Here is a 115,343-nt window from a genome sequence, read left to right on the forward strand (position 1 = left end):
CCTTTGGCATTTCTGCTGCATCGGACACGTGATCAATCAATTTATCTTTCATAAAATAAAGCCACACATAGTTTTGTAATATCCTATGCATGGCTTTCTCCTACTATTCAAATATATCATTTTGAAGCTGTATTATTTGCTCCACAACTCATCTGCAAGAGCTTTGATCTGTGCTTTTGTCTCCTCTTTTACACCTGACTTAATAGTTACGGATGTCTCCGTCCAGGTAAGATTCTTACAGCCTTCCATCATAGACTTAATATTCTTGGCTGCAACCGGAGCCCAGGAACCATTCTCAATGATACCTATTGTACGGTTCTGGAAGTTACGCTCTTTCAGCCCATCAATAAATGTCTGCATAAGTGGGAAAACTCCACCATTATAAGTAATGGTTGCAAGTACCAGCTTACCATGGCGAAATGCATCTTCGATACACTCTGCCATATCTTCTCTTGCAAGATCAGCAACTACTACACGTGGGCATCCATTGGCCTTCAGCTCTTCGCCAAGAAGTTCAGCTGCTTTCTTCGTATTGCCATAGACAGATGCATAAGCAATCATAACGCCTTCTGTCTCTACACCGTAAGATGACCACGTCTGGTAAAGATCCAGATAATAACCAAGATTTTCTGTCAGTATCGGTCCGTGCAGTGGACAGATCTTTTCAATATCAAGAGTGACTGCCTTCTTTAACAGAGCCTGCACCTGCGCGCCATACTTTCCAACGATTCCGAAGTAATATCTTCTTGCTTCACATGCCCAGTCTTCTTCTACATCCAGTGCACCAAATTTACCAAAGGCGTCTGCTGAAAAGAGAATCTTATCCTTGCTGTCGTATGTGACCATAACTTCTGGCCAGTGTACCATTGGTGCAAATACAAATGTAAGCTCATGACTTCCAAGTGAGAGTGTACCGTTATTCGTCACAACTTCCTGTTTGTCTGCAAGATTTAAGCCAAAGAAATTCTCGATCATCTGAAATGTCTTGGCATTACCTACAACCTTAGCCTCTGGATATGCTTCGACAAATTTTGTGATATTCGCAGAATGATCCGGTTCCATATGCTGAACTACCAGATAATCCGGTTTTCTGTCTCCGAGTATTTCCGCTACGTTAGCAAGCCATTCCTCACCGAAATTCACATCTACCGTATCCATTACTGCAATCTTCTCGTCCATGATCACATATGAATTATATGCCATACCATTCGGTACTGCAAACTGTCCTTCAAACAAATCCACCTGATGGTCATTGACGCCTGCGTAATATATATCTTCTGTTATCTTCTTCATGCTGATACAGCCTCCTTCGATTCACAATTTCTTACATCATACTGCCTCTTTCGGGAAAATGCAAGACAGTCGCATTTATTTTCCTGTCGGTTTCTGTATCTTCTTCAGTGCATCCCTGAAACGCACCCGGAATAACAGTACCGTAAATGTAATCGCAAAGAAATCTGCGATTGGTTCAGCCATATAGACTGCCATAGTCCGGTCAGAGTTCCATATCATTGGAACGATATAGATTAATGGGATCAGAAGAACGAACTTACGCACAACTGCAACAATAATGGATTCCAGTGCCTTTCCAAGTGAATTAAACGTAATCTGGCAGGATATCTGAATCCCGAACAGGAACATAACCGCCATATAGATACGAAGTGCCGGAATCGTAAATTCAATTAATTCAGCATTGGATGTGAAAATTCCGGCAAACACACCCGGTATCAGCATTACCAATGCCCAGAGTACTGCTGCATAGATCATATTGATTTTTAAAAGCAGCCAGAAGGCAGCTTTGACTCTTTCAGCATTGGATGCCCCATAATTGTAACTGATGATCGGCTGTGCTCCCTGAGACAATCCCTGCAGCGGAAGCATTGCAAACTGCATAACACTTGTAAGAATCGTCATAGCTCCTACTGCAATGTCCCCGCCATATCGTTGCAGAGAAGAATTGAAGCAGATAGAAATAACGCTTTCACTCGCCTGCATGATAAAGGTCGCGAGTCCAAGTGCCAGACAAGGCAAAATAATCCCAGGTATCAGGCGCAAGTTCTCTTTTCGTATGCGGATAAAACTCTTCCTGCCACATAAGAATGCAACCACCCAGATACAGGACAGTGCCTGAGAAATGATCGTTGCAAGTGCCGCTCCCCGTACATCCATATGCAGTCCAAAGATAAAGATCGGATCCAGAATGATATTACTTACAGCTCCGATTAATACAGAATACATACCTGTCTTTGCAAATCCCTGTGCGGTAATAAATGCATTCATGCCTAGAGTCAGTTCCACAAATATCGTTCCGATCGCATAAATATTCATATAGCTGGAAGCGTATCCGATGGTATTCTCGCTTGCGCCAAATGCAAGTAAGAGACTCCGGTTCCATTTTAGAAGAATCGCTGTAAGGATCAATGATACAATGATCTGTAACGCAAAACAGTTACCGAGAATCTGTTCTGCTGTATGTTGTTCTTTCTTTCCCATATAGATAGATGCCCGCGGTGCTCCACCGTATCCTACCAGCGCTGCAAATGCTGATACGATCAGAATCAAAGGCATACATACGCCGACACCTGTCAGTGCTGAGGCTCCGATGCCCGGAATATGTCCAATATAAATACGGTCTACGATGTTATATAACATATTAATAAACTGTGCTGCCAGGGTTGGCAGTGCAAGCTTCAACAATAATTTTCCTATTGGTTCCTTTTCCAGGAAATCTTTATTTTCACTCATCTTACTCTCTCATGCTCCTTTATAAATATTGTTATGCAAATACTGCTTATATAGAGATCTTATTTGTGATATGGTTCGTGGTTCATGATCCGATAGCTACGGTAAATCTGTTCCAGCAGAATGACGCGCATTAACTGATGTGGAAATGTCATCTTTGAAAAGCTCAGTGCATAATCCGATCTCTTTAATATTTCCCTGCCAAGACCAATGGAACCACCGATAATAAATATAATATGGCTGGTTCCCTGCACGCCAAGTTTGTCAATCTTTTCTGCCATCTCCTCAGAAGTCAGCATTTTCCCGGCTATTTCCAGTGTGATCACATAAGCATCTTCCTTTATATACTTCAGGATCCGTTCGCCTTCTTTGTCCCGGATGGCATCTTCTACGGTGTCACTTGCGTTATCTGGTGTCTTTTCATCTGCCACTTCCACAATCTCCAGTTTGCAGTAACGACTCAGACGCTTGCTATATTCTGCAATCGCATCTTTCAGATATTTTTCTTTAATCTTCCCTACAGTTATCAGTGTTATTTTCATCGAATTCTCCATTCTCATATTTTTAGCGATACAGTATATTATCATAGCATCAGAAGTGAAAATAAGCAAACACTTTGAATCGTTGCAGATAAAAAAGACTGCGCAATAATACGCAGCCTTTTACAGACAATATAATTTATACTGCATGCAAATTCTTCAGTGAAATATCAAGAATTGGTGCAGAGTGAGTCAGTGCTCCGCTGGAAATATAATCTACACCAAGTTCCGTAAGTCTTGCGATATTCTCTTTTGTCACATTACCGGAACATTCTGTCTCTGCACGTCCACCAATCATTCGGATCGCTTCTTTCATGATATCCGTATCCATATTGTCGAGCATGATAATATCGGCACCGGCTTCTACCGCTTCTTTTACCATGTCAAGATTCTCTACCTCAATCTCAATCTTTCGTACAAATGGAGCATAGTCCTTTGCCATCTGCACTGCCTTTGTTACACTTCCGGCAGCTCCAATATGATTATCTTTCAGAAGCACACCATCTGACAGATTGTACCGATGATTATATCCGCCTCCCGTACGCACTGCATATTTTTCAAATATGCGCATATTCGGTGTCGTCTTGCGGGTATCCAGAAGCTTGATCTTTGTACCTTCCAAAAGCTTCGCTACGGAATGTGTATAGGTTGCAATGCCACTCATTCTCTGGAGATAGTTCAGTGCCACACGTTCTCCGGATAAAAGTACCCGGATATCTCCTGTGACAATTCCCATAAGTTGTCCTTCTTCAACAGCATCCCCATCTTTACAATAGAAGGTCACTTCTGTCCTTTCATCCAGTAATTCAAAGACACGTTTAAATACTTCCAGACCTGAAATGATACCATTCTGCTTACATATCAGTTGCACTTCACCCTTTACATATTCTTTCATAACTGAATTAGTAGTCACATCTTCACTGGATATATCTTCTTTTAATGCTTCCAGAATCAGATGATCTGCCTGCAAACGCATTGTTATTTCGTTCATACTTTTATTCCCTCATTTCTCTCAGACTTAATCTTTTCTGCAGCACGTTTGGCAAATACCAGACTCTCCAGAAGAGAGTTACTGGCAAGCCGGTTGGCTCCATGGACACCATTACAGCTGGTCTCTCCGACTGCATAAAGATGGTTCATAGACGTATGACTGTCTTTATTTACCCAGATGCCGCCCATAAAATAATGCTGCGCCGGGACTACAGGAATCCATTCTTTTGTTACATCATATCCTTCTTCCAGACAACGTTCATAAATATTCGGAAAATGTTTCATGATGGTCTCTTTGTCAATATGCTCCAGAGAAAGCCATACATGAGAAGTATGATCCTTTTCCATCTGTTTCTGGATGGCTTTGGTAACTACATCTCTTGGCAGCAGTTCATCCACAAAACGCTCACCATTCTTATCATACAGGAGTGCACCCTCGCCACGGACTGACTCAGAAATCAGGAAACTTCTTCCCGGTTTTTCTGTATAAAGTGTTGTCGGATGTATCTGCACATAATCCAGATGTTCCAGTTTAATATGATGTTTTTTAGAAATATCGATTGCATCTCCTGTCAAATGCGGAAAATTTGTCGAATGCTCATAACATCCTCCGATACCGCCGCTGGCAAAAATGGTATTTTCCGCATGGATTATAAGTTCTTCTCCGTCTTTTGTCTCAGCAACAATTCCTTCACATCCATCTGCATCTTCCAGAATATCTTTCATGGTCGTATATTCCAGAATCGTAATATTTTTACGTCTCTTCACCTGATGTAATAACTTTGTGGTGATTTCTTTACCAGTAATATCTTCATGAAACAAAATACGTGGTCTGGAATGTGCCCCTTCTCTTGTAAATAGAAGCTTGCCATCCTTCTGTGCAAATTCTACACCATATCCGATCAGATCACGAATAATCTCCTGTGAACTCCGGATCATAATATCTACGGACTCCTTACGGTTCTCATAATGCCCGGCTCTCATAGTATCTTCAAAATAACTGTCATAATCCTGATTATCCCGCAGGACACAGATACCTCCCTGTGCCAGGAAAGAATCACTGCTTTCCAGATCTGACTTTGTGATCAGCAGAATCTTCATATCTTCCGGAAGATTCAGTGCCGCAAAACATCCGCTGACACCTGTTCCCACAATGACTGTATCTGTATTATATTTCATCTTCATACATCTCCTTACTTGCCAAGCTCTAGCATACGCTCCAGAGGTTTCTTGGAATTCTCACGCAGACTATCTGTTACATGCACCTGATTGTCGCCTGTCTTCAGTACATGTAATACTTTTTCCAACGTGTTTTTCTTCATGTTCGGACATACAGGTACCGTCTCCGGATAGTAAAATTGTTTATCCGGATTGTTCTGTGTCAGTTTGTAATGTACTCCTTCTTCAGTACAGATAATAAACTCCTGACGGTCACTATCCGTCGCATAATTAATAATGCCGGATGTACTTCCGATATAATCAGCAATTGCTAAAATCTCCTGTCTGCATTCTGGATGCGCAAGCACCAGTGCATCCGGATGTTCATCTTTTACCTTCAGCACCTCGTCTGCTTCCATGCGTTCATGGGTTGGACAGAATCCCTCGTTGAAGATAAAATGCTTCTCCGGAACCTGATCTGCTATGTAATGAGCCAGATTCCTGTCAGGAATAAAGTATATATTCTTGTTTGGCAGTTTCTTTACAATCTTAACTGCATTCGCAGATGTCACGCACACATCTGAATACTCCTTTAATTCAGCTGTGGAATTGATGTAGCAGACAACTGCCACATCTTCGTAAGTCTCACGCACTTTTTTAATACGATCAATATCTGCCATATGAGCCATCGGACAATCGGCCTGCAGATCTGGCATAAGCACCGTTTTCTCTGGATTGAGAATCTTTGCACTCTCTCCCATAAAGGATACTCCGCAGAATACGATTGTCTTAGCGGTAAGTTCTGTAGCCACACGGCTCAGATAAAAAGAATCTCCTATATAGTCTGCGATGTCCTGCACTTCCGGTCTCACATAGTAATGTGCAAGGATGACTGCATCTTTTTCTTTTTTTAATTTCTTGATCTCGTCTGTAATATTCATCTCAGTTTCCTCCTGTTTACAGCTACACTGTTGACAATTATAGCACATGTATCAACATGTGACAAGACAGTTGTAAACTACAAATATATGACAAAATCTAAAATATTATTTCAAGAAACAAATAAGGAGACTATATTTCTATAATCTCCTCAAAATCATCGTAATCTTTCAGTATTTAGTTTGTTTTATTTCTGTGACAGATATTCATGAATACCCTTCGCGCCTGCTTTTCCGGCACCCATAGCAAGGATAACTGTAGCTGCTCCGGTCACAGCATCGCCGCCTGCGAATACGGCAGCCTTGGATGTCTGTCCATTTTCTTCTTCAGCTACAATACATCTTCTTCGGTTGGTCTCAAGTCCCTCCGTTGTAGATGCGATCAATGGGTTTGGAGAAGTACCAAGTGCCATGATAACTGTATCCAGTTCAATCTCATACTCAGATCCTTCGATCGGTACCGGACGTCTTCTGCCAGATGCATCTGGTTCACCAAGTTCCATTTTGATTACTTTCATGCCTTTTACCCATCCGTTATCATCGGTAAGGATCTCTACCGGATTGGTCAACAGATTGAAGATAATGCCTTCTTCTTTTGCATGATGGACTTCTTCTGCTCTTGCCGGAAGCTCTGCCTCACTTCGACGATATACGATATGTACATCTGCGCCAAGACGAAGCGCTGTCCTGGCTGCATCCATCGCTACGTTACCACCGCCGACTACAGCTACTTTCTTACCAGCTGCAATTGGTGTGTCATAATTATTATCAAAAGCTTTCATCAGATTACTTCTGGTCAGATACTCATTTGCGGAGAATACTCCATTCGCTGTCTCACCAGGAATTCCCATAAACATCGGAAGACCTGCACCTGATCCAATAAATACAGCTTCGAAGTTTTCCTCTTCCATCAGCTGATCAATTGTAGTTGATTTACCAATCACTACATTGGTCTCAAATTTAACACCAAGCTCTTTGACTTTTTCGATCTCTTTCTTAACAACTTTTTCTTTTGGAAGACGGAATTCCGGGATACCATATACCAGTACTCCACCCAGCTCATGAAGCGCTTCAAATACCGTTACTTCATAACCAAGTTTTGCAAGATCACCAGCACATGTAAGTCCGGATGGACCGGAACCGATCACAGCCACCTTATGACCATTTGTCTTCTCTGCTTTCTTAGGCTTGATATCATGCTCCAGTGCATAATCTGCTACAAAACGCTCCAGCTTACCGATAGATACAGCATCACCTTTAATGCCGCGGATACATTTACATTCACACTGTGATTCCTGAGGACATACACGACCACAGATTGCCGGCAGTGCAGAAGATTCACCGATGACCTGATAAGCACCTTCGATATCTCCATCTTTTACTTTGGATATAAATCCAGGAATATTGATTGATACCGGACAGCCCTGAATACATCTTGCATTTTTACAGTTCAGACATCTGGTTGCTTCTTCCATTGCCTCTTCTTTATTATATCCATAACATACTTCTTCAAAATTAGTTGCACGTACTTTTGCATCCTGTTCTCTGACAGGAATTCTCTTTAACATATCAGCCATTAGTTGTCACCTCCGCAATTACCGCATCCGCCATGATGTGTATTACCCTCCTGCAGCTTCAGTAAAGCACGGCCTTCCTGCGTCTTATACATCTGCTGTCTCTTCATGGCATTATCAAAGTCTACCAGATGTCCGTCAAATTCCGGTCCATCCACGCAGGCGAATTTCACTTCATCGCCTACCAGGAGACGACAGGCACCACACATACCAGTTCCGTCTACCATGATCGGGTTCATGCTAACAACAGTCGGGATTGCAAGCTTTTTCGTCAGGAGACATACAAATTTCATCATGATCATCGGTCCGATAGCGATACAGACATCGTAATGATTGCCCTGCTCTACCAATTCCTCTACCATAGTGGTAACCATTCCGGCATGTCCGTAAGAACCGTCATCTGTACATGGATAGTAATTACCGGATACCGCACGCATCTCATCCTCCAGAATCAACAGGTCTTTATTCTTAGAACCAATGATTACATCAGCATCAATACCGTGTTCTTTCAGCCATTTTACCTGCGGATATACCGGTGCAGCACCTACACCACCGCCTACAAACAGGATCTTCTTCTTTTTCAAGCTCTCAATATCTTCTTTTACAAATTCAGAAGGACAGCCAAGTGGTCCGGTAAAATCACGGAACGCATCTCCTTCTTTTAATTCAGCAAATTTTCTTGTAGATGCGCCAACTGGCTGGAATACGATAGTAATCGTACCTGCTTCTCTGTCGTAATCGCAGATGGTCAGCGGGATACGTTCTCCTGTCTCATCTATTTTTACAATAACGAACTGTCCAGGCTCGCAATGTCTTGCCACACGAGGAGCCTCTACAACCATCAGATAGATATTCTCGTTCAGCTTCTCGGCTTTCTGTATCTTGTACATCTTGTTTCCTCCTGTCTATTGATTTTACTAATAATGATAATGTATACATCTGAAATTTTCAAGGAAAGTTTACAAAAAGAAAGCAGATTCCCTGAAATTGCCTGAATTTACAGAATCTGCTTTCCTGAATTTCTGAAATTTAGAAGTCTACTTCTGTACCATAATATGTACACTCAAACAGTTTTTTCATTGTCTCCGGATCGATAGTTCTTGGATTAGATCCTGTACATGCATCACCGACTGCAAGCTCTGCAATCTTATCAATCTTTTCTTTAAATTCATCCTCATTGATTCCAAATTCTTTCAAAGTCTTTGGAATATTGAGTTTTACATTGAACTCATCAATCTTCTCACACAGACTGTTGATCAATGCTTTTTCAGATATTCCTGCCAGTCCCATTCTACGTGCGATCTCGGCATAACGCTTAGCGGCTATCGGATCCTTGGCGTTGTATTTTATAACATATGGCAAATAAATCGCATTGGCACATCCATGCGGAATATGTCCGGTAGAGAATGCAGCACCCGTCTTGTGCGCCATAGAATGAACAATGCCAAGTAAAGCGTTAGAGAATGCCATACCTGCAAGACACTGTGCGTAATGCATCTGTTCTCTCGCTACCTTGTCACATTTATAGGATGCCGGCAGATAATCAAGAACCATCTCGATTGCCTGCAATGCAAGCGGATCTGTGAATGGACAATTCAGTGTAGATACATACGCTTCAATCGCATGTGTCAATGCATCCATTCCGGTGTAAGCAACCTGTTTGATTGGAAGTCCCATAACCAGTTCCGGGTCAACAATTGCCACATCAGGTGTAATATTAAAGTCAGCCAGCGGATATTTTACTCCGGTCTCATAATTTGTAATTACAGAGAATGCCGTAACCTCTGTAGCTGTACCAGATGTAGAAGGAATTGCACAGAATTTTGCTTTCTGACGCAGTTCCGGGAAATTAAACGGAATACAAAGTGCTTCAAATGTGGTATCCGGATACTCATAGAAAGCCCACATAGCTTTGGCTGCATCAATCGGTGAGCCACCACCCATTGCTACGATCCAGTCTGGTTGGAACTTACGCATTGCTTCGGCACCTTTCATAACTGTCTCAACAGACGGATCAGGTTCTACACCTTCAAAAAGTTCAACTTCCATTCCGGCATCTTTCAGATAATCGACTGCTTTGTCAAGAAATCCCTGTCTTCTCATAGAACCTCCGCCAACTACAAGAATTGCTTTTTTACCTTTTAGGTTCTTAAGCTCCTCCAGGCAACCCATTCCATGGTATACGTCTCTAGGTAATGTAAATCTGCTCATAATTAATTGCTCCTTTGTATAACGGATTACTTTTTTACATTCACATTATACGACCGTTATTTATTTAACACAATAGTTAAATAAATAACGGATTGTACTTTTTTACGCACAATCCGTTTATATTGCATTGGATATTATTCTATTCAGTCCGTTCGTAATTACGAGTAGTAACACCACTCAAACGTCCTTTTCCATTCACAAGAACCGCTTTGAAAATGGTTGTTCCTTCTGGCATAGAGATCGGATCCGTATATTCTTCCGAATCTTCATCTGGGGTAGATCCATCTGTTGTATAGTAAGCTGTATAGCCGTCCGGCACAACAATACTGATCTTTGTATCGGTATCATACTGACCGGTAGACGGAGATACGGCAGGTGCATCTTCGATTGGCAGTTCTACTTCATAGGTCTTACTCACGGTAAGACTTGGAATGCCGTTCGCATTGACAGATACTGCTTTGATTTCTGTCTCACCCTCAGAGATCTGAATTGGTTTTTCGTATTTGATACGAGTTTTAGATGAAAATGGATCACTTCCATCATCGGTATAATAGATATTCTTCTCCGTTGTAGTCAATGAAAGCTGCTGAACATCGTCAAAACTTTCACTGTCATCCAGGCTGAATTCTGGTGATTCTGACGCGTATTCCGTAAGCTGATCAGCCACACTGGACTTAGCCCCGTCTAATATTAACGGAATTTCGCCCTGATTCTTAGTATCTTCATAGAATTTAAAACATGCCTTATATACATCAACACTATCCGAATATTTATCTACCGCACTTAACAGGATCTCTTCCGCCTTGTCACTCTCATTCTGCTCAATATACAGTTCAGACAATCCCTCATATGCTTCTGCTTTCTTAGGCTTCTTCTTAATAGCTTTCTTAAACTGTGTTTCCGCTTCCGTATAATCTTTACTGCTCAGTGCTTTATAACCTTTCTTCACATAACCATTATACGAAAACTGATACATGATCAATCCAGCAATCACAAGAATCACAAGAAAAATACCGGTAAGGAGCAGTGCTCTTTTTCTCTTTTTCTTCTTCAGAGCTTTTTTCCTGGCAACACGTCTCCTGCGCTCTTCCTGCGGAGTAAGTTGTCTCCTGGATCTGTCCTCTCTTTCAGGTCGACGTTGTCCGGACGAAGTCCTACGCTGACCGGATGAAGTCCTGCGAGAAGACTGACCTCCACGTATACCGGAATTTCTTCTCGCTGTTGGTATCGTGCTTGTCTGATAATCATAGTCATCAAGTGGTGTGTCAGAACCATCGATTGCACCTTTCACCTGTGCAGCAAGCACATCGTCTAAAGGATTGTAATCCGGTACAATGCGTATCTCTGCCCCACATTCTTCACATCTAAGCGCGCCCTCCGGCATCTCTGCACCACAGCGTCTGCATCTCATGTTCTACTCTACCTCCTGACCCTTCGCTGCTTCTACACAATTGTACATCAGCATAGCGATTGTCATAGGACCAACTCCACCTGGTACCGGAGTAATTGCTGATACTTTATCTTTTATATCATCAAAGTCCACATCACCACATAACTTGTTTTCTTCGTTACGGTGCATACCTACGTCAATAACTACCGCACCTTCTTTCACATAGTCTGCTGTGATGAATTTCGGTTTGCCGATGGCAACTACAAGGATATCAGCTCTTCCTGTAACTTCTTTCAGATCTTTGGTCCTGGAGTGCGTGATCGTAACCGTTCCATTTTCACGAAGAAGCAGAATAGACATCGGTTTGCCTACAATGTTACTTCTTCCTACAACCACACATTCTTTTCCTTCTATTTCAATTCCGGAGCGTTTCAGAAGCTGGATGATTCCCGCCGGTGTGCAGGATACAAAGCCTGGTTCTCCGATACAGAGTCGTCCTACGCTTTCCGGATGAAATCCGTCCACATCTTTATCCGGTGAAATTGTACGGATAATCATATCTGCATTAATATGCTTTGGAAGCGGAAGCTGTACCAGAATACCATGTACATTATCATTCTCGTTCAATTCTTTTACTAACTTCACCAGTTGATCTTCTGTAGTCTCTTCAGGAAGCTCGTAAGAAAGTGATTCGATTCCTACATAGGCACATGCTCTTTTTTTATTACGCACATAAATGCTGGATGCAGGATCATCTCCTACCTGAATTACTGCCAGGCAGGTCTCCACACCCTGTTTCTTCAATTCTTCGACGGTCACCTTCAACTCATCCTTGATCTCGGTAGAGATCTTCTTTCCATCAATCAATAACGGCATAATTCCAATTCCCCTTATATTTATATATTATGATGTTGGGGTCAAAAGCCCCAACTATGATGCCTGCGGATTGTTCTGTGCTATGCACTCCCACAATCCTCCCAATTATTCGCATATCGTGGGATTAATATCCCACTTTTAGGCTCATATTGGGACTCTGGCATCATATTATATACTTTTCTAGAACAATCCTGTGATCTGACCATCTTCAGTTACGTCAATATTATTGGCAGCCGGAGCCTTCGGAAGTCCAGGCATCGTCATAACAGCTCCTGTCAGTGCTACTACAAATCCTGCACCTGCACTTACATAAGCTTCACGGATATGTATATCAAAATCTGTCGGTCTGCCAAGCTTCTTAGCATCATCAGACAGTGAATACTGATTCTTTGCCATGCAGACAGGCATGTTGCCAAATCCCATCGCTTCAATCTTGGCGAGTTGTTTGGCTGCCTTAGGCTCAAAGATCACACCTCTTGCACCATAGATTTCTTTAGAGATAGTCTCAATCTTTTCCTGCAGAGACAGACCGTCCTCATACAGCGGATGGAAATGACTTTCCTTGTTCTCCAATGTTTCAAGTACTTTTTCAGCAAGAGCGATACCGCCCTCTCCACCTTTTTCCCATACCTCAGAAAGAGCAAATTCACAGCCTCTCTCTTCACAGAATCTGCGGATATATTCATTCTCTGCATCCGTATCTGTCACGAAAGAATTCAGCGTAACAACTACCGGTACATCATATTTCTGAATATTCTCAATATGTTTTTCCAGATTCACAATACCTTTTGCAAGCGCTTCCAGGTTCTCATCAGAAAGCTGATCTTTTGGTACTCCGCCATTATACTTCAATGCGCGCACTGTTGCAACCAATACTACTGCATCCGGCTTCAGACCGGACATACGACATTTGATGTCCATAAATTTTTCAGCACCAAGATCTGCACCAAATCCAGCTTCCGTAATCGTAATATCTGCCAGTTTCAATGCCATTCTGGTAGCACGTACACTGTTACATCCGTGGGCAATATTGGCAAATGGTCCACCGTGTACAAGCGCCGGTGTATGCTCCAGCGTCTGGATCAGATTTGGTTTGATAGCATCTTTTAAAAGTGCTGTCATTGCTCCGGTTGCCTGTAAATCATCTGCTGTTACAGGATCACCCTGGAAGTTATATGCTACGATAATGCGTCCCAGTCTTGCTTTCAGATCCTTTATATCTTCTGCAAGACAGAGAATAGCCATGATCTCAGAAGCAACTGTAATTACAAAATGATCCTCTCTTACCATTCCATCCGTCTTGTTACCAAGTCCGACTACAATATTACGCAGATTACGGTCATTCATATCTACACAACGTTTCCATACCACCTGGCGTGGATCAATGCCCAGCGCATTACCCTGCTGAATATGATTATCCAATAATGCTGCAAGCAGATTATTCGCTGAAGTAATTGCATGAAAATCTCCTGTAAAATGCAGGTTCAGATCTTCCATCGGCACAACCTGTGCATATCCGCCACCGGCAGCTCCTCCTTTAATACCGAAACATGGTCCGAGCGATGGCTCACGAAGTGCAATAATAGCTTTTTTATTCATCTTTGCAAATGCTTCACCAAGTCCTACTGTAGTAGTAGTCTTACCCTCGCCTGCAGGAGTAGGATTGATCGCTGTTACAAGAACAAGCTTGCCGTCTGGGTTATCCTTTATCTTATCATATAAATCATCCGAAAGTTTTGCCTTATACTTACCGTATAATTCCAGATTGTCTTCCTCAATTCCGATCGATGCGGCTACATCTCTGATATGGCTCATTTCTGCTTCCTGTGCGATTTGAATATCTGTTTTCATGTTCTTCATCCTTTCTTTCTTTCATTCATTAGTGTCCAGTAACTATATTAAACATACTCTTCTATGTACTGTTCAAACTCTTCCATAGACATGAGTACCTTTCTTGGCTTTGTTCCCTCTTCCGGTCCAACCACACCTGCTTCACAGAGCTGATCCATAATTCTTGCGGCACGGTTAAAGCCGATCTTGAACATCCGCTGTAACATTCCAATAGACGCCTTTTCTTTGTCGATGATCAGCTTACCTGCATCAACAAAATAGGCATCTCGTTCGCTTGCACTGTCACTGCCAGACATCATATTTCCACCGGCAGCGCTGAAATTCATGTGTTCTACCACTTCCTGGCTGTAAGCAGCATCTCCATTGTGATCTTTCAGATAATCGGTTACCTTCTGAACCTCCTTGTCCGAAACAAATGCTCCCTGCACACGGACCGGTTTCTGATAACCGCTCGGATAAAAGAGCATATCACCCTTTCCGAGGAGTTTCTCAGCTCCGTTCATGTCAATGATCGTCCTTGAATCCACACCCGATGATACAGAAAATGCAATTCTGGACGGCATATTGGCTTTAATCAGACCAGTAATGACATTAACAGACGGTCTCTGAGTTGCAAGTACCAGGTGAATGCCGGCTGCTCTTGCAAGCTGGGCCAGACGACAGATAGATTCTTCCACCTCACCTGGTGCCACCATCATCAGATCAGCAAGTTCGTCCACAATGATTACAATCTGCGGCATAGTGTCCGGCTTATTGCCGTTCTCATCCGGTTCCAGCTGACTTACTTTCTCATTATATCCTTTCATATCACGGACTTGATGCTCCGCAAATGCCTGATAACGTCTTGTCATTTCCGCAACTGCCCAATTAAGAGCTCCTGCAGCTTTCTTCGGGTCTGTTACTACAGGAATCATCAGATGCGGAATGCCATTGTATACGCTTAATTCTACTACTTTCGGATCCACCATGATCAGTCGCACCTGATCTGGTGATGCTTTATATAAAATACTCATGATCAATGTATTGATACACACAGATTTACCGGAACCGGTCGCTCCTGCGATCAGAAGATGCGGCATCTTGGCAATGTCAGCCACAACACATCTTCCTGCAATATCCCGGCCTACCGCAAAGGATACATTTGATGCACTGTTCTTAAATTCAGTCGACTCCAGCAGATCCCGCAGCATAACTGCAGAATTTTCTTTATTTGGCACTTCGATACCCACTGCTGCTTTTCCTGGAATCGGCGCTTCAATACGAATATCCGCAGCCGCAAGATTCAGCTTAATATCATCAGCAAGTCCTACAATCTTGCTGACTTTCACACCCTGCTCCGGCTGAAGCTCATATCTGGTAACAGATGGTCCACAGCTTACATTGGTAACCGTTACATTCACGCCGAAACTGTGCAGTGTATCCTGCAGCTTTCCGGCGGTTTCGCGAAGATGTCTATCCGAATCCCCACCACCTTTTTTACCTCTTGTAAGCAACGAAAATGGAGGCGTATGATAAGTCTCATTCTTAACTTCATTTTCTGAAACTGCCTGAGCTACGCTTGCAGTCTCCTGAGCAATCGCATCTACCCCTGCCTTTTTCCTGCTTCTCTTTGCCAGAGCTTTGGACTCCGCTAAAGATTCCACAGCCGAATCAGTATCAAATGGATCCGGCAGATCGTCTGGCTGCGCAGCCATCTCCGGCTGTGTTCTGTTAATCACCAGATCCTGTGTATCTTTCGTGTTGGGCTGAACTGCTGACGGAATATCTGTCTTAAGCTCGTCAGCTTTCATCTCTTTCATCTCCGGAGATCTTCCGCTCAATGTTGTATCAAAAGATACTCCCTCCACGTGACGGTCTTTTCTCTTTGATGCAGTCTGCTTTTCTGCTTTAGCCTGTTCCAGTTCTTTTTCTTCTCTGGCTGTGCGTCGTTCTTCCCTGCGTCTTGCAGATGCCTCGCGCCTTCTGGTATTGGACTCTTTTGCATGTGAATAAGCGCGATCGCTCTGCTTCTTTACACCTTTGAGAACGGAACGCCCGGTGATGATCACTATTCCAATGATCATCATAATAATCAAAATCACATATGTACCTGCCACTCCGAGAGCCGGTGACAGGATGTCTGCAAGCGATCCTCCGACAGTACCTCCCGCATCACTGATCAATTCAAATAAACCACATAAAATCAGGAAACAGATCACAGCTGCGCCGGATTTCCAGTATGCGATACGATTATGCTTGTTCGATACCAGAAATGCTGTTACTCCAAATAGCAGAAAAGGTACAAGATACGCACCTGCACCAAAGCTTTCCATCAGGAAAGCCGAAGCTGACGCCCCAAGTGTTCCACCAAATCCAAAATTACTGATCAGAAGAAGTATGCTGACAGCCAGCACAATCCATATAATTATTTCATCAATTACAAAATTCTCTCCCGCTTTCTTCGTTGTCTTCCCGGTGGTCTTTTTAGACGTACTTTTCTTCTTAGACTTCGAAGCCATATAATCCCCCCTGTTTCGCGTATCGTATCTATAGGCATATCATCACAAAGTATAGATACACATACTATTTAAAGTATATCATTTTTACAAGAGACTGTCATTATTTAATTATCCATTTTCTGTTCCATTTTCATCGATCATTTGATGCAGTTTCGCCAGTGCTTCTTTTAATCCTCCCACTTCATCAATGAGACCGACTGCAACTGCTTCCGGGCCTTCCAGCATTGTTCCCACATCTTTGACAAGCTGTGTTGGATTCAGCATCAGTTCTTCAATCTGATCCTGCGTCATATGGGAATGTTTTGAGAGAAATGCCGTAATCCGATCCTGCGTTTTTACCATATTGCGGAAACTCTGTTCTACCCCGATGAACATTCCATTGGATCTTACCGGATGGATGATCATGGTTCCACTTGGTACAATAAAAGAATAATCAGCTGCTACTGCAAGAGGACCACCGATAGAATGGCTTCCTCCGAGCACCAACGACACCGTAGGCTTACTGAGAGACGCGATCATTTCTGCAATCGAAAGTCCTGCTTCCACATCGCCACCCAGAGTATTTAACAGAATCAGCAGACCATCTATCTCACAACTGTCTTCTATTTCCGCAAGCATGGGAAGCAAATGCTCGTATTTGGTTGCCTTCGTGCTTCCGCTGACCGCATCATGTCCTTCTATCTCTCCGATGATTGTGATTAATTTAATTCTGTGGTGCGCACGGCTTTCATCAAGATCCAGTGAACCGGTTTCTTTGATCTCTGCTTTTTTCTCCTGCTTTTCTTCATTTTTCTGCATATAAAAACACCTCCATACCCTTTAGTATGGAAGTGTTATATAGTTCTTATTCATGTATACAGGATTCTTATACCTGTTCCAGTGCCTGTTCTACATCAGCGATAATATCATCAGCATTCTCGATACCTACACTGAAACGAATCAAATCCGGCTGTACCCCGGCTTCCATCAGTTCCTGATCATTCATCTGGCGATGTGTGTGACTTGCCGGATGCAGTACACAGCTCCTTGCATCTGCCACATGAGTTACGATCGCAACCATTTTCAAGCTGTCCATCATCTTCACTGCGCTGTCACGTCCGCCCTTCAGACCAAATGTAAGCACCCCGCATGTTCCGTTTGGCATATATTTCTGAGCCAGTTCATACTGAGAATCACCTTCCAGTCCCGGATAGTTAACCCACGCCACCTTTTCATGTCCCTGCAGATATTTCGCAACCTTCAATGCGTTCTCACAATGACGAGGTACACGAAGATGTAATGTTTCGAGTCCCAGATTCAGCAAAAATGCATTCTGCGGTGCCTGGATAGAGCCAAGGTCACGCATCAGCTGTGATGTAGCTTTTGTTATGTATGCAGCCTTGCCGAATTTCTGTGTATACACGATGCCATGGTAGGTCTCATCCGGTGTGGTGAGTCCTGCAAATTTGTCACCGTAAGCTTCCCAGTCAAAATTACCACTGTCTACGATCACACCACCTACACAGGTCGCATGTCCGTCCATATATTTGGTAGTTGAATGTGTTACAATATCCGCACCCCATGCAAATGGTCTGCAGTTGATCGGTGTGGCAAATGTATTATCTACAATAAATGGTACACCGTGCGCATGTGCTGCTTTGGCAAACTTTTCAAAATCAAGAACAACCAGTGCAGGGTTTGCAATAGATTCACCAAATACAACCTTTGTATTATCACGAAACGCGGCATTCAAATCTTCCTCACTGCAGTCCGGCTCAACAAAAGTAGCCTCAACGCCCATCTTCTTGATGGTGTGAGCGTAAAGATTATAAGTACCGCCGTACAGTGCAGATGCACATACAATATGATCTCCTGCTTCCACAATATTCATGATCGCATAGAAATTAGCTGCCTGTCCCGATGAAGTAAGCATCGCTGCCACTCCGCCCTCCAGATCACAGATCTTTGCAGCTACCGCATCATTGGTCGGATTCTGCAACCGTGTATAAAAATATCCGCTCTCTTCCAGGTCAAAAAGTCTTCCCATCTGGTCACTGGAATTATATTTAAATGTTGTACTCTGATAGATTGGCAGAACTCTTGGCTCTCCATTACCCGGTTTATATCCTGACTGAATACACTTAGTTTCAATCTTATAATCACTCATCCTCTCGATGCCTCCTTTTATCCTTTATCCATAATTATTCATCCCAGTTATGATATACATCCTGTACATCATCGTCATCATCCAACAGATCCAGGGTTTTCTGAATATTCTGAATATCCTTAGGATCAGTAAGTTCTACATAAGTCTGCGGAATCATGGTTACTTCTGCAGACGCCATATGAATTCCTGCTTCTTCAAGTGCTTCACGCACCTCACTGAAATCATCTGGATCCGTCAGAATCTCAAAGCTGTCATCTTCCTCAGCAAAGTCTTCTGCACCTGCATCCAGAGCCTGCATCATAAGATCATCGGCATCTCCATCGTATTCTTCCTTATCTACAATAATCTGTCCCTTACGGTCAAACATAAAAGATACACATCCCGGTGTACCTACGTTGCCATTACCTTTTGTAAATGCACTCTTAACATTAGATGCCGTACGGTTCTTATTATCTGTCAGTGTCTCGACTATAATTGCCGTACCATTCGGACCGTAACCTTCGTATGTAATATGTTCGTAATCTGCTGATCCGCCTTCGCCTGCAGCTTTTTTAATATTTCTCTCAATCGTGTCATTTGGCATATTGTTAGATTTAGCCTTTGCGATAACATCACGCAGACGGCTGTTGTTAGCCGGATCAGCGCTTCCACCTTCTTTTACCGCTACTGCAAGCTCTTTACCGATTTTTGTAAAAATCTTACCTTTTGCAGCATCATTTTTTTCTTTTTTATGCTTAATATTGGCAAATTTTGAATGTCCTGACATCTTCTTCTCTCCTTATCTTCTATTAGTTCGCATACATTTTATTTTATCATGCATATTACATTTTTTCAATCTTTACTGATTGAATCGCATTATTGTCTACTTCCAGCACTGTAAACAGATATCCATCATAAAGTACTGTGCTGCGCTCATCCTCTCCGGGGATTCTGTCAAGCTGATGGATCAGAAATCCGTTTAACGTCTCATACTCTTCCTTATCAAAATGAATATTCAGCAGATCTTCCAGATCCTCCAGGTCAGTAAAGCCATTGACTTCATAGGATCCATCTGCCTGTACTTCGATATCCTCTTCCTCTTCATCGTATTCGTCCATAATATTACCTACGATTTCTTCCAGAATATCTTCCATAGCTACCAGCCCTGAAGTCTGTCCATACTCATCAATGACGATTGCAATATGATTATTTCCTTCCTGCATTCTGCGGAACAGTGTATCTATGCTCTTGGTTTCAGGTATGTAATCTACCGGACGGATATACCCTTTCAGTTCTTTGATCGGACGATTGCGGTTGGCTTCGGTAAAATAACAGGTCATAGCATCCCGAAGATGAATGGTTCCTATAATCTCATCAATATCCTCCCGATATACCGGGAATCTGGAAAAACGTTCTCCCAGCATAAACTTGAGTGCAGTTTCCAGTGTTTCCTCTTCATCGATACCCACAATATCACGTCGATGTGTCATAATGTCTTTTGCATCCTTATCAAGATAGCGGACAATATTGCGGATCAGTTTCATTGCCTGACTTCCGACTTCTTCTGTCTCTCCTTCTTCTCGAAATATCTGTCTCATTCGATGAAACAAACTTCGTTCTTCCATATCCATACTCCTTTTTATGTATGAAGCGCAAGGCTGACCCTTATCGCTTCATCAACGCTTCTCATTCGCTCTTTATCCAGATGACCGATCATATCTTTTAGCCTCTGCTTATCAATTGTTCTTATCTGTTCCAACAAAATTACAGAATCCTTCATAATCTGACATCGTCTGGAATCAATCTCAATATGCGTAGGCAACTTTGCCTTATTCATTCTGGATGTAATCGCTGCACAAATGACAGTCGGACTATATCTGTTACCTACGTCATTCTGTATGATCAGCACCGGCCTGATGCCTCCCTGTTCCGAGCCGACTACCGGGCTGAGGTCAGCATAATAAATATCTCCACGTTTTACCTGCACCTGTTTTCACTCTCCATATTTCTGATAAAAACAGTATTTCCATCTTTTTTCAGATGTATTCTATTGCAGTTCTTCATTCGATATATTTATGCGAAATAATCAATCTGCTCTATGACTTTTCCATCTTTCAGAAATTCTCTCGGTATTCTCTTACCCAGGTCACAAACAAATTCATAGCTGAAACGACCGGACAGATCACTGAGCGTCTCTACCGGAAGGTAATTGTCCCCGTCCCGACCGATAAGTACCACGCGGTCTCCATATGCCACATTTTCAATCTCTGTACAATCTACCATAAACTGATCCATACAGATTCGTCCGAGAATTGGTGCTTTCTTACCATGGATCAATACAAAGCCTTTATTAGACAGACTTCTCGGATATCCATCTCCATATCCTACCGGTACAGTTACAATCCTGGTCGGACGTTCAGTTACAAACGTACCGCCATAACTTACCGGAACTCCTGCCTCTACCCATTTCACATGGGAAACGTGACTGATCAATTCCATAGCAGGTTTCAGATGCACATGCTGCTGATCTACTTCATCTGATGGATACAGACCATAAGTAGAAATACCTGATCTTACAATATCCATATAGGTCTCTGGCAAATCAAGAATCGCCGCACTGTTTGCACAGTGATAATGCTTAAATGTGACATTTCTGTCCTCCAGTGCTTTACGCATCCACAGATAGCGCTCCAACTGTTTATGGGCATAAGCTTTGTCTGCTTCATCTGCTTTGGAGAAATGTGTATACATTCCTTCCATCTCAATGCCTGGAAGCTTTGCGATCTCTGCGATTGTATCTGCATTCTCCTCATCGATCTGGAATCCAAGTCTCGACATTCCAGTGTCTAATTTGATATGGACGTACGCTGTCTTTCCAAGCTTTACTGCTGTCTCAGAAATCTGCTCTGCGATTTCTTTCGTATAACAGGTGAAACGGATCTCATGTTCAATTGCTTCTGCCTGCTGTGATGGAAAAACAGGACCCAATACAAGTATCGGTTTCCTAATACCGTTTGCACGCAGAATCACACCCTCATCCGGTGTGGCTGTAGCAAATCCCCACAAGTAGTTTTTTTTCTCCAGATCACATGCGATTGGTACCGCCCCGTGACCGTAGCCATCCATCTTGACAACAGCCATGATCTTAGTCGCATCACCAACCGTTTCATGCATCTGATCCATATTATATTCTATGGCGTCCAGATCAATTCTGGCACACACTCTTGTATATTCTTTCATCATTTTTCCGCCTTCCAGTTTTCTGTCATTTGGATCGCTGATCCAAGTGCATCAGCAAGATCCCTCGCCAATACACTATAGCACCCCATTTCATTTCTTGCAATATCTCCCGCAAGTCCATGGAGATAAACTCCAAGAACAGCGGCATCATAATTATTGCATCCCTGCACCATAAGTCCGCCAATAATTCCGGCCAGCACATCTCCGGAACCTGCTTTTGCCATTGCAGCATTTCCGGTAAGATTCACATACATTCTTCTGCCCTTTGCTCCCACAAAAGTACGTGCATCTTTTTGTACCAGAGTAACATCTAAAGTTCTTGCCGTCTGTTCCAGGATCTCTCTTCGATGCATTTGTATCTCGTTGACAGGCCGTCCTGTTAATCTGGATAATTCCTTCAAATGTGGAGTCAGTACATAATTGCCTTCTGCCAGCCGGTCCTTCCATTCCGGATGCGTCGCCAATATATTAATTCCGTCCGCATCAATCAGACATGGCACATTTATTTCTTTCAAAACGGTATTTACAATCAGATCTGCTACATCAGATCTTCCAAGACCTGATCCTATACAGACTGCATCAGCCCACTCCAGTACCGACAGAAGACTTGCTTCGTCATATTCCGTATATGTTGTGATAATAGCTTCCGGAATCAGCTGCTGTAAAATACTTCGGTTATCTTCAGTGGTATAAATGCGTACAAGTCCTGCTCCCATGCGATAAGCAGCACATGCGCTTAAGAATGCAGCTCCTGCCATTCCACTGCTTCCGGCAATTAATAATAATTTTCCAAATGTACCTTTATGCGCATATGGCGGACGTTCAGGCAGAAGTTTGGCAATATCACTCATTTCTAATGCATATGCAGTATCCAGCTGTTCCTTTACTGTAAAACTGTCAATTCCGATATCTGTCACGCAGACTTTTCCGGTATACAATGCACCGGGAAACAGAAACAGACCCAGCTTTCGATCCTGGAATGTTACGGTTGCATCTGCCTGAAACGCTTCACCGAATACACGTCCATCCGTAGCTGAGATACCGGACGGAATATCAACCGCTAGTTTCCGTCCCGATGACATATTCATATGTTGAAGTATTTCCAGATAGTGTCCTGTAATCTCACGATTCAATCCTACACCAAACAATGCATCAATTACAATGCTGTAATCATTATCCTGCCATTCTGTGAGAAGAATTCCTCCACGCTGTTCGAACTGATCCATCTGATATATACACTCTTCTGTTCGGCTTGTCATCCGTCCGGCAAATACTGCTGTCACCTGGCAGCCTTTCTCTTTCAGAATACTTCCAATAGCAAAGCCATCGCCTCCGTTATTTCCTGATCCACACACAATGCATACATGCGTCAGCGGCCACTTTTGTTCTTCTATATAATCAGCACAGGCTGCAGCAGCCCGTTCCATCAGTGTTCTGGATGAAACTCCCAGATCCTGTATAGTATGACTGTCCGCACTTTTCATCTGTTCCGCATTTAATAAATACTGCATATACTTCCTTTCTGCCTTAGGCGCAGATCACTGCAAAAAAAACGACGTGTAAAGAAGTCTGCTTTCACAGCCCGCATTACACGCCATTATTCTGTCTGTTATTTGTCTGCATGATCCTCATTATATCGACTGATATTATAAGATAATCTCATTAAGCTTTCTGATAAATGTACACTTTCAACAATTACATTATCCGGTACATTCAGATCTACATGCGCAAAATTCCAGATGGCCTGAATACCGGCATCTACCAGATCCTTCGCCACATCAATTGCGCATTCCTTCGGAATTGTAAGAACTGCAATCTCGATATTATTCTCTTTAATGAAATCTTTCATCTCACTCATCATACGAACCGGCACATCACGAATTGACATACCTCTCAGTGTAGGATTCACATCAAAGATACCTTTCAGGATAAATCCCTGATTTTCAAAATGTGAATAATTTGCCAAAGCCTGTCCCAAATTACCTGCGCCAACGATTATAAAATTATGCTTGTTCTCCAATCCAAGGATTTTACCAATTTCAGTATGAAGATATTTTACATTATAACCATATCCCTGCTGACCAAATCCGCCAAAGTTGTTCAAATCCTGTCGAATCTGTGATGCAGTAAGTTTCATTCTTTTACTTAAATCATTAGATGATATACGTTCGACACCATCTTCTAATAATTCACCCAGATATCGGTAATATCTTGGAAGTCTGCGAATTACCGCCTGAGAAATCTTTCTTGTCTCCACTGTTGTTCACCTACCCATAATATTATGGAATAATTATATCTGATTGTTAACACAAAGTCAAACTTTTGTACAAACTTTCATTAACTTTAGTTGTATTTTCTGTTCTTTTCGGTATAATGATACACAGAGAATTATGGAGGTGTATCATGATTTTAGCATGTCATGATGTTTCCAAAGCATTTGGGGAACACGTTATTATACAAAATGGCTCTTTTCATATAGAAGACCATGAAAAAGCAGCCCTTGTCGGTATCAATGGTGCCGGCAAGTCTACTCTTCTGAAAATGATCGTCGGCGATCTTACAGCTGATGGCGGTACGATCACCCTTACAAAAGGTAAGACACTTGGTTATCTGTCCCAGCATCAGGAGCTGGTATCCGGCAATACAATCTACGAAGAAGTACGTTCAGCCAAGGCCGATGTCATTGCCATGGAAGCAAGAATACGCGAGATTGAAAAAGAATTAAAAGATCTGACCGGCGATGAACTGGAAAGCCGGTTGAATACTTATCATAATCTAACCAGTGCCTTTGAACTGGCAGACGGATACTCCTATGAAAGCGAGATTGTCGGTGTATTAAAAGGTCTCGGTTTTGCTGAGGATGAGTTTGACAAGCCCGTAGATACGCTGTCCGGCGGTCAGAAGACTCGCGTATCTCTCAGTAAGCTTCTGCTTACCAGGCCAGATATTCTTCTGCTGGACGAGCCTACCAACCACCTGGATCTGAATTCCATTGCATGGTTGGAGACCTACTTATTGAATTATTTTGGAGCGGTATTGATTGTATCCCATGACCGATATTTTCTGAATAAAGTTGTTACAAAGGTCATTGAAGTAGAAATGGGTAAACTTTCCGTATTTCAAGGCAATTACTCTGCTTACGCCGAGAAAAAAGAAATGCTCCGTGAAGCAAGATTAAAAGAATACTTAAATCAGCAACGTGAGATCAAACATCAGGAAGCTGTTATTGAAAAACTCCGCTCTTTCAACCGTGAGAAGTCTATTAAGCGTGCAGAAAGCCGTGAGAAGATGCTGGATCGTATTCAGCCTGTAGAAAAGCCTCTGGAGCTTCATACGGATATTCATTTAAAGCTGGAGCCTTCTGTCGTCAGTGGTAATGACGTGCTGTCGGTAGAACATCTGTCCAAAGCATTCCCGCCACATACTTTATTTCATGATATCAGTTTTGAGATCCACCGCGGCGAGCACGTAGCGATCATCGGTGACAATGGAACCGGAAAGACTACACTGCTGAAGATACTGAATCAGGTTATTCCGGCAGACAGTGGTACTTTTACCCTCGGTTCCAAGGTAAAAATCGGTTATTATGACCAGGAACATCACGTCCTGCATATGGACAAAACAATCTTTGATGAGATTTCTGACGATTATCCGACGCTAACCAATACACAGATCCGAAAGACACTGGCGGCTTTTCTCTTTACCGGCGATGAAGTGTTTCAGCAGATCAGTTCTTTAAGCGGTGGTGAACGTGGGCGTGTCTCACTTGCCAAGCTCATGTTGTCTGAAGCAAATTTCCTTATCCTGGACGAACCTACCAACCACTTGGATATTACTTCTAAGGAAATTCTTGAAAAAGCTCTGAACGATTATACCGGTACGGTACTCTATGTATCTCATGACCGATATTTTATCAACCGTACAGCTACAAGAATTCTGGAACTGACCGAACAGACATTTGTCAATTATATTGGTAACTATGATTACTATCTTGAAAAGAAAGATGAACTGACCCAGGCTTATGCCGGCGTCTCTTCCGCTCCATCTGATGTATGTGCACCGGAACCAGAATCTCAGGCTAAGCTCAGCTGGCAGGAACAGAAAGAAGCACAGGCTAAGGAACGCAAACGTCAGAATGAATTAAAAAAGACAGAAGAACGCATTACTGAACTGGAAGAACGTGACGGCGAGATTGACGAACTAATGGTTCAGGAAGAGATCTATACCAATTCTGTAAAATGCCAGGAACTGGCACTGGAAAAATCTAAAATTGCAGAAGAATTAGAAGAACTTTACGCCAGATGGGAAGAACTGGCGTAACAAACAGATATATGAAAACGCCCGCTAATAAACGGGCGTTTTTATCATGGTAACGAACAAAATATCTGTAAAATCAGCTGAGTTCCGGTACTTTCCTGCTACATGCAATTGCTCTGGCACCATGTCCAATGTGGCAGGCTACACTTAATGACAACGGATCCATATGCACTTCATATTCCGGAAATCTATTTTCCACTTCTGCTTTCCATTCTTCAGCTTCTTCTGCCGAACAGGTATACGCAACCTGCAGATACATCTCCTGTCCTGCAAACCGCTCTGTCAGATCCTTTTCCATTGCATCCAACATCGTCTTCTTCGCGCTCTTCCATCCTCTTGACTTAGAAAAAGAATCCAGCTTTTCTCCCTGAATCGTAAGAACCGGTTTCAGATTCAGGACTGAACCGATAGCTGCTGCTGCGGGTGTTACGCGACCACCTTTTTTAAGATATTTCAATGTATCTACCGTAATATAGATGCTGGCCTCCAGCTTCTCACGCATTAGAATATCATGGATCTCCTTCGCGTTCATTCCTTTTTCTGCCAAAGCAATGGCATCCAGAACCGATTGTCTCATGGTAACCGAAATACGTTGATTATCTACCACATATACTTTACCATCCATGTCCTGCGCAAGCATCTGCGCAGTAGCACAGGAACTCGACAATCCACTTGACATCGGAATATGCACTACCTCATCATATTCTTCCAGTGCTTTCTCCCATATATCCAGCACATCTCCCGGCGAAGGCTGCGAAGTAGAAATGTCTGCATCCTGAGTCAGACGTTCATAGAATTTTTCCTGAGTCAGAGATATATCTTCGTAGAACAGTTCTCCGTCAATATAAAAAGGCATCGGAAGAACAAAGATTCCAAGTCTTTTTGCTTCCTCCTGTGTAATTCCACTGTTGCTATCTGTAACAATTGCTACTCCGCTCATGTTTAAACTTCCTCTCTAATTCTTAAAACTATGTATCGGTGCAGGGATTCGTCCCTGTCTGTTTATAAATGTGCTGCAGTCAAACTCATTCACCGGCATGATCGGAGCATAACCCAGTAAACCACCAAATTCTGCTGTCTCTCCTACATCCTTACCAATAACCGGAATCAGACGGACTGCTGTCGTCTTATTATTTACCATACCAAGTGCCATCTCATCTGCAATGATACCAGAAATAGTTGCCGCACTGGTTTTTCCAGGAATTGCAATCATATCAAGACCTACGGAACATACACAGGTCATGGCCTCCAGCTTTTCAAGATTCAGCGCACCAAGCGTCACTGCATCAATCATACCCTGATCTTCACTGACCGGAATAAATGCGCCGCTTAAACCGCCCACATAAGAGGAAGCCATAACGCCACCTTTCTTCACCTGATCATTCAACATAGCAAGTGCTGCTGTAGTACCCGGTGCACCTACACGTTCCAGACCGATCTCTTCCAGGATCTCAGCCACACTGTCACCCACTGCCGGAGTCGGTGCAAGAGACAGATCGATAATTCCAAACGGAATACCCATACGTTTGGATGCCTCCCCCGCTACCAGTTGTCCTACGCGGGTAATCTTAAATGCTGTCTTCTTAATCATCTCGCACAGTTCCTCAAAGCCCTTGCCTCGCACCTGTTCAATTGCTTTCTTTACAACTCCAGGTCCGCTGACACCTACATTGATCACAGCATCTCCTTCTGTAACGCCAAGGAACGCACCCGCCATAAACGGATTGTCATCCGGTGCATTACAAAATACCACCAGCTTCGCACATCCCAGAGAATCATTATCTTTGGTTGCTTCTGCTGTCTCTTTTACGATCTCGCCGCACAGGCGAACAGCATCCATATTAATTCCGGTACGAGTAGATCCCACATTGATAGAACTGCACACACGTTCCGTACAGGCCAGTGCTTTCGGCACAGACCGAATCAGATTCTCTTCGCTTGTAGTCATAGCCTTTGATACCAGTGCAGAATATCCGCCGATAAAATTGACACCAACTTCTTTCGCGGCCTTATCCAGTGTCTTGGCAATCTCAACATAATCATCCGGAGTCTTGCAGGCTGCTGAGCCCACCAGAGCGATCGGAGTAATAGAGATACGCTTATTTACAATCGGAATACCAAATTCACGTTCAATATCCTGACCTGTACTCACCAGATTACCGGCAAGCGTTGTAATCTTTTTATAGATATTATCATTCAATCTATCAAGATCTGAATCGATGCAGTCCATCAGACTGATACCGAGAGTAATCGTTCTTACGTCAAGATTCTCCTGCTCGATCATTTTATTCGTTTCATTTACTTCATATACGCTAATCATAATTTTCTTTGCCTCCGCCATAGCATCCAACTTACAGTCTGTGCATTTTTTCAAAAATTTCTTCTCTCTGGCAGTGAATGCTTACACCGATTTCTCCGCCAAGTGCTTCCAGTTCAGCTGTATATTCCTGAAATTCCTTAGAAGCCCCGTCAACATCCACGATCATTATCATATTAAAGAAGTCATCAATGATAGTCTGCGAAATATCCAGAATATTAATTCCGGTCTCCGCAAGATAGGTACATACCTTTGCAATAATTCCTACAGTATCTTTTCCAACTACAGTAATCACACACTTTTTCATATTCTTCCTCCTGTTAAACATATGTATTGATTATACAGTAATAATATCCGAACGATGATCCCTTTTGGCAACAGCCAGAGGTATTTCATCTCCCTTATACGGATTATCCCCAAGTGTAACCTCTAATTTAACCGTCTCATACGCAAGTTCTGCATAATTATTCTCCTTACTGAGATGCCCAAGCATGACACTTTTCAGGTTGTCATGTAGTATATCACAAAGAAGCCGTCCTGACAATTCATTTGACAGATGTCCCTTATTTCCCATTACACGCTGTTTCAATGGATAAGGATAAGGTCCAACTTCCAGCATATGAATATCGTGGTTTGCTTCCAGCAGGATCGCATTCACATCCTTCAGATGTTCAATGATATAATCATCGTAAATTCCAAGATCAGTAGCCACCGCGACGCTCTTGCCATCCGCACGCATCCGATAACCACATGGTTCCGCAGCATCATGAGAAATGGCAAATGGCTCTACCTGCACATCCCCCAGTGTGAATGGTTCATCTGTATGGATTTCACGAAAAAGTTCCGGCAAGATTTTGCCAAGACTTTTGCTTTTTTTCACTGCATTCAGTGTGCCTGGTGTGCCATAAATCGGCACTTCATATTTCCGGCTGAATACCCCCAGTCCCTGAATATGGTCAGAATGTTCATGGGTAATAAGGATCCCATCAATCTCCTCTCCTTTGATCTCCAGGTCATGAAGTCCTTCTTCTATTCTCTTTTTACTGATGCCTGTATCAATCAGCAGATGCGTGTGGTCTGTACCTGTATAGATACAGTTCCCACTGCTTCCGCTAGCTATACTGCATAATCTCATCTATTGTTCTCCAGTCTATTGCTTTTATGCTATTTAGCACATTCTCTCTGTTATTATACCTGACTTTTCTTTATGCCAAAATCCTTCAGCATATCATCCAGCTGTTCTCTGGTGTCATCAAAGCTCCGGCTGTTATCTACTGCACGGTCGCTGTGCTCCAGAAATTCATCCCTGCTTTTCTGTGCACGGAACATATCCTCAATCTTCTCTTCACTATATCCTCTGGATAATTTAAGTCGTTTCTTACGTACTTCTTCATTGGCATAGATATACCACACTTCATCACAGATCTCGTCATAGTGTTCTTCCAGGAGAAGTGCCGCCTCCAGTACAAAAAGCTCTGTTCCCTGCTTTGTCTCCTGACGGATTTTCCGGCGGATATTTTCCTTCACAGCCGGATGAACAATCGCATTCAGCACATGGAGCTCTTCGTCATCTTTAAACACAATCCGTGCCAGATGCGGACGATCAATTCTGCCATTCTCATCTAAGATGTCCTCTCCAAAATGCTCAACGATTTTATTATAACAGATTGTACCCTTTTTTTGCAGATTCTTTGCAACAAGATCTGCCTCACACACAACTGCGCCATATTTCTCTTCCAGATAGCGGAGCACTTCGCTCTTTCCAGAGCCAACTCCACCTGTAATCCCTATGATCTTCATGTATATTCTCCTATTTTGCTTCATACCAGTTATTGCCGGTATGCATATCAACCAGAAGCGGTACCTTAAGGTCTGCCGCACGTTCCATTTCTTCCTTTAAAATCTCCTCTACCTGTTCCAGTTCCGGAATATAAGTCTCAATCAGGAGTTCATCATGCACCTGAAGAACAAGTCTGGATTTCATCTGTTTTTCTTTCAGCCTTCTGCTAACGCCAATCATCGCCACTTTAATAATGTCAGCTGCTGTTCCCTGAATCGGCGCATTCATCGCCACACGCTCTCCAAATGATCTCTGCATATAATTGGACGACTTCAGCTCCGGCATCGGGCGTCTTCTTCCAAACAACGTCTCCACATATCCATGTTCCCTGGCAGACGCAACCGTATTATCCAGAAATGTCTTGATTCCCGGATAGGTCAGAAAATACTGATCAATGTATTCTGCCGCTTCTTTTCTGCTGATACTTAAATCCTGGCTCAGCCCAAAAGAACTGATACCATACACGATTCCAAAATTAACCGCCTTGGCATTTCTTCTCTGAAGATCCGTCACCTCGTCAAACGGTACATGAAAAACCTGCGAAGCCGTAATTCTGTGAATATCCTGAGCCTGGCGATAAGCATTGATCAACATATCATCTCCGGAACAATGCGCAAGAATACGAAGCTCAATCTGCGAATAATCTGCATCTACAAACACAAAACCATCTTCCGGAATGAACACTTTACGAATCAGCCTGCCAAGTTCCATACGAACCGGAATATTCTGCAGATTAGGTTCTGCGCTGCTGAGACGTCCCGTCGCTGTAATAGTCTGATGGAACTTCCCATGGATCCGTCCATCTGCCTGAATAAAACCAGCCAATCCATCCGCATAAGTCGACTTGAGTTTTGCCATCTGACGGTATTCCAAAATCTTCGCTACAATCGGATACTCCGGTGCCAGCTTCTCCAATACATCTGCCGCTGTCGAATATCCGGTCTTTGTCTTCCTTCCGCCCTGTAATCCCATTTTTTCAAACAGGATCACGCCTAATTGCTTCGGTGAATTAATATTAAAAATCTCGCCGGCCTCTTCATATATTTCCTGTTCCAGTTCATGGATCCGCACGCCAAGCTTCTCACCATAAGCTTTCAGCTCATCAGCCTCTACGCGGACACCACACTGTTCCATATCATACAATGTCTCTACAAGCGGCATCTCTACATCCACAAACAGTTTCCACATATTGTTCTCTGTTAGCTGTTCCTGCAAAATTGGTGCAGCCTTCCATCCGGTATATGCTTCGTAACAGGCTTTGCTGTCATCAGGAAGCTTATCTTCCATCAGCAGATTCAGCCGTTCTCTGGCAACATCCTCGCCGGTATAATCACTTTTCAATGGGTTCAGCAAATATGCTGCGATTGTTCCGTCAAAACAATGTGAAACCGGAAGACTGCCAAGTTCTCCCATTGCATTCTTTACGTCAAAGAATATGCAACATTCATTCTTCTCCACAAGCTGCACGGTCTGCTCCTTCAGCCATGCCGAAGATATATCATTTCCGGTCTTTATATAATACACATGCTCGTCTGAACAGCATAGTGCAATTCCTGCGAACTCTGCCAGGTCAGCAAATAATGGAAGCACATCCTCTGTATTCTTACAAAGTGCAATGCCAACACGCTCAGCTTTTGCCGCATCTGTGAAAATCTGTTCAGCTTTCTCTTTATTTGTAATCGTCTCAAATGCGTCCTCAATCTTATTCGACAGTTCCGATGTTTCAAATCTTCCCAGCAGATTTTTAAACTGCAGCTTCTGAAAATACACATATGCTTCGTCTGTATACAAATTACCGAGTTTCGCATCCGCAAACTCATAATCAATCTCTGCATCCAATTTGATCGTAGCGAGTGTCTTGCTCAAAACTGCCAGATCCCAATGTTCAATTATTGCCTTCGATGCACGCGGCGGCTTCAATTCGGAAGCATGCTCATGTGCATTTTCGATAGAATGATACTCGGTAATGATCTTCGTTGCAGTCTTCTCGCCTACCCCCGGCAATCCCGGTATATTATCTGAGGTATCTCCCATTAACGCTTTCAGATCGATAAACTCCGTTGGAGTTACCTGATATACATTCAAGACATCTTCCGCATAATAATCTTCAATCTCTGTCTGTCCTTTTTTCGTCTTTGGAATACGAATCTTTACATGCTCCGTTGCAAGCTGTAAAAGGTCTCTGTCACCGCTGATCACAGACACTTCCAGCCCCCGTCTCTCAGACATTCTGGAAATAGTTCCGAGAATATCATCTGCTTCCAGACCGGCTTTTTCTATAATTTTAACTCCCATTGCCTGCAGGACTTCCTTGATTACAGGAACCTGCTGCCGGAGTTCTTCTGCCATCGGCTTTCGCGTGCCTTTATATTCCTCAAACATCTCATGACGAAATGTCGGTGCATGTACATCAAAGGCCACCGTCAGATACTCTGGCTTCTCCTGATCCAGAATCTTAAACATAATGTTCAGGAACCCATATACTGCATTCGTGTGAAGTCCATCTGCGTTAGTCAGATCCGGAACTCCGTAGAATGCACGATTCAATATACTGTGTCCATCAATCAATACGATCTTTTCAGCCATTCTAATTACCTCGTAGATTATTCAAATCTCAATTTTATAAATCAAACTTTAAAAATGCCCTGCTGTTACTCCAAGGCACTCTTATTATTATAAAAGGCTTACCCTGTTACTGGCAAGCCTTATTTTCATTCAATTCATATGATAGCAAAAACGACCTTTCAAAAACAGTTAACTCTAAATCAACTATTTCTTGAAAGATCGTTTTTCCAAAATTCTCGGAGTATTCTCAGAATCCCCAATAATATCTCATTTTTCTGTCATATGGCACACCGATCTCCCATTCTTCTTTTTCAGATGCATAGTCCCATCTTTCCTCAACATGGCAATAGTATTCAAAAACACCGGTTAAGCCCCACGGTTCAACCAGATACACATGTCCATTTTCTTCCCAATATCCTCTACAGCAAGGCAACTGAACAGAATTAGGTAACGCAGGACATTTTTTTCGTTCTATTTCGTCCGTAAGCTCTGCTTTATTTGCAACATTTAGCGAGGCATAAACACACCATCTTGTTGAACCGGAACCGCCGCCATCATGGTAAGATTCTGCATAGCTCTCTTTATAGAATATGTAATCCATCGTCTCTTGGTACCTGGCATCATAATATCCGCCATCCAATACTACATTAAGTGTATCTGCCGTTATTTCAAATGAATAAGGTTTATAACATATTTCCTTGATAATACGCTCTGCACATTTTACAATATCATTTGAATATTTTTGGACAAATGGATGAAACGATTCTGCAAACACACTCCTTGCATTTTCTGATTTTTTCACATGATTCCCGTTGCTCATATGCATGATCTCCTTTTATGATTCACTAATGATTTAAAATATGATCTTGTATAAAGTATAACACATATATTTTTTCTTTCCACTGCAATGATTGCTACTAATGAATAAAATTTATATTGATATGTTTTTCCACTATCTGCATATCCTAATAATCCTTTCCATCCCACTCTGCCATAAACTCATCCACATACTCTCTCATGAATCGCTCCCGTTTTTCGGCAATTTTCCTTCCAGTATCCGTACTCATCATATCCTTCAGCAGAAATAACTTTTCATAAAAATGATTGATCGAGGTGGTAACATGATCCTGATATTCATCTTTACTCATTCCAAATTTCGGAACGATCGCCGGATCATAAATTGCTCTGTTATGATTACCTCCATATGCAAATGCCCTCGCTATACCAATCGCCCCAAGGGCATCCAGTCTGTCCGCATCCTGTACGCATTTTCCTTCTACAGTAGACGGAATTACCGAATCATTCCCTGCAAATGATACCTCATCAATAATCTTACAGATTCGTTCGATGTTATCGTCTGACACACACTGTTCTTTCAAAAACTCCGCCTTCAAAATAAATATCCTTACCTTCGCTGTCCTTATAAAAAGAAATCTGTTCCGTACCTGTCAGTTTGAACTCCAGACTTTCAAGCAGTCTGACTGACGGCAGATTTTTAAATACTGTTCTATTTTCATCAATCCGATAGATGTAAATGTAGACAGTAAAAAAGAGAGCTACCGCTTCACGATTTTTTAATCGTTGAAGCGATAACTCCATTCTATAATGCGGATGGCGGGACTTGAACCCGCACGTAGTCACCTACGCAAGATTTTGAGTCTTGTGCGTCTGCCATTCCGCCACATCCGCATTCGGCTATTCATGAGCCGAAATTAATAATAGCACAGATTCCATAAAAATACAATAGAAATCTAGAATTAATTATTAATAAATTATTTTTTAGGAAGACGATCTGCAATATCAAAGCAGTCAAATGTTGCAAAGTAATCTGCCGGTGTCTCTGCACGGCGGATCATCTGTGTAGAACCATCTTCTTTTAACAGTACCTCTGCTGAACGCAGACGTCCGTTGTAGTTGTATCCCATAGAATATCCATGTGCACCTGCATCGTGGATAAACAGCAGGTCTCCCATATCGATCTTCGGAAGCATACGGTCTACTGCAAACTTATCACAGTTCTCGCACAAGCTTCCTGTCACATCATACATATGGTCACACGGTTCATTTTCCTTGCCCATTACAGTGATATGATGATATGCGCCATAGATTGCCGGACGCATCAGGTTTGCTGCGCATGCATCCACGCCAATGTATTCTTTGTGAGTATGCTTCTCGTGAATTGCTTTTGTAATAAGTCCGCCGTATGGTCCGAGCATAAATCTTCCAAGCTCTGTGTAGATTGCCACATCCCCCATTCCTGCCGGAACAAGTACTTCTTCGTATACCTTACGCACACCTTCACCGATTACAGAAATATCATTCGGCTCCTGATCCGGTTTGTAAGGAATACCAATACCACCTGACAGATTGATAAATTTGACATGTGCTCCGGTCTCTTTCTGCAGCTTAACAGCCAACTCAAAAAGCACCTTTGCAAGCATCGGATAATACTCATTTGTTACTGTATTACTTGCAAGGAATGCATGAATACCAAATTCCTTAGCGCCTTTACTCTTCAGAATACGGAAAGCATCAAAGATCTGCTCCGTGGTCATACCATATTTGGCATCACCCGGATTATCCATAATATCATTGGAAATCTTAAACAGTCCTCCCGGATTGTATCGACAGCTGATAATCTCCGGAATATGGCCAAGAGTCTCCTCCAGACAGTCAATATGAGTAATATCATCCAGATTAATGATGGCACCAAGCTTATCCGCATATGCAAATTCTTCTGCCGGAGTGTCATTAGATGAGAACATAATATCTCTTGGTTGAACTCCGGTAGCCTCTGACAGCATAAGCTCTGTCAGGGATGAGCAGTCATAGCCACAGCCATACTCTCTCAGAATATTCATAATAAATGGATTCGGTGTCGCCTTTACTGCGAAATACTCACGAAATCCTTTGTTCCATGCAAATGCATCTTTCAGAGCCTGAGCATTCTTACGAATGCCAGCCTCATCGTATAAATGAAATGGTGTCGGATACTTCTTCACAATCTCTTCCAACTGTTTCTTTGTGACAAACGGTGTCTTTTTCATCTGTGCCTTCCCTTCTGTAAAACTTTTATTTAATCAATAACTGCAATACGCATCATGTTGCTGACGCCTGCTTTGGTCTGCTTAAAGTTAGGTGATGGGATACCTGCTGTTACAATAACAATATCTCCTGTCTCTGCTTCCTGCTTGGCTGAAATCAGATCTACAGCGCCATTCAGGATGTCTTCTGTTGTAGCAAATGCCAGTGACTTATAAGAGCGAACACCCCAGTATAACTGCATTCTGCGCATAGTTCTGGAATCTGGTGTTACACCAAGAATGTCGGCTTTTGGTTTAAATTTAGACATCACTCTTGCTGTTGCTCCTGATACGGTTGGTGTTACGATACACTTTGCATTCAAATTAAGAGATGCAGCTACAGATGCATAACCGATTGCGGAAGAAATATCTTTTTTCTGGTGATCGCTGGTTCCATTCAGGATTGCTTCATAATCCAGATGCAATTCTGTATTTTCAACAATGTGTACCATCATATCCAAGGCTTCTACCGGGTATTTACCGTTAGCAGTTTCTCCGGACAGCATAACTGCATCCGTTCCGTCATATACTGCATTAGCAACGTCAGTTACTTCTGCTCTGGTCGGTCTTGGATTACGGATCATGGAATCCAGCATCTGTGTAGCAATAATAACCGGTTTGTAATTATCATTACATTTCTGGATAATCTGCTTCTGCAGATAAGGGACTTCCTCCGCCGGAATCTCAACCCCAAGATCGCCTCTGGCTACCATAATACCATCTGCACAGCGGATGATCTCGTCGATATTATCCACACCTTCTACATTCTCAATCTTAGCGATAACCGGAATATACGGTGCGCCACATTCCTTCAGCCATGCCTTGATCTCAAGAATACATTCTGCATTTCTTACAAATGAAGCAGCGATAAAATCAATATCTTGTTCTACACCGAATCGGATATCCTCTTTATCCTTTTCTGTAATGGCAGGAAGACGAATGGCAACTCCAGGTACATTCACACCCTTCTTCTCACCCAGCTCACCACCATTATCTACAATACATTTGATCTCTTTATCTGTTTTACCGGTAACCTTCAGCTCGATCAGTCCATCGTCAATCAAAATAATGCTTCCGACAACTACATCATCAATCAGTCCGGCGTATGTGATAGACACACCTGTCTCATCACCGATTTTTTCCTCAATGCTGAGTGTAAATGCATTGCCTTCTTTCAGCATAACCTTTTTACCATCTTTCAGCTGTCCGGTTCTGATCTCCGGTCCTTTGGTATCCAGCAGAATCGCAATTGGTTTCTTCTCCTGTTCGCGGAGTTCTTTCAACTGATCCATTCTCCCTTTATGTTCTTCATGGGAACCATGCGAAAAGTTAAATCTGGCAATATCCATTCCTGATTTGATCAGGGCGCGCATTACTTCTTTATCGTTTGATCCAGGTCCCATGGTACAGATAATTTTCGTTTTTTTCATAATCAATTTCTCCTCTTTTAAAATTCTCTTCACTTAGGTTTCTTATCCTGTTTCCTTTAGACATACAATAATCTTCTTAACCGGCATACATATACATATAAAGTATTACTTCACATGTGTATGCGTAAACAAGTGATCCTGACAATATTCATAATCACCGTTGCATCTTGAGCAATAACGGAATTCCAGATTCGGATCATCCAGTTCTGTCCTTCCGCACACCGCACAACGGTGTCTCGCGCCACCGGCATAGTGATTAACCGGACGCATTTTCTGCTTAAACTGCTGCTTCCGCATACGCTCTTTCGGACTGTAAGGCTTCATGTTCCGCGAACACAAGAAAAAGATCACGAAATTCAGAATAGATACAACTGCAGCAAGTGCATTCGCTTTATAAAGAATACCATAATATCCTCCGCCATAAGCCGGAAGAAATGCCTGCAGTACTGTGTATCCAAAATACACTCCGTCAATAATCGCCAGCCATTTGGCTTTGATCGGGATCAGAAAGAACAGCAGAAACTCAAGATCTGGATACATCGCTGCAAATGCAAAAAACAGCGACAGATTCAGATAGCTGGTTCCTAATGGCAGGGAAAGCCCTGTCAGAAGATAAACAATGATAGCTGCGATCACATGGAACAGCATTCCTGAAAAGAAATATACATTAAACCGGAATGCGCCCCAGGTCCTCTCAAGATTGGATCCCAGCACGTAATAAAAATACAATACAATAATGATAAACAGCAGACTCGAAGATGGTGGCTGAATGATAAATGTCACAATCCTCCATATCTGTCCATGCAGGATCGCCGCAGCGTCCAGACTGAGATAATTATAATAAAATGATGGGTTAATCATCTGAAATACAAATCCTACCGCATACAGAATGATGATGTAATACATCAGATTGTGAATCGCATAGCGGCCGAATTTGCGTTCTAATTTGTCAAGCCAGTTCATATTCCTTCTCCTTAATCTTTGCTGTAAACATGTAGTTATTCTACCTTTTCCTTTTTTATTTGTCAATTACGCACCGATGAAAACATATATTTTACATATTTCCGCCCTGTATTTTATAAATTTTTCACTTGATCTCCGGCAACTTCTAATTGTGTTTTAGAAATGAATGTCGTATAATGTTAAAAGTTGTAAAAAAATACTTTACACATTTTAATAGGAAAAGACACATATTTATATACCAGAAAAGGAGATATCCATGAATAGAGATGAGATCTATACATTGGGAATTGATATTGGTTCTACTACAGTTAAGATTGCCATATTAGATTCTGCCAATGAAGTATTATTTTCAAGTTATGAGCGGCATTTCGCCAACATTCAGGAAACTCTTTCCGACCTTTTGGGGCGTGCAGCAGAGAAACTCGGCAGTATCCATGTTTCACCGGTCATCACCGGTTCCGGTGGACTGACACTTGCCAAGCATCTGGAAGTCCCATTCGTACAGGAAGTTGTGGCTGTATCCACTGCCCTTCAGGACTATGCCCCTCAGACCGATGTAGCAATCGAACTCGGCGGCGAAGATGCCAAGATCATTTATTTTGAAGGCGGTAATATTGAGCAGCGTATGAATGGTGTATGTGCCGGTGGTACCGGTTCTTTTATTGACCAGATGGCTTCTCTTCTTCAGACTGATGCATCAGGACTGAACGAGTATGCTAAAAATTATAAAGCGCTCTACACCATTGCAGCGCGCTGTGGTGTATTTGCCAAATCTGACATTCAGCCATTGATCAACGAAGGTGCATCGAAAGAAGACTTATCTGCCTCGATTTTCCAGGCAGTAGTCAATCAGACCATTAGTGGTCTTGCCTGCGGTAAACCAATTCGCGGACACGTAGCATTTCTTGGTGGACCGCTTCATTTTTTATCTGAATTGAAAGAGGCATTTATCCGTACTTTGAAGCTGGATGACGAACATACCATTGCTCCGGATCACTCCCACCTCTTTGCTGCTATTGGATCTGCGCTGAATTCTGAGCATGATCTGGACATACCTATTCAGACTATGCAGCAGAGACTTGCCGATCACATTCAGATGGACTTTGAAGTTGAGCGTATGCAGCCGCTCTTTGCCTCAGAAGATGACTATAACGAATTTACCAATCGTCATAATAAAGACCAGGTGCCAATGAAGGAACTGTCTTCCTACCATGGTAAAGCCTTCCTCGGTATTGATGCGGGCTCTACTACAACCAAAGCGGCACTGGTAGGTGAAGATGGCACTCTTCTGTACTCTTTCTACCATAATAATGAAGGAGATCCATTAGGTACTACCATTTCCGCAATCAAGGATATTTATTCCAGACTTCCGGAAGATGTGGAAATCGTCCACTCCTGCTCTACCGGATATGGTGAAGCTTTGATCAAAGCCGCTCTGATGCTGGACGAGGGTGAAGTTGAGACCGTATCCCATTATTATGCTGCATCTTTCTTTGAACCGGATGTAGACTGTATCCTGGATATCGGTGGTCAGGACATGAAATGCATCAAGATCAAGAACCAGACTGTAGACAGCGTACAACTTAACGAAGCATGCTCTTCCGGCTGTGGTTCTTTCATCGAGACCTTTGCCAAATCTTTGAACTTCTCTGTTCAGGATTTTGCACATGAAGCATTATTTGCCAAGAATCCGATCGATCTTGGAACACGTTGCACTGTATTTATGAATTCCAAAGTAAAGCAGGCACAGAAAGAAGGAGCTGAAGTCTCTGACATTTCTGCCGGTCTTGCTTACTCTGTTATTAAAAATGCATTATTTAAGGTAATCAAAGTATCTGACGCCTCTGAACTCGGTAAGCACATTGTTGTTCAGGGAGGTACGTTCTATAACGATGCTGTTCTTCGCAGCTTTGAAATGATTGCCGGATGCGATGCAGTTCGCCCGGATATCGCAGGTATCATGGGAGCATTTGGAGCCGCACTGATTGCCAGAGAGCGTTACGTAGACTGCGAAGGTACAACCATGCTGTCCATCGATGATATTAATGCTCTGGAATATCGCACAACTATGACCAAATGCAAGGGCTGCACCAACAACTGTCGTCTTACCATTAGCCATTTCAGCGGAGGACGTAAGTTTATTACGGGTAACCGTTGTGAACGTGGTCTTGGTAAAGAAAAAACAGCTAATAAATTACCGAACCTTTTTGATTATAAGATGCACCGGTATTTTGACTATGAACCATTATCGGAAGAAAAAGCAAAACGAGGTGTCATGGGTATTCCTCGTGTACTTAATATGTACGAGAACTATCCGTTCTGGCATACTTTCTTTACCGAACTTGGATTCCGTGTAATTCTGACACCGGCATCTACAAGAAAAATATATGAGCTTGGTATTGAATCCATTCCAAGTGAATCTGAGTGTTATCCGGCTAAGCTTGCACATGGACATGTCCAGTGGCTGATCAACCAGAAGGTTCCACATATCTTCTATCCTAGCATCCCTTACGAGCGTCAGGAGTTCGAGGATGCCAACAACCACTACAATTGTCCGATCGTAACCTCCTATCCGGAGAATATTAAGAATAATATGGATGCGATTGTGAATGGAGAGGTCGACTTTATTCATCCATTCCTTTCATTCAAGAGCGAAGAGACTCTTTCTTCCAGTCTGACAGAAGAAATCGGAACAAGATTCTCCATCCCTGAAACAGAGATCAGAGCCGCTGTACATAACGCATGGCTGGAGCTTGCCTCCTGCCGTGAGGATATGATGAAAAAAGGAGAAGAAACCATCGCATTCCTGAACGAGACCGGTAACCGTGGTATCGTTCTTGCCGGACGTCCATACCATATTGATCCTGAGGTTAACCATGGTCTTCCGGAACTGATCAATTCCTACAATATTGCCGTACTGACTGAAGACAGCGTGTCTCACCTGCATCAGGTAGAACGTCCGATCAATGTTATGGATCAGTGGATGTACCACTCTCGTCTGTATGCAGCAGCCAACTATGTGAAGACAACCGAGAATCTGGATCTAATCCAGCTGAATTCCTTTGGCTGTGGTCTGGATGCAGTTACAACCGATCAGGTAGCAGATATTCTGAATCGCTCAGACAAGATCTACACCACCTTAAAGATTGATGAGGTTAATAACCTTGGTGCAGCACGTATTCGTGTCCGCTCCCTGCTTGCCGCCCTTCGTGTGCGTGAACAGCGTGGAACCAAACGCGAGATTCGTCCTGCTAACATTACCAAGGTGCCATTTACCAAAGAAATGCGTAAAGAATATACCATTCTTTGCCCTCAGATGTCACCGATTCACTTTTCACTCTTAGAGCCGGCATTCCGTGCTTCCGGTTATAAGATTGAAGTACTTCCGAATGACAACAAACAGGCAGTCGATGTGGGATTAAAATATGTAAATAATGATGCCTGTTATCCATCACTGATGGTGGTCGGCCAGATTATGGAGGCAATTCTTTCCGGCAAATACGATACCGATAAGATTGCTGTCATCATCAGTCAGACCGGTGGTGGATGCCGTGCATCCAACTATATTGGATTTATCCGTCGTGCACTGAAAAAAGCCGGATACGCACATATTCCGGTCATCTCCATCAACTTAAGCGGACTGGAAGGCAATCCTGGATTCAAGATCACTGCTCCACTGATTGTCCGCGGTGTATATGCAGTTGTATTCGGAGATATTTTCATGAAATGTGTATATCGTCTCCGTCCATACGAGGCTGTACCTGGATCTGTGAACGCTATGCATAAGAAATGGGAAAAACGCTGCGCTGATTTTGTGTCCAACGGTTATCCATCCAGACATAAGTTTAAGAAAATGTGCCGCGAGATCATTGAAGATTTTGATAATATCGAACTTCTGGATATCAAAAAGCCTCGTGTTGGTGTTGTTGGTGAAATCTTGGTTAAGTTCCTGCCTGCAGCCAACAACCATCTGGTAGACCTTCTGGAAAACGAAGGTGCTGAGGCAGTTGTTCCTGATCTTCTGGACTTCCTGAACTACTGCTTCTATAATCAGACATTCAAAGTAGAGAAACTTGGATTTGCCAAAAAGCAGAAAATGCTTGGTAACCTTGGAATCAAAGCTATCGAATGGCTTCGTGCCCCGGCAACGGAAGCGTTTAAAAAGAGCAAACATTTTGCCCCGCCGGCTAAGATCGAAGATCTTGGTAAAATGGCGTGCGAAATCGTATCCCTCGGTAACCAGACCGGTGAAGGATGGTTCCTTACCGGAGAAATGTTAGAACTGATCCACAGCGGTGCATCCAACATCGTTTGTACACAGCCATTTGCATGTCTGCCAAACCATGTGGTAGGTAAAGGTGTTATCAAAGAACTCCGCAGACGTTACCCTCAGGCAAATATCGTAGCCATCGACTATGATCCGGGTGCCAGCGAAGTTAACCAGCTGAACCGTATCAAATTAATGCTGTCAACTGCTAACAAGAATCTTGATACTTCTCACCACCTGAAGAGGTTGGAGTCTTCTCGACTGAGATAAATATTTGAAAGGAATATTCTATGCGGCAATCTACCAAACAGGCGCTTTCGGAAACTTTTAAAATACTTCTGGAAGACCAAACGATTGACAAGATTACAGTAAAAGATATTGTGTCTAAATGCGGGGTAAACCGTCAGACTTTTTATTATCATTTCCGTGACATCTATGAACTGATGGAATGGACTCTGGAGAATGATATCAGAGAATATTTATCCGATAAATCAGATTTTTCTAAAGATTTTCTGATTATCGAATGGAAGGAAAGTATTTATTACTTATATCAATTCCTTTATTCCAGAAAAAGACAGATTCTTCATGCATATGACCCAGTTAATAAAACATATTATGAGAATTTTCTGCTGAAATTTATTACACCGATCATAGACTATCGCATTTCCCTGTGCACGTCAGCTTCGTCTGTACCAAAGGAAAAACGTGTATTTGTTACCAAAGCCTATACTTGGATCTGCCTCGAACTGATTCTCGAATGGTTGGAACACGGTATGCCAAATGAACATAAAATTCAGTTGGATGATTATCTTACCTTAGTAGATGGCAGTCTTGATACTGCTCTTGAACGTTTCATCCAAAGATAGCATTTTATTCCTCACATACCTTTTAGACAGAGTAATCCTTGTGTCAAAATTTTTGACACAGGGATTTTTTTGTCGATTGTTAATTTCAAACAGATATATATCATTATATATATAACTGAAAGAAATAAGTATAAATGGAGGAATGAATATTATGGATACTTCAAGCAGAATTGTACAATATGGTCTAAAAACCGCATTTAATTATATTGAAAAGAACCCAGAACAGAATCTTCCGAAGCTTATGGATTGGGTAGACAAATTAGCCGGCGATGGACCGAACAGCTATCCATCCCAGCGTGCCGCAATCCGAAAGGTCATTAATAATCCGGACAACAACATGTATCAGCTTATTATTAATATACTGACAGAGATTGATCCCGGCATATTAAAAGCAGTGTTTGAAAATTTCTTTCTCAATGCCAACTTACTTGGATGGAAAAGACAAACAGAGTTACGCGAGAAATACCACTGTAATATTCCATGGGCACTCCTGTTGGATCCTACATCTGCCTGTAATCTGCACTGTACAGGTTGTTGGGCAGCCGAATATGGAAACAAGCTAAACCTGACCTTTGATGAGATTGATTCTATCATTATGCAGGGGAAAGAAATGGGCATCTACATGTACATATATACCGGTGGTGAACCGTTGGTACGTAAAAAAGATCTGATCGCATTATGCAGAAAGCATCATGACTGCCAGTTTCTTTCTTTTACCAATGCAACCCTTATTGATGAAGAATTTGCTGAACAGATGCTGGATGTAAAGAACTTCATTCCTGCAATTAGCGTAGAGGGATTTGAAGAAGCCACCGATGGACGCCGTGGAAACGGAACATTCCAGAAGGTTGTAAAAGCTATGAACCTACTGAAAGAGAAGAAACTTCCATTTGGTATCAGTTGTTGCTATACCAGTCAGAATCTGGATTCTATCAGCAGTGATGAATACTTTGACCAAATGATCAAATGGGGAGCCAAGTTTGTATGGTATTTCCACTATATGCCGATTGGAAATGATGCTGTACCAGAACTCCTGCCAACACCTGAGCAGCGTGAATATATGTATCATAAGATCCGTCAGGTTCGTGCAACCAAACCAATATTCGCCATGGACTTTCAGAACGACGGCGAATACGTAGGCGGATGTATCGCCGGTGGACGCCGCTATCTGCATATCAATGCGAATGGCGACTGCGACCCATGTGTATTCATCCATTATTCCGATTCCAATATCCGCGAAAAGAGCCTGTTAGAAGTGCTTCAGTCTCCGATGTTCATGGCATATCACGATGGTCAGCCATTCAATGAGAACCATCTGAAACCGTGTCCGATGCTTGAGAACCCACAGCTTCTACGGCAGATGGTTGCTAAAACCGGTGCACATTCTACCGATCTCCAGTCACCGGAAAGTGCCGATCACCTCTGTGATAAATGTATGGCATATGCCGAGAACTGGACTCCGACCGCTGAACGGTTATGGAGCAATAGCTGCCTATGCAAGAAGGCTGAATAATCTGACACCCATTTTAACCTATCCTATATAAAATGAGCGCCCGGACATTGCGTCTGGACGCTCATTCTTACAACCATTCATTATTTTCGATTATTTTACAAGCAGTGATTTACCTGTCATTTCTTTTGGCTGTTCCAGTCCCATCAGCTCGATCAGAGTCGGTGCGATATCTGCAAGGCATCCACCCTCACGAAGCTTGTATGCAGGATCTGCATTTACCAGAATAAATGGTACCGGATTGGTTGTATGTGCTGTAAATGGCTCGCCTGTCTCTTTGTCAATCAGCTGTTCTGCATTGCCGTGGTCAGCACAGATAAACATCTGTCCATCTACTTCACGGATTGCATCTACTGCTTTTCCAACACATGCATCTACAGCTTCAATTGCTGCGATTGCTGCAGGTTCTACGCCAGTGTGGCCTACCATATCCGGGTTAGCAAAGTTGATGATGATCACATCATATTTGTCAGATTTAATCGCATCTACCAGCTTATCACATACTTCGTATGCGCTCATCTCCGGCTTCATATCATAAGTTGCAACCTTTGGTGATTTCACAAGAATACGATCCTCACCTTCATTTGGTTCCTCAACGCCGCCGTTAAAGAAGAACGTTACATGTGCATACTTTTCTGTCTCTGCAATACGTGCCTGTTTCAAACCATTAGCAGCAAGGAACTCACCAAATGTATTGGTAATCTCTTCTTTTACAAACGCAACCAGCTTGTTAGGAATGGTCACATCATACTCTGTAAAACAAACATATGTGGTGTGGATTCTTTCTCCACGATCAAATCCGTCAAATGCATCATCACAGAATGTTCTTGTAATCTCTCTTGCACGATCCGGACGGAAATTAAAGAAGATCACAGAATCGTTATCTTTGATCGTAGCTACCGGGGCTCCGTCTTTCTCTACAACAGTCGGAAGTACAAATTCATCCGTTACATCCTTGTCATAAGAAGCCTGAATGCCTTCTGTTGCACTTGTAGTCTTCTCACCCTCGCCAAATACGAGTGCACGGTATGCTTTTTCTACTCGATCCCATCTGTTATCACGGTCCATAACATAATAACGTCCCATGACAGATGCCACTTCACCTACGCCGATTTCTGCCATCCTGGCTTCAAGTTCAGCTACGTATTCTTTACCAGATGCCGGTGGTGTGTCACGACCATCAAGGAAGCAGTGTACATATACTTTCTCGATACCCTGACGCTTGGCCAGTTCCAGGAGTCCGTAAATGTGTGAATTATGGCTGTGTACACCTCCATCGGATACCAGACCATATAAATGCAGTGCAGAAGCATTTTTCTTTACATTCTCGCATGCGGCAAGCAATGCCTTATTCTCAAAGAAATCTCCATCCTGAATTGCTTTTGTGATCTTAGTCAGATCCTGATATACGATACGTCCGGCTCCCATGTTCAGATGTCCTACCTCTGAGTTACCCATCTGACCATCCGGAAGACCTACAGCAAGTCCACTTGCGTTACCCTGTACAAATGGGCATTCAGCCATCAGTTTGTCCATAACCGGCTTCTTAGCCTCCGCTACGGCATTACCTTTGGTCTCATTATTTAATCCATAACCATCTAAAATCATGAGTACGGTTGGTTTCTTGCTCATTATTCTATCTCCTCTATGTTCTACTATTTTTTATCACAAATTCATAAAAACACAAAATCGCAGGGGCGAATCTTTCCACCCCCACGACCTGAAATTTTGTCTTATTTGTAGTTAACGATTTTTCCGAAATCTGGCTTCAGAGCTGCGCCGCCTACAAGACCACCGTCGATATCCGGCTGAGCAAATAATTCAGGAGCTGTAGTAGCATTAACAGATCCGCCGTACTGAATACGGATTGCTTCTGCAGTAGCTTCATCATATACTTCAGCGATGCAGGCACGAATACCTGAGCATACTTCCTGAGCCTGCTCCGTAGTAGCTGTCTTACCTGTTCCGATAGCCCAGATTGGCTCGTAAGCGATAACCATTGTCTTAGCCTGATCAGCTGTTACATTCTGCAGACCAACTTTAACCTGCTGACGGATGAAGTCCATTGTAACTCCCTGCTCTCTCTGCTCAAGAGTCTCTCCACAGCACATGATTGGTGTAATACCATGCTCAAATGCTTTCAGGACTTTCTTGTTAACTGTCTCGTTAGTCTCAGCAAAATACTCTCTTCTCTCTGAATGTCCAAGTACTACATACTTAACACCGGCATCTACCAGCATAGCCGGTGAAATCTCACCTGTGTAAGCACCTTTCTCTTCAAAGTACATGTTCTCAGCACCAACCTGAATGTTAGTTCCTTTAACAGCCTCAGCTACTGGAATAATATCAATAGCCGGTACGCAGAATACTACGTCTACATCATCACTAGCTACCAGCGGTTTCAGTTCCTCAACAAGGGCTACTGCCTCGCTTGGCGTCTTATTCATTTTCCAGTTACCTGCAACAATTTTTCTTCTTGCCATGTTTGTTCTACCTCTTTCTTCTTATTTATCGTTAGCAGCAGCCACACCAGGAAGTTCCTTTCCTTCCAGGAATTCCAGAGAAGCTCCACCACCTGTAGAGATGTGTGTCATCTTATCTCCGTATCCAAGCTGGTTAACTGCTGCTGCAGAATCACCACCGCCAATGATAGTAACAGCGTCTGTCTCAGCAAGAGCCTTAGCTACTGCCTCTGTACCCTTTGCAAAGTTCGGCATCTCAAAACATCCCATTGGTCCATTCCATACAACTGTCTTCGCATCTTTTACTGCTGCTGCAAAGATCTTAGCTGTCTCTGGTCCGATATCAAGACCTTCCCAACCTTCCGGAATCTCACCAGCATTTACCACTTTGCTGTTAGCATCATTTGAAAAATCATCTGCGATCACATTATCTACCGGCAGAAGGAGTTTAACGCCCTTTTCATCTGCTTTCTTCAGCATGTTCAGTGCATATTCACAATAGTCTTCCTCAAGCAGGGATTTACCAACTGAGCCACCTTTTGCTTTACAGAATGTGTAAGACATTCCGCCACCGATGATCAGGGTATCTACCTTATCGATCAAATTCTCGATTACAGAAATCTTGCTTGATACTTTAGCTCCGCCAAGGATAGCAACAAACGGTCTCTCCGGATTATTAACTGCATTGCCAAGGAAGTCAATCTCTTTCTGCATCAGGTAACCAACCACAGCTGTATCAACAAACTGTGTTACACCTACGTTAGAGCAGTGTGCTCTGTGAGCTGTACCAAATGCATCATTTACAAAAACATCGCAAAGAGAAGCCAGCTCCTTAGAGAATGCCTCTCCGTTCTTTGTCTCTTCTGCTCTGTATCGTGTATTCTGAAGAAGAATCACCTCTCCGTCTTTCATAGCGTCAACAGCAGCTTTTACACTGTCATCTACTACTACATCACTCGGAACAAATTTAACTTCCTGATCCAGCAGTTCTGAAAGACGAACAGCTACAGGTGCCAGTGAAAGTTCCGGCTTTGGTTCTCCCTTTGGCTTACCAAGATGTGAGCAAAGGATCACACGTCCTCCATCAGCAATCAACTTCTTGATTGTAGGAAGTGCAGCTACCAGACGGTTCTCGTCTGTGATCTTACCATCGATCAATGGTACATTAAAATCACATCTGCACAGAACCTTTTTCCCCTTTACATTAATATCATCAACAGATTTTTTGTTAAGCATAATTTCATCTCCTTCAAATTAATCATGATAGAAAAAAGGATCCGGTCCAAACCGACCGGACCCTTTTGAGTCTCTTATAAAATCAATTACATTATGCTAATTCAGCAAAGTATTTGATTGTTCTAACCATCTGGCTTGTGTAAGAGTTCTCATTGTCATACCAAGAAACAACCTGAACCTCTGTAGTTCCGTTGTCAAGTGGCAGAACCATTGTCTGAGTAGAATCAAACAGAGAACCATATCTCATACCAACGATATCGCTGGAAACGATCTCATCTGTGTTGTATCCGAATGACTCTGTAGAAGCTGCCTTCATAGCTGCGTTGATCTGATCAACTGTAACTTCTCCGTCAACAACTGCTGTCAGGATTGTTGTAGATCCTGTAGGGGTTGGTACACGCTGAGCAGCTCCGATAAGCTTTCCGTTCAGTTCTGGGATAACCAGACCGATTGCTTTAGCAGCACCTGTGCTGTTAGGAACGATATTAACTGCTGCTGCACGAGATCTTCTCAGGTCACCCTTTCTCTGTGGGCCATCAAGAGTCATCTGATCTCCTGTGTATGCGTGAATTGTGCACATGATACCAGACTTGATCGGTGCAAGATCGTTCAGAGCCTTAGCCATTGGTGCAAGACAGTTTGTTGTACAAGAAGCTGCAGAAATAACTGTATCTTCTGGCTTAAGTACGTTATGGTTTACATTGTATACGATTGTAGGAAGGTCATTTCCTGCTGGTGCAGAGATAACAACTTTTCTAGCTCCTGCCTTGATGTGAGCAGATGCTTTTTCTTTAGATGTGTAGAATCCTGTACACTCCAGAACTACGTCTACACCGATCTCTCCCCAAGGAAGCTCTTCAGCGTTAGCCTTTGCATAAATCTTGATTTCTTTTCCGTCTACGATGATAGAATCATCTGTAGCTTCAACCTTGTCAGCCAGAGCGTATGTTCCCTGTGATGAGTCATACTTTAACAGGTGAGCAAGCATCTTAGGTGATGTAAGGTCATTGATTGCAACTACATCGTATCCTTCTGCTCCGAACATCTGTCTGAATGCAAGACGTCCAATACGTCCAAATCCATTAATCGCTACTTTTACTGCCATGATTAATTCCTCCTAATATGATTTTGACTGTTATACAGCCGTTTTTATTTGAAATTCCTTAACATCTTGTTAAAGAATCATCAACCAGTCTTAATTTTACTAAATATCGCAAAAAAATTCAACCCTCTTTTATCTTTTTATAATAGGAACGGTATTTCTTTCAAAAAACCGTGGATTTTCCACATTTTTCTATTAAATTTTCACAAAGAGTGGTTTTCTTCCTTTGAACTCCGTATAATACTTGAATCCACAGGATTTTAAAATATCATCAGCCAGATGATAGTCGTAAGCAATATGCTCAGGGATATGTCCATCTGCGCCGACTGTGATAATCTCACCGCCAAGCTCCCGATATCGTTTTATGATCTCCGGCTGCGGATGTGGTGCTCCCAACCCATACTTAAGACCGGACATATTCATCTCAATGCCCTTGCCATGCGCGATCACCTGTTTTAATATTTCTTCGATTATATCCATATAATCATTTAAATCAAAGCCCTTACTTCCCTGATTGCTGTATCTCACAATGTAATCCAGATGTCCCAGCACATCGTACGATTTAATCTTCTGTACATCCTGAAGCATTTCCTCAAAATAGATCTTATATCCTTCCGGATCACTGTGCTTCTGAAAGAAATCCAGCGCCACATCATGTTCCAGCACCGAATGCACAGAACCAATCACAAAATCAAACGGATGCTGCGCCATGAAATCCTGATAATATTCCGCAAGATACGGCTGCATGCCAATCTCTGCACCGATCCGGATATCAATCTGATCCCGGTATTCTTCCTGCAGCTCTATCATTTTCTGAAAATACGATTCCACATCGAATATTGCTTCATCGCCCCAGTCCAGATTATCTTTATCGTAATGATCCGTAAAACAGATTACCGACAGACCTTTTGCGATCGCACTCTCGACCATATCTTCCGGTCTGGTCTCCGAATCATTAGAAAAACCGCAATGCATATGCACATCTGCTCTCATATCTATTTTCCTCCCGTAATCGTACCGCCACCCAGCACATATTCACCGTCATACCATACCACTGCCTGTCCAGGCGTCACAGCGCGTTGTGGTTCGTCAAATGTACAGACTACTTCATCCGGTCCTGTCTTTTCAATCACACACCACGCACCTTTATGATTATATCGAATCTTCGCCCACACTCGTTTTGGTTCTGCAAGATCCTCCACGGACATGAAATTCAGCTGAACTGCCCGTACTGTATTTGTTAGTGACTCATCGTATCCACCGATCACTACTTCATTAGTCTCCGGTCTGATTTCAAGAACAAACGCAGGATATCCAAGTGCCAGTCCCAGTCCTTTACGCTGGCCGACAGTGTAATGGATAATCCCCTTATGATGTCCAATCACCTTACCATCTGCAGTCACAAAATTACCTTCCGGGAATCTGGTATCTCTGTATTCTTCAATAAAAGACGCATAATCACCGTCCGGCACAAAGCAAATGTCCTGACTGTCAGGCTTATGTGCCACAGGAAGACAGGCTTCCTCAGCCATCTTACGGATCTCATCCTTTTCGTAAGCACCTACCGGCATTAACGTTCTTGAAAGCTGATCCTGTGTAAGATTATACAAAGCATAAGTCTGATCCTTTTTTTCGGTACGAGATGTACGCAATGCATATCTGCCATTCGGCAGCTTATCCACCCGCGCATAATGACCGGTTGCAATATAGTCGGCACCAATATCCATACTTCTCTTAAGAAGAGATTCCCATTTCACATATCGATTACATGCAATACATGGATTCGGCGTTCTGCCGTTGGTATATTCTTCCACAAAATAATCGATTACATACGCACGAAAATCGTCTTTAAAATTCATTACATAATAAGGAATTCCAATCTCGGCCGCAACTCTTCTGGCATCATCCACTGCACTCAATCCACAGCATCCGCCATTCTCTTCCTGGATGAATTCGTCTTCATCCTGCCAGATCTGCATCGTCACACCAATCACATCATAACCCTGCTGTTTCAAAAGCAAAGCTGCCACCGATGAATCTACTCCACCGGACATTCCTACTACTACTTTCTTACGGTCCATATTTCCCGTCCTTTTTTAATATTCCTCTTCTTCCTCTTCTTCGCCTTCATGGATATCTGACTTCGGCTTAGAAAGTCCCTTGATCTCGATACCATTCTTCTCTGCATAATCCCAGAGTGCCGCATGAATTGCTTCTTCGGCAAGAAGTGAGCAGTGTACTTTTACCGGCGGAAGTCCGTCCAGAGCTTCCATAACCGCTTTATTAGTCACTTCCATGGCTTCCTGGATATTCTTTCCTTTTACCAGTTCTGTAGCCATACTGCTGGTTGCGACAGCCGCGCCACAGCCAAATGTCTTAAACTTTACATCTCGGATAATCTGATTTTCATCAATATCCAGATAAATTCTCATGATATCTCCACATTTTGCATTACCAACTGTACCCACACCGCTGGCGTTCTCAATCTCTCCCATATTTCTAGGATGCTGGAAATGATCCATTACCTTTTCTGTATACATAGTTTTCCTCCAATTTTATCTCTGTTTTGTCTCTGTCTATATTCAAGTCGAACGTCCTGAACAATCTGTATAATTATCTGTTCTGTTTTCTAACAAAATCTTCATAAAGTGGTGACATTGCACGAAGGTCAGCCACAATCTTCTTCAGACAATCTACTACATAATCAATATCTTCTTTGGTTGTATCTTCACCCAATGTCAGGCGAAGTGATCCGTGAGCAATCTCATGAGGCAATCCGATTGCAAGAAGAACATGTGACGGATCCAGGGATCCCGATGTACATGCTGAACCGCTTGATCCACAGATTCCTTTCATGTCAAGCATGATCAGAAGCGACTCACCTTCTACGAAGCGGAAACAGAAGTTTGCATTATTCGGAAGTCTCTTTTCTCTGTGACCATTAAGCTTTGTGTAAGGAATCTCATTCATTACACGCTCAATCAGATAATCTCTTAATTCAATCTCTTTATCTGTACGTTCTTTCATCGTACGCATTGCTCTTGCTGCTGCTGTACCGATTCCAACGATTCCAGGCACATTCTCTGTACCGGCACGACGTTTTCTTTCCTGCGCTCCGCCATGAATAAATGAACGAATCTTAACACCTTTACGGATGTATGCGAAACCAATTCCCTTTGGTCCGTTAAATTTGTGTCCGCTTGCACTGAGCATATCGATATGATACTCATCTACATTAATCGGCACCTGACCAAATGCCTGTACTGCATCTGTATGGAACAGAATTCCATGTTCATGTGCGATCTCACCGATCTCACGGATTGGCTGAATCGTTCCGATCTCATTATTTGCAAACATGACTGAAATCAAAATTGTAGTCGGACGGATCGCTGCTTTTAATTCTTCCAGATCCACAACACCGTTCTCATCTACTCCAACATACGTTACTTCGACACCTTTCTTTTCCAGATACTCACAGCTGTGCAGAATTGCATGATGCTCAATCTTAGTTGTGATAATGTGATTCCCTTTGTCTGCATATGCATCAGCAGTTGCTTTCAGCACCCAGTTATCTGACTCAGATCCACCGGCAGTGAAATAAATCTCATTAGACTGAGCTCCAAGTGCCTCTGCAATGATCTCGCGCTGTTTTGTAATTACATCCTTGTTCTGAGATCCGATGCTATATACAGTTGACGGATTACCATACTTTTCTGTAAAATAAGGAATCATGGCATCCAGTACTTCCGGTGCCGTCCTTGTAGTAGCTGCATTATCCAGATAAATAATCTTTCCCATTTTGTATTTCCTCCTTAAGATCTGTATCTTTTTGTCTTCCTGATTAATCTCCTAATCCTATTCTATCGATCACATTTCTTTGCATGACTTCTGTCACTTCCCGATAGCTCCCTGCTTTCTTTTACGAGTGTATCCAGCTTCATCTCATCTACTGTCCGATTAATACTTTCATTAATCTTCCTCCAGACATACTTGGTGACACACTCTCCGGCTGCTTCGCACTCCCCATCTGGATTGAATCCATCACAATCTACAGGTTCCAGGCTTCCCTCCAGGGCGCGAAGCACATCACCTACCGATATTTCAGAAGCATCCCTCGCCAGCACATATCCGCCGCCGGCTCCGCGTACGCTTCGAATCAGTCCATTCTTTCTGAGTAAAGACATCAACTGCTCCAGATATCGTTCTGAAAGGCTCTGGCGTTCTGCAATCTTGCAGATCGGTACCGGTTCTTTCTCACTGTATACCGCGATATCAATCATTGCACGCAGTCCATATCTTCCCTTTGTAGAAAGCTTCAATTCATCACCTTCTTTTAAATCCCTACTTTTTTACTAGGATTTACGTATGTAGAATATCACTGGGAAATGGTTCTGTCAAGGCGAATTTGGGAATAAATTATAAAGATAATGTAAATAAAGGGGTCACTCCATGCAGCGAAAAATCCTCATTAAAGGAACATTAATTCTTACATTTACAGGCATTGCTACCCGATTGATCGGTTTCTTCTATCGGATTTTCTTAAGCCGTTCCTTCGGAGAAACAGCAGTTGGTCTATATCAGTTGATTTTTCCTGTCTATGCACTTGCAATTTCATTCACAAGTGCTGGTATCCAAACCGCTGTTTCCAGATCGGTTGCACGTGAGCACACACTTCATCGAGATAAAAAATGCACCTGCCTTCTTTACACTGGGATAGGACTTTCTTTTCTATTATCTATGATTACCATGTATCTGCTTCAGCATTACAACTCTGCAATCGCAATTCATTTTTTACACGAGCCAAGATGCATGTTTTCTATTACTGCCATGTCATACGCAATCCCCTTTGCATCTATTCACAGTTGTATCTGTGGATATTACCTGGGGTTAAAGCAGACACGTATTCCGGCATTTTCACAACTGATCGAGCAGACTTCCCGGGTTGTTTTTGTCTGTCTATTATTTACCGTTTTTACGAGAAACGGTTCCCATGCGAACGTTGCTCTCGCAGTCGCCGGACTTGCAGCCGGAGAATTTTTCTCTATGAGTTACAGCTTGTATATTCTTCGCAGCAAACAGGGTATTACACTTGCGCATAGCCAGGCTACTCCTTCCATGTTTTTATCTTCCTTAAAAGAGTTAACAGCTTTGTCCGTTCCGTTAACTGCCAATCGAATACTTCTAAATATTTTGCAGAGCATTGAAGCCGTATCCATTCCGGTGCAGCTTCGTGTCTTTGGCATGGATACGAATAATGCACTACGTATGTATGGCGTGTTGACAGGCATGGCACTTCCATTGATTTTGTTTCCAACTGCAGTCAGCAATTCAATAGCCTCTATGACATTACCTGCCATTGCAGAGCTGCAGGCATCCAGAAATCATACTGCCATAAAAATTTTTGTCAGTAGACTATGCCTTGGAAGTCTCCTGTTGGGAGCAATGTGCAGCGTAGTTTTTTTATTTGGCGGCAGTCTTGCAGGTATCTGGCTCTTTCACAGTTCACTTGCCGGCAAATTCATCACCACATTGGCCTGGATCTGTCCATTTCTATACACTAACAGTATCCTTACAAGCATAATCAATGGTCTGGGCAAACCATTTATTTCTTTTCTGTACAACAGTCTTCACCTGATCATCCGGATTCTGAGCATCTACATATATATTCCGCAGAAAGGTATCTACGGTTATTTAATCGGATTATTATTCAGTCAGGTACTTCTGTTCTTTTTGTCTCTTCAGTTTTTATACCGATATTTCCAAAAGGGCGAGACATTATAAGAGCCACACCCATAAAGGATGTGGCTCCTGATTTTATTGTTCTGATTTCATTGTCTTTTGTAATTCTGTTGAGTTAAAAGGGCAAATTAAGAGTGACGAAGCATACTTGGAGTAATCGTTCCCTTAATTCCTGCCTTGGCAGCATAACCTTTCAGAATCTTCCAAAAGCCCTGACGGCTCATCTTCTTTCCAGAAATATTCGGGAAAAGAATGTCTGATTCGGTACCCTTAAGCAGCTTATCACGACCGCTTCTCAAATATGCGTTCATTGCTTTCTGCGCCTGACGATCTAACGGATATGCATTCTGATTACCTTCAAAATGGCACTGCAAATATCCGAGTTCTGTATTGATATCGCCCACTTTCAGACCGACCAATTCTTCTACCATGATACCGGTAGAATATAACAGTTCGATCATTGCTTTGTCTCTCAAAAGCTTCGGTGTCTTGCCATTAGGAACAGCAAGCACTTTCTTAACATCTTCCTTGGATGCACTCTTCGGTGCACGCCGCTCAATCTTTGGACTGGTCAGTGTAGAAGACACGTCCTCAGCCAGAATTCCTTCTCTGACAAGATATTGGAAAAATCCTTTTATGGATGCAACATTTCTTGAAATTGTCGTATTGGTCAGCCCTTGTTTCTCCATATAAAGCATGTAAGAATTCAAATTTGTGACCGTAATCTGTGTAACATCAGATACATTCTGTGCATCAAGATACTTTACAAGCTTCATCAGATCACGCCTGTATGCCATCTCAGTATTCAAGGAAATTCCTTTTGTTTTTTTCAGATATTCAACATACTCTAATACTTTATTTTCCATATTCTTATCTCCTATTGTATATATAAGATTATAAGTAAAAATGCGGTAAAAATCAAATCCTTTTTAGTATCATTTTTACCAAAATTGGATTCGCTTTATATTCTAACGCAATACCCATACAAATAGCAAGACAAAATGCTATAGTTTTTTCATAATTCCACTGTTTTTTTGGATAGAAGAAGATTGTCATAAACAAAATACCATATGCAAACAAATAACATGCCATATGTGGCAGCAATCCAACCACACAAAACAACACGCCGCTAACTCCGTGATTCATTACCGCACATGTAAAATACACGCCGCAAAGTATGCCCGTCCATACCAGAAATACAGTTGAACCTATTCTGCGAAAGCGTGTCGTTCCGATCAGTGCAAGAATAATCGCGGGTAAAACACGCAGCCGAACGAGATATCCCAGGTACTGTACCCCTTTTATGTCTGCTTTCTGAAATTGTTCTGCAAAATTCCGGTTGAATATTCCCATAGACGAGATATATTCTCCAGCACTCATATTCATATAGACAATCCCCAACAGAAAACCCATCATATAAATCAATATCACTACTCTGCTCTGATTCTTTATCATTGCTCACCTCGTACTGTCAGGATATTTCATTATATGCCCGCTCCGTTCCTTTATACCTGCTTTAGCGATTATATTTCACTGCATATGCCATGATGGCAGCGATTGTCTTGGAATCTTCAATCTCACCGGAAAAGATCTTTTTCTTCAGTTCATCCAACGTATAGGCTTTCACGTCAATATACTCATCCTCATCCAAATCCTGGCTGGTCGGTATCAGATCATGTGCTGTAAAAATCTCAATCCGTTCATCACAGAATGCAACCGTTGTCCGAAGCGTGATCAGCCATTCCAACTTATCTGAACGATACCCCGTCTCCTCTTCCAGTTCTCTGGCAGCACATACAATCCCTTCCTCTTTCGGGTCGTCGAGCTTGCCAGCCGGAAGCTCCAGTGTATATCTCTCCAATGCATTCCGATACTGACGCACCATCAGAAGTCTTCCGTCATCCATAACCGGCACTACAGCCGCCGCACCGTCGTGATGAATAAAGTCCCATTTAGCAGTATTACCATTTTCAAATTGCATGGTGTCACAGTAAATGTCCAGCACTGCTCCTTTGTGTACCAGTTCTCTTTTTATTCTTCTTACTTCATCAGCCATTTGCGTTCTCCTTTCGTTTTATGATATTCTCTTTATGATAGTTGTTATAAAATAATGTTACATTCTTTAATTATGCAAAAAACCGGGCCGAAGCCCGGTTTTTCTGACATTATCTTCTATACAGATGCCTTATTTTGCGTAATCTGTTACCCGCGATTCACGGATGACATTTACCTTAATCTGTCCCGGATATTCCAATTCATATTCAATCTGTTTTGAAATATCTCTGGCCAGTAATACCATATCTGCATCAGATACCTGTTCTGGAACTACCATGATTCGAATCTCTCTACCTGCCTGAATAGCAAAAGATTTTTCAACACCCTTAAACTGGTTGCTGATATCCTCTAATTGTTTTAATCTGTTTGTGTATGTTTCGATTGTCTCTCTTCTCGCACCTGGTCTTGCTGCTGAAATTGTATCTGCCGCCTGTACTACACATGCGATCAGAGTTTCCGGCTCCACATCGCCATGATGTGATTCAACCGCATTAATAACGGTTGCCGACTCCTTGTATTTTCTACAAAGATCCACACCTATCTGAATATGCGATCCTTCAACATCGTGGTCAATGGATTTACCAATATCGTGCAGAAGTCCGGCACGCTTAGCAAGACGTACATCCAGACCGATCTCTCCGGCTAATAATCCTGAAAGCTGTGCTACTTCAATGGAATGCTTCAATGCATTCTGTCCATAGCTCGTTCTGAACTTCATACGTCCAAGAAGCTTGATCAATTCTGGATGGATGCCATGAACACCAACTTCGAGAGCTGCTGCTTCACCTTCCTCACGAATGATCGCATCTACTTCCTTCTGCGCTTTTTCTACCATCTCTTCGATTCTTGCCGGATGAATGCGTCCGTCTACGATCAACTTCTCCAAAGCAATTCGCGCTACTTCACGGCGAATCGGATCAAATCCGGAGAGAACTACTGCTTCCGGTGTATCATCAATAATCAGTTCTACACCTGTCAGAGTTTCGAGTGTACGTATATTACGACCCTCTCGTCCGATAATCCTTCCCTTCATCTCATCATTCGGAAGCTGAACAACCGAAATGGTGGTCTCTGCTACATGATCGGCAGCGCATCTCTGGATAGCAGTAACGACATATTCCTTTGCCTTCTTGTCTGCCTCTTCCTTTGCCTGCGCTTCCATTTCTTTTATCATTTTCGCAGTGTCATGTTTCACATCGTCTTCAACAGTTTTTAACAAATATTCTTTTGCCTGTTCGGAGGTAAGTCCTGAGATTCTTTCCAGTTCCTGTACTCTTTGCTTACTCAGCTCTTCCACTTTCGCTTCACGCTGACGTAAATGTTCTTCCTTTGCCGTAAATGCCGCTTCACGTCTCTCGATTGCGTCAGACTTCTTGTCTAAAGACTCTTCCTTGGACAGAACCCTCTTCTCATAACGCTGTAACTCTGCTCTACGTTCTTTGGTTTCCTTTTCGAGCTCATTCTTCGTCTTGATAGATTCTTCTTTAATTTCCAAGAGAGATTCCTTCTTCTTCGCCTCGGCTGTTTTAACTGCATCATCAATAATCTCGCGAGCTCTGCTTTCCGCATTACCAATTTTAGACTCAGCATTCTTTCTGAGATTGGATACCGTCACGAAATGACTGACAACTGCGGCTACAATGACTAACACTGCGGCTACAGCAATCACAATTCCTATTGGCACAGGAGCACCTCCTTATTAAATTTTCATTGTACAAATACAACATTTAAATTTTATACTGTTTTCACAAATATGTCAAGTATTCCACTCGTTAATCTGTATTACTTGACGGATATCTTCATAACCAAATCCTTTTCTTGCCAGATAGCCGTATATTTTACGCATTTCCTGATCCGTAGCACTCTTCGGATCATATCTCTTTTTCCGTAAAAGATCACGTATAGCATTCAGAGAATCTTCCGCACTGTAGTATTCACTCAGAATCTCCCGCACCCGTTCCATATCTACACCCTTCTTCATCAGAAGTGCATAAATCTCTTTCTTACTTTTACTATTCTTCCTGCTTTCAATGAATCGTCGGATATAAGACTCGTCGTTAATATAGCCAAAAGACTTCACATAGGCAATTGCCTCATCCGCAATATCTGCCGGATAATCACCATTCAGCAGCTTGATGCGAAGCTGGCTTTCTGTACGGTCCATATCATTCAGCAGATGCATCGCCCGCAACTTTGCTCTTTTCAAAACAACCTTTTCCCGGATCTCCTGATATACTTCTTCACTCAGTTCGCCATCTTCCTGTATTCTATAGCGAAACAGTTCGCCTTTATAAAGTGTAAAGGCGAACTGTCCATCCAGATATACTTTAAACTTAGTCTTACTTACCGACTTGATATCTGTAATCTGCATCTTTTATTCCACATCTTTTCCCGCACTCTTGTCTGAATCTGCGGTCTCTTCTGTTGCATCTGCATCCTCAGTCACCTGATAATGTGCACGTACTTTATGATCGATCTCTTCCATCTTGTCCGGATGAGATGCAAGCCACTGCTTGGCGTTCTCACGTCCCTGTCCAATCTTATCTCCATCATAAGCAAACCATGATCCACTCTTATTCACAATACCAAGGTTCGTCGCCAGATCCAGGATATCTCCTTCCTTGGAAATACCTTTACCGAACATGATGTCAAATTCAGCCTCTTTGAAAGGTGGCGCGATCTTGTTCTTAACCACTTTAACACGAACTCGGTTACCTACCATCTCGCCGCTCTGCTTCAAAGTCTCAATACGACGGATATCCATGCGGATAGAAGCATAGAACTTCAGCGCACGACCACCTGTAGTAGTCTCCGGATTACCGAACATCACACCAACCTTCTCACGTAACTGATTGATAAAGATCACGACACAGTTCGACTTGCTGATAACAGGTGTAAGCTTCCTAAGCGCCTGAGACATCAGTCTTGCCTGCAGACCTACATGTGAATCACCCATATCACCTTCTATCTCCTGTCTCGGTACAAGCGCTGCTACAGAGTCCACTACGATAATATCCATCGCACCGGAACGTACCATAGTCTCAGTGATCTCCAACGCCTGATCACCGCTGTCCGGCTGTGAAATATACAGTTCGTCAATATTCACACCGATATTCTTCGCATATACAGGATCCAGTGCATGTTCTGCATCAATAAATCCTGCAATACCACCCTGCTTCTGTACTTCTGAAATCATATGAAGCGCTACTGTAGTCTTACCACTTGACTCAGGGCCATATATCTCGATCACTCGTCCTCTTGGTACCCCGCCAAGTCCTAATGCAATATCCAGGCTCAGAGAACCTGTTGGAACAGTCTCTACTGCAACTCTGGCAGCCGGATCTCCCAGCTTCATCACTGTACCTTTACCAAAATCCTTCTCCAGCTTCGCTATCGCTGCATCTAATGCTTTCTTCTTATCATCACTTGCCATGTTATAATCTCCTTACATCTCGAACGTTTTCTCGAACATTCGTTCGTCATCATGTATTAATAGTATTATAGTTCTCAAAAAAAGTCAACAATTAATTTCACAGATCTGTATATGTGAACATAATACAGCAGACTGTGGTTATTGTCAACCACAGTCTGCGTTTTAATTCTGATATGATACTTTTACATTTCCAAAAATCACGTTTTTACTCCTGAAGTGAAGTTTTCTTTGTGATCGTAATTGTCTCATTGTAGCATGAGAAAATATTTTCCAGAACCTTCTTATCCTGTTTTCCTGTAAATGCACTTACGATTGGAACAATAATCAGTCCGCCTACCATTGCTACCACACCGGAATTAATGGATGACTTAAAAATGTAACTGAGTACAGTTCCCCAGCCGCTCACATCGGTTCCTGTAAGTGTGATCACTAACTGCAATACAGCCACAGCACATCCCCAGGCAAAGCATACAGCTACGGATGCCTTGCTGATTCCTTTCCAGTACAATCCATATAAAAACGGTGCAAGAAATGCTCCTGCAAGCGCTCCCCAGGACACACCCATCATCTGGGCAATAAATGTAACTTCCGGATGTGCATCCTTGAAAATTGCGATCACTGCAGATACGATGATGAAAAATACAATGAATAACCGCATCGTAGATACCAGCTGTTCATCCGGTATTTTTTTCTTTGATGCCGGTCTGATCACATCCAGTGTAAATGTAGAACTGGATGTTAGTACCAGTGATGACAGTGTGGACATGGATGCCGACAATACAAGCACAATTACCACCGCAATTACAATAGACGGAAGTGTCGATAACATCGTAGGGATGATTGTGTCAAATAACGGCTTTCCGGTCATTTCATTGATCACAACACGGTCCGCATATAACCGTCCGAAACCTCCAAGGAAGTAACATCCGCCTGCCACGATAATCGCAAATATTGTAGAAATCACGGTACCTTTATGGATATCCTTTTCACTCTTAATGGCATAGAATTTACCAACCATCTGCGGCAATCCCCAGGTACCAAGAGATGTAAGGATAACTACAAAAAGAAGTGCCAACGGATCCGGTCCGAGAAATGCTGTATACGCACCCTGCCACCCCGCATCTCCGGTAACAGAGGCAAGTGTCCTGGTAGCATTAAGCAGTCCGCCGTTATCCATCAGTACCGCGCCGATTACAGCACAGATACCAAACAGCATGATAATTCCCTGAATAAAATCATTGATTGCTGTAGCCATGTAACCGCCAAAGATAACATACACACCGGTCAGTACTGCCATAACCACAATAACTATCCAGTAAGGAATGTCAAACACCAGACCAAACAGACTGGATAATCCGTTGTAAAGAGATGCAGTGTATGGAATCAGAAAGATAAATACAATCACAGAAGCTGCCACTTTTAATGGGACAGATTCAAATCTCTTTCCAAAAAAATCCGGCATTGTCTTGGCATCCAGATGCTGCGTCATAACTCTTGTTCTTCTTCCCAGAACATTCCACGCAAGCAGCGAACCGATAAACGCATTACCAAGTCCCGCCCAGGTAGATGCAAGACCAAAGTTCCAGCCAAACTGTCCCGCATATCCCACAAAGATAACTGCTGAAAAGTATGATGTTCCAAAAGCAAAAGCTGTAAGCCATGGACCTACACCGCGTCCGCCAAGAACAAAACCATTCACATCTTTAGCATGTTTTCTAGAATAGAATCCAACGTACACCATAACTCCAAAAAAGATGATTAACATTATGGCACACAGTAATTCTTTCGACATATTCATTTCCTCCATTCATTTCTTTCATTCGTGAAACATCGTCGCTTTAAACCGTTGCGCTTTAAAGTGGTAAAGTTTATGTTGTTATAGTATCACAGGATGAATATACTGTCAATAAAAAAGATTCGGTTTAAAAGCCGAATCTTTTTATGCTATATGATAGTCTCTAATACTTCTACTGCTGTTTTCACACATTCTCTGCAGCATGGCAATGGCTGTGCTCCTTTATCCGTAAGCAAATCTCTGCACATCAGAGAGCCCTTCTTTTCTTCAAACAGACGAGCGGCCTCCATAATCTTGGTATAAGTATCTGATTTCGTCATGTATGGATCAGAGAGATTCCCTGCTGAATTGGCAAGACCTATGGTCATAAACATCCCAACAACTGCACCGCAAGTATCTTTCAGACCTCCCATTCCCAGGCCAAACCCTTCTGTCATGCGAAATACATCTTTTTCTTCTAAGCCAAATTCCTCACAATAGCAACATATAACTGACTGACAGCAGTTATACCTGTGATTAAATTTGTCTTCCGCTATTTGAACCTTAGATTCCATATTTTTCCACAACCTCGCCCTGTTTTTTGTAAATGCTTCCTGCCGGCACCACTCCTCTTACGGATGAAAGCGGATAGATATTACTGTGTGCTCCCACAACTGTTCCGGGATTCAGCACAGATCCGCATCCTACCTCTACTTCATCTCCAAGCATTGCTCCGAATTTCTTGATACCAGTCTCAATATTGCCTTCCGGAGTCTTGACAACCACCAGCTTTTTGTCGGATTTCACATTAGAAGTAATAGAACCTGCTCCCATATGCGCCTTATAACCAAGAATGGAATCACCCACATAATTGTAATGTGGCACCTGAACTTTGTTAAATAGCACAACATTTTTCAGCTCTGTAGAATTGCCCACAACCGCGCCTTCACCTACGATCGCATTGCCACGGATAAACGCACAGTGTCTCACTTCTGCGTTCTTACCGATAATTGCCGGTCCGTGAATGTATGCAGACGGAAATACATTGGCAGATCTGGCGATCCATACGTCATCTCCCACTTTCTCATACTCGTCTGCCGGAAGCGTAGCTCCTAATTTCAGGATGAATGCGCTGATCTTTGGCAACACTTCCCATGGATAAGTAACTCCTTCAAACAAATCCTTCGCAATCGTCTCATCCAGTGTGTACAGTTCTTTGACAGTTATTTCTTTCATGATTTCTTTCCTTTCTTATAGAATCCAGCCGCACGGTCATAACATCCGCGCAGTTCATATTGATTATTCAGCCGCAGCACCCCCATGGTTCTGGACCGTATAAAGTTCTCTAATTTAGTCATATATTCTTCTGAAGTAATATCGCCTTCAGCCACATAAGTAAGCCCCTTTTCCCAACTTGCGGTAAGTTCCGGATTCAAAAGGGACCGAATAGAATGTTCCACCACGTCATAAATCATCTCGCCTTCCAGTGTCGGCGTTACGATCTGTGTCTTTTTATTCAATGCCAGATAGCCGTTATTAAATAACTTCTTCAGAATCTCTCCTCTGGTAGCGCTGGTTCCAATACCACTTCCTTTAATCTGGGCACGGAGTTCCTCGTCCTCAATAAGCTGACCTGCATTTTCCATTGCAAGAATCAATGAACCAGAATTATACCGTTTTGGCGGAGAGGTCTTCCCTTCCCGGATAGACAGGTCTGTCACCGGAAGAGCCATGCCTTTACGGAGTGATTTAACTGCTTCCAGAAGTGCATTTTCTCCGGATTCGTCCTCCTCCTTTTGTCCCGGCACACCAGCTACTTTCATATATCCCTTTTCTGCCAGAACTTTGGTACTGGTAAAAAACGACTCTTCTCTTATCTTACCGGTTACCAGCACTTTCTGATATACCGCCGGCGGATAGAAGATACTTAAGAATCTCCGAACGATCACATCATAGATCTGCCCGGACAAATGAGACAGACTCTTTAATGCACTCTCTCCCTGTCCGGTCGGAATAATCGCATAGTGGTCTGTAATCTGCTTGTCATTCACATATCGAGTCTTTGCCAGTCCCTTATGACTTCCCATAGTCACAATATCATTCAGAAATGGTACCGCCGGACTGTATTTCATGAGTCCGTTCAGATTCTTATGGATTTCCTTTGCCACAGCCGTTGAAAGCACTCTGGCATCCGTTCTCGGATAAGTAACCAGTTTCTTCTCATAGAGTTCCTGTACCACCCGCAGTGTCTCGTCAGGACTGATTTTAAACCTCTTGGAACATTCATTCTGAAGTTCCGCCAGGTTAAACAGCAGTGGTGGATTCTTCTTTTCTTTTTTCTTTTCAATGGATTCGATCCGATACATACACGGCTCTTCCTCTTTCAGATAGCGGATCAGTTCCTCCGCGGTTTCTTTTTTCTTGAATCCATTTTCCTTGTAAAGAAGCGGAGACGCATAATACTTTGAAGCTTCTACTGCCTTCCATTCGCCTTCCAGCTTCTGCCCATTCACTTCTACGGTACTGAGGACACGGTAAAACGGAGTCTCTACAAATTCACGAATTTCCCGTTCTCTGCGTACAACCATGCCAAGTACACAGGTCATAACTCTTCCTACAGAAATAACAGAATACTTTTTATTCAGATAATTCGATATACTGTTACCGTATTTCAATGTCAGAAGACGTGAAAAATTAATTCCCATCAGATAATCCTCTTTGGCACGCAGATAAGCCGATGCCGACAGATTATCATATTCTGACAAATCCTTTGCCTCTCTGATCCCGCGCAGAATTTCTTCTTCTGTCTGGGAATCAATCCAGACTCTTAATCTCTTTTTATTCTGTACACCGGTCATCTGTTCCACCAGACGGTAAATGTATTCTCCCTCACGACCGGAGTCGGTACAGACATAAATGGTATCTACATCATCTCGTTTCAACAAACCGGATACAATCCGAAACTGCTTGGAAGTCTGTGGAATAACTTCGTATTTAAATTCATCCGGCAAAAAAGGCAGAGTCTCCAGACTCCACCGTTTGTATTTCATATCGTAGACTTCCGGATAGCTCATCGTGACCAGATGTCCCACACACCATGTCACGATACTGTCTTCAGCTTCCAGATAGCCGTCGCCGCGCTTTGTCTTTAAGTGGAGCGCCTTGGCAAATTCCTGCGCCACACTTGGTTTCTCAGCGATATATAGCGATTTACCCATATATTATCTCCAGTTCTGTCTTATTCTTCCATATATCGGAGCAGATTAGCATACTCCTTTTTCATCAGAGCATAACCATGCTCATAAAAGCTCATCAACTTATCATAATCACGCTCTAGTCTGGATACTGTTGGAACCATTGGACGAATCACATAGATTCTTCCTTCTGCTTCCAGCTTCTCTACCAGTTCCATCGTACGGTTATACATACGATTCCTGTGAACAGCACACGCTGCCATCTTTGGATAGCTCTTGTATGCTTTGCGGTAAAGCTTCGCCGTCCCCTTAGACACCGGTTTCTTGCGGTAACCCGGATTACGCGTAAGCACTACGATGATCTTGGCATTGCCACTTTTCAATGCATGACGGATCGGTACAGAATCTGCCACTCCACCATCCAGATATGGCACACCATCAATATTCACCATCGGTGAAGCCAGCGGCATACTGCTGGATGCACGGCACAGCCTCATCAAACGTTCTCTGTCACTGTGTTCTTCCATATATTCTGCTTTACCGGTCACGCAGTTCGTCGTCACAATCTCACATTTCATATTGGATGCAAAAAATGTATCATAATCAAACGGATATATCTCATTCGGATAACGGTCAAAGATCATATCCATATTTAATAAACTTTTGTTTTTTAAAAATTTTCTTACTCCCTGATAGTAACTGTATTCCTTCTCTCTGTGGATCATACAGTCTCTGGTCCTGCCCGGCTGTCTGGATACATAATCCACGCCATTGCAGCTTCCGGCAGATACGCCGATAACATGGGAGGTATAGAACTCTTTTTCCATCAGGTAGTCCAATACGCCTGATGTGAACACTCCCCTGGTGGCTCCGCCTTCCAGTATCATGGTTGCATGATGCATGATATCCCCTTCTTTCTAATTACAACAAGTATGGCATAATTATATACCAGCTTCCTTGCTATTTCCATGTTTTTTTGATAAGATTGTCTGCGGATATAAGAATAAGGAGGATTATCAAGCTATGATAAGCACAAGCAATGTTACCCTGCGTGTCGGTAAAAAGGCGCTATTTGAAGATGTAAGCATCAAGTTTACCGAAGGCAACTGCTATGGTCTGATCGGAGCAAATGGTGCCGGTAAATCGACATTTTTAAAGATTCTGTCCGGTCAGTTAGAGCCTACCAACGGTGAAGTGATCATTACGCCTGGTGAGCGTTTGTCATTTCTTCAGCAGGATCATTTTAAATATGATGAATACATGGTTCTTGATACGGTCATCATGGGCAATGCCAGACTGTACGAGATTATGAAAGAAAAAGAAGTACTCTATGCCAAAGAAGATTTTACTGATGAAGATGGAATCCGTGCCAGCGAACTGGAAGGCGAGTTTGCAACCATGAACGGATGGGAAGCCGAGTCCGATGCAGCTACACTTCTGAATGGACTTGGAATTGGTACCGAACTCCATTACACTATGATGAAGGACCTTCCTGGCCCGGATAAAGTAAAAGTTCTTCTTGCCCAGGCACTGTTTGGCAACCCGGACATCCTGCTTCTGGATGAGCCGACGAACCATTTGGATCTGGATGCTATCGGATGGCTGGAAGAATTTCTGATCAACTTTGACAATACCGTAATCGTAGTGTCACATGACCGTTATTTCCTGAATAAGGTATGTACACAGATTGCTGATATCGATTATGGCAAAATCAAGCTCTATGCCGGTAACTATGACTTCTGGTACGAATCCAGCCAGCTGCTGATCCGCCAGATGAAAGAAGCTAACAAAAAAAAGGAAGAAAAGATCAAAGAGTTGCAGGACTTTATTTCCAGATTCAGTGCCAACGCTTCCAAGTCCAAACAGGCAACTTCCCGTAAACGTGCCCTGGAAAAGATCCAGCTCGATGATATTCAGCCGTCTAGCCGTAAATACCCATACATCAATTTCACTCCAAACCGTTCCATCGGTAATGAGGTACTCACCGTTGACGGACTAAGCAAAACGATTGAGGGTGAAAAAATTCTGGACAATATCAGTTTCACACTGAACCGAGAAGACAAGGTTGCATTTGTCGGCGGCAATGAGCTTGCTAAGACAACACTTTTCCAGATCCTGATGGGTGAAATGGAACCGGATGAAGGTACTTATAAATGGGGTGTCACCACTTCACAGGCGTACTTCCCATTGGACAGCACCTCTGAATTCGACAATGAAGATACCATCGTAGAATGGCTGACACAGTATTCTGAAAACAAAGATGCCACTTACGTGCGTGGCTTCCTTGGACGTATGCTGTTCGGTGGTGACGACGGTGTTAAGAAAGTAAAGGTTCTCTCCGGTGGCGAGAAGGTACGCTGTCTTCTGTCTAAGATGATGATCTCCGGTGCCAATGTACTGCTTTTTGATGAACCGACCAACCACCTTGATATGGAATCCATCACCGCTCTGAATAATGGTATGATCAAATTCCCTGGTGTGATCTTATTTACATCCCGTGACCACCAGATCGTGCAGACCACTGCCAACCGTATCATGGAAATCGTACCGGGCGGCAAAATGATCGATAAGATCACCACCTATGACGAATATCTGGAAAATGACGAACTGGCAAGAAAGCGTCAGACATACACGGTTGAAAGTGATGATGAAGATTAAACTTACAAAAAGAACTCTCGTGGAATCCACGGGAGTTCTTCTTGTATATGCCAGGTTTCTGATCCCTGCCCTTATTTCTTTGTAATATATCCTTTTGCTGTCAGTGTTTCAGCGCAAAGCACTGCTCCACCTGCAGCACCACGTACGGTATTATGTGACAGTCCAATGAACTTGAAATCATACATGCTGTCTTCTCTCAGACGTCCGATCGATACACCCATACCATGTTCGTAATCTACATCCAGTTTAACCTGTGGGCGATTATCTTCTTCCAGATACTGAATAAACTGCTTTGGAGCACTTGGAAGTTCTGCTTCCTGTGGAAATCCTTTAAAATCACGGAGTGCCTGAATCAGCTGTTCCTTCGTCGGTTTCTTCTCAAAATTAATAAATACAGCTGCTGTATGTCCGTTCAATACCGGCACACGAATACACTGGCAGGTGATCTTTGGAAGTTCTGCCTTTACAATCTGACCATTTTCAACTTTACCAAGTACACGCAATGGCTCCTGTTCGCTCTTTTCTTCTTCTCCTCCGATGTAAGGAATAATGTTCTCTACCATCTCCGGCCAGTCACGAAATGTCTTTCCTGCTCCTGAGATTGCCTGGTATGTAGTAACTACAAGTTCTTTTGGCCCAAATTCTTTCCATGCAGCAAGGCAAGGAGCATAGCTCTGGATAGAACAGTTTGGTTTAACAGCAATAAATCCGCGTTTGGTTCCAAGACGCTCTTTCTGAGCTGCGATAACCTCAAAATGCTCCGGATTAATCTCCGGTACTACCATCGGTACGTCCGGTGTCCATCTGTGGGCACTGTTGTTAGATACAACCGGTGTCTCTGTCTTCGCGTACTCTTCCTCGATCGCGCGAATCTCATCTTTAGTCATATCCACTGCGCTAAACACAAAATCAACGGTAGATGCCACTTTCTCTACTTCATTGACATTCAGTACAATCAGTTTCTTAACTGCTTCCGGCATCGGAGTATCCATCTTCCAACGTCCTCCTACTGCCTCTTCATAAGTCTTGCCTGCTGATCTCGGACTCGCAGCTACCGTTACTACTTCAAACCACGGATGATTATCAAGCAGTGTGATAAATCTCTGACCTACCATACCAGTTGCACCCAAAATACCTACTTTTAACTTTTCTTCCATTGCCTTTTCCTCCTGTCTCATTCCTATTTATCATATTCTCTGATGTACTGTTTGTAAATCTGAATCACCTGTTCCATAGCAGCTTTACCAGGTGCTCCAGTTGTCAGACGTTTATTTACACAGGTTTCCATGCTGATCGCGTCATAAATGTCTTCTTCAAATACCGGAGAAATTGCTTTGTACTCTTCCAATGACATATCATCCAATGCGATATTCTTCTCAATACAGTAAAGGACGAGCTGACCTACAATGCCATGTGCATCACGGAACGGAACACCGTGATTTACCAGGTAATCTGCCGCATCTGTAGCATTCGTAAAACCATTCTTGGCACTTGCATGCATATTATCTTTTTTAAACTGCATGGTACTCAACATACCGGTAAAGAGTGCAATACATCCTTTGGCTGTATCAATGGCATCGAAACTCATCTCTTTATCTTCCTGCATATCTTTATTATAAGCAAGCGGAATACCTTTCATCGTAGTAAGCAGAGATGTAAGCGCGCCATAAACACGTCCTGTCTTACCCCTTACAAGTTCTGCGATATCCGGATTCTTCTTCTGCGGCATAATACTGCTTCCGGTACTGTAAGCATCATCGATCTCTACAAACTGATATTCATTAGAATTCCAGATGATCACTTCCTCACAGAAACGTGAAAGATGCATCATGACAATAGATAAAGCCGAAAGAAGCTCCAGCAGATAATCTCTGTCAGATACACCGTCCATACTATTCAGTGTCGGTCCGTCAAAACCAAGAAGCTTTGCAGTATAATCACGATCCAGTGGGTAAGTGGTACCTGCAAGAGCTCCTGATCCCAGCGGGCAGGTATTCATTCTCTTGCTGATATCACGCATACGTTCGTGATCTCTCTTAAACATCTCAAAGTATGCGCCCATATGATGTGCAAGTGTGATCGGCTGTGCCTTCTGCAGATGTGTAAATCCAGGCATAATTGTCTCCGTATTCTCCTGCATGATTCCCAGAATCGTTCGTAAAAGCGTCTTTAACAACTGATCGATCTGAGCAATTTCATCTCTGGTATACAGCTTCATATCAAGTGCCACCTGATCATTACGACTTCTTCCGGTATGCAGCTTTTTGCCCGCATCTCCGATCCGGTCGATCAGATTCGCTTCCACAAAGCTGTGAATGTCTTCGTATTTATCTGTAATCTCAAGTTTACCCTTCTCCACATCATCGAGGATTCCTTCCAGTCCTTCAATGATCTGCTGTTTCTCTGTCTCAGTCAGAATCTCCTGCTTGGCAAGCATCATCACATGTGCAATACTTCCACGGATATCCTGCGCATACAGTTTTTTATCAAATGAAATAGAAGCGTTAAAATTGTAAACAAGTTGATCCGTCTCTTTTGTAAAACGTCCGCCCCATAATTGTGCCATTGGTATCCCTCTTTCTATATCATGTTTTCTCTTTTGAAATATTCAGTTACATATTTTAGCATACAATCAGAACCTTGAAAAGTCCCTCATCTGACTTTTTATGCATTTCTGATGCATATCTATGCTTTTTCTGCATTTTGTCTGTGTCTCTTTTCCGCTTCATTCCAGGAATAAACGCATCCACAATAGTCCTGCCGGTACAATCCGTATTCCTTTGACAACTCAACAGAACGCTTATATCCGTTCTTTTTCTTGAAGTCTGACAGTAGATATTTTACACCATATTCTTCCGCCAGCCTGCTTCCGATCTCATTCAACTTCTGAGCATTCTTCATCGGGCTGATACTGAGTGTCGTGGTAAAATATTCATAGCCTCCGTCTCTTGCAAGCTCTGCCGCTTCTCTTAAGCGAAGCTCGTAACAGCGCATACAACGCTCTCCGCCCTCCCTGGCATCTTCCAGCCCTTTCGCCATATCATAGAATCTATCCTTGTCATATTCTCCCGCCACAAAACTGATCTTATGCTTTGCAGGCAGTTCATCAATCAGCTTCTGCTGCTCAATGATCCGCTTCGAGTACTCGGACTCCGGATAAATGTTCGGATTATAATAAAAAACCGTAATCTGGAAATACTGACTCAAATATTCCAACACATAACTGCTGCAGGGTGCACAGCAACTGTGCAGTAAAAGTGTCGGCACATGCTCTTCTTTTTCCAGCTTTACGATCAGCTTATCCAGTTCTTTCTGATAGTTCATTCAGATATCACCTCTGTTTCGTATAATTACTGTTACCTTATGTTTATTCAGTATATGGCATTTCTCTTACCGTCGCAAGAACTCTTTTCTTACATTTTCATAAAATGAACCAGAACATCTTTTTTCAGGAGGCTCTATGGAAAAGCATACTGATCGGATTCTGGAATTAAAATCTATCTATTATTCCTATCATAATGCCGATGGCGAAACTCCTGCCATCACAGATCTTTCATTTTCGGTAAATGAAAGTGAATTCATTGCCATCGTCGGACCTTCCGGCTGTGGCAAATCCACATTACTGTCCCTCATTTCAGGGCTGATCACGCCCGAAAAAGGTCTGATCAAGATCAACGGGAGATCCTTGCGGGAAAGTGCTGCAAATATCGGCTATATGCTTCAGCACGACCAGCTCTTTGAATGGCGGACTATCTACCACAATGTACTTTTAGGTCTTGAGATTCAGCATACGCTCTCTGCCAGAACCAGGGAAAAAGCCCATGAACTCTTAGATACTTATGGACTAAAACAATTCGAAAATTCCAGACCATCTGAACTCTCCGGTGGTATGCGGCAACGGGCAGCCCTGGTGCGTACCCTTATCCTGGAACCAGATATCCTGCTTCTTGATGAACCATTTTCTGCACTGGACTATCAGACCAGACTGCGTGTAGGCGACGACATTGGACAGATTCTGAAAAAAGAAAAGAAAACTGCCATTCTGGTGACTCATGATCTGTCAGAAGCAATTTCACTGGCAGACAGAATCATTATCTTAACTTCAAGACCTGCCACTGTCCACCAGACTGTCCCACTGATTTTTAATCTGGAAGACGATACTCCATTAAACAGAAGAAATGCACAGGAATTTAAAAATTACTTTTCACTGATATGGAAGGAGCTGAATAGCGATGCATGAATTATCCGCAGCGCAGCAAAAATATCTTCATATGCAAAAAAGACACAGACGAGTCGTCTGTGTATCCAGAATCCTGATTCTGTTCGGTTTTTTATTCGTATGGGAATTCACTGCTAACACCGGGATCATTGATTCCTTTATCTTCAGTTGTCCCTCACAGATTGTTCTCTGCTTTCGTGAATTGATGGTGGATGGAATCATTTTCCATCATATAGGAATCACACTCTATGAAACCATCGTAAGCTTTTTGCTTGTCATTCTGATCAGTATCTTAATGGCGGTACTTCTCTGGACGTTCCGCTATTTATCTGAAATACTTGATCCATATATGGTTGTACTGAACAGTCTGCCTAAATCTGCCCTGGCACCGCTCCTCATCGTATGGCTGGGTGCCAATCGCACTACGATCATCGTAGCCGGAATGTCTGTTGCGATCTTCGGCAGCATACTAAGTCTGTATACGAGCTTTATCTCTGTAGATCCGGAAAAGATCAAACTGATATACACGCTTCACGGCACAAAATTCCATGCTCTTACAAAAGTTGTTCTGCCTGCCTCTCTTCCGGCTATCATCAACATTATGAAAGTGAATATCGGGCTCTGTCTTGTGGGCGTGATCATCGGAGAATTTCTAGCAGCCAGAAGCGGTCTGGGTTATTTGATCATCTACTCAAGCCAGGTGTTCAAAATGGATCACTTGCTGATGAGTATCTGTCTCCTGTGCCTGATGGCAATGCTTCTGTATGCACTGATCAATGCTTTAGAAAAATGGTACCTCGCCTGTCAGCACCGATAACACTATAACTGATTTAACACCCCAAGAATCTCTTCCATCCCTTCATCATTGAATGGATACACAGATTCTTTCTTTTCCGCTTTTGATACATCATAGCACTCCGGACCTTCCCAGATTGTCAGTTTGAACCGGGAATCCTCAGCTTCAGTATCAGATTTTTCAATTCGATAATTGTATTTTCCTTTGCTGCCGTTGAATTTGGACTTTTTATAAAATGCTAACGGAAACAGCATTTGTCTCGTAATCTTCATATCGTATTCTCCTTTTGTAAATCCGGTAATACAAAAGGCTGCGCAATGCGCAGCCCCTACATATAAGCTGGAAATCGGACTTGAACCGACGACCCCTTCATTACGAGTGAAGTGCTCTACCAACTGAGCCATTCCAGCAGATGTGATCTGCTATAAGCAGTCACAACTAATATTATATCTGATTTGTGAGAATTTGCAAGTCTTTTTTAATTGGATTCCTGAATCCGTACATTCATCTGACGATACGGAATCACAATATTTTCCCTGTCAAATGTCAGCTTGATCCCTTCCAGCATATCCCAGCGCACATTCCAGTAATCTTCTGTACTTACCCAACATCGCATTCCGAGAATCACTCCGTCATCGCCAAGTTCATCCACAAAGATTCTGTGTTCTTTATCCTGCATGATTCTTGACTCTTTCCGGATCAGATCCGCCAACACTGCTTTTGCTTTCAAAAGATCAGATTCATAGGAAATCGATATCTTCAGTTCCAGTTTACGCTCATCCATATGGGTAACATTAGTTAAACTGTTATTAGTCAGCATACCATTGGGAATGACGACAGTACGGTTATCGACCGTTAATAATTTGGTATAAAAGAGCTGAATTTCCTTTACTGTTCCTTCATCACCATGATTATCTTCGATAATATAATCACCTACCACAAATGGTTTCAAAAGCAGAATCAGAATACCACCGGCAAAGTTGGATAAACTTCCCTGCACAGCCAGACCTACTGCAACACCTGCAGATGCGATCAACGCTGCAACAGATGCGGTATCAAATCCAAATTTCGTTGCAATAGTAAATAGCAGTATTCCATACAACATAAACTTTAATAATGAATCTACAAAAGTTTCCACACCTTTGTCTACATTAGATCTTTCCAGCATTTTGCGGGTCAGCTTTCGAATCCATTTGATCGCGATTCTTCCAAGAAAGAAAAATATCAGCGCAAGCACGATCTCTATAGCAAAACTGATCAGATTCGGAATATGATCCTGCAGATATTGAATAAAGACATTCACATCTTCTGCCGCTTCATTGGTCGTTTCTATTACTTCATCCATACTTCCGTCTCCTTACTCCACTTTCGTCTCTTCTTTTAATGCAAGAAATGCACTGAGGTTACCTCTTTTTCCTTTGGTATAGCGATGTGAGAATAACAGCTCGTGATTACAGCAGGTACACACATTCGTCACCGCCATATGTTCTGCTTTTACACCTGCATCCAACAGATTGATCTCATTGGCGCGCCAGAGATCCAGCTGATACTTTCCATTCTCTTTGCGATAGAACAATGAATCCCAGTCTGTTTCTTTATAATTTGCCCGAAATTCATCAATGACATCCTCGCTAACTTCATAACACTCCTGACAGATAGAGGGACCTACAACCGAGCGGATATCCACTGGATCACATCCAAATGTCTCCTGCATTTTCCGAACCGTCGCAATAGCCATCTTATGAACTGTGCCGCGCCATCCAGAATGGCTCAGCCCGATAACACGTTTTACCGGATCCACAAAATATAAAGGCACACAGTCTGCATAGAAGGTCACCAGGCAAAGACCCGGCACATTGGTGATCATACCATCCGTCTCCGGCATCGTCTTACCATAGTTCGTCTCATCCACTACCACCACATTGGTAGTATGTGTCTGATTCGTATATACCATTTTGCTTTCTTCCACACCGATTGCTGCCGCAAGTCTTCTGCGATTCTCATTTACTGCCTCCGGATCATCTCCCCTGGTGGTACTGATATTCATCGTAGCACAATCTCCCTTGCTGACACCGCCAAGCTTTGTTGAAAATCCCTGTTTCACAATTCCAGTCTCTTCCAGCAATGGACTTACCAGCAACGGAACGCCTGCTGACTCTGTCAGATTCCATATGGATTTATCATTTGCATACTTTATCTTCATATGTTCTAGCCCCTACCCTTTATAATCAAATGCATTCCGGTACAGCTGAATCTCATCGCCAGCTTCTCCCAGAATGCCTACTACATCAAATCTGCAGGGACATCCCCACACACCATTTACCGTCATGTAATATAGTGCACATCTGGAAATGACCTGCTGTTTCCTTATATGAACCGCTTCCGACGGCATGCCTTTTCTGCGGTCTGTGCGGTACTTCACCTCACAGAATACCAGATATTCCCCATCTCTGGCAATAATATCAATCTCGCCCTGTCTACAGTGATAATTATACTGCAGGATCTGATAGCCCTGCTGCTCAAGATATTTTCCTGCAATCTGCTCGTATCTGGCACCCACAGAACGTTGATTCTTCTTGTTATACTGCTTTCGTTTTTTCATAGGTATAAGCTTTTGCTCTCATATTCTGTAAATCCCTCAATTACAACACCTATGACTCAGATATTATATGTATTTGTGGATAAAACTCATCCGATGAATCGGTGTCGGTCCCAACTTCTTCAATCCCTCAATATGTGCTTTGGTTCCATAACCCTTATTGGATGCAAAATCATATCCCGGAAATACCTTTTCATATTCAACCATCAATCGGTCTCTTGTCACCTTTGCAAGAATACTTGCTGCCGCAATGGATACACTCTTAGCATCTCCTTTAATGATCGGTATCTGCATAATCTCAATTTCCGGTATAGTAACAGCATCATTTAACAACAGATCCGGCTGTACTGACAGATTGCTGATCGCCATACGCATTGCCTCATATGTTGCCTGCAGAATATTGATCTCGTCAATCCTTGCCGGGCTTGCCATCCCGATTCCCGTAGCAACCGCCTCTTCCAGAATCACTTCATACAACTCTTCCCGCTTCTTTTCTGATAATTTCTTCGAATCATTAAGATACAGAATCGGATGATCCTTTGGTAATATGACAGCTCCGGCAACAACCGGACCTGCAAATGGTCCGCGTCCCACCTCGTCAATACCGCATATTGCCTGATGATCACTGTATTCTTTCTCAAATACACTCATAGCTTCTGTGCGGGCGATTTCTTTTTCCAGCTTTTCCTGCTGCTTACGCAGTCTCTCTTCTTCTCGTTTATTCATGACGGATCACTCCTACCTTATCAAACGGGTAAATACGTACCCATGCCCGTCCCAGCAGGTCTTTTCGCTTTAGTATACCAACACTTGGATCCCGGCTGTCCGAACTGTTATTCCGGTTATCTCCGAGCACAAAATACTCATCATCCCCAAGCGTGATCGGCTCGGCTGCAATTCCTGCTGACTGCATAACTTCCTTACCATAGATATCACTTTCCAGCTTCTCTCCGTTGATATAGACATATCCGTCTTTTACCTGCACCGTCTCTCCCGGCAGACCGATAATACGCTTAATATAATAAACATTTTCCTCATACTGATATGGAAATACGATAATATCATAGCGCTTTGGATCACGGAACCGGTAGGAAATCTTATCAACGATCAGCTGGTCACCATCCTGCAGCGTCGTTTCCATAGAATGACCACTCACGCTGGTTCTCTGTCCCACAAATGTGATGATCAGCCATGTCAGACCGACAATGATTGCAATATAAACAAGCCAGCCAAACAACTCGTAAGCCACAGAATGTGATTTCTTTTCTTTTTTAGTTTTCCCCATAATGCATATCCCCTTTCAAATTACCGACTACGCCAGATCCTGTACCTCCGGATATTCCAGCGTCAGTCTGCCAAGCTTGCCACTTCTGAAGTCTTCCAATAACAGATTCGAAGCCTTCACATAATCAAGCTCATTGCCACGCACCAGACAATGTTTCTGTTCTGCGATTTCTTTCAGACATGCATAGGAATCCTGATCTTCATTGATCCCATATTTATCAGCCAATACACCTGAATAATTTTTAGTCATAAATTTGATCAGTTCAGAAGCCAGTTCCTCAATATTCAGAATCTCATCCTTAATAGAACCGATCAGCGCCAGTCGAAGTCCTACGCTCTGATCTTCGAATTTCGGCCAGAGGATACCTGGGGTATCCAGAAGTTCCACACTCTTGTTCAGGCGAATCCACTGCTTTCCTTTTGTAACTCCCGGCTTATTACCTGTTTTAGCCGCAGCCTTTCCTGCCAGAGAGTTGATAAATGTGGACTTGCCCACATTCGGGATTCCTACTACCATCGCTCTTACCGGACGGTTCAGAATACCCTTTCTGCGGTCGCGTTCAATCTTCTCTTTGCAGGCTTCCTGGATCACAGCCTGAATCGACTTTAATCCACCGCCCTTTTTAGAATTTACTTTCACGCAGGAATAGCCCTTACTTTCAAAATACGCTTTCCATTCATTATTCCAACGGTCTTCTGCAAGATCCGCCTTATTAAGCAGAATCAGTCTCGCTTTTCCCTTCCCCAGCTCATCAATGTCTGGATTGCGGCTGGAAAGTGGTACTCTGGCATCTACCAGCTCGATCACCAGATCAATCAGTTTTATGTTTTCCTGCATCATTCGTTTTGCCTTGGTCATATGACCCGGATACCATTGAAAATGCATAATCTCCTCCATTTTTACAATCTATGTCTTATTTCTTTATAAATCCCATATGGTCAAATGGTGACAGCAAAAACCACGCCTTCCCATATATATAGGAACGTTTCACATTGCCTACATCTGCCATACGGCTGTCTTCACTTTTATCTCGATCATCTCCAAGCACGAAATACTCATCTCCGCCCAGAGTAATCTTCTCCGATACGATTCCCACATCATTAATCTCTGTTGCAGTATAGTCTTCTTTCAGCTTTTCTCCATTAATATATACCGAACCTTCGATAATTTCTACCGTCTCTCCCGGAAGTCCGATGATTCGTTTTATGTAATAGTGAGAATTCTCATTTCCCTTCGGTTTAAATACGATGATATCACCACGCTTTGGCGAAGTCACATTATATGCGAAGCGATTCACCAGTACAACGTCTCCATTGCTAAGCTTCGGACTCATAGAATCCCCCACAGTACTGACTCTCTGTCCGAAATACCACACAAACACAAATGCAAACAGTAACACGACTGCAATCTGTAAAATCCAGCTTAACACTGTATGCAGTCTTCTGGAACTGAAAAATCCGCGGATATTCAGATCCCTGATGGACCACTTCTTTTTCTTACGCGGTCTGTTCTTTGGTCTTTTTACCGGAATCGTCTTGCGTTCCGGTTCCTTCTTCTGAAACGGCAGGATGATCTGCCGTCTTTTTCTGTCTCTTATACTATTCGATCTTCTATTACGTCTCGGCATATCTGTATTCCTCGTATACAAAAGCAGGGACAAGTACGTATGTATTTGTCCCTTCTCATGTGTAACTATTTTACTAATTCTTTAACCTTTGCAGCCTTACCGATACGTCCTCTCAGGTAGTTCAGTTTCGCTCTTCTTACTTTACCTCTGCGTACAACTTCAACCTTCTCAACGTTTGGTGAATGCAATGGCCATGTCTTCTCAACGCCAACACCGTTAGAATTCTTTCTTACAGTGAATGTAGCTCTTGAGCTTCCACCCTGTTTCTTAAGAACAGTACCCTCGAAAACCTGAATTCTTTCGCGGTTACCCTCTTTGATCTTACCGTAAACTTTTACAGTATCGCCAACATTAAACTGTGGCACGTTCTCTTTGAGCTGTTCTGCTTCAATACTCTTAATAATATCGTTCATTGTGCGACCTCCTTATTATTCGGATGTTCTTAATACGTCCTATTACAGTATCAGAGGACCATCTCTTCTTCTCACAACGTATTATATACTATCATACCATCACAGACTTTGCAAGCTTTTTTTCTTCTTCTGTGAGATTTGCTTTTTCCAGAAGATCCGGACGATTCTTTGCAGTACGAATCACTGACTGCTCTCTGCGCCATTTCTCAATATTCGCATGATGTCCGGACAACAATACCGGCGGCACCTGCTTCTCATGCCAGATCTCCGGTCTGGAATACTGCGGGTATTCTAACAGATTATCCTGAAAACTCTCGAATTCAGCAGATACATCATTATGAAGCACACCCGGCACCATCCTGGACACGGCATCTACCATGACCATCGCCGGAAGTTCACCACCCGTCAGCACATAATCACCAATTGATACATAATCTGTAACGATTTCATCTAATACACGCTCGTCAATCCCTTCATAATGTCCACATAAAAAGATCAGTTCCTCTTCCTGTGCAAGCTCTTCCGCCATCCCCTGCGTAAATGTCTGACCCTGTGGTGACATGTACAGCACTCTGGGCTTCTTTTTTTCGACACATAGCTCACTGTCTGCGCCGCCTTGTGTATGGATCTTGTCTATAATTGCCTGATAGCACTGATAGACAGGCTCTGCCTGCATCAGCATCCCGGCACCACCACCATAAGGATAATCATCTACACTGTTATGCTTATTAAATGCATAATCACGGATATTCACCGCTTCAATAGATAAGATTCCTTTGCTGATCGCACGTCCTGTAATACTGGTATTCAGTCCTCCCATCACCATTTCCGGGAATAGTGTCATAATATGAATATTCATTACACCAGGCCCTCCATCAGGTGAATCGTCATGCGTTCCTCATCCATATCTACATCAAGGATACACTCTCTAATCGCAGGAATCAGTACTTCGCCATGTTCCAGGGAATCAATGATATAGACATCATTAGCTCCTGTTTCCATAACATCTTTCAGCGTACCGAATTCACTGCCGTCTTCTGTGTATACCTTCATGCCTATCATATCTGCAATAAAGTACTCATCCTCGTCAAGATCCACCGCATCCTCACGGTCGATCATCAGGCTCTTTCCTCTATATTTTTCAATGTCATTAATATTGTCGATCCCCTTAAATTTCAGGATTGCAAATTGCTTAAAAAACTTCACATTCTGGATTTCTAATGGAAGCATCTCTCTCCCGGTATCCAGATACACTTTCTTTAACTGTCTGAAACGTGTTACATCATCTGTCGTTGGAAATACTTTTACTTCTCCGCGCACCCCATGTGTTGACGAAATCACGCCTACCTGCAACTGTTTTTCCATCTTACTCTCCTTACTCACTAAATGAGCAGACTGACACCTGCTCAATATAATCGTGTAAGCACGATTTCTGCATAGCGGCTTATTGCACAAAAAGTCCCCAATCAGGGGACTTTCTATATTAATCAGCGATATCTACAATCACTTTACGATCTTCCTTGGCTGCAGCTGCTTTTACAACCGAACGGATTGCCTTGGCAATTCTTCCCTGCTTACCGATGACTTTGCCCATGTCAGACTCTGCCACATGAACCTCGACAACGGTAGCTTTCTCTTCCTGCTTCTCAGTTACAACTACTTCATCCGGATTATCGACCAATGCTTTTGTAATGACTTCAACCAATTCTTTCACGAATGAACACCTCCGCCAATACTTATTTTTCGATACCGGCTGCCTTGAAAAGCTTTCCAACTACTTCTGTTGGCTGTGCTCCATTGTTAAGCCACTTCTTAGCTGCTTCCTCATTGATAGAGAAACCACTTGGTTCAAGGTTCGGATCATATGTTCCGATCTCCTCGATAAATCTTCCATCTCTTGGGGATCTGGAATCTGCTACAACGATTCTATAGAAAGGAGCCTTCTTCTGTCCCATTCTTCTTAATCTGATCTTTACTGCCATTTCATTCACCTCCGTATAATTTTAAATTATTTTCATTAATATATGTTAAAAAGGTAATCTGAATTTTCCCTTTTTACCACCTCTGCCCATTTTGTTCATGGATTTCATCATCTTTTTCATCTCATTGAACTGCTTGACCATACGGTTCACCTGACTGATATCCACTCCTGCACCTTTAGCAATCCTGTGCTTTCTGGAAGGATTCATCAAATCCGGATTCTCGCGTTCTTCCGGCGTCATAGAATAGATCATTGCTTCCATTCGTGCCATCTGCTTCTCTGCTTCGCTTGTCTGCTCATCTGAGATCTTTAATCCCTTGCCGCCAAGTGCTCCCATTCCCGGAAGCATTCCAAGAATACCTGACATACCACCCATCTTCTTCATCTGCTGGGTACTCGCAAGAAAATCATTGTAATCAAACTGATTCTTCTTCATCTTCTGAGTCAGCTGTTTTGCCTGATTTTCATCAATCTCAGCCTCTGCCTTCTCAATCAGAGACAACACATCTCCCATACCCAGTATTCTGGATGCCATACGGCTTGGATAAAACTGTTCCAGATCCGATAGCTTCTCACCCATACCTACATAAAGGATTGGTTTGCCGGTTACTGCCTTAACTGATAACGCTGCACCACCACGAGTATCACCGTCCAACTTGGTAACGATCACACCGTCAATGCCTACCTTCTGATCAAATTCAGCTGCCACATTAACAGCATCCTGACCCGTCATCGCATCGATTACAAGAATCGTCTGATGTACCTCAACGGTCTCTTTAATCTCCTGCAGTTCCTGCATCATGTCCTCATCAATATGAAGACGTCCGGCTGTATCCAAAATCACGATATTATTATCGTTCTTCTTTGCATGTTCCAGAGCTGCCTTAGCAATATTCGCCGGCTTGTGATTCTCACCCATGGAGAAGACTTCTACTCCCTGTTTCTCACCGTTGATCTGCAACTGTTTGATCGCTGCAGGGCGATATACATCACATGCTACCAGAAGCGGCTTCTTACCTTTCAGCTTAAACTTGCCTGCAAGCTTAGCTGTGGTCGTTGTCTTACCAGCTCCCTGAAGACCTGCCATCATGATTACGGTAATTGCCTTGCCCGGCTGAAGCTGAATCTCTGTAGTCGTAGATCCCATAAGCTTCACAAGCTCTTCATTAACGATCTTGATGACCATTTGTCCAGGGTTCAGTCCATTCATAACATCTTGACCGACTGCTCGTTCCTGAACATTTTTAATAAAATCCTTAACTACTTTAAAGTTAACGTCCGCAGCGAGAAGTGCCCGTTTGATCTCCTTCATCGCTTCCTTTACGTCTGCCTCTGTCAGGCGCCCCTTACTTCTAAGGTTCTTAAATACATTCTGAAGTTTTTCTGTCAAACTGTCAAAAGCCATACTATAACTCCTCTAAGATCTCATCTGATATCTTACGTATCTCGGACTTTAACACCGATATATCTTCCGCTGGTTCCTGATCCAGAATCTCCCGTATCTTATGGATCTGTTCTTTCACTGTGAGAAATCTTGAAACAAGATGAAGCTTCTCTTCATACTCCTGCAATGTGCGGTCACAGCGCTTCACCAGATCATGTACTCCCTGTCTGCTGATTCCTGCATCTCTCGCAATCTCTCCAAGCGATAAATCTTCCAATATAAACTGCTCATAGATCTCTTTCTGGTGATCTGTAAGTAATTCACCGTAAAAATCATAGAGCAAAGCCTGTTTTAATAATTCATCCATCGTTTCTCACCTGTGTTATCATACACTACCCGCGAATGGGTGTCAAGTATTTTTTCTTTACACCTTAAAATTCTTTCACACATTTTCTTCTCTCACATATGATGTACTGTAAAATCAAATATCCCATGGAGGTCTATTCAATGAGCGATTTATCTAACTGTGGTTGCGGATGTGACAATAATGTTAACGGATGTGGTTGCGGACGCGGTGACTGCGGATGTGGATGTGGTTTCGGAAATAACAGTTGTCTCTGGATTATTCTTCTGCTCATCTGCTGTGGCGGATGTGGCAACGGCTTCGGACACGGTGGCGACTGTGGTTGCGGAGGCGGTAATGACAACTGTCTCTGGATTATTCTTCTGCTTATCTGCTGTGGTGGATGCGGCAATGGCTTTGGCTGCTGCTAAATTTCCATCTATTCTGCCGGTCTATACATCTGACCTTATGCGGGGATATCTTCTTTTATCCCCGCATATACATAGTAAGACTTTATCTTCAGGCAGTGTGCTATGGAAAAACGACCGATCTTTCCGATGACTCAACTGGATACACTCGTAACTACGCAGGAACTTCAGCTCATGAAACTGATGCTGCCTTATATTCCTGCCAATATGCGTGGTATGCTTGCTGTGTATATCAAGTTTACTGAATTCACAAATACTATTCATCTGTTCCATAGTACAGGCAATGGTTCCCCAGACGGTCCAATACATAGCAAAAGTATTCATTCACCAGAAGATATCCTACAGGATCTGAGTTCTTTCATGGATCCTGCCGAAGCTGATAATATCAGCATGATATTCAATATGATGAATATAATGAAACAAATGGACCCATCCGGCTTCGCCTCTCCGGAAAGCAACAGCGAGATGTCTCAGATGATAGATCTGTTCGATAATATAATGAAAGGAAATGATGAAAAATGATGGACTGGACAACACATCCCGGCATGAATAATCTCGATCCTCTGAAACGTGAGATCATACGTACCGCCGCAAAGCAGGTACAGGGTAAAAGCGGTAACCAGATGGCTACTGTTATGATGGCACTGATCACCAGTGCAAGAAAACATAATATAAACTTTTCACCGGAAGAAATGTCATTGATCTTAGAAATACTAAAAGACGGAAAAAATCCTGATGAGCAAAAACAGATTGATAATATGGTATCAATGGTTATAAATGTGATAAAAGAAAACTCCTGACAGTCACACTCTGCCAGGAGCTTCCAAGTATAATTGAGAGAAAAAATAAGTTTTAAAATCTACTGCCCATAGTATGCATTTGCACCATGTTTACGCATATAATGTTTTTCAATTAATTCTTGTGGTGCTTCTTTTACTCCGGGATTAATAAGCTCCGTCCGATAAGCCATCTTTGCACATTCTTCCAAAACGACAGAATTATGTACTGCCTCCGCACTGCTCTTTCCCCAGGTAAACGGTCCGTGATTTTTACATAACACAGCTGGTACCGATAAAACATCTTTTTGAAATCTACGAAATTCTTCAACAATAACATTTCCTGTATTGGTTTCATAATCCTCGTCAATTTCATTTTTTGTCAAATTACGTACACACGGCACTTCACCATAAATATAATCTGCATGCGTTGTTCCATAACAAGGAATACTCCTACCCGCCTGTGCCCAGCTGGTTGCATATGGAGAATGCGTATGCACAATACCACCTATTTCCGGAAAAGCTTTATATAAAACAATATGCGTAGGCATATCTGAAGAAGGTTTATACTCTCCTTCAACCACATTTCCTTGAAGATCAATAAGTACCATTTTTTCCGGGCTTAACTCATCATACGGTACTCCGCTCGGTTTAATAGCAACCAACCCTGTTGCCGAATCTATCTCACTTGCGTTTCCCCAGGTAAATGTCACCAATCGATATTTCGGCAACATCATGTTTGCCTTATATACTCTTCGCTTCAGTTCTTCTAACATTTTCTATGCTTCCACGATTGGCTTTTGTCCATATCGTCTAAATACCTCAACTGCTGTTTCTACCTGTTCTGCATTCAGTTCCGGTACATCCTGGTTCATACTATAAGCAATAGAATAAGTTTTAGCTGCTTCTTCCAGATAAACGCAAGCACACAGTGCCTGTTTCAAACTGTCTCCAACACCGATTACGCCGTGATGTTTTAAGATGACTGCTAATTTATCTCCCATATTCTCAACTGCTTCGATACCCATCTGTTCACTTGCCGCTGATGAATATGGACATACTTTTACCGCTCCACGTGTTGCGTTTGCCAATGTTGTAAGGTTGCATGGCAGTTCTTCTGTTACAAGCCCAACACCTGTTGCATATGGCTGGTGGGTATGAATAACTGCATTTACTTCTGGCATATGTTTTAAAATATATAAAAGCGCTACAGTATCTACCGATGGTTTCCTTTCACCTTCAATAATATTTCCTTCTATATCCATTACCAGAACATCTTCTGGTACCATATCTTCGTAAATCATACCTGATGGAGTTACCAGGATTTCACCTGTCGGCATACGGAGAGTCACATTACCTCCTGACAATGTAACAAGTCCATAACGATCCAATTTTTTTCCTGCTTCAATAATACTGATTTTTTCTTGTTCAAACATCGTATTGCACTCCTTATTTTCTACGCGCGCGACCTCTTTTTATTGATTTTGTTTCTTCACTGCCACGCACTGCTCTGGCTTTCAATCCTTCTGGATCAATTTCAACTTCCTTATGAAACAGATACTGAAATAATTCATTTCCATCATTAAAATAATAACAATTCACCCAATATCGACCTCTAAAAATACCTGCTTCATTTATACGTACGAACATTTTGGTTCCGGAAGCCAATGGCTTACATTTAAAACGTTTCACTTCGTTCCAGTCATAATGATGTGATTTATGATAAGCTGAAAATGTAATTCCCTGATCACTCACTTCAACTTTTGACGGATTGGCTATCGATACGAAAGTTTCCCACACAAAATATCCGGCAACAACAGCTGCTACTACCCATAAAGCCGGAACATTTGTTGTAAAAATACTAAACAATGAATACGCTAAAATAAAAGCACAAAATATAGCCGTAATAGTTATCTTAGTCCTGTAAACTTTTGTATCATATTCATAAATCTTTGCGTTCATTGTGCTTCCTCCTCAGTCAGTTTCCCTTGTTTTTTTAATTACAGGCACCATACAATGATGATGCCTGTAATTGGAAAACTATCTTAATTTGCAGCTGCGTGCATTTCTGCAGCCTCTTTCAAGATTTTCTTTCTGTTAACCAGTGCCATTGCAACCGCAATTACACCAACTACTGCAATTCCGATAATCGGATTTAAACCATTTAATCTGGTAATTGCCCATGTTAATGGGTTTGCTCCATCACAGATACTTGAAATAGCTGTTGCAGAACCCATATCGAATCCAGCTGCTTTTGCTGCCGGAGTAATCCACTGCGACAGGTCAGTAGCAATATACAGACCAGCTGCCAATGTGATAATACCAATAATAAGTGCACGGAATCCATTTCCGTTAACCACCGGTGTGATCAATACAAACATCCATGGAATAACCGCAAGGTCTGCAAATGGCATTACCTGGTTTCCTGGAAGTAATACTGCAAGGAATACAGTGATCGGTACAAGTACTAATGATACAGACAGAGTCATTGGATGACCAACACCTACTGCTGAATCAAGACCGATGTAAATTTTACCACGATTAGAGAATTTCTTTTCAATAAACTCTGATGCAGCGTCAGATACAGGAATCAATCCTTCCATCAGGAGTGCTGCCATCTTAGGAATCAGAACCAATACAGCTCCAAGATTAATACCTAATGCAAGAATTGCCGGGAAGTCATATCCTGCAACAACACCGATGATAATACCAAGCACTGTACCTACAAGGATTGGCTCTCCAAATACACCGAACTTCTTCTGCATTTTTTCGATATCAAAGTTAATCTTATTAACACCAGGAATTTTATCGAGAATCCAGTTAAATAACATTGCAATTGGTGCATATGCTGTTGTAAATCCATGCGGAAGTGAAACACCAGGAAGTCCTAATGTTTTTTCTACACCTGATGCTGTCCAGTCACCCAATACCATAATAATTACCATGTTCAGGATTGCAGCAATGATACCATACATCTGATTTCCTGTAACAACTGCAACAAGTGCTCCAGTAAATGCAAAATGCCAGTAATCCCAGATATCTACATCAACCGTCTGTGTTGTGTTTGTCAGCAGCATTACAATATTTACAGCAAGACAAACTGGAATAATCACTGTTCCAACTGTAGATGCAAATGCAATCTGTGCAGCTGCCGGCCAGCCAACATCAATTACAGAAAGGCTCAGACCAAATCTTTCTGCCATCTGCGATACTGCCGGTGCAAGGTTATTACCCATCAAACCAGTCACAAGGTTCAGACCAATGAATCCGATACCTACTGTCAAACCTGCACGTAAAGACTTACCAAAACCAGCACCTAAAATGCAACCCATAACACAAATAATGATAGGCATCATTACCGTCGCACCCATATCACTTATGTACTGGAAAAATCCCAAAAAATAACTCATCTCTCTATTCTCCTTCCTCATCTATCAAGTTAATAGAATCCTTTTTGTTCCCTCATAAAACTTTTACTTCTGTAAAACTTCTACAATCTGATCAACGATTGGCTCAGTCCCTCTTCCAAGCAGGAATGGAGTTCCGATAATTAATGGACAATGACATTCTCCGCCAAGTACTGTTGTAGAAATCACCAGATCATACTGTTTAGACTTCTCAGCCACTTCTGAAGCCTTTCCCTGTGTAATCTGGAACTGTCCTTTCAGTCCTCTTTCTTCCAATGCTTTTGTGACTTTCTGATTTACTGCTGTAGATGTGCAAATACCTGAACCACATACTAACAATATTCTCTTCATAGTCATTACACCTCCTTCATTTTTTATATGTACATTTTTCAAATGTAACATTACTCTGTAAACGATTTACCAAATTTTTCTGCCAGTTCTTCTGGCGTTGCACAAGCTTTTAAACCTCTAAGATAACCTTCTGACTGAAAGATATCCATCATTCTTCCGAGGAAATCCACCTGGCTTTCTGGCTTTTTAATTGCCATCATAAACATCATTTCGCATTTCACAGATTCTTCCGGCATACCCATATGACAGAATTTTACTGGTTCTTTTAAAATTCCAACTGCAATAGCCTGTCTATTAACATGAATAGAATCTGTATGCGGAATGGCAATACCCATTTCTTCAAAGTTGAGTCCGGTACTAAATACCTTTTCTCTCTCTTTCACCGCATCTATATAACTTTCTTTTACAATCCCTTTTTCATATAAATGTTTTGCAAGAATTTCAATTGCTTCCTGATCATTCTTTGCTTCAATGTCCATAAGAATCAATTCTGGCGAAATATAAACATCACCTAATGCGCTCGACATATTTTCACCTCCTTCCACATTCGACAAATATTACTTAGCTGTTGTTAATCCATTAAGTGCTTCCATAATAGATACCTTATCAACTGCCTTATCTAATATCTGTCTCGTCCTCTCATTTCCAAATATCATCATCAGATCGTAAATTGCCTGATTCACACTCTCCGCACTCTTAACACTCATTCCGATTACATATTTAACCGGATCATTCATTTCATGATGAAACTCGATTGGTTTCTTAAGTCGTATGAGTGAGGCTGCTTCATATATAACTCCCTCTTCAGCATCAGCATGAGGAAGTGCAGTTCCCGGACAGATTACGATATATGGTCCATAAGCTTCTATTTTCTGAATCATAGCCTGTATATAGCGTTCTTCTACTGCTCCATCTTTATATAGAAGCTCGCCGGCATGATTAACAGCATCTTTCCAATCTTTTGCTTCATAATCCACCTCGATTCTGTTCTCAGACAGCCATTCGTAAAATGCTCCCTGAATATGAATCTCTTCTGGATTAATCACATCTAACTCGATACCTGCATTTGGTTCCATAATCCCTTCCATTACTTCCAATGCCATCTTTTGTATATCTAAAATATCATCTGTATTCAGCATTGCTGATCGAACCACAATACATGGTATCTCCTGCTTTTCAATAGGAATCGTCGAAATAATCATATTCGCACCACTGCGTTTAATTTCACCTGTATTATGCACCGATGAAACACTGACTATTTCTATTACCTCTTCAAGTGTCCTTAACTTTGCAAGCATAAACTGTGCTGTTCCACGTCCGGTCTCACACACAAGTGCGACCTTTATTTTACTGTGCTTCGAATTTTCAACTTTTTCTTTTTCGAGAACAGATGCAAAATACAACACAAGAAATGACATTTCATCTTCTGAAAAAGAACATCCAATATATTCTTCAAGATTTCCAATATTTTTTCTTATGATTTCAAATATTTCCGGATATTCCTGTAGCAGCGAATCTTTCAATGGATTCGTCAATCGTTCTCTGGTTTGTAACCGATACACTGCTGATCTCATATGAGCAATCAGGAGATCATACAAGGCAAAGTCCAGATAAAAATCAATTCCGAAACAGCTGGAAATCTTATATAACGCTTCCGATATCATTAATCGAATATCTAATGCATTACCTTTATGTGTTTTGTCTTTTAAATAGCTTTTTCCTTTCAAGCATTCTGTAAAGTATAAAATTTCAACCTCTGGAATATCTAATTGATATTTGTTTCCAATCGTTTCTAATATTTCACTGCTAAATGTATATTTAGAGCTTTCTTTAAAACAAATCCATCTTTCCGCATAATGTTCTGGAATCACCTGATGATTTACAATCCGATTGATAATCAAAGTAATCTCTAAAACAGTTTCAAAAAACGAAAAATCCGACAAAAATGATTGTGCGTACTCTTCTTGTTGCACTACATGAGTACACATATCATCATAAATATTTAATTTATCCATCTGGCGAATTAGCAGATTCCAGAAAGCTCCCAAATTATAACCCGTTCCATAATGATTATTGTCACCATTAACTTCTAATAATTTTAGGATACCTTTTCGTATTTCTAACTCTGAGGCATTTACTATATATCCCCGACGTACCTGCGAAACAAGTTCCATATTATTCTCTTCAAACCAATTCTTTAATTCTGATATGTCGTGTAACAGAGTATTTCTGCTTACTCCAATAATGTCTTTCAATTGTTCGACAGTCACATATCCGGTAGTGTTCAGCAAAATCATCGCCAATATGGTGGAACGTTCATTCTTCGACATATAATATGTATAAAATGTTCTTGAACATATGAACTCTTCATACGCTTTTACATCAATTTTCTCAGCACTATCAATGACTAAATCACCATTCCCAGTAATCACAATAAGTGGAAGACTGTATTCTTGTAATGTATTATTCAAGTCTTTAATATCTGCTCGTATTGTTCTTTCCTGCAGATTGTACTTGGTAACAAGCTCTAATATATTTTGTCTGTTTCCAAGAATCAGCTCTCTTAAAATCTTATTACTTCGTCTATTCATAAGTCCTCCTTAACTGTTGTATTTATTGTAATACGCATCTATTTAACAAAAAAGTCCAATTGATTTCCGTTAGTTTTACATGAATTTGGGTTAATTAATCATATGTTTTTGTTTAAATATTCTAATGGTTTAAAATATGAACAATAAGAGATATACAAAAAACACCTCCAGATGTCAGATTATCTTCTGGCACCCGGAGGTGTGATATATCTCTCATTATTCTTTTTATAACATGTAATTACCCAACACGCAACAATGGTCGACTGCCACATTTGCTCAGCCACTGTCCTGTATATAAGGAAAAAAATCAAATTGGAGTTCTACTAATATATTCAAGATTTCTACAAATTCCTCAAATCTTCTTATCCCGTTTTGACGCTTCTGAAACAAAAAATATCCTGGCAGTCAAAAACCACCAGGATATTATCTACATTATAAATGAAGGGAAAATTATTGCTCTATCTCTTCCATAACCGGAACTTCTTCAACCTGAGAAAGCAGTTTTCTTGAAAGAACTGCTACTCCGACAGCAGACGCACATTCCAGAATTCCAAGGAATGTCATCCCGATTTCAGCTGAAATCTGATCATATTCGCCGGTTATCATGAAATAAATACAACTGAAAACTGTAACGCCAGCAAAGAGTGCTCCAAACACGCCACATCTGCAAAGTCTTGCCGGTCCGTTCTTATGCTGTTTTACTGTCATTTCGTCCGTGATCTTCATAGAAGTCGCAATGCCGATCCATGCGAATAAAAGCGGAACAAAATATACTAACCAGCTTAAGTATACGGCAAGATCGCTAATGCTCTGGCAGGAATGTGTACCGGTAAGTACAAATGCTGCCGTCATAACCGCAATTAAAATCGCAGCATATTTATTTATCTTAGAAACGTAATCCGAATCGCAGATATAATGCATCTTAATCGCAATCGGCTGTGTCTGTACTGTCCTGTTTGTTTCCTGTGTCTTTGTTTCAGTCATAATCAATCATCCTTCTTATCTGTTATATTTTAGAGAGTTCGTCCGCCATCCATCAGAATAATCTGACCATGTATATAAGAACTCTCTGGAGCTGCCAGGAAACATGCAAGATTTGCAATATCGTCCGGATATCCAAATCTTCCGATCGGGATTTTAGCCATCAGCTGCTCCTTTGACTCTTCTGTCGGATATAACGTATCAAACAAATCCGTAACAATAACACGTGGTGCAATGGCATTTACATTCACGCCGTTCTTACCGAATTCTTTCGATACCGTACGCATCAGACCATGCTGGCCTGATTTGGATGCAGCATAATGTGCTCCTCCTCCGGTTCCGGTAATACCGGAACCAGAGGTTACAAAGATAATCCGTCCTTCATCTTCAGGTTTCTTATCCGCAAAACAATCATAAAAAGCTTTGACTGTATAGAATGATCCGCTCAGATTGATAGAGATAACTCTCTCCCATTCTGCTGGTTCAATCTCAGCAATTGTATGTTTTCTGCTGACACCTGCATTAATCACAAGAATATCTATCTTACCAAAAGCATCTACCAGTTGCTGCTTTGCCTGAACCAAAGACTCATAATTTGAGACATCGGCTGCTGCGAACACGCATTTATATCCTTTTGCTGTGAATTCTTCCTGAGCCGCAAATCCTGTAGCTTTATCAAAATCAATAATTCCCACAGCTGCACCGCTTTCAGCCATCTTCTCTGCGATACTTCTTCCAATACCCTTAGCTGCGCCGGTTACTACGGCTGTTTTACCCTTTAAACTTAAATTCATTTCAATTTCACCTCAACTGTCTAACTGCGTGTATACAAATCTGTTCTAACTTGCAGGCACTGCTTAACTTAAAATGTCAACAATTTTCTGAATATCCTGTTCCATTCCAATACCCGTCAGGAAAGACAGTGCACGGATTACCGGAATCTTGTCATTTGAATAGCTTGTTGTAGTTACAATAAGATCAGCTCCAGCCATCTTAGACTCAATCTCAGCTACTTTACACTGAACGATTTCCGCCTGTACATTTGCTTTTGCAAGTGCCTCTTTAATCTTTACACATACGACTGTTGATGTTGCAATGCCTGTTCCGCAGGCAACGATTACTTTTTTCATAGATAGATATCTCCTTTCAATTCAACCTTTAAAGTCCTTTTAAATTATGCTCTAATTATTTTGCTGCGTTAGCGGCCTCAACCTGAGCCTTAACGTCATTTCTTGTCCAGTACCACAGTCCAAAGTAGATAACTGCTACAGCAATACCCGCAATGAACATTGGCATGTTAGCTGGATCACAAAGCTTAGCAAATACCCATACAAGAATATGGCATGATGCATCGATACCTGAAATCTGTGTTGCGCCTTCTGGGAAAGCGAATCCTACAGCTTTACCCATTGCTGTTGTAGCCTCAGCCATGTTAGTAGCGATAAACAGGATACCACACATCATAACTGAAGAGCTAAGTACGCTTCGTACGATGTTACCACGGGAAGCAACTACTGCCCAGATTACTGTGAATGGAAGTACCGCAAAGTCAGCGTACGGAAGTAATCTGTTGTACGGCAGAATAATTGCCAGTGCAAGTGTAATAGGAATCATGATCAGGGATACCGTTACAACTGTTGGATGTCCTGTAGCTACAGCTGCATCCAGACCAATGTATACTTCTTTTCCTGGGAATCTCTTCTGAATGAAGTTTCTTGCGCCTTCTGAAATAGGCATCAGACCTTCCATAAGCAGAGATACCATTCTAGGAAGAAGTACAAGTACTGCAGCCATGTTAACACCTGTCAGGATAACCTGTTTTGAATCGTATCCGGCAAGTGCACCAATAATAAGACCAAGAACAAGACCAAGGAACATCGGCTCACCAATGAAACCAAGTTTCTTCTTTAATGTATCTCCTGTAACATTGACTTTGTTTAATCCAGGAATCTTGTCCCATACACGGTTCAATGCGTAGCATACTGGTGCCCAAGCAACAGTCTCAGCATGTGGCAGACATACACCCGGCAGTTCCAGGAAAGATCCTACTGCTGGAGCTGTCCAGTCAGCCAGCTTGAAAGTAACTACAGCGTGGATCAGTGCACACAGCAGGCAAAGCGGAAGGCTTCCTGTTGCGTAATAAATTACACCGCCTGCAAAAATTAAATGCCAGTAATTCCAAATATCAACGTCCATAGTCTTTGTCATATTAAGAGCTAACATAATCATATTAACGATGAACAATAACGGAATTAACAAGACAGCAATTGGCGTTGCCCAAGTAATAGATGCTGCTACCGGCCAACCTACGTCCAATACATTCAGGCTTAAATTCAATCTGTCAACCATTGCCTGCGCTGCTGCTCCTGCATAACTGCTGATCAGTCCGATAACCAGGTTAATTCCGATGAAACCAACACCTACTGTCAAACCTGCACGGAATGACTTGACAAATCCCTGACCAAGAATCAGTCCGAAGATTGTCAGAATGATAGGAAGCATGGCACTTGCTCCCAGGTCCAAAATGTATTGAACCGCGCTTGTGATAATACTCATAGTTTCTCATCCTCTCTTTCTTTTGTATTCCTTAAAGTGTCTATAAAATCATGGAATAAGCTATGCCATAAGCTTCTCCATAACTTTCTCAATTGTGTCCATGTCTTCTGCCGCTTTTACGGTCTGTAACACAGATACGTTCTGGCAGGTTTCTACCAGTTTAGAAAGCATTTCGATCTGATCATTTGGCTTCATAATAGCGAGCATGAAGATCACTTCAACGGATACAGTTGCTTCATCATCTCCCATAACCACAAAGTCCACAGGTTTGTCAAGAATGCCACAGAACACAGCTTTCTTATTAACATGAATAGCATCTGTATGTGGAATAGCCACTCCCATAGCTTCCATCGGAAGGCCTGTTGGGAATACTTTTTCTCGTTCAATGACTGCCCCTGGGTAAGTATCTTTTACCCATCCTTTTTCAACCAGCACATTGCCCATCTCACGCAACACCCCGAATTTATCAGTCGCATCCACCTTGGCCACAAGGTAACCTTTCTCTAAATTTTCCTTTAAAATCTCCATACTTCTTACTCCTTTTGTTAGATATAATAAAATCTTCTTATTTTTCGTCTGTATCAGACACCTGAATAACTACCTTTACTTCCTCTGCATTTTTACTCTTCGTAAATCCTTCTTCCCAGTTATCCAGATCTGTAATCATAGTTACTACCTTCTCCGGATGTACCAGTCCCTCTGCCATCAGTTGTAAAGACGTTCTCCATGCACTCGGCTTCTGCGTTCTGGTTCCCATATAATGAATTTCTTTTGGGAAGAAAATACCTACGTTGACTTCATTGATATCTTTTGCAAATACACCAATCTGGACAACCTCACCCTTTTTACGAATCAGCTCAAATGAACGATTTAATGCCGGAATAGCACCGGAACATTCATAGATTTTGTCTGGTCCGATACCATCTGTCATCTCATTCATTACAGTTCCCAGATCTTCTTTCATCTGATCAACAATACGATCAAATCCAAGTGTTCTTGCAACTTCAAATCTCTTCTCATCTTTAGTAAGACCGGCAATAACTACTTTCGCACCCTGTGACTTACATACCATACCGGTCAGCAGTCCCATAGCTCCCGGTCCAAAGATCAATACCGTCTCACCCGGCTTAACCTGTGATGTTTCCATGGCACCATGTACGCAGCATGCAAGAGGCTCCGTCAAAGATGCCTGTAACAGACTTACTTTTTCTGGAAGTTTATGGATTCTCGCTTCATGGTTAATTACATATTCCGCAAATCCACCATCAGCCTGTGTACCAAGTCCCTGTCTTGATGAGCAGAGATTATATTCTTCATTTTTGCAATAGATACATTTGCCACAGGTCTTAAATGTTGTCTCACTTGTTACTCTGTCCCCCACCTTTAACTCTTTTACATCTGGTCCAACCTCTTCTACAATACCCGAAAACTCATGACCCAGTGTAACCGGTGGTTTATTGCTGGCATACTCACCTGCCCATGTGTGAAGATCTGAACCACAGATTCCTGCATATACTACTCGGATCTTAACCAGATCACCGCTTACTTTCGGTTCCTCAACCTCTCGGATTTCCAAATTTCCAGGTCCCTTTGCGTATTTTACTAATGCTTTCATCGTCATCCTCCTCTTTTGTCAATCCATCATACGTGACATTGATTGCATTATCTATTTAACAGTCTTCAGACTATTAATCGCATGTAACAATTCTTCTGCTGTCGGCATTCGATCCAGCATATGTTTGATCTTTTCATTTCCGAAGATCATCATGACATCATATAATGCAGAATTAATACTTTCAGCACTCTGTATACTTATTCCTATAAGATATCTCACCGGATCATTCGATTCATGATGAAAATCCACCGGGTTTTTTAATCTAAGCAACGAAGCTGCTTCTTGTTTAACTCCCTCCAGGCAGTCCGCATGCGGAAGTGCTGTTCCCGGCCATATTACAACATAAGGACCATTTTCTTTTATGTTTTCCACCATTGCATCTACGTAAGCATCTGTCACGGCACCGCTATCTCTCAAAAGTATTCCAGATTGTCTGACAGCATCCTCCCAGTCATCCGCTTCATAATCAACCATCACTCTGTCCTGTGACAGAAGATTGTAAAAAGCACCTTGAATATCAGATTCTACCGGATTGATTACATCCAGCTGCATTTCTGGTATTTCTTTATCACCATCATCTTCTATTAATTCAAATACCTTGCGCTGCACATCCAGCAAATCATCAGTATTCAATATTGCAGATCTAACAACCACACATGGCAGTTCACTCTCCAATGGGATCGTTGAAACAATCATTTGTGCCCCACTGTTTTGAATTTCTTTGGTATTATGCACAGACGAGACACTGACAATATCGATCATCTCATCTAATGTATGCAGCTTTGCCAACATGAATTGCGCTGTACCTCTTCCGGTCTCGCATACCAATGCAACTTTAATTTTGGAATTCTTAGAGCTTTCTGCTTTTTCTTTTTCCAGTACAGATGCAAAATATAAAACCATAAAAGACATCTCGTCTTCTGAAAACTCTTTTCCTATATACTCTTCCAGGCTTCCGACATTTTCCCGAATAATCGCAAAGATTTCCGGGTATTCCTGAAGCAAAGATTCTTTCAATGGATTTTTAAGCATTTCTCCTGACTGCAATCTGAATACAGCTGACCTCATATGCGCTACCAGCAAATCATACAGTGAAAAATCCAGATAAAAGTCAATTCCAAAACAATTTGATATATGATATAAAGTTTCTGCAATCAACAGGCGGATATCTAATGCATTTGCCTTATTAGATTTACTGTCTTTCAGATAACTTTTTCCCTTTAGACATTCTGCATAATACAAAATCTCTGATTCAGGAATCTCAAGACTATATCTTTTTTCTATAACTGCAAATAAATTACTGCTGAATTCATATTTGGAACTTCGTCTGAGATTTTTCCAGTTTTCTTCATAATATGCAGGAATGATTTGATTATTATGAATACGATTTACAGCCAACGTCAGTTCCCTCACTGCTTCAAAGAAAGAATAGTCCGAAAGAAATGTCTGGCTCTCTTCCTCTTCCTGAATAATCAGCTGTTTTATATCGTTATATATACCCATCCTGTCCATCTGGCGAACCATCAAACACCAGAATGCTCCCAAACTGTATCCCGTCTCATATTCATTGTCATCTCCGTTGACTTCAAGGAGTTTTAATATGCCTTTTCTTACATCTAATTCCGGCACATTAACAATGTAACCTCTGTGTACCTGCGAAATCAGTTCCATTTTATTTTCTTCAAACCATTTTTTGATTTCCGGAAGATCACGAAGAAGTGTGGTTCTGCTGACTCCGATTATCTCTTTCAGCTGTTCTACCGTAACGTATCCTTTTGCGTTTAGCAGAATCATTACCAACACCGCTGCTCTCTCGTTCTTAGATAAAAAGTATGTATAAAATGTATGCTCACAAATAAATTTTTCAAAGGCGTGCACATCAACTCGGACGTCTGTATCAAAAAATACCTCTCCATCAGACCCAATTTGAATTACCGGAAGATCATATTCTATCAATGCATCATTCAATTCCTTAATATCCGCACGAATAGATCTCTCCTGTACTTTGTATTTTTCAACCAGTTCCGTAACATTCTGTCTGCTGCCTAAAATCAATTCCCGTAATATTTTGTTACTTCTTCTGTTCATGCTGTCCTCCTCGATAGCCATATTATAAGTCATACTCTCATCTCTCAAAAAGTCCCATCAAATGCAGCTAAAATGCAAAGATTGGTATTATATACAAAAAGAAGCCATTTTTCGCGTAATTTTACGTAAAAAATGACTTCTTTTCTTAATATTTTGTTATGAAAATTATCTAATTCTTATTCAGTCATCCCATGTTGTCTATTCATTCTGTCCACCCAACAGATACCGGTAAATTGCTTCTGCACAGCCTCCATGATCATTATCGGCCACACTCACTTTGCAGACTTCTCGTACACACTCTCGCGCATTGCCCATTGCCACAGGCAGTCCTGCCACCTTCATCATCTTCACATCGTTATCAGAATCTCCCACTGCAATCGTATGTTCAAGTGGTATTTTAACGATTTCACACAGTTGCTTTAACCCAATCCCCTTTGACATATGAAGCGGCGAAATCTCAAATCCTGTATCCTCCGCATAGACTACCGTCACTGGCAATCGAATGATTTGCTCAAACAATCTGTCTCGTATTTCAACGCTTGATGCATATACATTCATTTTCTCCATCGGAAAATGTTCTTTGCGATATGCATCATACAGGCCATCATAATGTTTGCCGGTCTTACGCTGCAGCTCCTTGTATCTCGTAACATAAAAATAATCCATACGCTCAGCATCGATGCTGTCTACAAGATTGCGACCTTTTGAATAGCCAATCAGCATACAGTCTTCGCCATCTATAATGTCTATGATTTTCTCAACAATTTCATCTGGAATCACAGTTGATGATAAAATTTCCTTTGTCTCCGAATCATAAAGCAATGCTCCGTTTTCACACACAAAATACCGCACATTCTGCAGTTCATTTTCCTCATACGGTTCTATTTCACCAACTGCCCGTCCTGTGCAGACCGCTATCCTCTTCCCCAGTTCAACGGCTCTCGCAATTGCCTCCCGCGAAGATTCACTTACTTTATTTTTACTTGTCAGAAGCGTTCCATCCATATCAAACGCGATTAAATCATATCCACTCATGTTTTACTCCTATAACTATATCTCTTGCTTACATTTCTTTCTGGAAATCCGTCCATGGAATATCCAGCGTCGCCCCCTCATTAAGCAGCGCATTCACATGCATCAGCAACGGAAAATCAGACTCTTTCACCTTTCCTGCTTTTGCAAGGGCTTTCACTGCGCGAGCGGTTCTTGTAGCAATAACTACCGCTTCCAGTGTCTGCCCTTTCAGCTGTTCCATAACCTCATCGATAGACAGTCCTTTACCAAGGAGGAGTCCCACTGTACGGCTTCGTCCTGCTGCAACTGTTACGTTCAGATCGCCGGCAGCATACATGATATTATCCACACCTCCACCGACAATTTTAAGCAGATCCAGCATCTCCTTTACACTCTCCTGGAACAGAGCTGCTTCTGAATTATTGTGATTAATTCCATCATCGCCTGCTTTCTCAGCCATACCGATAGCAAGTGCTGTTCCCAGTGCATATCCATTTTTTAAAGCAACTGCACACTCCAGTCCTACCACATCTAATGTCAGACTGATCACATAATAATCGGTTGCAAACAGACTCCGAATCCAGCGCAATGTCTCCATCTTCGGTCCACAATATCCGACAAAAGACGGATCATGATCTGCCAGATCTCTTGCGGTACAAGGTCCGCCGATCGCATAGATTTCCTGTTTACTTCCTTCTGGTAGTTTACTCGTCCAGTATTCCGGATAGGTCTGCATCGTTCCATCTTCATAATCCAGCATTCCTTTTGTCACAGAAATTACCGGGATTCTCTCATCAAGTATCGGAAGTATCTTATCTGCAAACCAGTCTACACCAAAACTTGATACACCACATACAATCAAATCTGTTCCCTGAATTGCCTCTTCTTTTTCGCACTCTTTGTAATAGTGAATACCGTCATGCAGTGTGCGAAGCAGATTAACATGATAGTTATCCTCTCTCAATCTGTCTATTACCTGATCGTCCAATGGACTTCCTACCAAACGCACTTCATGTCCATTTTCAAATAATGGATAGGTAAGTGCTGATGCCATCTGTCCTGCTCCGATTAATGTGATCGTACTCATTGTGTCGTCCTCCTCTTAGCCGTGCTTCTTTCTCAACTCTCTGCGCAATACGCTTCGATCCCATTCATACTGTTCCTCTTCCGTCTCAATGATAAGTTCCGGAACTATCGTTGGCTTGCCATCTTCCCCAACTGCTACCTCTGTTGCATATGCACAGTTAATCAGAAACTGTTCTCCTGTTACCGTCTCTGCATAAGTCTCCACTTTAACATCCATAGATGTATGTCCTGCATAGACAATCTTTGCCTTGAGCACTACTGTATCACCCGGATAAGCCCCCCGCAGAAACTGCAGATTATTAAACGATGCTGTAATGATCGGTCTGTGTGCATGTCTCTTTGCTGCCATTGCCGCAGTCTCGTCAATCCACTGCATCAGTTGGCCTCCGAACAGACGCCCCGCACTGTTCAAATGATTCATTCTTACCAGATGAACACTTTCCAGCTGCGAATCCACCACACGTTTTTTTCCTCTTTCCATACTTAATCCTCTCTTTTCTGATCTGATATATTAATCAGAGATTATCGCCTTTCTCTATACTACGATGAACGAACATTTTTTTCAACCGATTCTTTTCAAAACATTCACCGCGTTCGTTCTCCATATACGTTCAAGTTGATCCTCGCTCACACCTTTCTTACGAAGCATCTCCCATAATTTCGACATATCAGATACCTTCTGGATTGGCTCGTATGCCTGTATACTATATCCATCTGCATCCGTACCGATTGCCGGAAATTCCTCTCCTCCGACATTGATCATATGGAGAACGTGTGCTGCCATTGCTTCCAGTTCCATGCCTGGTGACAGGTTTTCACCAAGAAACATCGGGAACAGATTCAATCCGGCTACACCTCCAGCTTCTGCAAGTCTGCGGATCATTTCATCGGTCAGATTCCTTGGATGCCTGCATAATGCACGGCAATTAGAATGTGATGCGACAACCGGACCGTCTGTACATTCCAGAATATCCAGGAAAGACTGATCCGATGCATGAGACACATCAATAATCATTCCCAACTCTCCGGCACGGTTTATGATCTCTTTACCAAACTTTGTAAGTCCCTTTGCCATAAGTTCAGGCTCCCGACTGTTGGGATGCCCCAGACAGTTTGTATAGTTCCACATCGGCGTCATCAGACGTACACCCTTCTCCCACAATTCTTCCAGACGCTGCGCCTTCCCGTTAATAATTCCCCCTTCTTCTATTGTTAAAACTGCTGATATCTGACCGTTCTGTTCATTTTTCAGTATGTCCTCATAATTTCCTGCCATGCATATTTCTTCAGAATATTTCTCGCAGTTTTTCTTTAACAGCTCTATCATAGCCAGTGCCTGCTTGTAACATTTCTCATAATCCATATTCTGCTCTTCCAGGCAGGTATAACATGCAAAAAACTGTGCCAGTGTCCCGGCTTCTTTCATCGCAGGAATACTGACGCTCCACGGATTCTCCATCAGATCATACTCATTCTGCTGTATCATTTTCCACAGGGTATCACAATGCATATCAATCAAATTCATAGTCCCACTCCTTTCCCATCTCGAACCACATATGAAATTCCTGTATCCCGCTGGACATAGGAAAGCTTTTTCTGCTATACTGTATGTGTTTTCAATACTGTTAATTATCACATTTTATAATAGAGGTGTCAATTATGCGAAATATACGTTTAACTATAGAGTACGACGGCAGCCGTTATCAGGGTTGGTCACGTCTGGGCAAAAATGAATCAACCAATACCATTTCCAACAAGATTCTGGATGTAATCAAGAAAATGTCCGGTGAAGATGTGGAACTTTTCTGCGGCATGCGTACTGAAGTCGGCGTCCACGCCTACGGACAAGTAGCGAATTTCAAGACATCATCCCGAATGGATCTTACAGAGATGCAGCGGTATCTGAACCGTTATCTTCCGATGGACATCGCCATCACTGATATTGAGGAAATGCCGGAACGCTTTCATGCGCAGCTTAACGCCAAACGTAAGGTCTATGTGTACCGCATGATCACCGGTGCTGTACCAAGCGTATTTGACCGTAAGTATGCATACCACTGCTTCCGTCATCCGGATAAAGAACTGATGGATGAGGCGGCTGATCTTCTGATCGGCAAACACGACTTCCGCAATTTTACCTCTGCCGGTAAGTCAAAATCCACTGTAAAAGAGATTTATAATATCGAAATCTATGCAGACCCTGAAGAAATGCAGATTACCATTGAGGCCAATGATTTTCTCCACAATATGCAGAGACTGATCATAGGTACACTGATCGATATCGGTCTGGAGAAACGCCCGGTCAGTGATATCCGCGCAATCTTTCGCGGCGAAGAATCTGCGTCACTTCCTTGTGATCCAAAGGGTATGTATCTGCAGGAGATTCAATACTAAAAACCATCATACATAATTTCATACGCACAGCAAAAGGCAGGATACCTTAACATCCTGCCTTTCTTACTCAATATCATATTCGTGGTATATTACAATCTTTTTGCAATCGCCTTAATAAAGTCTTCACTGTTCAACACTGTCGGATTCTCAAGTGAAGTGATCAGTGCCAGGTCTTTTGTCATTTCACCTGCCTCAATCGTATCAATTGTAGCCTTTTCCAGTTTATCTGCAAATGCCATGAGTTCTGCATTATCATCCAACTCACCGCGTTTTCTGAGTGCACCTGTCCATGCGAAGATTGTTGCTACAGAGTTGGTCGAAGTCTCTTCCCCTTTCAAATGCTTGTAATAATGTCTCTGTACCGTACCATGCGCTGCCTCATATTCATAATAACCATCCGGAGATACCAGTACAGAAGTCATCATTGCCAGGGAGCCAAATGCAGAAGATACCATATCGCTCATCACGTCTCCGTCATAATTCTTACATGCCCAGATGTATCCTCCTTCAGATTTCATCACTCTTGCCACTGCATCATCGATCAGTGTGTAAAAATACGTAATTCCTGCCTGCTCGAATTTGTCTTTGTACTCTGTATCGAACAGTTCCTGGAAAATGTCTTTGAATGTATGGTCATACTTCTTGGAGATCGTATCCTTGCTTGCAAACCACAGATCCTGCTTCGTATCTAATGCATAGTTAAAGCAGCTTCTTGCAAAGCTCTCAATTGATGCGTTGATATTATGCATTCCCTGAATGATGCCTTCTCCTGTAAAATTATGGATCAGTTCTCTCGTCTCCGTACCATCTTCTGCGGTATATACCAGTTCTGCTTTTCCTGGTCCCGGTATCTTCATTTCACTCGCGCGGTATACATCCCCATATGCATGTCTCGCAATAGTAATCGGCTTCTTCCAGGTACGGACATACGGTTCGATACCTTTTACCTTGATTGGAGCACGAAATACGGTTCCGTCCAGAATCGCACGAATCGTTCCATTCGGGCTCTTCCACATTTCTTTCAGGTCATACTCCGTCATGCGGGCTGCATTTGGTGTGATCGTAGCACATTTCACTGCAACACCGTATTTCTTAGTCGCATTAGCTGCGTCAACGGTCACCTGGTCATTCGTCTCATTACGGTATTCCAGTCCCAGATCATAGTACTCTGTATTCAGATCAATATATGGCTCCAGAAGATTCTCCTTGATCAGCTTCCAGAGGATTCTTGTCATTTCGTCACCATCCATCTCTACGAGAGGGGTTGTCATCTTAATCTTTGCCATTATGCTTCTCCTTTTCTGTCCTTCGATGTTATCCTTCGATATGAAGATTCTCCATTACCTTCATGACATGTTCGTCCGCTAATTTTTCTGCAAGATCAGCATCCTTTGCTTTAATCGCATCCAGAATTGCACGGTGTTCTTCGATAGACTGCTCTGCACGATCCGGCGCTCCAACGGACATCTGTCTGGTCATCTTAACATATTTATGAAAATCTGTCAGCAGATGCTCCAGAATGCGGCTGTTGGATGCTTCATACAGTACTTTGTGGAACTTGCTGTCAAGTTCTGATACCTGGATAGTCTTTACCTTCCCATTACGTTTCAGATGAAATTCAGATAAGAGTAACGTCTCTTCCATATCTAAAATCTGCTGTTCCGTAATATTCTTGGTTGCCCATCTGGCACAGAGGCCTTCCAGTAGTGACCGAATCTTATAAATATCTTCTACATCTTTTCTGGAAATGGACGTCACATACGCACCTTTATTCGGAACGATCGTTACCAGACCTTCCAGCTCCAACTGCCTGAGTGCCTCTCGCACCGGCGTCCGGCTTACGCCAAGCTTCTCTCCCAATGTGACTTCTCGTAGCTCTTCACCATCCTGATAGACCCCCGATAAAATTTCTTCTCTGATTTTTTGAAATACCTTTCCCCGCAGGGACTGATCCTGATATTCTTCCATCATTACATCTCTCCATAACTATATAATCGAAACGCCTAACTGATCGCACGCTTCATCAATAACTCCCAGCAGTTCTTCATCAGTCAGTACCGTAACACGTCCGCCCTCGTACTGTTCATCTACCCAGCTCTTTACCATAGCTACCAGTTCTGTATTCTTATCTACCTGTTTTTCCTCCGGCAAATGGAAATAGCTGTTGATCCAGTGAGCAATTCCTGCCAACCCAGATGTATTAGACACTGCTACCAGTGGCGCTCTGTTCAGGAACTTCTCTGTATCGAAGATGTTGTAAATCTCTTCATTCTTCAGCAGACCATCTGCATGAATACCTGCTCTTGTTACATTAAAGTTCTTACCAACGAACGGTGTTCTGGACGGAACACGGTAACCAATCTCTTTTTCATAATAATCAGCCAGTTCTGTGATTACGGTTGTATCCATGCCATCCAGCGTTCCCCGAAGCTGTGCATACTCGAATACCATTGCTTCCAGCGGTGTATTACCGGTACGCTCTCCGATACCGAAAAGCGAACAGTTCACGCCACTTGCTCCGTAGAGCCATGCTGTCGTTGAATTGCTGACTGCTTTATAGAAATCATTGTGACCATGGAACTCGATCAGTTCACTCGGCACACCCGCATGTACACGAAGACCATAGACAATACCAGGGATAGATCTCGGGATCACAGCTCCCGGATAGTTTACACCATAGCCCATCGTATCACAGACACGGATCTTCACCGGAATCTGATACTCTTCCATCAACTTCATCAATTCCAGACAGAACGGAATCACAAACCCGTAAATGTCTGATCTGGTAATATCCTCCAAATGACATCTTGGACTTACTCCGGTCTCCAGACATTCTCTGATCACGGACAGATAATGATTCATACATTCTCTTCTGGTCATTTTCATTTTATAGAAAATATGATAATCAGAACAGCTTACCAGAATACCTGTCTCCGGCATACCAAGATCCTTTACCAGTTCAAAGTCTTTTTTGCTAGCTCTGATCCAGCTTGTTACTTCTGGAAATTTATATCCGCGCTCCATACATTTGTACACAGCGTCACGGTCCTTCTTACTGTACAGGAAGAACTCGCTCTGACGAATCTTACCATTCGGACCTCCAAGTTTATGAAAATAATCATAAATGTCTACGATCTGCTGAGTACTGTAAGGTGCTCTTGACTGCTGTCCATCGCGGAACGTAGTATCTGTAATCCAGATCTCATCCGGCATACAGTGTGGTACAATTCTGTCATTAAACGCAATCTTCGGAATTTCATCATAATGAAACAGATTCCTGAACACGTTTGGTGTATCCACATCTACCAATGGATACATATGCTCCTCTAGCTGCAGCAGATTAGAATGTTTATTTAAATATACTTTTCTGTTCTCCATGTGTCTTCACTCCTCATTAAGCATTCACCTTTGTATGAAACAATCTTGTATCATTGTATACATTAATACATGTTCTGTCAAGGTCGTTTCACGAACAATTTAGCACTTTCCCCTATTCAAGTCGAACGTCCGTGAGACTTGGCGCGTGATTCTGGTCAGCGAAGCTGACATATTCTTATCAGAATCACTGCGCATCCTCGCGGAGCGTTTATCTCAGTCGGAGATTAGACTCCCACTGAGATAAACAAAACGGCAGCACAGATTATTCTCTGTACTGCCACTTTTACCATACTATATTCACTGATACAGATATGTTGAGTTGTTATCCTATAATGTCGCATCAATCTCGTGCGGTTTCAGGCCTTCTTTTTCCAATGCCGCAAGTATTTCTTTCTTGTGCCCGGTTCCAAATGCTTCCATCGTAATCCGAAGCTCTACTGCCGCATGGCGGTTGGTAGATACGAACTGATTATGCTCCAGCTTGATTACATTTCCTTTTGCTGCTGCAATGATAGATGCTACCCTGGCAAGCTCACCTGGCTTATCCGGAAGCTGTACTGCTACAGAGAAGATACGGTCTCTCTGGATCAGTCCAAGCTGTACGATAGAGGACATTGTGATCACATCCATATTACCACCACTGAGGATCGCAACTGCTTTCTTACCCTTCAGATCTAACTGTTTCAACGCTGCCACACTTAAGAGTCCGGAGTTCTCTACAACCATCTTATGGTTTTCTACCATATCAAGGAAAGCGGTTACCAGTTCATGATCTTCCACCAACAGAATATCATCTACATTCTCCTGTACATACGGCAGATTCTTATCGCCAACTTTCTTAACAGCAGTACCGTCTGCAATAGTGTCTGCACTGTCAAGTTCTACAGGTTCTCCGGCTTTTAACGCTGCTGTCATGCTGGCTGCATTTGCAGGCTCCACACCAATCACCTTAATCTTCGGATTCAGCATCTTAGCAAGCGTAGATACACCTGTGATCAGACCGCCACCACCGATTGGTGCCAGAATATAATCAACAGTCGGAAGTTCCTGAATAATCTCCATGGTAATGGATCCCTGTCCGGTAGCCACATCCAGATCATTAAATGGATGTACAAAGGTGTATCCTTCTTCTTCGGCAAGCTTCATAGCATATGCACACGCATCATCGTATACATCTCCATGCAAAATGACCTCTGCGCCATAGCTCTTGGTACGGTTAACCTTGATCAGTGGTGTGACTGTCGGCATTACCACGATTGCCTTGCAGCCGAATTTCTGTGCTGCATATGCCACGCCCTGCGCATGGTTTCCTGCAGATGCCGTGATCAGTCCGCGGTTTCTCTCTTCTTCTGTCAGGGTACTGATCTTATAGTAAGCACCACGCACCTTGTATGCACCTGTAAACTGCATATTTTCCGGCTTCAGATAAATCTTGCCTCCGGTCTGTTCACTCAGATATTCACTGTATAACAGCTTGGTAGGATTGGTTACCTTTTTGACCACCTCACTGGCCTCTTCAAACTTCTCTAATGTCAGCATAGTTTCCTCCTCGTTCGTATGTCTGTTCCGCCATCTGTTCTGTATCTTATTATTTTAAATGTCTATTCCTCTTCACCATCTTCCTCTTCCGGGGTAAACAATGCTTTTACAAACTGATCCGGGTCAAATCTCTGCAGATCTTCCATCTTCTCGCCTACACCGATGTATTTGACCGGAATACCAAGCTCAGCCTGTACAGCTACAGCGATACCTCCCTTAGCTGTTCCATCCATCTTGGTAAGAATGATACCGGTAATGTCTGCAACTTCTTTAAATTCTTTTGCCTGCTGCAACGCATTCTGACCAGTCGTCGCATCCAGTACAACCAGCGTCTCGCGGCATGCTTCCGGATATTCACGGTCGATGATACGGTTCATCTTACGCAGCTCTTCCATCAGATTCTTTTTATTGTGCAGTCTTCCGGCAGTATCGCACAGCAGAATATCCGCATGTCTCGCTTTGGCTGCCGCTACCGCATCATATACAACTGCAGCCGGATCAGAGCCTTCCTGTCCTCCGATCAGTTCTGCATGTGCGCGGTCTGCCCATTCCTTTAACTGCTCACCTGCAGCAGCACGAAAAGTATCTGCAGCAGCCACGATAACACGCTTACCCTGTGCATGATACTGTCCTGCCAACTTACCGATCGTAGTCGTCTTACCGACACCGTTAACTCCGACTACCATAATTACCGGATTCATTTCCTCAAATTCATATTCTACCGCGCCTACGCTCATCTGATCTCTGATACTCTCAATCAGCAGTTCACGGCAGTCTGCCGGATTTTTGATGTGACGTTCTTTGACCTTTTCCTTCAGGTCATCCAGAATATCATAGGTCGCTGTCACGCCAAGGTCTCCCATGATCATAACCTCTTCCAGCTCTTCATAAAAATCATCGTCAATGGAAGAGAACCCGCCAAATACGCTGTCCATTCCGGATACGATATTATCTCTGGTCTTATTAAGTCCTTCTACCAGACGTCCAAAAAAACCTTTTTCTTCTGACATACTTTCCTCCTGTCAATTACTTATCTAATTCATCCTCCAGCAGACTTACGGATACCAGTGTGGACACACCTTTTTCCTGCATGGTGATTCCATACAGACGGTCTGCCGCTGTCATCGTACCTCGTCTGTGGGTAATTACAATAAACTGTGTATGTTCTGTCAGCTTATGGAGATACCGGGCATATCTGGTGACATTAGAATCATCCAGCGCAGCCTCAATCTCATCCAGCAGACAGAACGGTGATGGTTTCAGGTTCTGAATAGCAAATAACAACGAGATTGCCGTCAGTGCCTTTTCCCCACCGGAAAGCTGCATCATATTCTGCAGTTTCTTGCCCGGTGGCTGCGCAATGATACGGATACCCGCTTCCAGAATATCCTCATCCTCCATCAGTTCCAGCGTGCCCTTGCCGCCGCCAAAAAGTTCTTTAAATACAAGATCAAACTCCTTGGCAATCCGTGCAAACTGCTCGGTAAACTGTCTGCGCATCGCCTCATCCAATTCATCTATAATCTTCACCAGTGTTGCTTCTGCTTCCACCAGATCATCATGCTGACCTTTCAAAAAATCATATCGTTCGGACAGATTCTTGAAATCTTCAATAGCATTGACATTCACCGGTCCCAGTGCTTTGATCTCACTTTTCAGTGTCTGAATCTCTTTCTTCATCATCGCCAGATCTGTCAGATTCTCGTTGCGCAGTTCCAGAGCATGGCTATAAGTCAGCTCATACTCTTCCCACATATAATTGATCTGCTTGTCAGCAGCCTCTTCATAACTTTCCTTACGGCTTTCCAGACGGAAAATTTCTTTATCCAGATCTGACATACGTCCGGACAGATCCTCGCGTTTCTTTAGAAAAGACTTGTGACGTCTGTTCAATTCTTCGCGTTCATGAACTGATTTCTCAATCTCTGCTTCAATCTCAGCGAAAAGATCTTTGGAATCTTCAATGGTGAGTCTGATATCCTGAATCTTTTTCTCTTTCTCACGTATCTCCTGTGATGCATGATCCTGATTATTCACCAGACTTTCCTGTTCTTCCTTAAATTTGACCAGTTCTTCTTCTATACGTGCAGTATTCTCTCTGATAAAGGCTAACTGCTGTTCCAGACCGGCAGTGGCAATATGAAGACTCTCTGTCTCCTTCTGTTTGCTGCTCTCCTGTTTGCGAAGTTCTTCCAGTGCTTTCTGCCCCTCAGAAGCCTTGCGGTTAATCTCCTGCTCCATCTGTTCAGAATCTTGTAACTCCTGTGCAATAGCTCCCTGATTATCTCCGATATCTGCAATCTGCTGATTCAGTTCCGCCGTCTCATCCTTTGCCTGCTTAGCTGCCTGCAATGCCGCCGAGATCCGTTTGGATGCCTGATCCACATTCATCTTAGCTGTATTCTGAACAACATAAGCTTCCTGCAATTCTTTCTGTACTTCATCCATAGCCGTATAACAGGCAGTTCTTCTGGCGCGGAGTGCTTCCGTCTCCAGTTCCAGCAGCTCCATGCCTTCTTTCCAGTGTGCTACACGTTTCTCAAGATCTTCAATCTCACGCCTGCGGCTTAGCAGGTTACTGGAATTACGAAATGCTCCACCAGTCATAGATCCGCCCGGATTCAACAGATCTCCTTCCAGTGTGACCAGACGCAGGGACTGCTTATACTTTCTTGCAATCGCAATCCCACGGTCAATATTGTCTACAACCACTGTTCTTCCAAGAAGGCTTGCTGCAAGCTCCCGGTACTTTGGATCTACCTTTACCAACGTATCTGCAAGTCCGATGACACCAGTTTCTTTTAATACCTCCGGACGGTTCAGACCGCCTCTTGCTGACACGCTGGTCAATGGCAGAAATGTCGCACGTCCATATTTATTCTTTTTCAGAAATCCGATCATTCGTTTAGCCGTGTCTTCATTATCTGTAACAATATTCTGGATACTTCCGCCAAGTGCTGTCTCGATCGCCGCTTCGTAAGCCTTTTCCACCTTTACGATATCCGCCACAACGCCAAGAAGACCCGGTTCTCTGTTACGGCACTCCATAACCTTACGGATACTATTGCCATATCCGTCATAGCGTTCTGTGATATTGCGCAGAGATTCCAGTCTGGATCTATCTCTGTGATATGAAGTCTGGCTATTACGCAGTTCTTCGGATTTGCCCTGCATTTCCTTCTGAATCTCCGCAATCTCATCTTCATTCGCCTGATTGGATTCTGTCAGTTCAATGATCTTATCGGAAATCTCTTTCAGTTCCTGCTCATAAGACTGCAGATTCTCCTGTACAGAGCCAGCCTCGCTCTGAGAAGTCAGCAGCCTGCTCTGGATCTCTGACTTACGCACCTGAATCTGCTCTAACATCGTATCGTAACGCTGTCCTTTTGCCTGCGTAGAAGCACGGTTATTGAGTAGCTCGATCATGTCATTTTTCCAGGTTTCAATATCATCACCAAGCTTACCGATCTGGCTCTGTAATGCAGCAAGCTTTACTTTCGATTCCGTTTCCTTTTTCTGCTGCTCAGATAACTGTTCCTGCAGTCCTCTTTCCTCTTCCTGCAGATCCTGTTTCTGAGCCTGTCTGCTCTCTATCTCCTCGCGGATTGCATTAGAACGCTGAGCGAAATGTTCATCGCTCATCTGTGCACTGTTGATCTGCTCCTTTAACAAAGCGATCTGATTCTCCAGATTCTGTTTCAAAAGGCTTGTCTCATTCTTCTTGGACTTATAACTTTCAATGGACTCATCGATCTGTTCCATCTCTTCCTCAACAGCCTCATATTCGGTCTTCATATTGTCATAGTCCGCAGTATCCTTCTCAAGTTCACCCTTAGCAGTCTGAATCTTATTCTCCATATCACGAATCTGCTCTTTCAGGCGTTCGCTTTCCAGAAGGAACATATTGATATCAAAGGTCTTCAAAGACTCCTTCTTTTTCAGATATTCTCTCGCTGTCTCTGACTGTTTTTTCAGAGGTTCCCACTGCTTCTCAAGCTCACTCAGAATATCATTGACCCGGACCAGATTCTGCCTCTCATCTTCCAGCTTCCTCAATGACATATTCTTACGGCGTTTGAACTTCACAATACCCGCTGCTTCATCAAAAAGTTCTCTTCGTTCTTCCGGCTTACCGCTTAAGATACGGTCGATCTGTCCCTGGCCGATGATCGAATATCCCTCTTTACCAATACCGGTATCATAAAAAAGCTCATTCACATCCTTCAAACGGCAGGAATGACCATTGATCAGATATTCGCTCTCACCGGAACGATACAACTTTCTCGCTACAGTCACTTCCTCGTAATCGACCGCGAGCTGATGATCAGAATTATCCAACGTAATTGCCACATAAGCGTAACTTAACGGCTTGCGGTTCTCTGTTCCGGAAAAGATAACGTCCTGCATGCTGCCGCCTCGAAGCTGCTTAACTCTCTGTTCGCCAAGAACCCATCGCACGGCATCGGCAACATTACTCTTACCACTTCCATTCGGACCTACGATGCCTGTAATACCGTTATGAAAATCAAATACGATTTTATTTGCAAACGATTTGAAGCCCTGTACTTCAATGCTTTTTAAATACATACAACACCTACTCTTTATCCATTTCACGCAGCATCAGAATTGTCTTGTATGCCGCATCCTGCTCTGCCGCTTTCTTTGTACGGCCGCAACCGATTCCGTATTCTTTCTTGCCGATAAATACAGATACTTTGAAGGACTTATTGTGATCCGGTCCTTCCTCACCTAACAGATGATACGTCATACTTCCCGAATACTTTGCCTGTACAATCTCCTGCAGGATAGTCTTGCTATCATAAAAGAGCTTTTTATTCTCCATGTCGTTAAGCACAAATTTGTGGATGAACTCTTTTGCATTAGCAAAACCACCATCGAGGTACACTGCCCCGATCAATGCTTCCAATGCATCGGATGTTACAGAATCTCTCTTTCTTCCTCCGGTTGCATCCTCGCCCTTGCCAAGTAACAGATACTCTCCCAGATCGATCTGTTTCGCACAATACGCCAGGCTCTTTTCGCACACCATAGCTGCACGGAGCTTCGTTAATTGCCCCTCCGGCATCTCTGTATGCTCGTGAAATAAGAAATCGCTGGATACGATCTCTAATACAGCATCTCCTAAAAATTCCAGACGTTCATTACATTCATATTTTGGCAGATGTTTTTCATTTACATAGGAACTGTGTGTCATGGCATTCTTTAACAAATGAAACTCATCAAAATGATACCCAATACGTTCCTCCAATAATCCAAGTTTTTTTCTCATAATCTCACTCCAAACAGAAAAAGCCCGCAAATGGGCTTTTTCCGACTTTCCCTAATTTGTAGCATTCTTAATCTGTTCTACAGCATCGCCTACTGTAACGATCTTCTCTGCTTCATCATTATCGATCTCAATATCAAAAGCGTCCTCAATGCCCATGATAATCTGAAATACATCCAGCGAGTCCGCACCCAGATCGTTTTCAAAAGAAGAATCTTCTTTAATCTCCTTCTCATCAATGTTCATTACATCCGCAATAATTTCACGTAATTTTTCAAATTCCATAGTTCTTTTACTCCTTTCTTGTAATTAATCTATTCATCGGAACGGCTTTCCGTTTGAATACATTCCATAATCTTGTCATTGATTTTTTGTTCCTTAAATGTAATACACTGAATAATGGAATTACATACTTCCTTCGCCTTTGCACTTCCATGTGTCTTAACCACCAGACCACGAAGTCCCAGAAGCGGTGCTCCGCCGTATTCTGTCGCATCAAATGCCTTCAGCGTCTCCTTCAGTGCCGGCTTCACGAGCAGGGCACCGAGTTTACTTCTTGTCGATGTCATCATACCGTCCTTGATCTTACTTACAAGCACTGCCCCCAGTCCTTCGTAAAGCTTCAGGATAATATTACCGGCAAATGCTTCTGATACGATCACATCTGCATCCCCGTAAGGGATATTTCTTGCTTCGATACTTCCGGTAAAATTAATATCGGTCTGTTCCTTGAGAAGCGGGAATGTCTCTTTAACTAACGCATTGCCCTTTTCTTCTTCTGCACCGATATTCACAATCGCTACCTTCGGGTTCTCTACACCTACCACATGTTCCATATAAATCGAACCCATCTTAGCAAACTGCACCAGATGAGACGGTCTTGCATCTACATTGGCTCCGCAGTCAATCAGCAGGGATACACCCTTCGCGGTTGGGATCAACGGTGCAAGCGGCGGACGTTCAATACCTTTGATACGTCCTACCAGCGTCTGCCCTCCGACCAGTATCGCCCCGGAGCTTCCTGCTGATACAAATGCATCTGCTTCGCCCTTCTTTACCAGCTTCATTCCGACTACGATGGATGAATCTTTCTTCTTGCGGATTGCATTCACCGGGGGTTCTGCCGTCTCGATAACTTCGGTTGCACCAACCACCTGAATTCGTTCTTTATCATAAGAATACTTACCAAGCTCTTCCCGGACAATCTCTTCTATACCAACTAAGAGCACGGTAACATTCTGTTCTTTATTTACTGCATCCACAGCACCTTTTACCATTTCTACAGGAGCATTGTCTCCTCCCATGGCATCCAGGGCTACTCTCGTCATTTCTGCCACTTTTCTTACCTCCCTGTGCTAGGATTAATTCTACTAAACATCAGGTAAAAAATCAATCATTTTTACCAAGTGCAATCTGTTCCGGAGTGATTGGCAGTTCTCTGTGCCATACTCCTGTTGCACGATAAATAGCATGCGCAATAGCAGGTGCCGGTGTGTTGATTACAATCTCACCGATGGACTTGGCGCCGAACGGTCCGGTCGGTTCATAGCTGTGTTCAAATTCTACCTGCAGTTTTCCCATATCCAGTCTGGTCGGGAGCTTATACTGGGCGAAATTGCACTCCATTGGTCTGCCGATCCGGTTATAGGTCACATTTTCCATTAAGGTATGACCGATTCCCTGTACCAGTCCACCTTCAGTCTGGATTCTTGCAAGCGCAGGATTGATTGGGATACCACAGTCCACAACCGCCTTGTAATCCAGAATATCCACTCTGCCGGTCAGTTTGTCCAACTCGATCTCAACCATACCGACCATGTACGGCGGTGGTGATACCGGTGATGTATGCATGGCTGTAACTTCTGCACTTTCATCATTAAAGAGCTGCGATTTGGTTGCAATTTCTTCAACGCTGACTGACTGATCTGTTCCAAGCCGTTTTACCACATTTCCTTCAAACTGTACTTCTTCTTTCGAACAATTCATCAATCCGGCAGCGATCAGTTCCATCTTATCGATTAATTTCTCACAGGCTTTTACAACAGCACCGCCTGTAATATATGTTGTCGAAGAGGCATAGGAACCAGAATCATATGGGGATGCATCCGTATCTGCTCCAAATACTGCAATCTCATCTACAGAACAGTCCAGACACTCTGCCGCCATCTGCGCCAGTATCGTATCACAGCCTGTTCCCATATCCGCCGCACCGATCATCAGATTATAAGTTCCGTCATCACTGAGTCGGATTGTAGCTGAACC

Annotated in this window: 112 protein-coding genes and 2 tRNA genes (2 of these 114 running past the window's edge); 12 read left to right on the forward strand and 102 right to left on the reverse strand. The window is 42.6% G+C overall.

The genetic code is table 11. The features are described 5' to 3' along the window. The 22 genes from DWZ93_RS03270 to DWZ93_RS03380 all read right to left on the reverse strand — a co-directional run. Positions 1 to 91: the beginning of a YabP/YqfC family sporulation protein gene (locus tag DWZ93_RS03270; RefSeq protein ID WP_243061081.1), read on the reverse strand. The gene continues 218 nt to the left of window position 1, outside the view; only the first 91 of its 309 coding nucleotides appear in the window; the start codon lies at positions 89 to 91; its stop codon lies off the left edge, out of view. Positions 92 to 132: 41 nt separating this feature from the next. Then, positions 133 to 1,293, reverse strand: coding sequence for an FprA family A-type flavoprotein (locus DWZ93_RS03275; protein WP_118451941.1), 1,161 nt, complete (start codon positions 1,291 to 1,293; stop codon positions 133 to 135). A gap of 75 nt (positions 1,294 to 1,368) precedes the next feature. Then, positions 1,369 to 2,745, reverse strand: a complete 1,377-nt coding sequence (locus DWZ93_RS03280; RefSeq protein ID WP_118451942.1) for an MATE family efflux transporter — start codon at positions 2,743 to 2,745, stop codon at positions 1,369 to 1,371. 59 nt (positions 2,746 to 2,804) lie between these two features. Then, complete coding sequence (gene rlmH / locus DWZ93_RS03285; RefSeq protein WP_118451943.1) at positions 2,805 to 3,284, reverse strand: 23S rRNA (pseudouridine(1915)-N(3))-methyltransferase RlmH; 480 nt, start codon at positions 3,282 to 3,284, stop codon at positions 2,805 to 2,807. Between the two features lie 136 nt (positions 3,285 to 3,420). After that, positions 3,421 to 4,272, reverse strand: coding sequence for a carboxylating nicotinate-nucleotide diphosphorylase (gene nadC, locus DWZ93_RS03290; RefSeq protein ID WP_118451944.1), 852 nt, complete (start codon positions 4,270 to 4,272; stop codon positions 3,421 to 3,423). Next, a complete protein-coding gene (locus DWZ93_RS03295; RefSeq protein ID WP_118451945.1) occupies positions 4,269 to 5,450 on the reverse strand; it encodes an L-aspartate oxidase in 1,182 nt (393 codons plus the stop codon). The genes nadC and DWZ93_RS03295 overlap by 4 nt, the downstream gene beginning before the upstream one ends. A gap of 14 nt (positions 5,451 to 5,464) precedes the next feature. Further along, on the reverse strand, positions 5,465 to 6,370 hold the full coding sequence (gene nadA, locus DWZ93_RS03300; protein WP_118451946.1) for a quinolinate synthase NadA: 906 nt from the start codon (positions 6,368 to 6,370) through the stop codon (positions 5,465 to 5,467). 185 nt (positions 6,371 to 6,555) lie between these two features. After that, the gene (gltA, locus tag DWZ93_RS03305; RefSeq protein WP_118383905.1) at positions 6,556 to 7,944 is read right to left on the reverse strand and encodes an NADPH-dependent glutamate synthase; all 1,389 of its coding nucleotides are present in this window, start codon (positions 7,942 to 7,944) and stop codon (positions 6,556 to 6,558) included. Then, on the reverse strand, positions 7,944 to 8,831 hold the full coding sequence (locus DWZ93_RS03310; protein WP_118383906.1) for a sulfide/dihydroorotate dehydrogenase-like FAD/NAD-binding protein: 888 nt from the start codon (positions 8,829 to 8,831) through the stop codon (positions 7,944 to 7,946). Before DWZ93_RS03310 ends, gltA begins: the two co-directional genes overlap by 1 nt. A gap of 139 nt (positions 8,832 to 8,970) precedes the next feature. After that, complete coding sequence (locus DWZ93_RS03315; RefSeq protein ID WP_118383907.1) at positions 8,971 to 10,152, reverse strand: iron-containing alcohol dehydrogenase; 1,182 nt, start codon at positions 10,150 to 10,152, stop codon at positions 8,971 to 8,973. 139 nt (positions 10,153 to 10,291) lie between these two features. Beyond that, entirely contained in the window at positions 10,292 to 11,563 is a 1,272-nt protein-coding gene (locus DWZ93_RS03320; protein ID WP_118451947.1) for a chitobiase/beta-hexosaminidase C-terminal domain-containing protein, read from the reverse strand. Positions 11,564 to 11,566: 3 nt separating this feature from the next. Continuing rightward, positions 11,567 to 12,418 carry a bifunctional methylenetetrahydrofolate dehydrogenase/methenyltetrahydrofolate cyclohydrolase FolD gene (gene folD / locus DWZ93_RS03325; protein ID WP_118451948.1) on the reverse strand — a complete coding sequence of 284 codons (852 nt, stop codon included), beginning with the start codon at positions 12,416 to 12,418 and terminating at the stop codon, positions 11,567 to 11,569. Between the two features lie 180 nt (positions 12,419 to 12,598). Continuing rightward, entirely contained in the window at positions 12,599 to 14,269 is a 1,671-nt protein-coding gene (locus DWZ93_RS03335) for a formate--tetrahydrofolate ligase (RefSeq protein WP_118451950.1), read from the reverse strand. 47 nt (positions 14,270 to 14,316) lie between these two features. After that, a complete protein-coding gene (locus DWZ93_RS03340) occupies positions 14,317 to 16,767 on the reverse strand; it encodes an FtsK/SpoIIIE family DNA translocase (RefSeq protein WP_118451951.1) in 2,451 nt (816 codons plus the stop codon). A 108-nt stretch (positions 16,768 to 16,875) separates the two neighbouring features. Next, the gene (locus DWZ93_RS03345; protein ID WP_118451952.1) at positions 16,876 to 17,565 is read right to left on the reverse strand and encodes a ClpP family protease; all 690 of its coding nucleotides are present in this window, start codon (positions 17,563 to 17,565) and stop codon (positions 16,876 to 16,878) included. Positions 17,566 to 17,632: 67 nt separating this feature from the next. Then, entirely contained in the window at positions 17,633 to 18,913 is a 1,281-nt protein-coding gene (locus tag DWZ93_RS03350; protein ID WP_118383912.1) for an O-acetylhomoserine aminocarboxypropyltransferase/cysteine synthase family protein, read from the reverse strand. 34 nt (positions 18,914 to 18,947) lie between these two features. After that, positions 18,948 to 19,679: a YebC/PmpR family DNA-binding transcriptional regulator gene (locus DWZ93_RS03355; RefSeq protein ID WP_118383913.1), complete on the reverse strand. Its 732-nt coding sequence runs from the start codon at positions 19,677 to 19,679 to the stop codon at positions 18,948 to 18,950. Between the two features lie 55 nt (positions 19,680 to 19,734). Next, positions 19,735 to 20,517 (reverse strand): hemolysin family protein, encoded by a 783-nt coding sequence (locus DWZ93_RS03360; RefSeq protein WP_118451953.1) that lies wholly within the window; start codon positions 20,515 to 20,517, stop codon positions 19,735 to 19,737. A 14-nt stretch (positions 20,518 to 20,531) separates the two neighbouring features. Continuing rightward, a complete protein-coding gene (locus DWZ93_RS03365; RefSeq protein WP_118383915.1) occupies positions 20,532 to 20,879 on the reverse strand; it encodes a type II toxin-antitoxin system PemK/MazF family toxin in 348 nt (115 codons plus the stop codon). Positions 20,880 to 20,965: 86 nt separating this feature from the next. Beyond that, positions 20,966 to 22,132: an alanine racemase gene (alr, locus tag DWZ93_RS03370; protein ID WP_118451954.1), complete on the reverse strand. Its 1,167-nt coding sequence runs from the start codon at positions 22,130 to 22,132 to the stop codon at positions 20,966 to 20,968. Continuing rightward, positions 22,132 to 23,643 (reverse strand): NAD(P)H-hydrate dehydratase, encoded by a 1,512-nt coding sequence (locus DWZ93_RS03375; RefSeq protein WP_118451955.1) that lies wholly within the window; start codon positions 23,641 to 23,643, stop codon positions 22,132 to 22,134. The genes alr and DWZ93_RS03375 overlap by 1 nt, the downstream gene beginning before the upstream one ends. Positions 23,644 to 23,741: 98 nt before the next feature. Further along, positions 23,742 to 24,389, reverse strand: a complete 648-nt coding sequence (locus tag DWZ93_RS03380) for a redox-sensing transcriptional repressor Rex (protein ID WP_118383917.1) — start codon at positions 24,387 to 24,389, stop codon at positions 23,742 to 23,744. A 146-nt stretch (positions 24,390 to 24,535) separates the two neighbouring features. Here DWZ93_RS03380 and DWZ93_RS03385 point away from each other — a divergent pair, with 146 nt between their 5' ends. After that, positions 24,536 to 26,452 carry an ABC-F family ATP-binding cassette domain-containing protein gene (locus tag DWZ93_RS03385; protein WP_118451956.1) on the forward strand — a complete coding sequence of 639 codons (1,917 nt, stop codon included), beginning with the start codon at positions 24,536 to 24,538 and terminating at the stop codon, positions 26,450 to 26,452. Positions 26,453 to 26,525: 73 nt separating this feature from the next. On the opposite strand, the gene DWZ93_RS03390 is transcribed toward DWZ93_RS03385, so the two are convergent. From DWZ93_RS03390 to DWZ93_RS03450, 13 genes are all read right to left on the reverse strand, one after another. Next, positions 26,526 to 27,389, reverse strand: coding sequence for a DegV family protein (locus DWZ93_RS03390; protein WP_118383919.1), 864 nt, complete (start codon positions 27,387 to 27,389; stop codon positions 26,526 to 26,528). A gap of 15 nt (positions 27,390 to 27,404) precedes the next feature. Continuing rightward, entirely contained in the window at positions 27,405 to 28,769 is a 1,365-nt protein-coding gene (locus tag DWZ93_RS03395; RefSeq protein WP_118452074.1) for a PFL family protein, read from the reverse strand. A 31-nt stretch (positions 28,770 to 28,800) separates the two neighbouring features. Beyond that, complete coding sequence (locus DWZ93_RS03400) at positions 28,801 to 29,073, reverse strand: ACT domain-containing protein (protein ID WP_118383921.1); 273 nt, start codon at positions 29,071 to 29,073, stop codon at positions 28,801 to 28,803. 30 nt (positions 29,074 to 29,103) lie between these two features. Further along, positions 29,104 to 29,901: an MBL fold metallo-hydrolase gene (locus tag DWZ93_RS03405; RefSeq protein ID WP_118383922.1), complete on the reverse strand. Its 798-nt coding sequence runs from the start codon at positions 29,899 to 29,901 to the stop codon at positions 29,104 to 29,106. A 53-nt stretch (positions 29,902 to 29,954) separates the two neighbouring features. Then, positions 29,955 to 30,566 (reverse strand): dephospho-CoA kinase, encoded by a 612-nt coding sequence (gene coaE / locus DWZ93_RS03410; protein ID WP_118451957.1) that lies wholly within the window; start codon positions 30,564 to 30,566, stop codon positions 29,955 to 29,957. Between the two features lie 10 nt (positions 30,567 to 30,576). Next, positions 30,577 to 33,192, reverse strand: coding sequence for a DNA polymerase I (gene polA / locus DWZ93_RS03415; protein WP_118451958.1), 2,616 nt, complete (start codon positions 33,190 to 33,192; stop codon positions 30,577 to 30,579). 226 nt (positions 33,193 to 33,418) lie between these two features. Continuing rightward, complete coding sequence (locus DWZ93_RS03420) at positions 33,419 to 33,991, reverse strand: hypothetical protein (protein ID WP_118451959.1); 573 nt, start codon at positions 33,989 to 33,991, stop codon at positions 33,419 to 33,421. A 145-nt stretch (positions 33,992 to 34,136) separates the two neighbouring features. Beyond that, positions 34,137 to 34,550: an HD domain-containing protein gene (locus DWZ93_RS03425; protein ID WP_199665871.1), complete on the reverse strand. Its 414-nt coding sequence runs from the start codon at positions 34,548 to 34,550 to the stop codon at positions 34,137 to 34,139. Then, positions 34,522 to 34,770, reverse strand: coding sequence for a hypothetical protein (locus tag DWZ93_RS14675; protein WP_118451960.1), 249 nt, complete (start codon positions 34,768 to 34,770; stop codon positions 34,522 to 34,524). The genes DWZ93_RS03425 and DWZ93_RS14675 overlap by 29 nt, the downstream gene beginning before the upstream one ends. A gap of 7 nt (positions 34,771 to 34,777) precedes the next feature. Beyond that, a tRNA-Leu gene (locus DWZ93_RS03435) sits at positions 34,778 to 34,860 on the reverse strand. Between the two features lie 83 nt (positions 34,861 to 34,943). Beyond that, positions 34,944 to 36,218: a diaminopimelate decarboxylase gene (locus DWZ93_RS03440; RefSeq protein ID WP_118451961.1), complete on the reverse strand. Its 1,275-nt coding sequence runs from the start codon at positions 36,216 to 36,218 to the stop codon at positions 34,944 to 34,946. A gap of 29 nt (positions 36,219 to 36,247) precedes the next feature. Beyond that, entirely contained in the window at positions 36,248 to 37,684 is a 1,437-nt protein-coding gene (pyk, locus tag DWZ93_RS03445; protein ID WP_118451962.1) for a pyruvate kinase, read from the reverse strand. 105 nt (positions 37,685 to 37,789) lie between these two features. After that, the gene (locus DWZ93_RS03450; RefSeq protein WP_118451963.1) at positions 37,790 to 38,647 is read right to left on the reverse strand and encodes a rhomboid family intramembrane serine protease; all 858 of its coding nucleotides are present in this window, start codon (positions 38,645 to 38,647) and stop codon (positions 37,790 to 37,792) included. Positions 38,648 to 38,903: 256 nt separating this feature from the next. Between DWZ93_RS03450 and DWZ93_RS03455 the strand changes: the two genes are divergently transcribed. The 3 genes from DWZ93_RS03455 to DWZ93_RS03465 all read left to right on the forward strand — a co-directional run bounded on the left by DWZ93_RS03455 (position 38,904) and on the right by DWZ93_RS03465 (position 45,293). Next, positions 38,904 to 43,184, forward strand: coding sequence for a 2-hydroxyacyl-CoA dehydratase (locus tag DWZ93_RS03455; RefSeq protein ID WP_118451964.1), 4,281 nt, complete (start codon positions 38,904 to 38,906; stop codon positions 43,182 to 43,184). A 20-nt stretch (positions 43,185 to 43,204) separates the two neighbouring features. After that, entirely contained in the window at positions 43,205 to 43,780 is a 576-nt protein-coding gene (locus DWZ93_RS03460) for a TetR/AcrR family transcriptional regulator C-terminal domain-containing protein (protein WP_118451965.1), read from the forward strand. A gap of 142 nt (positions 43,781 to 43,922) precedes the next feature. Beyond that, on the forward strand, positions 43,923 to 45,293 hold the full coding sequence (locus DWZ93_RS03465) for a radical SAM protein (RefSeq protein WP_118451966.1): 1,371 nt from the start codon (positions 43,923 to 43,925) through the stop codon (positions 45,291 to 45,293). 90 nt (positions 45,294 to 45,383) lie between these two features. Here DWZ93_RS03465 and gpmI read toward each other — a convergent pair whose 3' ends face one another. The 9 genes from gpmI to DWZ93_RS03510 form a co-directional block, all read right to left on the reverse strand. Beyond that, positions 45,384 to 46,922 carry a 2,3-bisphosphoglycerate-independent phosphoglycerate mutase gene (gene gpmI, locus DWZ93_RS03470; protein WP_118451967.1) on the reverse strand — a complete coding sequence of 513 codons (1,539 nt, stop codon included), beginning with the start codon at positions 46,920 to 46,922 and terminating at the stop codon, positions 45,384 to 45,386. Between the two features lie 101 nt (positions 46,923 to 47,023). Next, positions 47,024 to 47,773: a triose-phosphate isomerase gene (tpiA, locus tag DWZ93_RS03475; protein WP_118383556.1), complete on the reverse strand. Its 750-nt coding sequence runs from the start codon at positions 47,771 to 47,773 to the stop codon at positions 47,024 to 47,026. A 21-nt stretch (positions 47,774 to 47,794) separates the two neighbouring features. Further along, positions 47,795 to 48,988 (reverse strand): phosphoglycerate kinase, encoded by a 1,194-nt coding sequence (locus DWZ93_RS03480; protein ID WP_118451968.1) that lies wholly within the window; start codon positions 48,986 to 48,988, stop codon positions 47,795 to 47,797. A gap of 91 nt (positions 48,989 to 49,079) precedes the next feature. Beyond that, the gene (gene gap, locus DWZ93_RS03485) at positions 49,080 to 50,093 is read right to left on the reverse strand and encodes a type I glyceraldehyde-3-phosphate dehydrogenase (RefSeq protein WP_118383554.1); all 1,014 of its coding nucleotides are present in this window, start codon (positions 50,091 to 50,093) and stop codon (positions 49,080 to 49,082) included. Between the two features lie 192 nt (positions 50,094 to 50,285). Then, the gene (locus DWZ93_RS03490) at positions 50,286 to 51,083 is read right to left on the reverse strand and encodes a histidinol-phosphatase HisJ family protein (protein WP_118451969.1); all 798 of its coding nucleotides are present in this window, start codon (positions 51,081 to 51,083) and stop codon (positions 50,286 to 50,288) included. Positions 51,084 to 51,085: 2 nt separating this feature from the next. Continuing rightward, positions 51,086 to 52,171: a tRNA 2-thiouridine(34) synthase MnmA gene (mnmA, locus tag DWZ93_RS03495; protein ID WP_118451970.1), complete on the reverse strand. Its 1,086-nt coding sequence runs from the start codon at positions 52,169 to 52,171 to the stop codon at positions 51,086 to 51,088. A 15-nt stretch (positions 52,172 to 52,186) separates the two neighbouring features. Then, the gene (nifU, locus tag DWZ93_RS03500; RefSeq protein WP_118451971.1) at positions 52,187 to 52,630 is read right to left on the reverse strand and encodes a Fe-S cluster assembly scaffold protein NifU; all 444 of its coding nucleotides are present in this window, start codon (positions 52,628 to 52,630) and stop codon (positions 52,187 to 52,189) included. A 73-nt stretch (positions 52,631 to 52,703) separates the two neighbouring features. Next, complete coding sequence (gene nifS / locus DWZ93_RS03505) at positions 52,704 to 53,888, reverse strand: cysteine desulfurase NifS (protein WP_118451972.1); 1,185 nt, start codon at positions 53,886 to 53,888, stop codon at positions 52,704 to 52,706. Positions 53,889 to 53,950: 62 nt separating this feature from the next. Next, complete coding sequence (locus DWZ93_RS03510; RefSeq protein ID WP_118451973.1) at positions 53,951 to 54,409, reverse strand: RrF2 family transcriptional regulator; 459 nt, start codon at positions 54,407 to 54,409, stop codon at positions 53,951 to 53,953. A 130-nt stretch (positions 54,410 to 54,539) separates the two neighbouring features. Here DWZ93_RS03510 and DWZ93_RS03515 point away from each other — a divergent pair, with 130 nt between their 5' ends. Beyond that, complete coding sequence (locus DWZ93_RS03515; protein ID WP_118451974.1) at positions 54,540 to 55,871, forward strand: oligosaccharide flippase family protein; 1,332 nt, start codon at positions 54,540 to 54,542, stop codon at positions 55,869 to 55,871. 86 nt (positions 55,872 to 55,957) lie between these two features. On the opposite strand, the gene DWZ93_RS03520 is transcribed toward DWZ93_RS03515, so the two are convergent. The 11 genes from DWZ93_RS03520 to DWZ93_RS03570 form a co-directional block, all read right to left on the reverse strand. Then, positions 55,958 to 56,695 (reverse strand): tyrosine-type recombinase/integrase, encoded by a 738-nt coding sequence (locus DWZ93_RS03520; RefSeq protein ID WP_118451975.1) that lies wholly within the window; start codon positions 56,693 to 56,695, stop codon positions 55,958 to 55,960. A 52-nt stretch (positions 56,696 to 56,747) separates the two neighbouring features. Continuing rightward, the gene (locus DWZ93_RS03525; protein WP_118451976.1) at positions 56,748 to 57,284 is read right to left on the reverse strand and encodes a stage II sporulation protein M; all 537 of its coding nucleotides are present in this window, start codon (positions 57,282 to 57,284) and stop codon (positions 56,748 to 56,750) included. Between the two features lie 61 nt (positions 57,285 to 57,345). Then, positions 57,346 to 57,885 (reverse strand): NUDIX hydrolase, encoded by a 540-nt coding sequence (locus DWZ93_RS03530; RefSeq protein ID WP_118451977.1) that lies wholly within the window; start codon positions 57,883 to 57,885, stop codon positions 57,346 to 57,348. A 129-nt stretch (positions 57,886 to 58,014) separates the two neighbouring features. After that, entirely contained in the window at positions 58,015 to 59,568 is a 1,554-nt protein-coding gene (rny, locus tag DWZ93_RS03535) for a ribonuclease Y (RefSeq protein WP_118451978.1), read from the reverse strand. Between the two features lie 72 nt (positions 59,569 to 59,640). Next, positions 59,641 to 60,255, reverse strand: a complete 615-nt coding sequence (locus DWZ93_RS03540) for a regulatory protein RecX (RefSeq protein ID WP_118451979.1) — start codon at positions 60,253 to 60,255, stop codon at positions 59,641 to 59,643. 3 nt (positions 60,256 to 60,258) lie between these two features. Continuing rightward, positions 60,259 to 61,317 carry a recombinase RecA gene (gene recA, locus DWZ93_RS03545; protein ID WP_118451980.1) on the reverse strand — a complete coding sequence of 353 codons (1,059 nt, stop codon included), beginning with the start codon at positions 61,315 to 61,317 and terminating at the stop codon, positions 60,259 to 60,261. 205 nt (positions 61,318 to 61,522) lie between these two features. Next, positions 61,523 to 63,109, reverse strand: a complete 1,587-nt coding sequence (locus DWZ93_RS03550; protein ID WP_118451981.1) for a sodium:solute symporter family protein — start codon at positions 63,107 to 63,109, stop codon at positions 61,523 to 61,525. Positions 63,110 to 63,261: 152 nt separating this feature from the next. Next, complete coding sequence (locus DWZ93_RS03555; protein ID WP_118451982.1) at positions 63,262 to 63,666, reverse strand: C-GCAxxG-C-C family protein; 405 nt, start codon at positions 63,664 to 63,666, stop codon at positions 63,262 to 63,264. After that, entirely contained in the window at positions 63,656 to 64,327 is a 672-nt protein-coding gene (locus DWZ93_RS03560; RefSeq protein WP_118451983.1) for a UDP-N-acetylglucosamine pyrophosphorylase, read from the reverse strand. The genes DWZ93_RS03555 and DWZ93_RS03560 overlap by 11 nt, the downstream gene beginning before the upstream one ends. Continuing rightward, the gene (topB, locus tag DWZ93_RS03565) at positions 64,324 to 66,309 is read right to left on the reverse strand and encodes a DNA topoisomerase III (RefSeq protein ID WP_118451984.1); all 1,986 of its coding nucleotides are present in this window, start codon (positions 66,307 to 66,309) and stop codon (positions 64,324 to 64,326) included. The genes DWZ93_RS03560 and topB overlap by 4 nt, the downstream gene beginning before the upstream one ends. A 20-nt stretch (positions 66,310 to 66,329) precedes the next feature. Continuing rightward, complete coding sequence (locus DWZ93_RS03570; RefSeq protein WP_118451985.1) at positions 66,330 to 67,187, reverse strand: patatin-like phospholipase family protein; 858 nt, start codon at positions 67,185 to 67,187, stop codon at positions 66,330 to 66,332. Positions 67,188 to 67,308: 121 nt separating this feature from the next. On the opposite strand from DWZ93_RS03570, the gene DWZ93_RS03575 reads away from it, so the two are divergent. Beyond that, on the forward strand, positions 67,309 to 68,943 hold the full coding sequence (locus DWZ93_RS03575) for an ABC-F family ATP-binding cassette domain-containing protein (RefSeq protein WP_118383540.1): 1,635 nt from the start codon (positions 67,309 to 67,311) through the stop codon (positions 68,941 to 68,943). Positions 68,944 to 69,014: 71 nt separating this feature from the next. Here the strand turns inward: DWZ93_RS03575 and asd are convergent, their stop codons facing one another. The 3 genes from asd to DWZ93_RS03590 form a co-directional block, all read right to left on the reverse strand. Continuing rightward, positions 69,015 to 70,100: an aspartate-semialdehyde dehydrogenase gene (gene asd / locus DWZ93_RS03580; protein ID WP_118451986.1), complete on the reverse strand. Its 1,086-nt coding sequence runs from the start codon at positions 70,098 to 70,100 to the stop codon at positions 69,015 to 69,017. Positions 70,101 to 70,123: 23 nt separating this feature from the next. Continuing rightward, positions 70,124 to 71,509 (reverse strand): argininosuccinate lyase, encoded by a 1,386-nt coding sequence (gene argH / locus DWZ93_RS03585; protein ID WP_118383538.1) that lies wholly within the window; start codon positions 71,507 to 71,509, stop codon positions 70,124 to 70,126. 119 nt (positions 71,510 to 71,628) lie between these two features. Further along, on the reverse strand, positions 71,629 to 72,267 hold the full coding sequence (locus DWZ93_RS03590; RefSeq protein ID WP_118451987.1) for an epoxyqueuosine reductase QueH: 639 nt from the start codon (positions 72,265 to 72,267) through the stop codon (positions 71,629 to 71,631). A 136-nt stretch (positions 72,268 to 72,403) separates the two neighbouring features. On the opposite strand from DWZ93_RS03590, the gene DWZ93_RS03595 reads away from it, so the two are divergent. Both DWZ93_RS03595 and DWZ93_RS03600 read left to right on the forward strand, forming a co-directional pair. Then, the gene (locus DWZ93_RS03595; protein WP_118383536.1) at positions 72,404 to 73,183 is read left to right on the forward strand and encodes an ABC transporter ATP-binding protein; all 780 of its coding nucleotides are present in this window, start codon (positions 72,404 to 72,406) and stop codon (positions 73,181 to 73,183) included. Then, positions 73,176 to 73,979, forward strand: coding sequence for an ABC transporter permease (locus tag DWZ93_RS03600; protein ID WP_118383535.1), 804 nt, complete (start codon positions 73,176 to 73,178; stop codon positions 73,977 to 73,979). The genes DWZ93_RS03595 and DWZ93_RS03600 overlap by 8 nt, the downstream gene beginning before the upstream one ends. A 2-nt stretch (positions 73,980 to 73,981) precedes the next feature. Here the strand turns inward: DWZ93_RS03600 and DWZ93_RS03605 are convergent, their stop codons facing one another. The 16 genes from DWZ93_RS03605 to ylxM all read right to left on the reverse strand — a co-directional run bounded on the left by DWZ93_RS03605 (position 73,982) and on the right by ylxM (position 83,614). Next, positions 73,982 to 74,230 (reverse strand): hypothetical protein, encoded by a 249-nt coding sequence (locus DWZ93_RS03605; protein WP_118383534.1) that lies wholly within the window; start codon positions 74,228 to 74,230, stop codon positions 73,982 to 73,984. A 65-nt stretch (positions 74,231 to 74,295) separates the two neighbouring features. Next, positions 74,296 to 74,368: transfer RNA gene (locus tag DWZ93_RS03610), tRNA-Thr, on the reverse strand. 68 nt (positions 74,369 to 74,436) lie between these two features. Further along, complete coding sequence (locus DWZ93_RS03615) at positions 74,437 to 75,303, reverse strand: mechanosensitive ion channel family protein (RefSeq protein ID WP_118451988.1); 867 nt, start codon at positions 75,301 to 75,303, stop codon at positions 74,437 to 74,439. Positions 75,304 to 75,315: 12 nt separating this feature from the next. After that, entirely contained in the window at positions 75,316 to 76,161 is an 846-nt protein-coding gene (gene pgeF / locus DWZ93_RS03620) for a peptidoglycan editing factor PgeF (RefSeq protein ID WP_118451989.1), read from the reverse strand. A gap of 12 nt (positions 76,162 to 76,173) precedes the next feature. Then, entirely contained in the window at positions 76,174 to 76,560 is a 387-nt protein-coding gene (locus tag DWZ93_RS03625) for a YraN family protein (protein ID WP_118451990.1), read from the reverse strand. Positions 76,561 to 76,623: 63 nt separating this feature from the next. Continuing rightward, positions 76,624 to 77,283, reverse strand: a complete 660-nt coding sequence (locus tag DWZ93_RS03630) for a ribonuclease HII (protein ID WP_118451991.1) — start codon at positions 77,281 to 77,283, stop codon at positions 76,624 to 76,626. Next, on the reverse strand, positions 77,276 to 77,842 hold the full coding sequence (lepB, locus tag DWZ93_RS03635; RefSeq protein WP_118383529.1) for a signal peptidase I: 567 nt from the start codon (positions 77,840 to 77,842) through the stop codon (positions 77,276 to 77,278). Before lepB (DWZ93_RS03635) ends, DWZ93_RS03630 begins: the two co-directional genes overlap by 8 nt. 27 nt (positions 77,843 to 77,869) lie before the next feature. Continuing rightward, entirely contained in the window at positions 77,870 to 78,727 is an 858-nt protein-coding gene (gene ylqF / locus DWZ93_RS03640) for a ribosome biogenesis GTPase YlqF (protein ID WP_118451992.1), read from the reverse strand. A 28-nt stretch (positions 78,728 to 78,755) separates the two neighbouring features. Further along, positions 78,756 to 79,469: a signal peptidase I gene (gene lepB / locus DWZ93_RS03645; protein WP_118451993.1), complete on the reverse strand. Its 714-nt coding sequence runs from the start codon at positions 79,467 to 79,469 to the stop codon at positions 78,756 to 78,758. A 65-nt stretch (positions 79,470 to 79,534) separates the two neighbouring features. After that, the gene (gene rplS, locus DWZ93_RS03650) at positions 79,535 to 79,882 is read right to left on the reverse strand and encodes a 50S ribosomal protein L19 (RefSeq protein ID WP_118383526.1); all 348 of its coding nucleotides are present in this window, start codon (positions 79,880 to 79,882) and stop codon (positions 79,535 to 79,537) included. A gap of 91 nt (positions 79,883 to 79,973) precedes the next feature. After that, the gene (trmD, locus tag DWZ93_RS03655) at positions 79,974 to 80,741 is read right to left on the reverse strand and encodes a tRNA (guanosine(37)-N1)-methyltransferase TrmD (protein WP_118383525.1); all 768 of its coding nucleotides are present in this window, start codon (positions 80,739 to 80,741) and stop codon (positions 79,974 to 79,976) included. Further along, positions 80,741 to 81,247: a ribosome maturation factor RimM gene (gene rimM, locus DWZ93_RS03660; RefSeq protein WP_118451994.1), complete on the reverse strand. Its 507-nt coding sequence runs from the start codon at positions 81,245 to 81,247 to the stop codon at positions 80,741 to 80,743. Before rimM ends, trmD begins: the two co-directional genes overlap by 1 nt. 118 nt (positions 81,248 to 81,365) lie before the next feature. After that, a complete protein-coding gene (locus DWZ93_RS03665) occupies positions 81,366 to 81,596 on the reverse strand; it encodes a KH domain-containing protein (RefSeq protein WP_118383523.1) in 231 nt (76 codons plus the stop codon). 22 nt (positions 81,597 to 81,618) lie between these two features. After that, the gene (gene rpsP / locus DWZ93_RS03670; protein ID WP_118383522.1) at positions 81,619 to 81,864 is read right to left on the reverse strand and encodes a 30S ribosomal protein S16; all 246 of its coding nucleotides are present in this window, start codon (positions 81,862 to 81,864) and stop codon (positions 81,619 to 81,621) included. A 45-nt stretch (positions 81,865 to 81,909) separates the two neighbouring features. After that, complete coding sequence (gene ffh, locus DWZ93_RS03675; protein ID WP_118383521.1) at positions 81,910 to 83,268, reverse strand: signal recognition particle protein; 1,359 nt, start codon at positions 83,266 to 83,268, stop codon at positions 81,910 to 81,912. Between the two features lies 1 nt (position 83,269). Then, positions 83,270 to 83,614 (reverse strand): YlxM family DNA-binding protein, encoded by a 345-nt coding sequence (ylxM, locus tag DWZ93_RS03680; protein ID WP_118383520.1) that lies wholly within the window; start codon positions 83,612 to 83,614, stop codon positions 83,270 to 83,272. 140 nt (positions 83,615 to 83,754) lie between these two features. On the opposite strand from ylxM, the gene DWZ93_RS03685 reads away from it, so the two are divergent. The 3 genes from DWZ93_RS03685 to DWZ93_RS03695 all read left to right on the forward strand — a co-directional run bounded on the left by DWZ93_RS03685 (position 83,755) and on the right by DWZ93_RS03695 (position 84,818). Beyond that, the gene (locus DWZ93_RS03685; RefSeq protein WP_118383519.1) at positions 83,755 to 84,021 is read left to right on the forward strand and encodes a chorion class high-cysteine HCB protein 13; all 267 of its coding nucleotides are present in this window, start codon (positions 83,755 to 83,757) and stop codon (positions 84,019 to 84,021) included. Between the two features lie 171 nt (positions 84,022 to 84,192). Further along, positions 84,193 to 84,540, forward strand: a complete 348-nt coding sequence (locus DWZ93_RS03690; protein ID WP_147345586.1) for a hypothetical protein — start codon at positions 84,193 to 84,195, stop codon at positions 84,538 to 84,540. Beyond that, on the forward strand, positions 84,537 to 84,818 hold the full coding sequence (locus DWZ93_RS03695) for a hypothetical protein (protein WP_118451995.1): 282 nt from the start codon (positions 84,537 to 84,539) through the stop codon (positions 84,816 to 84,818). The genes DWZ93_RS03690 and DWZ93_RS03695 overlap by 4 nt, the downstream gene beginning before the upstream one ends. A gap of 59 nt (positions 84,819 to 84,877) precedes the next feature. Here DWZ93_RS03695 and DWZ93_RS03700 read toward each other — a convergent pair whose 3' ends face one another. The 18 genes from DWZ93_RS03700 to DWZ93_RS03785 all read right to left on the reverse strand — a co-directional run bounded on the left by DWZ93_RS03700 (position 84,878) and on the right by DWZ93_RS03785 (position 102,008). Beyond that, on the reverse strand, positions 84,878 to 85,570 hold the full coding sequence (locus tag DWZ93_RS03700; protein ID WP_118451996.1) for an L-ribulose-5-phosphate 4-epimerase: 693 nt from the start codon (positions 85,568 to 85,570) through the stop codon (positions 84,878 to 84,880). Between the two features lie 3 nt (positions 85,571 to 85,573). After that, positions 85,574 to 86,230, reverse strand: a complete 657-nt coding sequence (locus DWZ93_RS03705; protein ID WP_118383515.1) for a class II aldolase/adducin family protein — start codon at positions 86,228 to 86,230, stop codon at positions 85,574 to 85,576. A gap of 13 nt (positions 86,231 to 86,243) precedes the next feature. Beyond that, the gene (locus tag DWZ93_RS03710; RefSeq protein WP_118451997.1) at positions 86,244 to 86,756 is read right to left on the reverse strand and encodes a hypothetical protein; all 513 of its coding nucleotides are present in this window, start codon (positions 86,754 to 86,756) and stop codon (positions 86,244 to 86,246) included. Positions 86,757 to 86,839: 83 nt separating this feature from the next. Continuing rightward, the gene (locus DWZ93_RS03715; RefSeq protein ID WP_118451998.1) at positions 86,840 to 88,204 is read right to left on the reverse strand and encodes a PTS galactitol transporter subunit IIC; all 1,365 of its coding nucleotides are present in this window, start codon (positions 88,202 to 88,204) and stop codon (positions 86,840 to 86,842) included. Positions 88,205 to 88,267: 63 nt separating this feature from the next. Then, entirely contained in the window at positions 88,268 to 88,552 is a 285-nt protein-coding gene (locus tag DWZ93_RS03720; RefSeq protein WP_118383512.1) for a PTS sugar transporter subunit IIB, read from the reverse strand. Positions 88,553 to 88,602: 50 nt separating this feature from the next. After that, the gene (locus tag DWZ93_RS03725) at positions 88,603 to 89,079 is read right to left on the reverse strand and encodes a PTS sugar transporter subunit IIA (RefSeq protein ID WP_118383511.1); all 477 of its coding nucleotides are present in this window, start codon (positions 89,077 to 89,079) and stop codon (positions 88,603 to 88,605) included. A 30-nt stretch (positions 89,080 to 89,109) separates the two neighbouring features. Further along, positions 89,110 to 91,143 carry a BglG family transcription antiterminator gene (locus DWZ93_RS03730; protein ID WP_118451999.1) on the reverse strand — a complete coding sequence of 678 codons (2,034 nt, stop codon included), beginning with the start codon at positions 91,141 to 91,143 and terminating at the stop codon, positions 89,110 to 89,112. A gap of 450 nt (positions 91,144 to 91,593) precedes the next feature. Then, entirely contained in the window at positions 91,594 to 92,127 is a 534-nt protein-coding gene (locus DWZ93_RS03735) for a hypothetical protein (RefSeq protein ID WP_118452000.1), read from the reverse strand. A 29-nt stretch (positions 92,128 to 92,156) separates the two neighbouring features. Beyond that, positions 92,157 to 92,918: an SDR family NAD(P)-dependent oxidoreductase gene (locus tag DWZ93_RS03740; protein WP_118452001.1), complete on the reverse strand. Its 762-nt coding sequence runs from the start codon at positions 92,916 to 92,918 to the stop codon at positions 92,157 to 92,159. A 63-nt stretch (positions 92,919 to 92,981) separates the two neighbouring features. Then, positions 92,982 to 93,254 carry a PTS sugar transporter subunit IIB gene (locus DWZ93_RS03745; RefSeq protein ID WP_118452002.1) on the reverse strand — a complete coding sequence of 91 codons (273 nt, stop codon included), beginning with the start codon at positions 93,252 to 93,254 and terminating at the stop codon, positions 92,982 to 92,984. A 55-nt stretch (positions 93,255 to 93,309) separates the two neighbouring features. Further along, positions 93,310 to 94,680, reverse strand: a complete 1,371-nt coding sequence (locus tag DWZ93_RS03750) for a PTS galactitol transporter subunit IIC (RefSeq protein WP_199665873.1) — start codon at positions 94,678 to 94,680, stop codon at positions 93,310 to 93,312. A gap of 60 nt (positions 94,681 to 94,740) precedes the next feature. After that, complete coding sequence (locus DWZ93_RS03755) at positions 94,741 to 95,208, reverse strand: PTS sugar transporter subunit IIA (RefSeq protein WP_118452003.1); 468 nt, start codon at positions 95,206 to 95,208, stop codon at positions 94,741 to 94,743. A 37-nt stretch (positions 95,209 to 95,245) separates the two neighbouring features. Beyond that, positions 95,246 to 96,295, reverse strand: coding sequence for a zinc-binding dehydrogenase (locus DWZ93_RS03760; RefSeq protein WP_118452004.1), 1,050 nt, complete (start codon positions 96,293 to 96,295; stop codon positions 95,246 to 95,248). 51 nt (positions 96,296 to 96,346) lie between these two features. Then, positions 96,347 to 98,383, reverse strand: a complete 2,037-nt coding sequence (locus DWZ93_RS03765; RefSeq protein ID WP_118452005.1) for a BglG family transcription antiterminator — start codon at positions 98,381 to 98,383, stop codon at positions 96,347 to 96,349. Positions 98,384 to 98,581: 198 nt separating this feature from the next. After that, positions 98,582 to 99,418, reverse strand: a complete 837-nt coding sequence (locus DWZ93_RS03770; RefSeq protein WP_118452006.1) for a Cof-type HAD-IIB family hydrolase — start codon at positions 99,416 to 99,418, stop codon at positions 98,582 to 98,584. A 28-nt stretch (positions 99,419 to 99,446) separates the two neighbouring features. Beyond that, on the reverse strand, positions 99,447 to 100,484 hold the full coding sequence (locus tag DWZ93_RS03775) for an NAD(P)-binding domain-containing protein (RefSeq protein ID WP_118452007.1): 1,038 nt from the start codon (positions 100,482 to 100,484) through the stop codon (positions 99,447 to 99,449). 15 nt (positions 100,485 to 100,499) lie between these two features. Continuing rightward, on the reverse strand, positions 100,500 to 100,964 hold the full coding sequence (locus DWZ93_RS03780; protein ID WP_118383507.1) for an acyl-CoA thioesterase: 465 nt from the start codon (positions 100,962 to 100,964) through the stop codon (positions 100,500 to 100,502). Between the two features lie 81 nt (positions 100,965 to 101,045). Beyond that, on the reverse strand, positions 101,046 to 102,008 hold the full coding sequence (locus tag DWZ93_RS03785) for a dipeptidase (protein WP_118452008.1): 963 nt from the start codon (positions 102,006 to 102,008) through the stop codon (positions 101,046 to 101,048). 134 nt (positions 102,009 to 102,142) lie between these two features. Here DWZ93_RS03785 and truA point away from each other — a divergent pair, with 134 nt between their 5' ends. Further along, a complete protein-coding gene (truA, locus tag DWZ93_RS03790) occupies positions 102,143 to 102,877 on the forward strand; it encodes a tRNA pseudouridine(38-40) synthase TruA (RefSeq protein WP_118452009.1) in 735 nt (244 codons plus the stop codon). 89 nt (positions 102,878 to 102,966) lie between these two features. Here truA and DWZ93_RS03795 read toward each other — a convergent pair whose 3' ends face one another. The 10 genes from DWZ93_RS03795 to DWZ93_RS03840 all read right to left on the reverse strand — a co-directional run. Next, complete coding sequence (locus DWZ93_RS03795; RefSeq protein WP_118452010.1) at positions 102,967 to 104,163, reverse strand: NADP-dependent isocitrate dehydrogenase; 1,197 nt, start codon at positions 104,161 to 104,163, stop codon at positions 102,967 to 102,969. A 28-nt stretch (positions 104,164 to 104,191) separates the two neighbouring features. Continuing rightward, positions 104,192 to 104,845, reverse strand: coding sequence for a GntR family transcriptional regulator (locus DWZ93_RS03800; protein WP_118383563.1), 654 nt, complete (start codon positions 104,843 to 104,845; stop codon positions 104,192 to 104,194). A gap of 18 nt (positions 104,846 to 104,863) precedes the next feature. Continuing rightward, positions 104,864 to 106,255 (reverse strand): 2-isopropylmalate synthase, encoded by a 1,392-nt coding sequence (locus DWZ93_RS03805; RefSeq protein ID WP_118452011.1) that lies wholly within the window; start codon positions 106,253 to 106,255, stop codon positions 104,864 to 104,866. A 327-nt stretch (positions 106,256 to 106,582) separates the two neighbouring features. Continuing rightward, entirely contained in the window at positions 106,583 to 107,794 is a 1,212-nt protein-coding gene (ilvA, locus tag DWZ93_RS03810) for a threonine ammonia-lyase (protein ID WP_118383502.1), read from the reverse strand. 62 nt (positions 107,795 to 107,856) lie between these two features. Next, a complete protein-coding gene (gene ftsY, locus DWZ93_RS03815; protein WP_118452012.1) occupies positions 107,857 to 108,804 on the reverse strand; it encodes a signal recognition particle-docking protein FtsY in 948 nt (315 codons plus the stop codon). 16 nt (positions 108,805 to 108,820) lie between these two features. Beyond that, positions 108,821 to 112,381, reverse strand: coding sequence for a chromosome segregation protein SMC (smc, locus tag DWZ93_RS03820; protein WP_118452013.1), 3,561 nt, complete (start codon positions 112,379 to 112,381; stop codon positions 108,821 to 108,823). Between the two features lie 7 nt (positions 112,382 to 112,388). Next, positions 112,389 to 113,084 carry a ribonuclease III gene (gene rnc / locus DWZ93_RS03825; protein WP_118452014.1) on the reverse strand — a complete coding sequence of 232 codons (696 nt, stop codon included), beginning with the start codon at positions 113,082 to 113,084 and terminating at the stop codon, positions 112,389 to 112,391. 51 nt (positions 113,085 to 113,135) lie between these two features. Further along, entirely contained in the window at positions 113,136 to 113,366 is a 231-nt protein-coding gene (gene acpP / locus DWZ93_RS03830) for an acyl carrier protein (protein WP_118383498.1), read from the reverse strand. Positions 113,367 to 113,395: 29 nt separating this feature from the next. After that, on the reverse strand, positions 113,396 to 114,418 hold the full coding sequence (gene plsX, locus DWZ93_RS03835; RefSeq protein ID WP_118383497.1) for a phosphate acyltransferase PlsX: 1,023 nt from the start codon (positions 114,416 to 114,418) through the stop codon (positions 113,396 to 113,398). A 52-nt stretch (positions 114,419 to 114,470) separates the two neighbouring features. Further along, on the reverse strand, positions 114,471 to 115,343 hold the 3' portion of the coding sequence (locus DWZ93_RS03840) for a xanthine dehydrogenase family protein molybdopterin-binding subunit (protein ID WP_118383496.1). Its footprint extends 1,419 nt past the window's final position; 873 of the gene's 2,292 nt are visible here — the last part of the coding sequence; its start codon lies off the right edge, out of view; it ends in the stop codon at positions 114,471 to 114,473.

It is taken from the genome of Dorea sp. AF36-15AT (assembly GCF_003477705.1).
Taxonomy (GTDB): domain Bacteria; phylum Bacillota; class Clostridia; order Lachnospirales; family Lachnospiraceae; genus Claveliimonas; species Claveliimonas ammoniilytica.

What these genes read in the sequence shown, in the direction of transcription:
- DWZ93_RS03735 (WP_118452000.1), bottom strand. Translation starts at nt 92,127, where the DNA reads ATGACTGAAACAAAGACACAGGAAACAAACAGGACAGTACAGACACAG.
- DWZ93_RS03480 (WP_118451968.1), bottom strand. Translation starts at nt 48,988, where the DNA reads ATGCTTAACAAAAAATCTGTTGATGATATTAATGTAAAGGGGAAAAAG.
- DWZ93_RS03710 (WP_118451997.1), bottom strand. Translation starts at nt 86,756, where the DNA reads ATGAACGCAAAGATTTATGAATATGATACAAAAGTTTACAGGACTAAG.
- DWZ93_RS03540 (WP_118451979.1), bottom strand. Translation starts at nt 60,255, where the DNA reads ATGCAGATTACAGATATCAAGTCGGTAAGTAAGACTAAGTTTAAAGTA.
- DWZ93_RS03570 (WP_118451985.1), bottom strand. Translation starts at nt 67,187, where the DNA reads ATGCATCATGCAACCATGATACTGGAAGGCGGAGCCACCAGGGGAGTG.
- DWZ93_RS03695 (WP_118451995.1), top strand. Translation starts at nt 84,537, where the DNA reads ATGATGGACTGGACAACACATCCCGGCATGAATAATCTCGATCCTCTG.
- DWZ93_RS03630 (WP_118451991.1), bottom strand. Translation starts at nt 77,283, where the DNA reads ATGAATAAACGAGAAGAAGAGAGACTGCGTAAGCAGCAGGAAAAGCTG.
- DWZ93_RS03615 (WP_118451988.1), bottom strand. Translation starts at nt 75,303, where the DNA reads ATGGATGAAGTAATAGAAACGACCAATGAAGCGGCAGAAGATGTGAAT.
- DWZ93_RS03685 (WP_118383519.1), top strand. Translation starts at nt 83,755, where the DNA reads ATGAGCGATTTATCTAACTGTGGTTGCGGATGTGACAATAATGTTAAC.
- smc (WP_118452013.1), bottom strand. Translation starts at nt 112,381, where the DNA reads ATGTATTTAAAAAGCATTGAAGTACAGGGCTTCAAATCGTTTGCAAAT.
- ylxM (WP_118383520.1), bottom strand. Translation starts at nt 83,614, where the DNA reads ATGGATGAATTATTAAAACAGGCTTTGCTCTATGATTTTTACGGTGAA.
- DWZ93_RS03320 (WP_118451947.1), bottom strand. Translation starts at nt 11,563, where the DNA reads ATGAGATGCAGACGCTGTGGTGCAGAGATGCCGGAGGGCGCGCTTAGA.
- DWZ93_RS03360 (WP_118451953.1), bottom strand. Translation starts at nt 20,517, where the DNA reads ATGGAAGAACGAAGTTTGTTTCATCGAATGAGACAGATATTTCGAGAA.
- coaE (WP_118451957.1), bottom strand. Translation starts at nt 30,566, where the DNA reads ATGAAGATCATAGGGATTACAGGTGGAGTTGGCTCTGGAAAGAGCGAA.
- mnmA (WP_118451970.1), bottom strand. Translation starts at nt 52,171, where the DNA reads ATGGACCGTAAGAAAGTAGTAGTAGGAATGTCCGGTGGAGTAGATTCA.
- argH (WP_118383538.1), bottom strand. Translation starts at nt 71,509, where the DNA reads ATGGCACAATTATGGGGCGGACGTTTTACAAAAGAGACGGATCAACTT.
- topB (WP_118451984.1), bottom strand. Translation starts at nt 66,309, where the DNA reads ATGGGTAAATCGCTATATATCGCTGAGAAACCAAGTGTGGCGCAGGAA.
- DWZ93_RS03385 (WP_118451956.1), top strand. Translation starts at nt 24,536, where the DNA reads ATGATTTTAGCATGTCATGATGTTTCCAAAGCATTTGGGGAACACGTT.
- gpmI (WP_118451967.1), bottom strand. Translation starts at nt 46,922, where the DNA reads ATGAGCAAGAAACCAACCGTACTCATGATTTTAGATGGTTATGGATTA.
- DWZ93_RS03700 (WP_118451996.1), bottom strand. Translation starts at nt 85,570, where the DNA reads ATGTTAGAAGAACTGAAGCGAAGAGTATATAAGGCAAACATGATGTTG.
- DWZ93_RS03715 (WP_118451998.1), bottom strand. Translation starts at nt 88,204, where the DNA reads ATGAGTTATTTTTTGGGATTTTTCCAGTACATAAGTGATATGGGTGCG.
- DWZ93_RS03795 (WP_118452010.1), bottom strand. Translation starts at nt 104,163, where the DNA reads ATGGCAAAGATTAAGATGACAACCCCTCTCGTAGAGATGGATGGTGAC.
- DWZ93_RS03315 (WP_118383907.1), bottom strand. Translation starts at nt 10,152, where the DNA reads ATGAGCAGATTTACATTACCTAGAGACGTATACCATGGAATGGGTTGC.
- DWZ93_RS03455 (WP_118451964.1), top strand. Translation starts at nt 38,904, where the DNA reads ATGAATAGAGATGAGATCTATACATTGGGAATTGATATTGGTTCTACT.
- nadC (WP_118451944.1), bottom strand. Translation starts at nt 4,272, where the DNA reads ATGAACGAAATAACAATGCGTTTGCAGGCAGATCATCTGATTCTGGAA.
- DWZ93_RS03550 (WP_118451981.1), bottom strand. Translation starts at nt 63,109, where the DNA reads ATGTCGAAAGAATTACTGTGTGCCATAATGTTAATCATCTTTTTTGGA.
- nifS (WP_118451972.1), bottom strand. Translation starts at nt 53,888, where the DNA reads ATGGGAAAGATTATTTATCTGGATAATGCAGCTACTACAAGGACGGCA.
- DWZ93_RS03575 (WP_118383540.1), top strand. Translation starts at nt 67,309, where the DNA reads ATGATAAGCACAAGCAATGTTACCCTGCGTGTCGGTAAAAAGGCGCTA.
- DWZ93_RS03600 (WP_118383535.1), top strand. Translation starts at nt 73,176, where the DNA reads ATGCATGAATTATCCGCAGCGCAGCAAAAATATCTTCATATGCAAAAA.
- DWZ93_RS03310 (WP_118383906.1), bottom strand. Translation starts at nt 8,831, where the DNA reads ATGTACAAGATACAGAAAGCCGAGAAGCTGAACGAGAATATCTATCTG.
- DWZ93_RS03520 (WP_118451975.1), bottom strand. Translation starts at nt 56,695, where the DNA reads ATGGAAAATAAAGTATTAGAGTATGTTGAATATCTGAAAAAAACAAAA.
- rpsP (WP_118383522.1), bottom strand. Translation starts at nt 81,864, where the DNA reads ATGGCAGTAAAGATCAGATTAAGAAGAATGGGACAGAAGAAGGCTCCT.
- DWZ93_RS03340 (WP_118451951.1), bottom strand. Translation starts at nt 16,767, where the DNA reads ATGGCTTCGAAGTCTAAGAAGAAAAGTACGTCTAAAAAGACCACCGGG.
- DWZ93_RS03760 (WP_118452004.1), bottom strand. Translation starts at nt 96,295, where the DNA reads ATGAAAGCATTAGTAAAATACGCAAAGGGACCTGGAAATTTGGAAATC.
- DWZ93_RS03395 (WP_118452074.1), bottom strand. Translation starts at nt 28,769, where the DNA reads ATGATTAGCGTATATGAAGTAAATGAAACGAATAAAATGATCGAGCAG.
- DWZ93_RS03750 (WP_199665873.1), bottom strand. Translation starts at nt 94,680, where the DNA reads ATGAGTATTATCACAAGCGCGGTTCAATACATTTTGGACCTGGGAGCA.
- DWZ93_RS03740 (WP_118452001.1), bottom strand. Translation starts at nt 92,918, where the DNA reads ATGAATTTAAGTTTAAAGGGTAAAACAGCCGTAGTAACCGGCGCAGCT.
- DWZ93_RS03785 (WP_118452008.1), bottom strand. Translation starts at nt 102,008, where the DNA reads ATGAATTTGATTGATATGCATTGTGATACCCTGTGGAAAATGATACAG.
- ilvA (WP_118383502.1), bottom strand. Translation starts at nt 107,794, where the DNA reads ATGCTGACATTAGAGAAGTTTGAAGAGGCCAGTGAGGTGGTCAAAAAG.
- DWZ93_RS03465 (WP_118451966.1), top strand. Translation starts at nt 43,923, where the DNA reads ATGAATATTATGGATACTTCAAGCAGAATTGTACAATATGGTCTAAAA.
- gltA (WP_118383905.1), bottom strand. Translation starts at nt 7,944, where the DNA reads ATGGCTGATATGTTAAAGAGAATTCCTGTCAGAGAACAGGATGCAAAA.
- DWZ93_RS03780 (WP_118383507.1), bottom strand. Translation starts at nt 100,964, where the DNA reads ATGGAAAGAGGAAAAAAACGTGTGGTGGATTCGCAGCTGGAAAGTGTT.
- DWZ93_RS03420 (WP_118451959.1), bottom strand. Translation starts at nt 33,991, where the DNA reads ATGAGCAACGGGAATCATGTGAAAAAATCAGAAAATGCAAGGAGTGTG.
- trmD (WP_118383525.1), bottom strand. Translation starts at nt 80,741, where the DNA reads ATGAATATTCATATTATGACACTATTCCCGGAAATGGTGATGGGAGGA.
- DWZ93_RS03525 (WP_118451976.1), bottom strand. Translation starts at nt 57,284, where the DNA reads ATGATAAAGAATCAGAGCAGAGTAGTGATATTGATTTATATGATGGGT.
- DWZ93_RS03605 (WP_118383534.1), bottom strand. Translation starts at nt 74,230, where the DNA reads ATGAAGATTACGAGACAAATGCTGTTTCCGTTAGCATTTTATAAAAAG.
- DWZ93_RS03590 (WP_118451987.1), bottom strand. Translation starts at nt 72,267, where the DNA reads ATGAACTATCAGAAAGAACTGGATAAGCTGATCGTAAAGCTGGAAAAA.
- tpiA (WP_118383556.1), bottom strand. Translation starts at nt 47,773, where the DNA reads ATGGCAAGAAGAAAAATTGTTGCAGGTAACTGGAAAATGAATAAGACG.
- gap (WP_118383554.1), bottom strand. Translation starts at nt 50,093, where the DNA reads ATGGCAGTAAAAGTAGCGATTAATGGATTTGGACGTATTGGACGTCTT.
- pgeF (WP_118451989.1), bottom strand. Translation starts at nt 76,161, where the DNA reads ATGAAGATAAAGTATGCAAATGATAAATCCATATGGAATCTGACAGAG.
- DWZ93_RS03765 (WP_118452005.1), bottom strand. Translation starts at nt 98,383, where the DNA reads ATGAACAGAAGAAGTAACAAAATATTACGGGAATTGATTTTAGGCAGC.
- DWZ93_RS14675 (WP_118451960.1), bottom strand. Translation starts at nt 34,770, where the DNA reads ATGGAGTTATCGCTTCAACGATTAAAAAATCGTGAAGCGGTAGCTCTC.
- nadA (WP_118451946.1), bottom strand. Translation starts at nt 6,370, where the DNA reads ATGAATATTACAGACGAGATCAAGAAATTAAAAAAAGAAAAAGATGCA.
- ffh (WP_118383521.1), bottom strand. Translation starts at nt 83,268, where the DNA reads ATGGCTTTTGACAGTTTGACAGAAAAACTTCAGAATGTATTTAAGAAC.
- asd (WP_118451986.1), bottom strand. Translation starts at nt 70,100, where the DNA reads ATGGAAGAAAAGTTAAAAGTAGGTATTTTGGGTGCAACTGGTATGGTA.
- rimM (WP_118451994.1), bottom strand. Translation starts at nt 81,247, where the DNA reads ATGGAAAAACAGTTGCAGGTAGGCGTGATTTCGTCAACACATGGGGTG.
- DWZ93_RS03595 (WP_118383536.1), top strand. Translation starts at nt 72,404, where the DNA reads ATGGAAAAGCATACTGATCGGATTCTGGAATTAAAATCTATCTATTAT.
- pyk (WP_118451962.1), bottom strand. Translation starts at nt 37,684, where the DNA reads ATGAAAAAAACGAAAATTATCTGTACCATGGGACCTGGATCAAACGAT.
- DWZ93_RS03345 (WP_118451952.1), bottom strand. Translation starts at nt 17,565, where the DNA reads ATGCAGAAAAATGAAGAAAAGCAGGAGAAAAAAGCAGAGATCAAAGAA.
- DWZ93_RS03450 (WP_118451963.1), bottom strand. Translation starts at nt 38,647, where the DNA reads ATGAACTGGCTTGACAAATTAGAACGCAAATTCGGCCGCTATGCGATT.
- DWZ93_RS03745 (WP_118452002.1), bottom strand. Translation starts at nt 93,254, where the DNA reads ATGAAAAAAGTAATCGTTGCCTGCGGAACAGGCATTGCAACATCAACA.
- DWZ93_RS03350 (WP_118383912.1), bottom strand. Translation starts at nt 18,913, where the DNA reads ATGAGTGATTATAAGATTGAAACTAAGTGTATTCAGTCAGGATATAAA.
- rnc (WP_118452014.1), bottom strand. Translation starts at nt 113,084, where the DNA reads ATGAGAAAAAAACTTGGATTATTGGAGGAACGTATTGGGTATCATTTT.
- DWZ93_RS03555 (WP_118451982.1), bottom strand. Translation starts at nt 63,666, where the DNA reads ATGGAATCTAAGGTTCAAATAGCGGAAGACAAATTTAATCACAGGTAT.
- DWZ93_RS03295 (WP_118451945.1), bottom strand. Translation starts at nt 5,450, where the DNA reads ATGAAATATAATACAGATACAGTCATTGTGGGAACAGGTGTCAGCGGA.
- DWZ93_RS03440 (WP_118451961.1), bottom strand. Translation starts at nt 36,218, where the DNA reads ATGAAAAAGACACCGTTTGTCACAAAGAAACAGTTGGAAGAGATTGTG.
- polA (WP_118451958.1), bottom strand. Translation starts at nt 33,192, where the DNA reads ATGGCTGAAAAGATCGTATTGATTGATGGACACAGTATATTGAATCGT.
- DWZ93_RS03770 (WP_118452006.1), bottom strand. Translation starts at nt 99,418, where the DNA reads ATGAGTGGATATGATTTAATCGCGTTTGATATGGATGGAACGCTTCTG.
- folD (WP_118451948.1), bottom strand. Translation starts at nt 12,418, where the DNA reads ATGCCGTTATTGATTGATGGAAAGAAGATCTCTACCGAGATCAAGGAT.
- DWZ93_RS03375 (WP_118451955.1), bottom strand. Translation starts at nt 23,643, where the DNA reads ATGCAGTATTTATTAAATGCGGAACAGATGAAAAGTGCGGACAGTCAT.
- lepB (WP_118383529.1), bottom strand. Translation starts at nt 77,842, where the DNA reads ATGGGGAAAACTAAAAAAGAAAAGAAATCACATTCTGTGGCTTACGAG.
- DWZ93_RS03400 (WP_118383921.1), bottom strand. Translation starts at nt 29,073, where the DNA reads ATGAAAAAGTGTGTGATTACTGTAGTTGGAAAAGATACTGTAGGAATT.
- ftsY (WP_118452012.1), bottom strand. Translation starts at nt 108,804, where the DNA reads ATGTCAGAAGAAAAAGGTTTTTTTGGACGTCTGGTAGAAGGACTTAAT.
- rlmH (WP_118451943.1), bottom strand. Translation starts at nt 3,284, where the DNA reads ATGAAAATAACACTGATAACTGTAGGGAAGATTAAAGAAAAATATCTG.
- truA (WP_118452009.1), top strand. Translation starts at nt 102,143, where the DNA reads ATGCGAAATATACGTTTAACTATAGAGTACGACGGCAGCCGTTATCAG.
- DWZ93_RS03725 (WP_118383511.1), bottom strand. Translation starts at nt 89,079, where the DNA reads ATGTCGAGCGCATTAGGTGATGTTTATATTTCGCCAGAATTGATTCTT.
- DWZ93_RS03690 (WP_147345586.1), top strand. Translation starts at nt 84,193, where the DNA reads ATGAAACTGATGCTGCCTTATATTCCTGCCAATATGCGTGGTATGCTT.
- DWZ93_RS03275 (WP_118451941.1), bottom strand. Translation starts at nt 1,293, where the DNA reads ATGAAGAAGATAACAGAAGATATATATTACGCAGGCGTCAATGACCAT.
- ylqF (WP_118451992.1), bottom strand. Translation starts at nt 78,727, where the DNA reads ATGCATTTTCAATGGTATCCGGGTCATATGACCAAGGCAAAACGAATG.
- DWZ93_RS03490 (WP_118451969.1), bottom strand. Translation starts at nt 51,083, where the DNA reads ATGAGAGCAGATGTGCATATGCATTGCGGTTTTTCTAATGATTCGGAG.
- DWZ93_RS03755 (WP_118452003.1), bottom strand. Translation starts at nt 95,208, where the DNA reads ATGGAGATTTTAAAGGAAAATTTAGAGAAAGGTTACCTTGTGGCCAAG.
- DWZ93_RS03335 (WP_118451950.1), bottom strand. Translation starts at nt 14,269, where the DNA reads ATGAAAACAGATATTCAAATCGCACAGGAAGCAGAAATGAGCCATATC.
- DWZ93_RS03625 (WP_118451990.1), bottom strand. Translation starts at nt 76,560, where the DNA reads ATGAAAAAACGAAAGCAGTATAACAAGAAGAATCAACGTTCTGTGGGT.
- DWZ93_RS03775 (WP_118452007.1), bottom strand. Translation starts at nt 100,484, where the DNA reads ATGAGTACGATCACATTAATCGGAGCAGGACAGATGGCATCAGCACTT.
- DWZ93_RS03730 (WP_118451999.1), bottom strand. Translation starts at nt 91,143, where the DNA reads ATGAATAGACGAAGTAATAAGATTTTAAGAGAGCTGATTCTTGGAAAC.
- DWZ93_RS03405 (WP_118383922.1), bottom strand. Translation starts at nt 29,901, where the DNA reads ATGAGATTATGCAGTATAGCTAGCGGAAGCAGTGGGAACTGTATCTAT.
- DWZ93_RS03280 (WP_118451942.1), bottom strand. Translation starts at nt 2,745, where the DNA reads ATGAGTGAAAATAAAGATTTCCTGGAAAAGGAACCAATAGGAAAATTA.
- DWZ93_RS03355 (WP_118383913.1), bottom strand. Translation starts at nt 19,679, where the DNA reads ATGTCAGGACATTCAAAATTTGCCAATATTAAGCATAAAAAAGAAAAA.
- DWZ93_RS03720 (WP_118383512.1), bottom strand. Translation starts at nt 88,552, where the DNA reads ATGAAGAGAATATTGTTAGTATGTGGTTCAGGTATTTGCACATCTACA.
- alr (WP_118451954.1), bottom strand. Translation starts at nt 22,132, where the DNA reads ATGAAAGAATATACAAGAGTGTGTGCCAGAATTGATCTGGACGCCATA.
- recA (WP_118451980.1), bottom strand. Translation starts at nt 61,317, where the DNA reads ATGGCAAGTGATGATAAGAAGAAAGCATTAGATGCAGCGATAGCGAAG.
- nifU (WP_118451971.1), bottom strand. Translation starts at nt 52,630, where the DNA reads ATGTATACAGAAAAGGTAATGGATCATTTCCAGCATCCTAGAAATATG.
- rplS (WP_118383526.1), bottom strand. Translation starts at nt 79,882, where the DNA reads ATGAACGATATTATTAAGAGTATTGAAGCAGAACAGCTCAAAGAGAAC.
- DWZ93_RS03530 (WP_118451977.1), bottom strand. Translation starts at nt 57,885, where the DNA reads ATGGCTGATGAAGTAAGAAGAATAAAAAGAGAACTGGTACACAAAGGA.
- acpP (WP_118383498.1), bottom strand. Translation starts at nt 113,366, where the DNA reads ATGGAATTTGAAAAATTACGTGAAATTATTGCGGATGTAATGAACATT.
- DWZ93_RS03515 (WP_118451974.1), top strand. Translation starts at nt 54,540, where the DNA reads ATGCAGCGAAAAATCCTCATTAAAGGAACATTAATTCTTACATTTACA.
- DWZ93_RS03460 (WP_118451965.1), top strand. Translation starts at nt 43,205, where the DNA reads ATGCGGCAATCTACCAAACAGGCGCTTTCGGAAACTTTTAAAATACTT.
- DWZ93_RS03560 (WP_118451983.1), bottom strand. Translation starts at nt 64,327, where the DNA reads ATGAAAGAAATAACTGTCAAAGAACTGTACACACTGGATGAGACGATT.
- lepB (WP_118451993.1), bottom strand. Translation starts at nt 79,469, where the DNA reads ATGCCGAGACGTAATAGAAGATCGAATAGTATAAGAGACAGAAAAAGA.
- DWZ93_RS03805 (WP_118452011.1), bottom strand. Translation starts at nt 106,255, where the DNA reads ATGGAGAACAGAAAAGTATATTTAAATAAACATTCTAATCTGCTGCAG.
- DWZ93_RS03800 (WP_118383563.1), bottom strand. Translation starts at nt 104,845, where the DNA reads ATGGAAGAATATCAGGATCAGTCCCTGCGGGGAAAGGTATTTCAAAAA.
- DWZ93_RS03390 (WP_118383919.1), bottom strand. Translation starts at nt 27,389, where the DNA reads ATGAGCGGAGTAGCAATTGTTACAGATAGCAACAGTGGAATTACACAG.
- DWZ93_RS03705 (WP_118383515.1), bottom strand. Translation starts at nt 86,230, where the DNA reads ATGTTTGAACAAGAAAAAATCAGTATTATTGAAGCAGGAAAAAAATTG.